This window comes from Ruminococcus sp. 8Y-12, from assembly GCF_058119865.1.
In genome coordinates, this window is record NZ_CM176623.1 from 3363947 (window position 1) to 3479289 (window position 115343).

Annotated in this window: 109 protein-coding genes, 1 pseudogene and 1 riboswitch (1 of these 111 cut by a window edge); of the genes and pseudogenes, 101 read left to right on the plus strand and 9 right to left on the minus strand. The window is 48.0% G+C overall.

Features of this window, described 5'->3' with window-relative positions; genetic code table 11:
- From ffh to pgeF, 14 genes are all read left to right on the plus strand, one after another.
- On the plus strand, positions 1 to 1227 hold the 3' portion of the coding sequence (gene ffh, locus AC0THY_RS13125; protein ID WP_489991048.1) for a signal recognition particle protein. 120 nt of this gene lie to the left of the window's left edge; the window shows 1227 of its 1347 coding nt (coding positions 121–1347); the start codon falls outside the window, past its left edge; the stop codon is at positions 1225 to 1227.
- 37 nt (positions 1228 to 1264) lie between these two features.
- Positions 1265 to 1510 (plus strand): 30S ribosomal protein S16, encoded by a 246-nt coding sequence (rpsP, locus tag AC0THY_RS13130; RefSeq protein WP_120482192.1) that lies wholly within the window; start codon positions 1265 to 1267, stop codon positions 1508 to 1510.
- 17 nt (positions 1511 to 1527) lie between these two features.
- Positions 1528 to 1758 carry a KH domain-containing protein gene (locus AC0THY_RS13135; RefSeq protein WP_489991049.1) on the plus strand — a complete coding sequence of 77 codons (231 nt, stop codon included), beginning with the start codon at positions 1528 to 1530 and terminating at the stop codon, positions 1756 to 1758.
- Positions 1759 to 1839: 81 nt separating this feature from the next.
- The gene (locus AC0THY_RS13140) at positions 1840 to 2679 is read left to right on the plus strand and encodes a C40 family peptidase (protein WP_489991050.1); all 840 of its coding nucleotides are present in this window, start codon (positions 1840 to 1842) and stop codon (positions 2677 to 2679) included.
- Between the two features lie 41 nt (positions 2680 to 2720).
- Positions 2721 to 3227, plus strand: a complete 507-nt coding sequence (rimM, locus tag AC0THY_RS13145) for a ribosome maturation factor RimM (RefSeq protein WP_489991051.1) — start codon at positions 2721 to 2723, stop codon at positions 3225 to 3227.
- Positions 3228 to 3232: 5 nt separating this feature from the next.
- Positions 3233 to 3988: a tRNA (guanosine(37)-N1)-methyltransferase TrmD gene (gene trmD, locus AC0THY_RS13150; protein WP_489991052.1), complete on the plus strand. Its 756-nt coding sequence runs from the start codon at positions 3233 to 3235 to the stop codon at positions 3986 to 3988.
- A 20-nt stretch (positions 3989 to 4008) separates the two neighbouring features.
- Positions 4009 to 5454, plus strand: coding sequence for an RICIN domain-containing protein (locus AC0THY_RS13155; protein WP_489991053.1), 1446 nt, complete (start codon positions 4009 to 4011; stop codon positions 5452 to 5454).
- Between the two features lie 123 nt (positions 5455 to 5577).
- On the plus strand, positions 5578 to 5925 hold the full coding sequence (rplS, locus tag AC0THY_RS13160) for a 50S ribosomal protein L19 (RefSeq protein WP_489991054.1): 348 nt from the start codon (positions 5578 to 5580) through the stop codon (positions 5923 to 5925).
- A gap of 124 nt (positions 5926 to 6049) precedes the next feature.
- Positions 6050 to 6625 (plus strand): signal peptidase I, encoded by a 576-nt coding sequence (gene lepB / locus AC0THY_RS13165; RefSeq protein WP_489991055.1) that lies wholly within the window; start codon positions 6050 to 6052, stop codon positions 6623 to 6625.
- 12 nt (positions 6626 to 6637) lie between these two features.
- Positions 6638 to 7486, plus strand: coding sequence for a ribosome biogenesis GTPase YlqF (gene ylqF, locus AC0THY_RS13170; RefSeq protein WP_489991056.1), 849 nt, complete (start codon positions 6638 to 6640; stop codon positions 7484 to 7486).
- Between the two features lie 70 nt (positions 7487 to 7556).
- The gene (lepB, locus tag AC0THY_RS13175) at positions 7557 to 8135 is read left to right on the plus strand and encodes a signal peptidase I (protein WP_489991057.1); all 579 of its coding nucleotides are present in this window, start codon (positions 7557 to 7559) and stop codon (positions 8133 to 8135) included.
- A gap of 9 nt (positions 8136 to 8144) precedes the next feature.
- Positions 8145 to 8909: a ribonuclease HII gene (gene rnhB / locus AC0THY_RS13180; RefSeq protein WP_489991058.1), complete on the plus strand. Its 765-nt coding sequence runs from the start codon at positions 8145 to 8147 to the stop codon at positions 8907 to 8909.
- A gap of 15 nt (positions 8910 to 8924) precedes the next feature.
- Positions 8925 to 9275 carry a YraN family protein gene (locus tag AC0THY_RS13185; protein ID WP_489991059.1) on the plus strand — a complete coding sequence of 117 codons (351 nt, stop codon included), beginning with the start codon at positions 8925 to 8927 and terminating at the stop codon, positions 9273 to 9275.
- A 32-nt stretch (positions 9276 to 9307) separates the two neighbouring features.
- Positions 9308 to 10159 (plus strand): peptidoglycan editing factor PgeF, encoded by an 852-nt coding sequence (gene pgeF, locus AC0THY_RS13190; RefSeq protein WP_489991060.1) that lies wholly within the window; start codon positions 9308 to 9310, stop codon positions 10157 to 10159.
- Positions 10160 to 10220: 61 nt separating this feature from the next.
- On the opposite strand, the gene AC0THY_RS13195 is transcribed toward pgeF, so the two are convergent.
- Positions 10221 to 11399 (minus strand): ribose-phosphate pyrophosphokinase, encoded by a 1179-nt coding sequence (locus AC0THY_RS13195; protein WP_489991061.1) that lies wholly within the window; start codon positions 11397 to 11399, stop codon positions 10221 to 10223.
- Positions 11400 to 11658: 259 nt separating this feature from the next.
- Between AC0THY_RS13195 and AC0THY_RS13200 the strand changes: the two genes are divergently transcribed.
- From AC0THY_RS13200 to AC0THY_RS13440, 49 genes are all read left to right on the plus strand, one after another.
- Positions 11659 to 13020 carry a DUF512 domain-containing protein gene (locus AC0THY_RS13200; protein ID WP_489991062.1) on the plus strand — a complete coding sequence of 454 codons (1362 nt, stop codon included), beginning with the start codon at positions 11659 to 11661 and terminating at the stop codon, positions 13018 to 13020.
- The gene (gene der, locus AC0THY_RS13205) at positions 13013 to 14341 is read left to right on the plus strand and encodes a ribosome biogenesis GTPase Der (RefSeq protein WP_489991063.1); all 1329 of its coding nucleotides are present in this window, start codon (positions 13013 to 13015) and stop codon (positions 14339 to 14341) included. Before AC0THY_RS13200 ends, der begins: the two co-directional genes overlap by 8 nt.
- Before the next feature lie 2 nt (positions 14342 to 14343).
- The gene (gene plsY, locus AC0THY_RS13210) at positions 14344 to 14991 is read left to right on the plus strand and encodes a glycerol-3-phosphate 1-O-acyltransferase PlsY (protein ID WP_489991064.1); all 648 of its coding nucleotides are present in this window, start codon (positions 14344 to 14346) and stop codon (positions 14989 to 14991) included.
- Between the two features lie 15 nt (positions 14992 to 15006).
- Positions 15007 to 16023 (plus strand): NAD(P)H-dependent glycerol-3-phosphate dehydrogenase, encoded by a 1017-nt coding sequence (locus tag AC0THY_RS13215; RefSeq protein ID WP_489991065.1) that lies wholly within the window; start codon positions 15007 to 15009, stop codon positions 16021 to 16023.
- 118 nt (positions 16024 to 16141) lie between these two features.
- On the plus strand, positions 16142 to 17203 hold the full coding sequence (locus tag AC0THY_RS13220) for an ABC transporter substrate binding protein (protein ID WP_489991066.1): 1062 nt from the start codon (positions 16142 to 16144) through the stop codon (positions 17201 to 17203).
- Between the two features lie 134 nt (positions 17204 to 17337).
- The gene (locus tag AC0THY_RS13225; RefSeq protein ID WP_489991067.1) at positions 17338 to 18273 is read left to right on the plus strand and encodes an ABC transporter permease; all 936 of its coding nucleotides are present in this window, start codon (positions 17338 to 17340) and stop codon (positions 18271 to 18273) included.
- Entirely contained in the window at positions 18266 to 19060 is a 795-nt protein-coding gene (locus tag AC0THY_RS13230; protein WP_489991068.1) for an ABC transporter ATP-binding protein, read from the plus strand. Before AC0THY_RS13225 ends, AC0THY_RS13230 begins: the two co-directional genes overlap by 8 nt.
- Before the next feature lie 191 nt (positions 19061 to 19251).
- Positions 19252 to 19686: a DUF8180 domain-containing protein gene (locus tag AC0THY_RS13235; protein WP_489991069.1), complete on the plus strand. Its 435-nt coding sequence runs from the start codon at positions 19252 to 19254 to the stop codon at positions 19684 to 19686.
- Between the two features lie 12 nt (positions 19687 to 19698).
- The gene (locus AC0THY_RS13240; RefSeq protein ID WP_489991070.1) at positions 19699 to 19887 is read left to right on the plus strand and encodes a CooT family nickel-binding protein; all 189 of its coding nucleotides are present in this window, start codon (positions 19699 to 19701) and stop codon (positions 19885 to 19887) included.
- 144 nt (positions 19888 to 20031) lie between these two features.
- The gene (locus tag AC0THY_RS13245) at positions 20032 to 20799 is read left to right on the plus strand and encodes an ATP-binding protein (protein ID WP_489991071.1); all 768 of its coding nucleotides are present in this window, start codon (positions 20032 to 20034) and stop codon (positions 20797 to 20799) included.
- 260 nt (positions 20800 to 21059) lie between these two features.
- Positions 21060 to 22952: an anaerobic carbon-monoxide dehydrogenase catalytic subunit gene (gene cooS / locus AC0THY_RS13250; RefSeq protein ID WP_489991072.1), complete on the plus strand. Its 1893-nt coding sequence runs from the start codon at positions 21060 to 21062 to the stop codon at positions 22950 to 22952.
- A gap of 30 nt (positions 22953 to 22982) precedes the next feature.
- The gene (locus AC0THY_RS13255) at positions 22983 to 23753 is read left to right on the plus strand and encodes an ATP-binding protein (protein WP_489991073.1); all 771 of its coding nucleotides are present in this window, start codon (positions 22983 to 22985) and stop codon (positions 23751 to 23753) included.
- A gap of 14 nt (positions 23754 to 23767) precedes the next feature.
- Entirely contained in the window at positions 23768 to 25891 is a 2124-nt protein-coding gene (gene acsB / locus AC0THY_RS13260) for an acetyl-CoA decarbonylase/synthase complex subunit alpha/beta (protein WP_489991074.1), read from the plus strand.
- Positions 25892 to 26164: 273 nt separating this feature from the next.
- On the plus strand, positions 26165 to 27106 hold the full coding sequence (gene acsD / locus AC0THY_RS13265) for an acetyl-CoA decarbonylase/synthase complex subunit delta (RefSeq protein ID WP_489991075.1): 942 nt from the start codon (positions 26165 to 26167) through the stop codon (positions 27104 to 27106).
- A gap of 27 nt (positions 27107 to 27133) precedes the next feature.
- On the plus strand, positions 27134 to 28477 hold the full coding sequence (gene acsC / locus AC0THY_RS13270; RefSeq protein ID WP_489991076.1) for an acetyl-CoA decarbonylase/synthase complex subunit gamma: 1344 nt from the start codon (positions 27134 to 27136) through the stop codon (positions 28475 to 28477).
- A gap of 75 nt (positions 28478 to 28552) precedes the next feature.
- Entirely contained in the window at positions 28553 to 29338 is a 786-nt protein-coding gene (gene acsE, locus AC0THY_RS13275; RefSeq protein WP_489991077.1) for a carbon monoxide dehydrogenase/acetyl-CoA synthase methytransferase subunit, read from the plus strand.
- 3 nt (positions 29339 to 29341) lie between these two features.
- On the plus strand, positions 29342 to 31261 hold the full coding sequence (gene acsV, locus AC0THY_RS13280; RefSeq protein ID WP_489991078.1) for a corrinoid activation/regeneration protein AcsV: 1920 nt from the start codon (positions 29342 to 29344) through the stop codon (positions 31259 to 31261).
- Positions 31262 to 31343: 82 nt separating this feature from the next.
- Complete coding sequence (locus AC0THY_RS13285; protein WP_489991079.1) at positions 31344 to 31994, plus strand: DUF3786 domain-containing protein; 651 nt, start codon at positions 31344 to 31346, stop codon at positions 31992 to 31994.
- Between the two features lie 13 nt (positions 31995 to 32007).
- Positions 32008 to 32637: a cyclodeaminase/cyclohydrolase family protein gene (locus AC0THY_RS13290; protein WP_489991080.1), complete on the plus strand. Its 630-nt coding sequence runs from the start codon at positions 32008 to 32010 to the stop codon at positions 32635 to 32637.
- Between the two features lie 15 nt (positions 32638 to 32652).
- Positions 32653 to 33504, plus strand: a complete 852-nt coding sequence (locus tag AC0THY_RS13295) for a bifunctional 5,10-methylenetetrahydrofolate dehydrogenase/5,10-methenyltetrahydrofolate cyclohydrolase (protein ID WP_489991081.1) — start codon at positions 32653 to 32655, stop codon at positions 33502 to 33504.
- A gap of 600 nt (positions 33505 to 34104) precedes the next feature.
- Positions 34105 to 34291: riboswitch (cobalamin riboswitch) on the plus strand.
- A 499-nt stretch (positions 34292 to 34790) separates the two neighbouring features.
- Positions 34791 to 35273 carry a complex I 24 kDa subunit family protein gene (locus AC0THY_RS13300; protein ID WP_489991082.1) on the plus strand — a complete coding sequence of 161 codons (483 nt, stop codon included), beginning with the start codon at positions 34791 to 34793 and terminating at the stop codon, positions 35271 to 35273.
- Complete coding sequence (locus tag AC0THY_RS13305) at positions 35270 to 37141, plus strand: NADH-ubiquinone oxidoreductase-F iron-sulfur binding region domain-containing protein (RefSeq protein WP_489991083.1); 1872 nt, start codon at positions 35270 to 35272, stop codon at positions 37139 to 37141. The genes AC0THY_RS13300 and AC0THY_RS13305 overlap by 4 nt, the downstream gene beginning before the upstream one ends.
- 14 nt (positions 37142 to 37155) lie before the next feature.
- Positions 37156 to 38844 (plus strand): [FeFe] hydrogenase, group A, encoded by a 1689-nt coding sequence (locus tag AC0THY_RS13310; protein ID WP_489991084.1) that lies wholly within the window; start codon positions 37156 to 37158, stop codon positions 38842 to 38844.
- Between the two features lie 58 nt (positions 38845 to 38902).
- Entirely contained in the window at positions 38903 to 40372 is a 1470-nt protein-coding gene (gene spoIVA / locus AC0THY_RS13315; protein ID WP_489991085.1) for a stage IV sporulation protein A, read from the plus strand.
- Between the two features lie 90 nt (positions 40373 to 40462).
- On the plus strand, positions 40463 to 41839 hold the full coding sequence (locus tag AC0THY_RS13320) for an NCS2 family permease (RefSeq protein ID WP_489991086.1): 1377 nt from the start codon (positions 40463 to 40465) through the stop codon (positions 41837 to 41839).
- A 380-nt stretch (positions 41840 to 42219) separates the two neighbouring features.
- The gene (locus tag AC0THY_RS13325) at positions 42220 to 43320 is read left to right on the plus strand and encodes a hypothetical protein (protein ID WP_489991087.1); all 1101 of its coding nucleotides are present in this window, start codon (positions 42220 to 42222) and stop codon (positions 43318 to 43320) included.
- A 440-nt stretch (positions 43321 to 43760) separates the two neighbouring features.
- Positions 43761 to 43946 carry a hypothetical protein gene (locus AC0THY_RS13330; protein WP_489991088.1) on the plus strand — a complete coding sequence of 62 codons (186 nt, stop codon included), beginning with the start codon at positions 43761 to 43763 and terminating at the stop codon, positions 43944 to 43946.
- Between the two features lie 8 nt (positions 43947 to 43954).
- Complete coding sequence (locus AC0THY_RS13335) at positions 43955 to 44392, plus strand: hypothetical protein (protein ID WP_489991089.1); 438 nt, start codon at positions 43955 to 43957, stop codon at positions 44390 to 44392.
- Between the two features lie 31 nt (positions 44393 to 44423).
- Positions 44424 to 45524, plus strand: coding sequence for a hypothetical protein (locus tag AC0THY_RS13340; protein ID WP_489991090.1), 1101 nt, complete (start codon positions 44424 to 44426; stop codon positions 45522 to 45524).
- Between the two features lie 65 nt (positions 45525 to 45589).
- On the plus strand, positions 45590 to 46222 hold the full coding sequence (locus tag AC0THY_RS13345; protein WP_489991091.1) for a hypothetical protein: 633 nt from the start codon (positions 45590 to 45592) through the stop codon (positions 46220 to 46222).
- Between the two features lie 380 nt (positions 46223 to 46602).
- The gene (locus AC0THY_RS13350; RefSeq protein ID WP_489991092.1) at positions 46603 to 48021 is read left to right on the plus strand and encodes an N-acetylmuramoyl-L-alanine amidase family protein; all 1419 of its coding nucleotides are present in this window, start codon (positions 46603 to 46605) and stop codon (positions 48019 to 48021) included.
- 327 nt (positions 48022 to 48348) lie between these two features.
- On the plus strand, positions 48349 to 49398 hold the full coding sequence (cobT, locus tag AC0THY_RS13355; RefSeq protein WP_489991093.1) for a nicotinate-nucleotide--dimethylbenzimidazole phosphoribosyltransferase: 1050 nt from the start codon (positions 48349 to 48351) through the stop codon (positions 49396 to 49398).
- 20 nt (positions 49399 to 49418) lie between these two features.
- On the plus strand, positions 49419 to 49970 hold the full coding sequence (locus AC0THY_RS13360; RefSeq protein ID WP_489991094.1) for a bifunctional adenosylcobinamide kinase/adenosylcobinamide-phosphate guanylyltransferase: 552 nt from the start codon (positions 49419 to 49421) through the stop codon (positions 49968 to 49970).
- Positions 49967 to 50731 (plus strand): adenosylcobinamide-GDP ribazoletransferase, encoded by a 765-nt coding sequence (locus AC0THY_RS13365; RefSeq protein ID WP_489991095.1) that lies wholly within the window; start codon positions 49967 to 49969, stop codon positions 50729 to 50731. Before AC0THY_RS13360 ends, AC0THY_RS13365 begins: the two co-directional genes overlap by 4 nt.
- A gap of 23 nt (positions 50732 to 50754) precedes the next feature.
- Positions 50755 to 51165, plus strand: a complete 411-nt coding sequence (locus AC0THY_RS13370) for a bifunctional adenosylcobinamide kinase/adenosylcobinamide-phosphate guanylyltransferase (protein ID WP_489991096.1) — start codon at positions 50755 to 50757, stop codon at positions 51163 to 51165.
- A complete protein-coding gene (locus tag AC0THY_RS13375) occupies positions 51158 to 51757 on the plus strand; it encodes a histidine phosphatase family protein (RefSeq protein ID WP_489991097.1) in 600 nt (199 codons plus the stop codon). Before AC0THY_RS13370 ends, AC0THY_RS13375 begins: the two co-directional genes overlap by 8 nt.
- 44 nt (positions 51758 to 51801) lie before the next feature.
- Positions 51802 to 52494 (plus strand): ABC transporter ATP-binding protein, encoded by a 693-nt coding sequence (locus AC0THY_RS13380; RefSeq protein ID WP_489994196.1) that lies wholly within the window; start codon positions 51802 to 51804, stop codon positions 52492 to 52494.
- Between the two features lie 3 nt (positions 52495 to 52497).
- Positions 52498 to 54072 carry a putative ABC exporter domain-containing protein gene (locus tag AC0THY_RS13385; protein WP_489991098.1) on the plus strand — a complete coding sequence of 525 codons (1575 nt, stop codon included), beginning with the start codon at positions 52498 to 52500 and terminating at the stop codon, positions 54070 to 54072.
- Positions 54073 to 54200: 128 nt separating this feature from the next.
- On the plus strand, positions 54201 to 54812 hold the full coding sequence (gene ruvA, locus AC0THY_RS13390; RefSeq protein ID WP_489991099.1) for a Holliday junction branch migration protein RuvA: 612 nt from the start codon (positions 54201 to 54203) through the stop codon (positions 54810 to 54812).
- 11 nt (positions 54813 to 54823) lie between these two features.
- Positions 54824 to 55816 (plus strand): Holliday junction branch migration DNA helicase RuvB, encoded by a 993-nt coding sequence (gene ruvB / locus AC0THY_RS13395; protein WP_489991100.1) that lies wholly within the window; start codon positions 54824 to 54826, stop codon positions 55814 to 55816.
- 69 nt (positions 55817 to 55885) lie between these two features.
- Positions 55886 to 56296, plus strand: coding sequence for a cell division protein ZapA (locus AC0THY_RS13400; RefSeq protein ID WP_489991101.1), 411 nt, complete (start codon positions 55886 to 55888; stop codon positions 56294 to 56296).
- Positions 56297 to 56347: 51 nt separating this feature from the next.
- Complete coding sequence (locus AC0THY_RS13405; protein WP_489991102.1) at positions 56348 to 58696, plus strand: peptidase U32 family protein; 2349 nt, start codon at positions 56348 to 56350, stop codon at positions 58694 to 58696.
- Between the two features lie 8 nt (positions 58697 to 58704).
- The gene (locus AC0THY_RS13410) at positions 58705 to 60054 is read left to right on the plus strand and encodes an FtsW/RodA/SpoVE family cell cycle protein (protein ID WP_489991103.1); all 1350 of its coding nucleotides are present in this window, start codon (positions 58705 to 58707) and stop codon (positions 60052 to 60054) included.
- The gene (locus tag AC0THY_RS13415; protein WP_489991104.1) at positions 60014 to 61603 is read left to right on the plus strand and encodes a peptidoglycan D,D-transpeptidase FtsI family protein; all 1590 of its coding nucleotides are present in this window, start codon (positions 60014 to 60016) and stop codon (positions 61601 to 61603) included. The genes AC0THY_RS13410 and AC0THY_RS13415 overlap by 41 nt, the downstream gene beginning before the upstream one ends.
- Positions 61604 to 61764: 161 nt before the next feature.
- Positions 61765 to 62217, plus strand: a complete 453-nt coding sequence (locus tag AC0THY_RS13420; RefSeq protein WP_489991105.1) for an NUDIX hydrolase — start codon at positions 61765 to 61767, stop codon at positions 62215 to 62217.
- Positions 62218 to 62284: 67 nt separating this feature from the next.
- Complete coding sequence (pap, locus tag AC0THY_RS13425; RefSeq protein ID WP_489991106.1) at positions 62285 to 63778, plus strand: polyphosphate:AMP phosphotransferase; 1494 nt, start codon at positions 62285 to 62287, stop codon at positions 63776 to 63778.
- A gap of 123 nt (positions 63779 to 63901) precedes the next feature.
- Complete coding sequence (locus AC0THY_RS13430; protein ID WP_489991107.1) at positions 63902 to 64231, plus strand: hypothetical protein; 330 nt, start codon at positions 63902 to 63904, stop codon at positions 64229 to 64231.
- Between the two features lie 13 nt (positions 64232 to 64244).
- The gene (locus AC0THY_RS13435) at positions 64245 to 65270 is read left to right on the plus strand and encodes a DUF2953 domain-containing protein (protein ID WP_489991108.1); all 1026 of its coding nucleotides are present in this window, start codon (positions 64245 to 64247) and stop codon (positions 65268 to 65270) included.
- Between the two features lie 12 nt (positions 65271 to 65282).
- Positions 65283 to 65708 carry a GerW family sporulation protein gene (locus AC0THY_RS13440; protein WP_489991109.1) on the plus strand — a complete coding sequence of 142 codons (426 nt, stop codon included), beginning with the start codon at positions 65283 to 65285 and terminating at the stop codon, positions 65706 to 65708.
- Positions 65709 to 65975: 267 nt separating this feature from the next.
- Here AC0THY_RS13440 and rpmB read toward each other — a convergent pair whose 3' ends face one another.
- Positions 65976 to 66161 (minus strand): 50S ribosomal protein L28, encoded by a 186-nt coding sequence (rpmB, locus tag AC0THY_RS13445; protein WP_296837004.1) that lies wholly within the window; start codon positions 66159 to 66161, stop codon positions 65976 to 65978.
- Positions 66162 to 66375: 214 nt separating this feature from the next.
- Here rpmB and AC0THY_RS13450 point away from each other — a divergent pair, with 214 nt between their 5' ends.
- The 5 genes from AC0THY_RS13450 to AC0THY_RS13470 all read left to right on the plus strand — a co-directional run bounded on the left by AC0THY_RS13450 (position 66376) and on the right by AC0THY_RS13470 (position 76625).
- Positions 66376 to 66732 carry an Asp23/Gls24 family envelope stress response protein gene (locus AC0THY_RS13450; protein ID WP_489991110.1) on the plus strand — a complete coding sequence of 119 codons (357 nt, stop codon included), beginning with the start codon at positions 66376 to 66378 and terminating at the stop codon, positions 66730 to 66732.
- 13 nt (positions 66733 to 66745) lie between these two features.
- Positions 66746 to 68419 carry a DAK2 domain-containing protein gene (locus AC0THY_RS13455; protein WP_489991111.1) on the plus strand — a complete coding sequence of 558 codons (1674 nt, stop codon included), beginning with the start codon at positions 66746 to 66748 and terminating at the stop codon, positions 68417 to 68419.
- Positions 68420 to 68427: 8 nt separating this feature from the next.
- Positions 68428 to 70485 (plus strand): ATP-dependent DNA helicase RecG, encoded by a 2058-nt coding sequence (gene recG / locus AC0THY_RS13460; RefSeq protein ID WP_489991112.1) that lies wholly within the window; start codon positions 68428 to 68430, stop codon positions 70483 to 70485.
- A gap of 128 nt (positions 70486 to 70613) precedes the next feature.
- On the plus strand, positions 70614 to 76055 hold the full coding sequence (locus tag AC0THY_RS13465; protein ID WP_489991113.1) for a CotH kinase family protein: 5442 nt from the start codon (positions 70614 to 70616) through the stop codon (positions 76053 to 76055).
- Positions 76056 to 76148: 93 nt separating this feature from the next.
- Positions 76149 to 76625, plus strand: coding sequence for a DUF6465 family protein (locus AC0THY_RS13470; protein WP_489991114.1), 477 nt, complete (start codon positions 76149 to 76151; stop codon positions 76623 to 76625).
- 228 nt (positions 76626 to 76853) lie between these two features.
- Here AC0THY_RS13470 and AC0THY_RS13475 read toward each other — a convergent pair.
- A pseudogene (locus AC0THY_RS13475) lies at positions 76854 to 77054 on the minus strand (alpha/beta-type small acid-soluble spore protein); the annotation flags it as partial.
- 211 nt (positions 77055 to 77265) lie between these two features.
- Here AC0THY_RS13475 and AC0THY_RS13480 point away from each other — a divergent pair.
- The 5 genes from AC0THY_RS13480 to AC0THY_RS13500 are packed head-to-tail and all read left to right on the plus strand — an operon-like array spanning position 77266 to position 82008.
- Positions 77266 to 77664, plus strand: a complete 399-nt coding sequence (locus tag AC0THY_RS13480) for a methylglyoxal synthase (protein ID WP_489991115.1) — start codon at positions 77266 to 77268, stop codon at positions 77662 to 77664.
- Positions 77640 to 79331: a Na/Pi cotransporter family protein gene (locus AC0THY_RS13485; protein ID WP_489991116.1), complete on the plus strand. Its 1692-nt coding sequence runs from the start codon at positions 77640 to 77642 to the stop codon at positions 79329 to 79331. Before AC0THY_RS13480 ends, AC0THY_RS13485 begins: the two co-directional genes overlap by 25 nt.
- 12 nt (positions 79332 to 79343) lie before the next feature.
- The gene (locus AC0THY_RS13490) at positions 79344 to 80024 is read left to right on the plus strand and encodes a winged helix-turn-helix domain-containing protein (RefSeq protein ID WP_489991117.1); all 681 of its coding nucleotides are present in this window, start codon (positions 79344 to 79346) and stop codon (positions 80022 to 80024) included.
- The gene (locus AC0THY_RS13495) at positions 80021 to 81691 is read left to right on the plus strand and encodes a sensor histidine kinase (RefSeq protein ID WP_489991118.1); all 1671 of its coding nucleotides are present in this window, start codon (positions 80021 to 80023) and stop codon (positions 81689 to 81691) included. Before AC0THY_RS13490 ends, AC0THY_RS13495 begins: the two co-directional genes overlap by 4 nt.
- A gap of 32 nt (positions 81692 to 81723) precedes the next feature.
- Positions 81724 to 82008, plus strand: a complete 285-nt coding sequence (locus AC0THY_RS13500; RefSeq protein WP_489991119.1) for a zinc-ribbon domain-containing protein — start codon at positions 81724 to 81726, stop codon at positions 82006 to 82008.
- A 191-nt stretch (positions 82009 to 82199) separates the two neighbouring features.
- On the opposite strand, the gene AC0THY_RS13505 is transcribed toward AC0THY_RS13500, so the two are convergent.
- Positions 82200 to 83366: an IS110 family RNA-guided transposase gene (locus tag AC0THY_RS13505; RefSeq protein ID WP_489991120.1), complete on the minus strand. Its 1167-nt coding sequence runs from the start codon at positions 83364 to 83366 to the stop codon at positions 82200 to 82202.
- Positions 83367 to 83853: 487 nt separating this feature from the next.
- On the opposite strand from AC0THY_RS13505, the gene AC0THY_RS13510 reads away from it, so the two are divergent.
- From AC0THY_RS13510 to AC0THY_RS13545, 8 genes are all read left to right on the plus strand, one after another.
- Complete coding sequence (locus AC0THY_RS13510; RefSeq protein WP_489991121.1) at positions 83854 to 84810, plus strand: phosphate ABC transporter substrate-binding protein; 957 nt, start codon at positions 83854 to 83856, stop codon at positions 84808 to 84810.
- Between the two features lie 22 nt (positions 84811 to 84832).
- Positions 84833 to 85726 carry a phosphate ABC transporter permease subunit PstC gene (pstC, locus tag AC0THY_RS13515; protein WP_489991122.1) on the plus strand — a complete coding sequence of 298 codons (894 nt, stop codon included), beginning with the start codon at positions 84833 to 84835 and terminating at the stop codon, positions 85724 to 85726.
- Positions 85727 to 85737: 11 nt separating this feature from the next.
- On the plus strand, positions 85738 to 86811 hold the full coding sequence (gene pstA, locus AC0THY_RS13520) for a phosphate ABC transporter permease PstA (protein WP_489991123.1): 1074 nt from the start codon (positions 85738 to 85740) through the stop codon (positions 86809 to 86811).
- Between the two features lie 21 nt (positions 86812 to 86832).
- A complete protein-coding gene (gene pstB, locus AC0THY_RS13525) occupies positions 86833 to 87582 on the plus strand; it encodes a phosphate ABC transporter ATP-binding protein PstB (RefSeq protein WP_489994197.1) in 750 nt (249 codons plus the stop codon).
- A 15-nt stretch (positions 87583 to 87597) separates the two neighbouring features.
- Entirely contained in the window at positions 87598 to 88263 is a 666-nt protein-coding gene (gene phoU / locus AC0THY_RS13530; RefSeq protein WP_489991124.1) for a phosphate signaling complex protein PhoU, read from the plus strand.
- Positions 88264 to 88547: 284 nt separating this feature from the next.
- The gene (gene rsmD / locus AC0THY_RS13535) at positions 88548 to 89111 is read left to right on the plus strand and encodes a 16S rRNA (guanine(966)-N(2))-methyltransferase RsmD (RefSeq protein ID WP_489991125.1); all 564 of its coding nucleotides are present in this window, start codon (positions 88548 to 88550) and stop codon (positions 89109 to 89111) included.
- The gene (gene coaD / locus AC0THY_RS13540) at positions 89108 to 89608 is read left to right on the plus strand and encodes a pantetheine-phosphate adenylyltransferase (RefSeq protein ID WP_489991126.1); all 501 of its coding nucleotides are present in this window, start codon (positions 89108 to 89110) and stop codon (positions 89606 to 89608) included. Before rsmD ends, coaD begins: the two co-directional genes overlap by 4 nt.
- Entirely contained in the window at positions 89608 to 90228 is a 621-nt protein-coding gene (locus tag AC0THY_RS13545) for an ATPase (RefSeq protein WP_489991127.1), read from the plus strand. Before coaD ends, AC0THY_RS13545 begins: the two co-directional genes overlap by 1 nt.
- Here AC0THY_RS13545 and AC0THY_RS13550 read toward each other — a convergent pair.
- A complete protein-coding gene (locus tag AC0THY_RS13550) occupies positions 90223 to 91161 on the minus strand; it encodes a nucleoside recognition domain-containing protein (RefSeq protein WP_489991128.1) in 939 nt (312 codons plus the stop codon). The genes AC0THY_RS13545 and AC0THY_RS13550 overlap by 6 nt on opposite strands.
- Positions 91162 to 91282: 121 nt before the next feature.
- On the opposite strand from AC0THY_RS13550, the gene AC0THY_RS13555 reads away from it, so the two are divergent.
- The 20 genes from AC0THY_RS13555 to AC0THY_RS13650 all read left to right on the plus strand — a co-directional run bounded on the left by AC0THY_RS13555 (position 91283) and on the right by AC0THY_RS13650 (position 110080).
- Positions 91283 to 92119, plus strand: a complete 837-nt coding sequence (locus AC0THY_RS13555) for a M23 family metallopeptidase (RefSeq protein ID WP_489991129.1) — start codon at positions 91283 to 91285, stop codon at positions 92117 to 92119.
- Positions 92120 to 92191: 72 nt separating this feature from the next.
- Positions 92192 to 92995, plus strand: coding sequence for a GTP pyrophosphokinase (locus AC0THY_RS13560; protein WP_489991130.1), 804 nt, complete (start codon positions 92192 to 92194; stop codon positions 92993 to 92995).
- A gap of 21 nt (positions 92996 to 93016) precedes the next feature.
- A complete protein-coding gene (locus AC0THY_RS13565; protein WP_489991131.1) occupies positions 93017 to 94378 on the plus strand; it encodes an RsmF rRNA methyltransferase first C-terminal domain-containing protein in 1362 nt (453 codons plus the stop codon).
- Positions 94378 to 95100 (plus strand): pseudouridine synthase, encoded by a 723-nt coding sequence (locus AC0THY_RS13570; protein ID WP_489991132.1) that lies wholly within the window; start codon positions 94378 to 94380, stop codon positions 95098 to 95100. The genes AC0THY_RS13565 and AC0THY_RS13570 overlap by 1 nt, the downstream gene beginning before the upstream one ends.
- Positions 95094 to 95771 (plus strand): HAD family hydrolase, encoded by a 678-nt coding sequence (locus AC0THY_RS13575; protein WP_489991133.1) that lies wholly within the window; start codon positions 95094 to 95096, stop codon positions 95769 to 95771. The genes AC0THY_RS13570 and AC0THY_RS13575 overlap by 7 nt, the downstream gene beginning before the upstream one ends.
- Positions 95761 to 97644 (plus strand): YgiQ family radical SAM protein, encoded by a 1884-nt coding sequence (locus tag AC0THY_RS13580; protein ID WP_489991134.1) that lies wholly within the window; start codon positions 95761 to 95763, stop codon positions 97642 to 97644. The genes AC0THY_RS13575 and AC0THY_RS13580 overlap by 11 nt, the downstream gene beginning before the upstream one ends.
- Before the next feature lie 16 nt (positions 97645 to 97660).
- On the plus strand, positions 97661 to 98434 hold the full coding sequence (locus AC0THY_RS13585; RefSeq protein WP_489991135.1) for an SDR family NAD(P)-dependent oxidoreductase: 774 nt from the start codon (positions 97661 to 97663) through the stop codon (positions 98432 to 98434).
- Positions 98435 to 98472: 38 nt separating this feature from the next.
- Positions 98473 to 99075: a hypothetical protein gene (locus tag AC0THY_RS13590; protein WP_489991136.1), complete on the plus strand. Its 603-nt coding sequence runs from the start codon at positions 98473 to 98475 to the stop codon at positions 99073 to 99075.
- Between the two features lie 44 nt (positions 99076 to 99119).
- Positions 99120 to 100127, plus strand: coding sequence for an RluA family pseudouridine synthase (locus tag AC0THY_RS13595; protein WP_489991137.1), 1008 nt, complete (start codon positions 99120 to 99122; stop codon positions 100125 to 100127).
- Positions 100099 to 100638: a Holliday junction resolvase RecU gene (locus AC0THY_RS13600; protein WP_489991138.1), complete on the plus strand. Its 540-nt coding sequence runs from the start codon at positions 100099 to 100101 to the stop codon at positions 100636 to 100638. The genes AC0THY_RS13595 and AC0THY_RS13600 overlap by 29 nt, the downstream gene beginning before the upstream one ends.
- 121 nt (positions 100639 to 100759) lie before the next feature.
- Positions 100760 to 101872 carry an ATP phosphoribosyltransferase regulatory subunit gene (gene hisZ / locus AC0THY_RS13605; RefSeq protein ID WP_489991139.1) on the plus strand — a complete coding sequence of 371 codons (1113 nt, stop codon included), beginning with the start codon at positions 100760 to 100762 and terminating at the stop codon, positions 101870 to 101872.
- 10 nt (positions 101873 to 101882) lie between these two features.
- On the plus strand, positions 101883 to 102518 hold the full coding sequence (hisG, locus tag AC0THY_RS13610) for an ATP phosphoribosyltransferase (protein ID WP_489991140.1): 636 nt from the start codon (positions 101883 to 101885) through the stop codon (positions 102516 to 102518).
- Positions 102519 to 102553: 35 nt separating this feature from the next.
- Positions 102554 to 103849, plus strand: coding sequence for a histidinol dehydrogenase (hisD, locus tag AC0THY_RS13615; protein WP_489991141.1), 1296 nt, complete (start codon positions 102554 to 102556; stop codon positions 103847 to 103849).
- A 183-nt stretch (positions 103850 to 104032) separates the two neighbouring features.
- Positions 104033 to 104623, plus strand: coding sequence for an imidazoleglycerol-phosphate dehydratase HisB (gene hisB, locus AC0THY_RS13620; RefSeq protein ID WP_489991142.1), 591 nt, complete (start codon positions 104033 to 104035; stop codon positions 104621 to 104623).
- A gap of 1 nt (position 104624) precedes the next feature.
- Positions 104625 to 105914 (plus strand): bifunctional phosphoribosyl-AMP cyclohydrolase/phosphoribosyl-ATP diphosphatase HisIE, encoded by a 1290-nt coding sequence (gene hisIE / locus AC0THY_RS13625; protein WP_489991143.1) that lies wholly within the window; start codon positions 104625 to 104627, stop codon positions 105912 to 105914.
- A gap of 150 nt (positions 105915 to 106064) precedes the next feature.
- Positions 106065 to 106421 carry a hypothetical protein gene (locus AC0THY_RS13630; RefSeq protein WP_489991144.1) on the plus strand — a complete coding sequence of 119 codons (357 nt, stop codon included), beginning with the start codon at positions 106065 to 106067 and terminating at the stop codon, positions 106419 to 106421.
- 22 nt (positions 106422 to 106443) lie between these two features.
- Positions 106444 to 107874, plus strand: coding sequence for a phosphodiester glycosidase family protein (locus AC0THY_RS13635; RefSeq protein WP_489991145.1), 1431 nt, complete (start codon positions 106444 to 106446; stop codon positions 107872 to 107874).
- A gap of 11 nt (positions 107875 to 107885) precedes the next feature.
- Entirely contained in the window at positions 107886 to 108797 is a 912-nt protein-coding gene (locus AC0THY_RS13640) for a helix-turn-helix transcriptional regulator (protein WP_489991146.1), read from the plus strand.
- Positions 108798 to 108910: 113 nt separating this feature from the next.
- On the plus strand, positions 108911 to 109534 hold the full coding sequence (locus tag AC0THY_RS13645) for a TetR/AcrR family transcriptional regulator (protein WP_489991147.1): 624 nt from the start codon (positions 108911 to 108913) through the stop codon (positions 109532 to 109534).
- Positions 109535 to 109555: 21 nt separating this feature from the next.
- Entirely contained in the window at positions 109556 to 110080 is a 525-nt protein-coding gene (locus tag AC0THY_RS13650; RefSeq protein ID WP_489991148.1) for a flavodoxin domain-containing protein, read from the plus strand.
- A gap of 102 nt (positions 110081 to 110182) precedes the next feature.
- Here the strand turns inward: AC0THY_RS13650 and AC0THY_RS13655 are convergent, their stop codons facing one another.
- The 4 genes from AC0THY_RS13655 to AC0THY_RS13670 form a co-directional block, all read right to left on the minus strand.
- Positions 110183 to 110725, minus strand: a complete 543-nt coding sequence (locus AC0THY_RS13655; RefSeq protein WP_489991149.1) for a hypothetical protein — start codon at positions 110723 to 110725, stop codon at positions 110183 to 110185.
- Between the two features lie 652 nt (positions 110726 to 111377).
- Entirely contained in the window at positions 111378 to 111554 is a 177-nt protein-coding gene (locus tag AC0THY_RS13660) for a hypothetical protein (RefSeq protein WP_489991150.1), read from the minus strand.
- Positions 111555 to 112242: 688 nt separating this feature from the next.
- Positions 112243 to 113058 (minus strand): collagen-like triple helix repeat-containing protein, encoded by an 816-nt coding sequence (locus AC0THY_RS13665; RefSeq protein WP_489991151.1) that lies wholly within the window; start codon positions 113056 to 113058, stop codon positions 112243 to 112245.
- A 325-nt stretch (positions 113059 to 113383) separates the two neighbouring features.
- The gene (locus AC0THY_RS13670; protein ID WP_489991152.1) at positions 113384 to 114475 is read right to left on the minus strand and encodes a tetratricopeptide repeat-containing glycosyltransferase family 2 protein; all 1092 of its coding nucleotides are present in this window, start codon (positions 114473 to 114475) and stop codon (positions 113384 to 113386) included.
- Positions 114476 to 115343: the final 868 nt, after the last annotated feature.

The following is a 115343-nucleotide window of genomic DNA, read 5'->3' on the forward strand; positions in this document are numbered from 1 at the left end:
GAGGCGGATGTCAGCTTTAAGGTTGTAAAACAGTTCATAAAAGCGGTTCAGGAGAGAGCAGTGGGACAGGACGTGATGAACGGACTGAATCCGGGTCAGATGGTTATCAAGATCGTAAATGAGGAGCTGGTATCGCTCATGGGATCTGAGACAACAGAGATTGCACTGCGTCCCGGAAATGAGATAACTGTGATTATGATGGCCGGACTCCAGGGAGCCGGAAAGACCACCACCACGGCAAAGATTGCCGGGAAACTGAAAGCAAAGGGCAGAAAGCCGCTTTTGGCAGCCTGCGACGTGTACCGTCCGGCAGCTATCAAGCAGCTTCAGATAAATGGCGAGAAGCAGGGCGTGGAGGTTTTCTCCATGGGTGATAAACAGAACCCTGTGAATATCGCAAAGGGCGCCATCCGGCACGCGGAGGATCATGGACTTAATGTGGTGATTCTGGATACAGCGGGACGTCTTCACATTGATGAGGACATGATGCAGGAGCTTCAGAATATCAAAGAAGCTGTGCGGGTGGACCAGACGATTTTGGTCGTGGATGCCATGACCGGACAGGACGCGGTAAACGTGTCCGACATGTTTAACAAAAAAATAGGTATCGATGGAGTGATCCTCACTAAACTGGACGGTGACACGAGAGGCGGAGCAGCGCTGTCTATCCGGGCAACCTGCGGGAAGCCGATTCTGTACGCAGGTATGGGTGAAAAGCTTTCGGATTTGGAACAATTTTATCCGGAGCGCATGGCCTCCAGAATTCTCGGAATGGGCGATGTGATGAGCCTGATTGAGAAAGCCCAGGCCAACATTGATGAGGAAAAAGCCAAGAACATGGAGCAGAAGCTGAAGAAGGCACAGTTCGGGTTTGACGACTATCTGGATAGTATGAGTCAAATCAAGAACATGGGAGGCCTGACCAGCGTGTTGAGTATGCTTCCGGGTATGGGCAGTAAGATGCCTGACCTGGAGTCTGCCATGGATGAGAAGAAGATGGCTCGGATTGAGGCCATGATCCTATCCATGACACCCACAGAGCGCTCCAATCCGGATCTCTTAAATCCTTCCCGAAAAAAGCGGATCGCGGCAGGTGCAGGCGTGGATATCAGCGAAGTCAACAAGCTGGTGAAGCAATTTGAGCAGGCCCGTAAGATGATGAAGCAGTTCCCGGGAATGATGGGAGGCAAAGGTGGTAAAAGAGGCAGATTAAAACTGCCCTTTTAATAAATCAAATTAGCAAACCTTAAGGAGGTGAAAGACAATGGCAGTAAAGATCAGATTGAGAAGAATGGGACAGAAAAAGGCTCCTTTCTATAGAATCGTTGTAGCTGATTCCAGATCTCCGAGAGATGGTAAATGTATCGAGGAAATCGGTACTTACAATCCGAACACAGATCCCAGCGAATTCAAGGTAAACGAGGAATTGGCAAAGAAGTGGCTGGCAAACGGAGCTCAGCCTACAGAAGTTGTTAGTAAGCTCTTCAAATTAGCCGGTATTGAAAAATAAGACGGAGGGTGGACGCGATGAAGGAATTAGTTGAAGTAATTGCAAAGTCACTCGTTGATCATCCGGAAGAGGTTGCAGTCACGGAAAAAGAAACCGGCAAAGCGATTGTACTGGAGCTCAAGGTTGCGGCATCTGATATGGGTAAGGTGATCGGAAAGCAGGGCAGAATCGCGAAGGCTATCCGTTCTGTTGTAAAGGCGGCAGCGTCTAAGGAAGACAAAAAGGTTATTGTGGATATTCTGCAGTAGTGATACCTACAAGGCAATATTTAGAAAAAATCTCGTGCACAACGGGATTTTTTTTGATATAATGGCAAAAGGAGGTGAGCTATGGATATGACAAGGAAAAGAAAAAAAGGATGGATGCTCGCACTTATTGTATTATGTGTCATGATGCTGGCTCCCATGACAGCAAGTGCGGCAAAGCTGAAAAAGGTAAACGTGGACAAGTACATTGGGCTGGGGAAGAAATACACCGTCTTTGCCTACAATCCCAATAGAAAATGGATAAAGGTGAGAACACGCAAGTCCACAAAAGCTAATTACTATTCACAGATGATAAATTACGGCGGGGCCCTGGTGGTGAACACCAGCAAGCTGAAAAAAGGTACTAAGGTTTCATGGATTCCAGTGTACATGCACAGCGTTAAGACTAAGAGCGGATATAAGACGGGATATATACTGTCCAGTCAGGTAAAATTGAAAGCGCTGTACACAAAAAAGTTTTCTGACAACCGAGTGATTGACCGGGCCATAAAGATCGGATTTAAATACCTGGGAACGCCCTTTGTGATGCCGGGTGCATCACTGACATCGGGCATTGACTGCGCCCAGTTTGTGGCGGCTGTGTACAGGGCAGCCGGGCGAGGAGGCTTGGGAACGCATACGGACTTTCTCCAGGCAGCGTGCAGAGAGGTGTTTTACAACCGTTCCAACCGCACACTGTCAAAGAGCCAGCTAAACAGGATGAGGCCCGGGGATTTGCTGTTTTATTTAAAATATGATACCTCAGGACCCATTGACCATGTAGGAATTTATATTGGCGGCGGTTTGATGATCAATTCCTCTGGACACTATGGGGAGAGGTATCCCAATGGGGGTGTGTGCATCAAACGGGTACAGTACGGGAACCGGAAGATTGTCAGATGCATGCGCTTGCGGGGATATTGATTCCGGATACATCCGGGTACAAAAAGACAGGAGTATGAGACATGGAGAATTTTCTGCAGGTGGGTGTAATCACAAACACTCACGGAATCAAGGGAGAGGTAAAAGTCTTTCCCACAACGGATGATCCGTCCAGATTTAAGAGCCTGAAAAATGTGTTTCTGGATACCGGCAGAGACCGGGTGGAACTAGAGATTGAGCAGGTGAAATTTTTTAAGCAGTTTGTGATCCTCAAGTTTAAGGGGTACGACAGCATCAATGATGTGGAGCAGTACAGAAAGAAAAGTCTATTGGTCTCCAGGGAGAACGCGGTGGAGCTTCAGGAAAATGAATACTTTATTGCGGACCTGCTGGGTCTTACCGTTGTCACAGATGAGGGGAAACAGTTGGGCACGCTCAAAGATGTGCTTCAGACAGGGGCCAATGATGTCTATGTGGTGGAAACGCCTGAGGGACAGGAGATACTGATTCCAGCTATCAGACAGTGTATTCTGTCCGTGGATCTGGAAGAACAAACCATGCGGGTTCACCTGCTGAAAGGACTTGTATAGGGGCTATGAATTATCATGTATTAACTTTATTTCCGGAGATGATCCTACAGGGGTTGGGGACCAGTATCATAGGGAGAGCGATTGAGAAAGGCACCATTACGCTGAATGCCGTCAACATCCGAGATTATTCTACAAACAAACACATGAAGGTAGATGACTATCCATACGGTGGAGGCGCCGGGATGGTCATGCAGGCCGCACCGGTCTACAAAGCTTACCAGGATGTTTGTCAAAAGATCGGACACCGCCCCAGGGTGATCTATCTTACCCCCCAGGGCAGAGTGTTTGACCAGGCGCTGGCCCGTGAGCTGGCAGAAGAGAAGGAGCTGGTCTTTCTGTGCGGACATTATGAGGGGATTGACGAGAGGGTTCTGGAGGAGGTGGTGACAGACTATGTCTCCATCGGTGACTATGTGCTTACCGGAGGAGAACTGCCTGCCATGGTCATGATTGACGCGGTATCCAGAATGGTTCCGGATGTGCTCAACAATGAGGAATCTGCGCAATTTGAGTCCTTTCAGGACAATCTATTGGAATACCCACAGTACAGCCGGCCTGAGGAGTGGAATGGGAGGCGGGTTCCGCCTGTACTTCTGTCTGGTCATCATGCCAATATAGAGGGCTGGCGAAGGGAACAATCCATTCGGCGTACGGCACAGAGGAGACCGGACCTGTTTTGCAATGCCCTTCTGGAGCCCAGGGAGAGGCAGATCGCAAAAGAGTATCTGCTGTTTCGGGAAGGTCTGGACACAGAAAAGTAGAGAAACAACAGAGGTGAGATATGAAATGGAATAAGAAACGAGCAGGTATTTTACTTGCAGCAGTGTGTCTGCTGGTGTTGGCATGTTCATTTGCATCATCCGCAGCGTATCCCGCATTTTCCCAGTCAAAACCGCTGATCGGTTACGGCTGGGCCAAGAAAGCCTACCCTGTTTACAGTGACAGCAGCCTGCAGCAAAAGGCAGATACTCTGTCCTACCGGGTCTGTAAGGTTTCGGGCATATCAGGAAATGCGGCAAAAGTTGTCTATGAAAAGGGTGGTGAGGTCTTTACAGGATGGATTCCCCTGAAGACTTTTGTGTACAACCCGGATTACAAACACCAGATTACCTTTGCAAACGCGCCTATCACTATCTACAAGCGGCCTGCAGTGGGAGCACCATACACAAAAGTAATGCTCTACTCAGGCGGAATCGCTGTGAGTGAGAAGGGGAGCTGGGTGGAGGTGATTTTCAATACCGGGGGGAAATACCGTCTGGGGTGGATGAAGAAGAGCAGCTTTACCTCACAGGTCCGGCTGTCCATGGATACGACCACCCAGAATCTGGCCAACGGAACTTACACGATTTCCCCAAGGAACAGCAGCGCTCTGGCGATGACTTACCAAAAGGACACCAACAGCTTTGCGCTCACAAAAAACAAAAAGTCATCTGCACAGAAGTTCATGCTTACCCATTACCGGAACAATTACTATTTCATAAGCCCGGAACTGGCTGAGGGGAATCTGTGCGACAAAAGTTTACCCGCCACTGCTGAGGGGAACCAGCATATGTGGCTATTGAAAAGAACGGGCGGGTATTTCTACATAAGGGCCAAGGGGAGCGGAAGATGTCTCACCTACGCCTCAGGCAATGTAAAAGCAGGCGCGTGGAAGAAGCTGAAGGTTCAACAGTGGAAGATCACAAAAGTTCCCCAGACACCTACCAAGGAGAGCAGCACAGTGTTCTCACAGTACGATCCCAAATGGGGAGGGTCTACGTACATGAACGGGCCTTCCAGAAGGACAATCTCTACTTCGGGCTGTGGTGTGATGGCGCTGACCAACGCTGTCTATGCTATGAACGGTGAGTTTATCAGCCCTACAAAGATTGCCAAATTCTCGGTGTCCAGGGGCCATTATTTCTATAACCAAGGAACTGCGGATACACTTTACAAAGATTTTGCGAAAAAATATGGCGCCACGTATCATTTCAAACACAAAGGGAAAGTATATTCATTGAACAGCGTTAGGAAACACCTGCAGAGCGGCGGAACGGCTATTGCCCTTGTCCCGGGCCATTATATCGCTATTGTCGCATACAGGCCGTCCGATCAGTCTTATCTGGTGCTGGATTCCGCAGTGTACGGAAAACGCCCCACCACCATAGAGGGGGATTGGGTATCCGCCTCCACACTGAGGAGCGGATATATGTACTGTGAATATTTCCACCTGCTTTCCAGGCGTTAGATGGGGAAAAAGTGCTTGCATTTCTTATAGACTCGTGATACAATTATTTCCGTTGTGAGAAAAGAGATGGTCCTCTGTTACAGATCTGTATTAAGAACATCCGGGAAAATAAGGAGGCACACAATGAACGAGATTATTAAAAAAATTGAAGATGCTCAGTTAAAAGCAGAAGTTCCTGAGTTCAGAGTTGGTGATACCGTAAAGGTATATGCTAAAATTAAAGAGGGAAACCGCGAACGTATTCAGGTTTTCGAGGGAACGGTATTGAAGAGACAGGGCGGCGGCGCCAGAGAGACCTTCACCGTTAGAAAGAATTCCAACGGCATCGGCGTTGAGAAGACTTGGCCATTACACTCTCCGTCAGTGGAAAGAGTTGAAGTTGTCAGAAGAGGTAAAGTAAGACGTGCGAAACTGAACTACCTGAGAGGACGCGTTGGTAAGAGAGCCAAGGTAAAAGAGTTAGTAAAATAATGAAGTGAACCAGGGACAAGTACTTAGGTAATTGTCCCTGTTTTCTACTGGAAGTAGGATTCTATTTCATATCCTCCAGGAGGCTCAAGAACTGCGGTTCCAGATTAAGAGTGAGGTAGACATTATGAGCAGAGTACGAAAGAGAAGAGAGCGCAGAGAGAGGGAGAAGAAAAATGCTTTTAAGATGATATTGGGGTGGGCGTTTCAGATCATTGTAGTGATCTTGTTTGCCTATATCATAGTGTATTTCTTTGGACAGACCAGAACCAATATTGGACAATCTATGGATGTCACCCTGTCAGGAGGGGACACGGTACTTCTCAATGAACTTTCTTACAAGCTGAAGGGGCCTGCAAGGGGAGATATTATTGCATTTAAACCGGGAGGCAGCGCTGCCAGCCATTCCTACATTAAGCGTGTACTCGGGTTGCCGGGGGAGACGATTCAGATCAAAGACGGTATGATCTATATCAACGGGGAACGGTATGTGGAGAAAAAGGACTATCCCCCCATGAACAATGCCGGACTGGCTGAGGAACCCATTACACTGGGAAGTACAGAGTACTTTGTACTGGGTGACAATCGGAACAACAGTGAGGACAGCCGTTTTGCGGATGTGGGGAATGTGCAGCTTTCCGATATTGAAGGCAAGGTTTGGTTTGTGATTTCTCCCAGTGAGCATTTGGGATTTGTAAAATAGAAAGGAAACCTTATGAATTATCAATGGTATCCTGGTCATATGACGAAGGCAAAGCGTATGATGCAGGAAGACATTAAGCTGATCGATCTGGTAATTGAGCTGGTAGATGCCAGGATTCCTCTGAGCAGCCGCAATCCGGACATCGATGAGCTGGGAAAAAATAAGTCCCGGCTGATTCTTTTAAATAAATCCGACCTGGCCAGTGAAAAATACAATGAAGCCTGGAAGGAGTGGTTCCAGGCAAAAGGGTATTATGTGGTAAAGATCAATTCCAGAAGCGGAGCGGGAATCAAAGCCATTGGCGGGGTGATTCAGGAGGCCTGCAGGGAAAAGATTGAGCGGGACCGCAGACGGGGGATTAAAAACCGGCCGGTGCGGGCTATGGTGGTGGGAATTCCCAACGTGGGAAAATCAACCTTTATAAACACCTACGCCGGGAAGGCTTGTGCCAAGACAGGAAACAAGCCGGGCGTTACAAAGGGAAAGCAGTGGATACGGCTGAATAAGAGCGTAGAGCTTTTGGATACTCCGGGTATCCTGTGGCCTAAGTTTGAAGATCAGAACGTGGGGATGAAACTGGCCATGATCGGGTCCATCAGAGATGAGATTCTCAACGTGGATGAGCTGGCAATACGTCTGATAGAGTTTTTGATACAGTATTATCCCGGAATACTCAGCAATCGGTATGAGTGCCGGGAGGATGCAGGTTCTGTGGACATTTTGGGAGAGATTGCCGCAAACCGCGCCTGTCGATTGAAGGGGAATGAGCTGGATTATTCAAAGGCGGCAGGGATTGTGGTTGAGGATTTCCGAAGCGGCAAGCTGGGGAGAATTACTTTGGAATTTCCGAATGAAGCGTAAATGTATTTTGACTGTAACTGGAAGGATACGGAACAGTTACGAGGATTTGTAGAAAAGAAAGGGTTGCAGTATGAGTAAACAAGGGGAAACGGAAGAGACAAAAGAAGTAAAAGAGAAAAGTACCATGAGAGAAGTTATCAGTATGCTGATCTATATTGCCATAGTTCTGGCACTTACCTTTTTGGTGGTGCGTTATGTGGGACAGAGGACGCAGGTAAGCGGCGATTCCATGTATCCCACCTTACATAACGGGGATAACCTGATTGTGGATAAGCTCAGTTACCGCTTTAAAGATCCCGAAAGATATGACATCATTGTCTTTCCTTACCAGTATAAGGAAGAGACCTATTATATTAAGCGTATCATTGGGCTGCCGGGGGAGACAGTTCAGATCATAGACGGTACGATTTACATTAACGGGAGCGTGCTGGATGAGAACTACGGTCGGGAGAAGATGGTCAGCAGCGGGCTGGCGCTGGATGAGATACAGCTGGGGGAGGACGAGTATTTTGTCCTGGGTGACAACCGAAACGCCAGTTCAGACAGCCGGGAGCCAGATGTGGGCAATATTCATAGGGATGATATTATCGGCCGTGCGTTTATACGGATTTGGCCTTTCAGCCGGTTCGGCATATTGAAACACCAGTAGGGAAGAAATATGGAAAAAAAGATATCAGAGATAAAGAGAGAGTTTGAGACAGCCGGAGATGACCAGCTGGGGGAGCTGTTTGCCGCTTATGCGGCAGACCCCAGGGCTGGCGTTGCCGGCTTGATTAAAAAGTATCAGAAAAAGCAGGAAGCCCTGGAGCAGGAGAGGTCACGCCTGGAGGGAATGCGGGTCTACGAACACAGGTACGAGCATCTGGGGGCTGTGTGTGGAATTGACGAGGCCGGGAGAGGCCCCCTGGCGGGGCCTGTTGTGGCTGGAGCGGTGATTCTCCCCGAGGGCTGCGAGATACTCTACCTCAATGACTCCAAAAAACTCAGCGAAAAAAAACGGGAAGAACTCTACGGTGAGATTATGGAGAAGGCTGTGGCAGCGCAGGTGGGAATCATAGGGCCGGGTAGAATCGATCAGATCAATATCCTGCAGGCCACATATGAGGCCATGCGGGAGGCGGTTTCAAAGCTTTCTGTGCGTCCTCAAATACTTTTAAACGATGCAGTTACTATACCGGCTCTGGAGATTCCCCAGGTGCCCATTGTCAAGGGGGATTCCAAGAGCTTGTCCATAGCCGCAGCCAGTGTAATCGCGAAGGTGACGAGGGACCGGCTGATGCGGGAGTATGACCGGCTGATGCCGGAATACGGATTTGCGGGACATAAGGGATACGGATCGGCGGCCCACATTGAGGCAATACGCAGATTTGGCCCCTCACCTATACACAGAAAAACTTTTATCAGGAACTTTATGGACAAATAGTTTCGGAATAGGAGCATGTATTTGAATAAGCGCAGACTGGGAGCAGTCTATGAAGAGCTGGCTGCGGAGTTTCTGGAGAAAAAGGGATACCGCATTCTGGAAAGAAATTTCCGGTGCAGAGCCGGTGAAATTGATCTGATTGCCATAGACGGCTGTTACCTGGTGTTTGTCGAGGTGAAATACCGCAGGGACGCGTCTATGGGGACCGCGGCGGAGGCAGTTGACTTTCGGAAACAGAATGTGATACGAAGGGCGGCTTCCTGGTATCTGGTAATTCGGCAAATGCCGGAGGATACTCCCTGCCGTTTTGATGTGCTGGGAATTACGGGAAAAGAGGTTTGCCTGATACAGGATGCTTTTTCGTAAATTGCAAAGGATGTAAGAGAAGGAGAGATTGGATGCAGAAGATAAGCAGAAAAGGTACCGGAGAGGTTCTGAAGCTGAACAATGCCGAAGGGACACCTTACCTGAGTTTCCCCATGCTGGACTTGGCAGACGGCATTGTACACGGTTTTTCCACGCGTCTGGGGGGTGTCAGCGAGGGTCATCTCCAAAGCATGAATCTGAGCTTTTCAAGAGGAGATGAGGAAGAGCGGGTGAGAGAGAACTTTAGGCGTATTTCGGCTTCCATTGGATTTGCCACTCAGGACATGGTCTTCTCCCACCAGACACATACCACCAATGTCCGCGTGGTGACAGAGGAGGACAGGGGAAGTGGATTTACAAAACCTCTGATCTACCAGGATGTAGACGGCCTGATCACAGACGTCCCGGGGCTGGTGCTCTCCACCTTCTATGCAGACTGTGTCCCACTGTTTTTTGTGGATCCGGTTCACAGGGCAATCGGACTGGCCCATTCGGGTTGGAAGGGAACCGTGGGCAAGATAGGGCAGGTGACGGTTAGAAAAATGGCAGAGGAGTTTGGGAGCGATCCCGGAGACCTGCTGGCGGCTGTGGGTCCTTCTATCTGTCAGGAGTGTTATGAGGTGAGTGGGGATGTGATTGAGCAGTTTCAGGCCAGCTACAGAGAGAAATACTGGGAATCTATTTTTTATAAGAAAGAAAACGGCAAGTACCAGTTGAATCTCTGGAGGGCAAATGAAATTGTATTTTTAGAGTTCGGAATTTTGCCGGAGCATATCAGCATCACTGACGTCTGCACCTGCTGTAATCCGGAAATTCTCTACTCCCACCGGGCATCCGGGGGAAGGCGGGGAAATCTGGCAGCATTTCTTATGCTGGTACAGTGAAGACGAAATGGATAAAAAAACTGATGTACTGCAAACTTACATGGGCAGTACATCAGTTTTTTCATATCTTCTTATGGTTATACTTTGCCAAGAGCTTGTGAATCTTCTCTGTGGGGGACTGCACACGCAGAATGGATACATCGTGATTCAAAGTATCGATGATGCTGGCCAGATACTTGGTCATATCCGCCTCCTGGTAGTAGGGACGAACCAGAAGATCCGGAATCCGATAGGTCAGATTTGTAGTCACTACTTTTGTGATATACCCTTTCTCATAGTACTCGTCAAACTTCTCAAGTCCGTCTGTGAAAAGACCAAATGTGGTACATACAAATACCCGCCTTGCCTTTCGATCCTTTAGCTGTTTTGCCACGTCCAGCATACTCTCGCCTGAGGAGATCATATCATCAATGATGATCACATCCTTGCCCTCCACAGAGTCGCCCAAAAATTCGTGGGCTACAATGGGATTTTTACCGTTGATGATGGTAGAGTAGTCTCGGCGCTTGTAGAACATGCCCATGTCTACACCCAGAATATTGGAGAAATAAACCGCGCGGCTCATGGCGCCTTCATCCGGACTGATGATCATCAGGTGATCGTTGTCAATCCGAAAATCCGGAACAGACTCGATAAGTGCCTTTAAAAACTGGTAAGTGGGCATGAATGAGTCAAAGCCCTGGATGGGCACTGCGTTCTGCACTCTGGGATCATGTGCGTCAAAGGTGATGATATTGGCCACACCCATATCTGCCAGCTCCTGCAGTCCTAGGGCACAGTCCAGGGACTCCCTCTTGGTGCGTTTGTGCTGACGGCCTTCATACATAAACGGCATGATGACGTTTATCCGGCGGGCTTTACCGGTAGCTGCAGAGATGATGCGTTTTAAATCCTGAAAATGATTGTCCGGTGACATGTAATTCTCATATCCGCATACCTTGTAGGTGAGACTGTGGTTGCAAACATCCACCATAATAAACAGATCACATCCGCGGACAGAGCTTTTAATAATTCCCTTTGCCTCTCCGCTGCCAAATCTGGGACAGGTACAGTCCACCATAAAGTTGTCCTCCAGATATCCCTTAAACAGTATGTCCTCTGTGTTATGTGTGGGATTGGTGTGACGGAAATCCACCAGATGCTCGTGGACCTTGTCTGCAAAATGACGGCTGCTCTCCAGGGCAGCGATTTTTAATGGAGCTACTGGAATTGTATTATATAGAGATTCAAAATTCGGCATAATAACCTCCAAATCGTTTTCATTACCTAATAGTTATATCATTTCAGTTCTACTGAGTCAAGAAAATTGTCGAATTTCCAAAGGAGTTGCTGTTTGGTAACAGTTCAGACAGGTCCGGTACGTTTTAGGCTGAGGGGGACGCTTCCTTTGGAGCAGGGTTATGCTTCAGGGACGCGTGCAACATATCAAACTGAATACCTTGCAATTTAAATAACTATTTAGTATCATAGAATGTAGATGAATAGGAGAATATACAAATATGGCGAAGAATATACACACAGTGAGTAAGATCGTTACGGGGGGCATTGCCCAGGAGTTGGAGATTGAGCCCGGAGACAAGCTGCTGTCCATCAACGGCAGAGAGGTAGAGGATATTTTTGATTACCACTATCTGATAAATGACGAGTATCTGGAAATTCTGGTGGAGAAAGAGGACGGTGAGGTCTGGGAGCTGGAGATTGAGAAGGACTTTGATGAGGATCTGGGAATGGAGTTTGAAAACGGCCTGATGGACGAGTACCGCTCCTGCAGAAATAAGTGCGTGTTCTGCTTCATTGACCAGATGCCCTCAGGCATGAGGGAAACCCTGTACTTTAAAGATGACGATTCCAGGCTATCCTTTTTACAGGGCAACTATGTGACGCTCACCAATATGAGTGACCATGACATAGAGAGGATCATAACCTACCATCTGGAGCCTATCAATGTGTCCATCCACACCATGAATCCTGAGCTTCGCTGCAGGATGCTGAACAACCGTTTTGCCGGGGAGGCGCTGAAAAAGGTGGACCGTCTGTGCCGGGCTGGGATTCATATGAACGGACAGATCGTACTCTGCAAAGGGATCAATGACGGGGAGGAGCTGGAGTACAGTATACAAATGATGAGCAGATATCTTCCGTATCTGCAGAGCGTCTCCGTTGTCCCTGTGGGTCTGACCAAGTACAGAGAAGGTCTGTATCCTCTGAAACCCTTTGAACAAAACGATGCCAGGCAGGTTCTCTCCATCATCCACAGATGGCAGGATAAGCTGTACAGGGAGCATGGAACCCATTTCATTCATGCAGGGGACGAGTGGTATCTCATGGCAGGGGAGGAGCTTCCCCGGGAAGAGCGGTATGACGGCTATCTGCAGCTGGAAAACGGTGTGGGTATGCTGCGGCTTTTAACCGATGAGGTGGAGGAGGAGCTGAGAGGACGAGAAGGTGACGAAAGGAAACATGTGGTATCCATCGCCACTGGCCTGCTGGCGGCGCCGGTGCTTGAGGAGCTTGTGAGCAAGATTAATGAGAGATATCCGAATGTGGACGTGCGCATCTATCCCATTAAAAATGATTTCTTTGGAGACCGCATTACAGTTTCGGGCCTGCTGACAGGAGGGGATCTGAGGGCGCAGCTGGCGGGCAGGGAACTGGGCAGGCAGCTTCTGCTCCCCTGCAATGTTCTGCGCAGCGGGGAGGAGGTCTTTCTGGATGATCTGACCGTGACGGAACTGGAAACCGCTTTACAAACACCGGTAAATATTGTAAAATCAACCGGTCGGGATTTTGTAAGAGCAGTCTTGCTGGACGACAAAGAGGTGCATCACGCACATATAGATGAGGTGAATAAATATGAGTAAACCAATCGTGGCCATTGTAGGAAGGCCGAATGTAGGAAAGTCTACCCTGTTCAATGCTTTGGCCGGAGAGAATATTTCCATTGTTAAGGATACACCTGGGGTTACCAGGGACCGGATCTACGCGGATGTGGAATGGCTGGGGATCAACTTTACCCTGATTGATACAGGAGGGATTGAGCCGGACACAAGCGATGTGATCCTGGCTCAGATGCGGGACCAGGCGCAGATTGCCATTGACACTGCGGACGTGATTATCTTTATCACGGATGTGCGCCAGGGCTTAGTGGACTCTGATGCCAAGGTGGCGGACATGCTCAGGCGTTCCCGCAAGCCGGTGATCCTGGTAGTCAACAAAGTGGATCACTTTGACCGCTACATGACAGATGTCTATGAGTTTTATAACTTGGGCATCGGCGATCCGGTTCCCATCTCAGCAGCTTCCAAGCTGGGCCTGGGGGATATGCTGGATGAGGTGGTCAGACATTTTGACCCGGAAGAGATGCAGGAGGAAGAGGATGACAGGCCCAGAATTGCCGTGGTGGGCAAGCCGAACGTGGGGAAATCTTCTATAATTAACAAACTTTTGGGCGAGAACCGGGTGATTGTCTCAGATGTGGCGGGCACCACCAGGGATGCCATTGACACAGAGGTGGTTTGGGACGGCAGAGAGTATATATTTATCGATACTGCTGGCCTGAGAAGAAAAAATAAAGTAAAAGAGGAACTGGAGCGCTACAGTATCATCCGCACCGTGACCGCGGTGGACAGGGCGGATGTGGTGGTGGTGGTCATCGATGCCACAGAGGGAGTGACGGAGCAGGACGCCAAGATCGCAGGCATTGCCCATGAGAGGGGCAAGGGAGTGCTCATAGCAGTCAACAAGTGGGATGCGGTGGAAAAGGATGATAAGACCATCTACAAGTACACCAATCAGGTGAGAAACACCCTATCCTATATGCCGTACGCAGAAATCATGTTTATCTCCGCGCAGACGGGCCAGAGACTGCCCAAGCTGTTTGAGAAGATTGACATGGTGCTGGAGAACCAGAGCCTGAGAGTGCAGACAGGTGTGCTTAATGAGATTATGGCAGAGGCTGTAGCGCTGCAGCAGCCGCCTTCAGACAAGGGAAAGAGGCTGAAGCTCTACTATATCACCCAGGTGGGGGTGAAGCCGCCTACCTTTGTAATCTTTGTCAACGACAAGGAGCTAATGCACTTTTCCTATACAAGATATCTGGAAAACAAAATCCGGGATACCTTTGGATTTAAGGGGACATCCCTGAAATTTATTGTCAGAGAGCGCAAGGATAAGGAGAAATAGTCATGACAGAGCGGTTGATTTGTATTGCAATTGGGTACATTTTTGGCCTTTTTCAAACCAGCTATATCTACGGCAGGATTCATGGGATTGATATAAGGGAACATGGAAGCGGGAATGCGGGCACCACCAACATGCTGCGCACCCTGGGCAGGAAGGCGGGGCTGATTACCTTTGCCGGGGACTGCATAAAGTGTATTCTGGCGGTGGTTCTCACCAGAGTCCTGTTTGGAGGGACACATGCGGATATCCTGCCTCTGCTGACATTTTACACGGCAGCGGGTACGATCCTGGGGCACAACTATCCCTTTTATCTGGGATTCCGCGGCGGCAAGGGCATTGCGGCCACAGCGGGGCTTGTGCTCTCTTTTAACTGGATCATGGCAATTTTGGGAATCATAGTGTTTTTTACAACGTTCTTTGTGACCCACTATGTGTCTCTGGGTTCCCTGTTGGTTTACATAGGAATCCTGATTGAACTGGTGGTTCTGGGGCAGAGCGGATATTTCCAGATGTCCCAGCCTCACTTGACTGAACTTTATATCATCGGCGCTTTGCTGGCTGCACTGGCCTTCTGGAAGCACCGGGAGAATATCAAAAGGCTTTTCAACGGGACAGAGAGTAAGACGTATCTGTCCTCCAAAAATAAATAGTCAGGGGGTATTTTTATGGCAAAAATAGGTGTGATCGGGGCGGGAAGCTGGGGTACAGCTCTGGCGGTACTGCTTAACAGCAATGGTCATGAGGTGACCATCTGGTCTATCATCAAAGAGGAGGTGGAGATGCTCCGTACAAAACGGCAGCATGAGACAAAGCTTCCAGGCGTGGTGCTTCCAGGGGAGATTTTGCTCACTAATGATCTGAAAGAGGCAATGGAGGATAAAGATGTCCTGATTCTGGCTGTTCCCTCGCCTTACACGAGAAGTACTGCGCACAGTATGAAAGCCTATGCCAAAGAGGGGCAGAAGATTGTAAATGTGGCAAAGGGAATTGAAGAAAATACACTCTATACCCTGTCAGACATCATTGAAGAGGAGCTTCCAGGGACAGACGTTGCGGTGCTCTCAGGTCCAAGCCACGCGGAAGAGGTGGGGCGGGGACTGCCCACCACCTGTGTGGTGGGGGCGCACACCAGGACAACGGCGGAGTACTTGCAAAATATCTTTATGAGTCCTGTGTTCCGGGTTTACACAAGCCCGGATATGCTGGGGATTGAGTTGGGGGGAGCTTTAAAGAATGTGATTGCTCTGGCGGCCGGGACAGCGGATGGACTGGGCTATGGGGATAATACCAAGGCGGCTCTCATCACAAGGGGAATCACTGAGATCACCAGGCTGGGCGTGAAAATGGGGGCAAAGCTGGAGACCTTTGGAGGCCTCACCGGGATCGGGGATCTGATTGTGACCTGCGCCAGCGTCCACAGCCGGAACCGGAAGGCCGGATACCTGATCGGCAAGGGCTGCACCATGCAGGAGGCCATGGAAGAGGTAAAAATGGTGGTAGAGGGTGTCTATTCCGCCAAGGCAGCCATGGGCCTTGCTAAAAAGTATCAGGTGGAACTGCCCATCATTGAGCAGGTGAACAAGGTACTGTTTGAAGGAAAGAGCGCCGGCGAAGCGGTTCAGGAGCTGATGCTGAGAGACAAGAAGATAGAGCACTCAGAATTGCCCTGGGAAAATGAATAAATCCAGACGTGTGATATTGACCTTTTACTCAAAATAGTGTATATTACTTAATAAGGTTAATGCTTTAATGAGAGAAAGCGTTAAACTGCAAAAGATATGAGCAAAAGGAGATTATTTTATGAAAAAGGTATTAAGAGTATTATTGGCAATGGGACTTTCCGTATCAATGCTGGCTGGCTGCGGTTCAAAGTCAGCGGAGACCGCAGCTGACACATCAGCACCCGCCACAGAGGGCACGACAGCAGCCGCAGAGCCGACGGATGCCGGGGAAACCCAGCAGGCGGCAGCAGGAGATAAGGTGTACAATATCGGAATCTGCCAGCTGGTACAGCATGAGGCTCTGGACGCTGCAACCCAGGGATTTAAAGAGGCATTGACGGAGAAGCTGGGAGAGGGCAATGTGGTTTTTGATGAGCAGAATGCCTCCGGGGATTCCGCAACCTGTGCAACCATTGTAAACCAGTTTGTCTCCGCTGATGTGGATCTGATCCTGGCCAATGCCACAGCATCCCTTCAGGCAGCATCCGCTGCAACGGACTCGATTCCTATTCTGGGAACCTCCATCACAGACTATGCAACAGCCTTGGAGATTGATGAATGGACAGGTATTACCGGAAAGAATATATCCGGAACTTCCGATCTGGCTCCTCTCTCTGAGCAGGCTTCTATGCTGGCAGAGATGTTTCCGGATGCCAAAACGGTAGGTCTTTTGTACTGCTCCGCAGAGGCTAATTCTGTTTACCAGGCAGACACCATCCAGGGATTTTTGGAAGAAAAAGGTTACACCTGCAATACTTACACGTTTGCAGATTCAAACGACATTGCATCTGTGACAACTACAGCAGCCTCGGAATGCGATGTCCTCTATGTACCCACAGACAACACGGCAGCTTCCAACTCAGAGGTAATCAATAATGTATGCCTTCCGGCAGGGATTCCTGTAGTGGCAGGCGAAGAAGGAATCTGTAAAGGATGCGGTGTTGCCACACTGTCTATCAACTACTATGACATTGGCTATAAGGCTGGCGAAATGGCTTATGATATCCTTGTAAACGGGGCGGATATTACAAATATGGCGATTGAGTCAGCACCTCAGGTCACAAAAAAGTATGTGGCCTCCAGATGTGAAGAGCTCAATGTAACGGTTCCTGACGGATATGAAGCGATTGAGGCAGAATAAAACAAAATGAAATTAATACGAAAAGCGGCAAAAAAGGACTTCTCTTTTTTGCCGCTTTTTGCTATACTTAATCTAGTTGTGCGCTTTTTTGCAGAGGCGCTTTAAAGGACGAAAGAATATATTTTTAGGAGGAAATGATTGTGAATGTTATGACACTGTTTAACGCTTTGCCCGGGGCATGTGCACAGGGACTTATCTGGGGAATTATGGCCATAGGGGTTTATATCACCTACAAGATTCTGGATCTGGCAGACCTTACTGTGGACGGATCCATGTGCACAGGAGGGGCTGTCTGTATTATGATGATGCTTAATGGGTACTCTGTGGGAGTTTCCCTACTCTGTGCTTTTTTGGCGGGAATGCTGGCAGGGCTTGTGACCGGGATTTTTCACACAGCTATGGGGATACCGGCGATCCTGGCCGGTATTTTGACCCAGCTGGGACTTTACTCCATAAACCTGCGTATTATGCTGGGAAAGTCCAATCAGGCTGTGAGCGTGGATAAGTATGACCTGATGGTATCACTGCGCTATGTGAAAGATGTGCCCTTTTATAAGAATACGATTTTTGTGGTAGCTATCTTTATCATCATCATTATCGCTGTCCTGTATTGGTTCTTTGGTACAGAGCTGGGCTGTTCTATCCGCTCCACAGGTTCCAACCCGAACATGTCCAGGGCACAGGGGATCAACACCAATCTGGGAAAGATCATTGGTCTGATGCTCTCCAACGGAATCGTGGCTCTGGCCAGCGGACTCTATGCCCAGTATCAGGGATTCGCGGATGTAAATATGGGACGAGGCGCAATCGTTATCGGTCTGGCGGCTGTGATCATCGGACAGGTGGTCTTCGGCAGAATCCGGGGCAACTTTGCGTTCAAACTCTTATCCGTGGCATTGGGGGCAATCATTTACTATCTGGTTCTCCAGATCGTACTGTGGCTGGGACTCAATTCCAATGACTTAAAGCTGCTGTCCGCACTGGTTGTTGCCGTATTCCTGGCTATCCCATATATTAAAGGAAAGTATTTTTCAAAACCCATAAAGAAGGCAGGTGCTAAAAATGCTTAAATTGACAGAGATTAGAAAGACGTTTAATGCAGGAACTATAAATGAGAAGAGGGCACTCAGAGGTCTTTCGCTTCAGCTGAATGAGGGGGATTTCGTGACGGTAATCGGAGGGAATGGGGCTGGCAAATCCACCATGCTGAACGCCATTGCCGGCGTGTGGTCTATTGATGAAGGCTCCATTTTCATAGATGATATCAATGTGACCCGCCTTCCGGAGCACAAGAGGGCCAGGTATTTGGGAAGAGTTTTCCAGGACCCCATGACGGGAACCGCGGCAGGTATGCAGATTGAGGAAAATCTGGCTTTGGCTGCCCGCAGGGGAGGGAGAAGAAGCTTAAAGCCTGGGATTACCCAAAAGGAACGCCAGGAATATAAAGAGAAGCTGAAGATTCTGGACCTGGGTTTGGAGGAACGGCTCACCGCGAAAGTGGGTCTGCTCTCCGGAGGGCAGCGCCAGGCGCTGACACTTCTCATGGCCACGTTGAAAAAGCCCAAGGTGCTTCTCCTGGATGAGCACACAGCAGCTTTAGACCCAAAGACAGCGGCAAAAGTGCTGGATGCCACGGACAAGATCATAGAGAGGGACAATCTGACTGCGATCATGATCACCCACAATATGAAGGATGCCATAGCGCACGGCAACCGTCTTATCATGATGCACGAGGGAGACATCATTTATGATGTGTCGGGTGAAGAAAAGAAAAACCTGAAAGTATCCGACCTTTTGCAGAAGTTTGAGCAGGCCAGCGGCGGAGAACTGGCCAATGACAGGATGATTTTGGCATAAAAATGACATGACACCGGTGGGTAAATATCTTATCGGTGTTTTTGTTTGTCTAATATATGCAAATTATAAAAAAAAATACAATTCTGCTTGTTGAGAATGGCTATACGGTGTGTTATAATATCTCCATAACGGCGAAAGCCTGAATAGCTATGTCAAAAAATTAACAATTACACAGAAGGAGGGAAAAATACTTGCATATTGTAAAAGATGAAAATGGAAATATTTGCGCTCATGCCCATGACCATGTACATCCTCATACACACAGCTATGAGCATACACATGAACACAGTCATCAGCACGGACATGAGGAGGACCATGATCACAGCCATACCCACGGGGAGCATGCCTCCTGCGAGGGACAGGAGTGTGCACAGGAATGTACAGGCTGCGGACACAGCCATGAGGATCATGCACATTCTGAGGTTTCAGATAAAAATACTGCTTTACTGAATTACATGCTTCAGCATAACGAGCACCACGCGGCGGAGCTGGATATGCTGGCTGGGAAGCTGAAAGAGGACGGTCAGGAGGATGCGGCTGAACAAATTCGCAGAGCTGTGGATGAATATCAAAAAGGAAATCTGTATCTGAAGCTTGCGGCAGCCACACTGGCAGAGAAGAAATAGGAGGTGGTTGTTTTGTGTCTGGCTACAGCATACAAGAGCAATCAGCCTGACAGTATTATTTTGGAATACGTCAGCAAAATTGAAGTGAAAGACGGAAAGGTAATCCTGACGGATGTCATGGGAGACCGGAAAGAGGTGGAGGGCACCATTGAGATGGCGGACCTCACCGGCGGAGTGGTGAAAATTAACTGCGAAGCTTAGCTCTGCAGTTAAATAATAAACAAACAATATAAAACATTAAAAAACGGAGGAAAGTACTATGAAAGGATCAGAAAGCTGAGAATCTGAACAGCTCAGGGAGCTGTGCCACAATCGAATTACTTAACTTAGACAGGAGGCGCCGTCATGGCACATGTAATTGCAGTAGCAGGAAAAGGCGGGGTTGGAAAAACCACCCTGTGCGGTCTGATGATTCAGTATCTCTGTGAGAAGGGGAAAACCCCGATCCTCGCAGTGGACGCAGATGCAAATTCCAACTTAAACGAGGTTCTGGGAGTTGAGGTTGAAATGACGCTGGGGGATGTGAGGGAAGAGATTGCCCAGGCTGAAAACAGTGCAAAAAGCCCCATACCGCCCAGTATGTCAAAGGCCGATTATGCAGAAATTATGTTTCAGAGATGTCTGATTGAGGAAGATGACTATGACATGCTGGTTATGGGCAGAACCCAGGGAAAGGGATGCTATTGTTTCGTTAATGGACTCCTTCAGTCCCAGCTGCAGAAACTGACCCCCAACTATGAATATCTGGTGGTGGACAATGAGGCGGGAATGGAACACATCAGCAGAGGCGTTCTGCCCAAGGTGGACACCATTGTGCTGGTCAGCGACTGTTCCAGAAGAGGAGTACAGGCTGTGGGAAGAATTGCCAAACTCGTGGAAGAGTGCGGTATGAAGCCTAAAAAAATGGGATTGATTGTAAACCGTGCGCCGGAGGGAGTGCTGAATGCCGGAACAAAGGAAGAGATTGAAAAGCAGGGACTGACGCTTTTGGGCGTGGTACCCCAGGACACAGACGTATATGAGTTCGACTGTGACGGAAAACCAATCGTTGCTCTGCCGGAATCCTCTCTGGTAAAGCAGGCCCTGCACAAGATTCTGGATGAAGTTTTGTAACTATTCAGCAGGTCTGCGCATTTACTGCGCAGACCGTGAGTAAATGATTCAGGAGTGCAAAAATCCCATCACCGAAGGTGATTTTAAATGGATTTTTGCATGTAACTGTGAAGGTACTGAACAGTTACGAAGTTTTTTGATAATTTCTCTGAATAAAGGAGACGAAAGAGTCTCCTTTGTTTGGAAGAAAAATATCCCATGGGGGCGGATGGGATAAAAGAACGCCCGCTTAAATACCCAATTTTAGAAGGAGGTTTATAATGGGAAATTTTAAATTAACTACGGTAGAAGAATTTGAAGCAGCTACCGAGAGATTGCTGGAGACAGGCAAAAAGGTCGGTGCAGATGCATGGCAGTTGAGAGTAAAAAACCAGACACCGCATTGTAAATTTGGTGAGCAGGGTGTCTGTTGCCGAATCTGTTCTATGGGACCCTGTCGTATCACCCCGAAGGCACCGAAAGGAATCTGCGGTTGCGATGTGCATGGCATCGTAGCCAGAAATTATCTGAAATTTACGGCTGGCGGTTCCGCAACGCACTCTGACCATGGCCGTGAAATCTGCCATACTCTGCATGCTTCTGCAGCAGACGGTAACTACAAGGTGAAAGATCCTGAGAAGCTGCTCCGTATCGCAAAAGAGTGGGGCGTGGAGACAGAAGGAAAAGATATCTATGATCTTGCGCATGAGATTGCAGAGATGGGCCTTATGGAGTACGGAAAACCCTTTGGAACCCAGAGATTCTTAAAGAGAGCACCGAAACATACCCAGGAGATCTGGGAGAGAGAGGAGATTGCACCGCGCGCTATTGACCGTGAGGTTTCCTGTTCTTTACATATGACTCATATGGGTTGCTCATCTCTTCCCGAGGCACTGATCAGACAGTCTTTCCGTTCAGGTCTCTCTGACGGCTGGGGCGGCTCTATGATGGGAACAGAGTTCTCAGACGTATTGTTTGGAACACCGAAGCCCATTGACACTGAGGCAAACTTAGGCGTTATGGAAGTGGAGAACGTAAACATTGTGGTTCACGGACATGATCCCTCACTCTCTGAGATGATCTGTGAATATGCGGATGATCCGGAGATGATCGCTTACGCCAAGTCAAAAGGTGCCAAAGGCATTACCGTATCCGGTGTCTGCTGTACTTCCAATGAGGTGGCAATGCGCCGCGGTATCCCCATGGCCGGAAACTTCCTGCAGCAGGAAAACGTAGTATTGACAGGTGCCTGCGAGGCCATCGTAGTTGACGTACAGTGTATTTTCCCGGCACTTGGGCCTCTGAGCAAGTGCTTCCACACGAAATTTATCACCACTTCCCCCATTGCACAGATGCCGGATTCCGAATTTATCCGCTTCAATGCAGAGACAGCAGGGGAGAACGCAAAGGCAATCGTTAAGGCAGCGATTGACAACTTTGAAAACAGAAAACCGGATCTGGTGTACATTCCGGATATGAAGCAGAAAGCTACCGTAGGCTACTCGGTGGAAGCCATCGTGAAAGTACTGGACGGTGTAACCAACTCTCAGGTAGATGAGACCGGAACAACCAAACCTTTGGTAGAATGCATTACCTCCGGCGTTATCCGCGGCGCGGTTGCTATGGTTGGCTGCAACAATCCGAAGATCAGACCGGATACTGCTCATATTGAGCTGATGAAGAAGATGATTGCAAATGATATTATCATCATTGCTTCCGGATGTTCCGCACAGGCTGCTGCCAAGGCAGGACTGATGGACAAGGAAGCAAAGGAACTCTGCGGCGCAGGCTTAAAGAGAGTTTGTGAGCTTGCTGACATTCCTCCTGTACTGCACATGGGCTCCTGCGTGGATATCAGCCGTATGCTGATTCTGGCATCTGAGCTGGCAAAGGATTCCGGACTGAACATTTCACAGCTTCCGGTTGTGGGCTGTGCTCCTGAGTGGATGTCTGAGAAGGCTGTTTCCATTGGAAACTATGTAGTATCCACAGGATTGGATACCTTCCTGGGTGTAGATCCCTATGTATCCGGTTCCACAGAGGTTGCCGAACTGCTCACAGGCGGTGTGAGAGACTGGGTTGAGGCAGCTTATACCGTAGAAAAGGATATTGACAAGCTGGGTGACGCTATGATCGCCAGAATCGAAGAGAAGAGAGAAGCTCTCGGAATCTAATTAAGTAATAAGAGTAAAGGATGAATTGCTATGAAAATTGCAGTAACCGGAAAGGGCGGCGTGGGGAAGACCACCTTTGCCGCCACCCTGGCCAGATTGTATGCACAGGAAGGAAAGAACGTCCTGGCAGCGGATGTTGATCCGGATGCAAATTTAGGTCTTGCCCTCGGGTTTCCTGAGGAAGAGCTGGATAAGATCACGCCCATCACAAAGATGCGGAGACTGGTTCAGGAGCGCACAGGGGCAAACGAAGATAACAAATTTTATAAGATCAATCCCAAAGTGGATGATATTCCAGACACCTACTCCAGAGTTTGCAATGGCGTAAAGCTATTGGTTCTGGGGACTGTGGATACGGCAGGCAGCGGTTGTGTCTGCCCGGAGCATGTGATGCTGAAGCGGATCATCAATCATTTGGTGCTCAGAAGCGGCGACGTGGTGATTTTGGACATGGAAGCAGGGCTGGAGCATTTGGGAAGAGGAACCACAGAGGGAATGGATCAGTTTGTGGTGGTGATTGAGCCGGGTGCCAGAAGTATCCAGACCTACAAAAATGTAAAACGCCTGGCCAAAGAGCTGGGAGTGAAGCAGGTGCGGGTTGTTGCAAACAAGGTCAGGAACCAGGAGGATGAGGAGTTTATCAAATCCAAAATCCCCTCGGAGGACCTATTAGGGTTCATCCATTATAATACGGAAGTGATGGATGCGGACCGCCAGGGCAAGTCACCCTTTGACTTCAGCGAGACCGCAGTAGAAGAAATCCAAAAAATAAAAGAAAAGATCGATCGTTCAGATATCTGATTGGAGGTATAACAGTGACATTATTTGATGTAGTATTTAGTGGAAATGATACCGTGTATGGTTTGACGGAAAATGCAATCGACGCGGCGATTGCGGAGCATGGCGAAGACAAAGCGATTGCGTTTCCGGATACGGCTTACAGCCTGCCCTGCTATTATGGAGTGACAGGAACTAAGGTGGCAACCCTGGGAGAGTTAAAAGCAGCCCTGGGAGTTGTAAAGACCCTGATGACAAGAGAAAAACGTTTGAATGACGCCTTTATGTCAGGCGTTGCTACCGCTCTGTGTGCGGAATTTATTGAAGCTCTGAAATATATTGACGGCGCGGCTCCCTACGAGGCCCCCTGCTATGGCCACCTGGGTGATGCCATTATCCGTGAGCTGGGTGTTCCCCTTGTAACAGGCGATATCCCAGGTGTAGCCGTTATCCTTGGCTCCGCACCCACTGCACAGGAAGGCGTGGACCTGATCAAGAGTTACCAGGCACAGGGTATCCTGGTTACACTGGTAGGCGGAATCATTGACCAGTGTGAAGAGCTGGGCTATAAAACAGGCGCAAACGTGCGTGTGATTCCTCTGGGCAAAGATGTTACCAGTGTAATCCATGTAGTGTCCGTTGCTGTGAGAGCAGCCCTGATCTTCGGTAATATTACACCGGGCGATGCTGCAGGACTGATGAAATACACCTTTGAGCGCGTGCCTGCATTCGTAAATGCATTTGCGCCTCTGGACCCGGTTATCGTTGCCTGCGGTGCAGGAGCTATCGCACTGGGCTTCCCGGTAATCACAAACGAAGAGACTTTCCGCGTGCCGAAGAGTCTGATCGTACAGAAAGACGTTTCCAAATTCAACGCAACCTCTCTGGAAGCCAGAGATATCAAGATCAAGATCACAAAGATCGATATCCCGGTTGCTTTCGCGTCCGCATTTGAAGGTGAGATCATCCGCCGCGGTGATATGCAGGTAGAGTTTGACGGTTCCAGAGTGGACTGCTGCGAGCTGGTACTGGCTAAGGACGGTTCTGAGATTGAGGACCACAAGATTGAGCTGATCGGACCGGATATTGATGAGATGGAAGTGGGAAGCAAGCAGAGCATTGCATATGTAGTGGAAGTGGCAGGAAAGAACATGCAGGCTGATTTCGAGCCGGTATTTGAGCGTAAATTCCACTCCTATATCAACTGTATTGAGGGTGTAATGCATACTGGACAGCGCGATATGATCCGTGTCCGTATCAGCAAAGATGCCTTTGCAGCTGGTTTCCGCGCAAAACACATCGGCGAAGTGCTGTACGCAAAAGTTAAGAGCGAGTTTGCAGCAGTTGTTGACAAGTGCCAGGTAAAGATCTACACAGATCCGGCTGAGTGCAACAAGATCCGTCATGAGGTGGCAACTCCTATGTTTGACAAGCGTGACGAGAGACTTGTCACACTTACCGATGAAGGCGTAGACGTATACTACAGCTGTATCATGTGCCAGGCATTCTCACCGTCTCACGTTTGTGTAGTTACACCGGAGAGACTTGGTCTGTGCGGTGCTGTTTCATGGCTGGATGCCAAGGCTACCCATGAGCTTGATCCCGAGGGACCCTGCCAGGTAATCACCAAGGAGAAATGCATTGATGAGCGTATCGGTGAGTATGAGGATGTAAATGAAGCAGTGCGCAAGCTGTCACAGGGCGCTCTGGAGGATGTATCCTTGTACTCCATCATTGAGAAGCCTATGACCTCCTGCGGATGCTTTGAGTGTATCTGTGGTATTGAGCCTCTCTCAAACGGCGTATGCATCGCCAACCGTGAGTACGCGGGCATGACACCTATCGGAATGACCTTCCCTGAGCTGGCGTCCATGACAGGCGGCGGTGTTCAGACACCTGGATTTATGGGACACGGCAAACACTTTATCGCTTCCAAGAAATTTATGAAGGCAGAGGGCGGTATCGAGAGAATCGTTTGGATGCCCAAAGAGTTAAAAGAGCAGGTTGCAGAGCGTCTGAACGCAACCGCTAAGGAACTTTACGGCATTGACAACTTTACGGATATGATCGGCGATGAGACTGTGGCGGAAGATCCGGAGACCTTGCTGGCATTCCTGGAGGAGAAGGGACATCCGGCGCTGAGCATGGAGCCTATGATGTAAATATATTGGAAAATTGCGGAATTTCCATACATGAGATAAAGCTTATACGGATGCACTGCGGAGTAATCTGCAGTGCAGTCTCCGTATTTTTTACCAGATCTCCGTTTTGGGAGAAATCTGTGTATTTTTTTGCGTGCACAGAGCGAAAAAGCCTGAATTAAAAGGGTTTTTCGTTGATTTTTGAGCATGGCCGAGGTAAAATATGGGTGATTGGAAATTATGTTGAAAATATTTTACAAGAGAGCCAATTAGAATGAAGGAGGTTTTTAAAAAATGCCATTTACAGCAAAATCAGGAAAGTTCAACGCAAGCATCAACACAGTTGAGATTGGCTGCGGAGAAAAAGCAATTAAAATCGGCGGTGAGAATGTATTACCTTTTTATACTTTTGACGCACCTATTGAGAATGCGCCAAAGGTTGGTATTGAGATCACAGATTTCGGTATGGAACATGAGCCGGAGTGCGTGAAGAAGTACTACGAAGGATGCGAGACCGTTGTGGATATTGCAAAAAAAGCAGCTTCCATGGAGGGCGTTGATTTCCTTTGCTTCCGTATGGAAGGCGGGGACCCGAACGGAGCAAACAAATCTACTGAGGAATTGGTAGGAATGTTAAAAGAAATCGTGGCAGCAGTGGATCTTCCTCTGGTGGTTGCAGGATGCAAGCATGTGGAAAAAGATGCGGAGCTGCTTGCAAAGGCAGCAGAGGCAGTTGACGGAAAGAATGCCGTACTCCTTGCAGCAAAAGAAGAGAACTACAAGACCGTAGGTGCAGCAGCAGGCCTGGCTTACAAGCAGATCGTGGGAGCTGAGTCCGCAGTGGATATCAACCTGGCAAAACAGCTGAACGTACTGCTTTCACAGCTGGGTGTGGACAATAAGAGCATTGTGATGAACGTGGGAACCGCAGCAGCAGGCTATGGCTTTGAGTATGTGGTATCCACCATGGACCGTGTAAAAGCGGCAGCTCTGTCTCAGGATGATGCAAACCTGCAGATGCCGATCATCACTCCTGTAGCATCCGAAGCATGGGGCGTAAAGGAGGCTATGGCCTCTGAAGCTGATATTCCGGAGTGGGGTAACCAGGAAGAGCGCGGAATTGATATGGAAGTGGAGACTGCAGCAGCAGTTCTGGCCGCTGGTTCCAACGCAGTTATTCTGAAACACCCGGTATCAGTTGCAACCGTGTCTAAACTGATCAAAGCATTAGTCTAATTGCTACAGAAGGAGGATTAAAAAATTATGGCACTTAAAGGTCTTGATATTTTTAAATTATCACCAAAGAAAAACTGTAAGGAATGCGGATGCCCCACATGTATGGCATTCTCAATGAAAGTTGCCCAGGGTGCAATGGATATCAGCGCATGTCCGCACTTTGCACCGGAAGCACTGGAAAAATTATCTGAGGCTACTGCACCGCCAATGAAGACCATCAAATGCGGCGCAGGCGATGCAGAGATTACACTCGGAGGCGAGACTGTTCTTTTCAGACATGAGAAGACGTTTGTCAGCAAGACCAGATATGCGGTTTCTCTGTGCAACTGCATGGATGAAGCGGCAGTTGACGCAAAGCTGGCTGAGATCCCGCAGGTGGATTACGAGCGTATTGGCGAGAGAATGTTCGTGGAGATGGTATACGTCAACTACTCAGCGGACGGATCTTACGACTATGTGGAACTGGTTAAAAAGGCTGCAGGCCTTGGCAGAGTCCTGGTTCTGGGATGTACAGACGTGGAAGTGGCAAAGGCTGCACTTGCTGTGTGCAAAGACAGCAAGCCGATCTTAAACGGCGCGGATGCTTCCAACTATGAGGCTATGAATGCAGCTGCCACAGAGGCAGGTGTGGTTCTGGGCGTGAGGGGAGCCAGCTTAAGCGAGATCTACGACACGGTAACAGCCCTTGAAAAGGCAGGCAATAAAAACCTGGTAATCGATGTGACCGCTGGAACTGTTAAGGAGACTTTTGCCAATGCAGTACAGCTGAGAAAAGCAGCTATCAAAGACGGTGACAGAACCTGTGGCTATCCTTCCATCGTCAACACCGCAGCGCTTGCAAAAGATGACAAGCATCTGCAGGCAGCTCTGGCCTCTGCGTTTACCATGAAATACGGTTCCATTGTAGTAATGCAGCAGCTCACCTATGCGGAGGCTCTTCCGCTGTTCGGACTGCGCCAGAACCTGTTTACCGATCCTCAGAAGCCAATGAAGGTAGAACCGGGCATTTATCCGTTAAATGGCGCGGATGAGAATTCAGTGTGCCTGACTACCGTTGACTTTGCACTTACATACTTTATCGTATCCGGTGAGCTGGAGCGCTCCGGCGTTCCCTGCAACCTGATTATCAGCGATGCAGGCGGACTTTCCGTACTGACCGCCTGGGCGGCAGGCAAGCTTTCCTCCACCTCTATTGCCAAGTTCTTTGAAGAGCAGAAGATTGAGGAGAAGGTAAAGAGCAGAAAGCTCATCATCCCCGGAAAAGTGGCTGTACTTAAGGGCGAGATCGAGGCAAAGCTTCCTGGCTGGGAAGTGATTATTGCTCCCAACGAGGCCGTACAGCTTGTTAAATTCATGAAAGATTATGCGTAATTTTCAGTAAAGAGCATGAGCCGGTGTCCTCCATAAGGGGACACCGAGCTATAAAAATGAAAAGGAGAACAAACAATGGCTAAATTTGTAACAATCGGAGAGAGAATCCACTGTATTTCCCCTGCAATCCGCAAAGCTATGGCTGAGAGAGATCCGGAGCCTATTCTGAAACGTGCGAAAGAGCAGCTGGATGCAGGCGCAACTTACCTGGATGTTAACATCGGGCCTGCCGAGAGCGATGGAGAGGACTTGATGAAATGGGCAGTGAAGCTGCTTCAGGAGAATTTTGATAATGTGCCTCTGGCACTGGATACAGCCAATAAAAAAGCTATTGAGGCTGGTATCTCCGTATACAACAGAAGCAAAGGAAAACCAATCGTAAACTCTGCCGATGCAGGCGGAAGAATCGAGAACATCGACCTGGCAGCAGCGAATGATGCCATTGTAATCGCACTGTGCTCCGCTGAGGGCATTGCTGCTGACAACGACGAGCGTATGATGCATTGCCAGAACATGCTGGAGAGAGGCTTAGAGCACGGCATGGAAGCTGAAGATCTGTGGTTTGACCCTCTGTTCCTGGTTGTGAAAGGAATGCAGGACAAGCAGATGGACGTTTTGGAGGCAATCAAAATGTTCTCTGAGATGGGACTTAACTCCACTGGCGGACTTTCCAACAACTCAAACGGTATGCCAAAGCACATCCGTCCAATCATGGACTCCGCACTGGTAGCCATGGCTATGATGCAGGGACTTACCTCTGCAATTGTAAATCCATGTGACCTGCGTCTGATGGAGACCATCAAGTCCTGTGATGTATTCAAAGGCAACACCTTATACGCTGACTCCTATCTGGAGATCTAATTTATGTATAAAGTTACTTTTAAGTTTGAAAACAGCGAAGATGTAAGCGTCTTCGCTGCTTTCGGTGAAAGCCTTCTTGAGGTAGCGAGAAAAACAAATGTAGCTATCGATGCACCGTGTTCTGGAAATGCATCTTGCGGAAAATGCAGAGTAAAGCTCATTGGCGGTGAACTGGAATCAAAGAAAACTCGTCACATCAGCGATGAGGAGTATCAGGAGGGATGGCGTCTGGCCTGTGTCAGCTCCGTCTGTGCCGATGTGGAGGTAATGGTACCTGATATCGCATCTGCCTACAAGAGCCGTATGAAAGTAGCAGACCTGTCCTCACCGGACGAGCTGAAGATTTTTCAAGACATCAAAGAGTCTATCGCGGAAGCTGGAATTGAACTGAAAAACAATCTGGAAATCATAGAGCTGGCTATGGATACTCCCACTTTGGACGACACCATGCCGGACAATGAACGGTTTACCAGAGCCATCCAGGCGCTCACCGGAATGGATAAGGTAAAGGTACCCTATTCCATCCTGAAAAAGATGCCGGATGTGCTGCGCAGCTCAGACTTTAAAGTAAAGGCAGTGATTCGCAGAACTTCCACTGACATATTTGTGTACGATATTGTACCAATAGACGAGGAGGCAGTGGTGGGAGGAGTGGCCATTGACATTGGAACGACCACGGTTTCTGCGATTGTAATCAATATGCTGGACGGCACGATCCTGGCTAAGGGCTCCGCCGGAAATGGGCAGATCCGTTATGGTGCGGATGTGATCAACCGGATCATTGAATCCTCAAAACCAGGGGGAAAGGAACGCCTTCAAAAGGCGGTGATTGACGAAACGATCAATCCGCTGATACAGACCATGTGCCGGCAGGCCAAAATCAGGAAAGATAACATATATAGAATGTGCGTGGCAGGAAACTCAACCATGAACCATTTGCTGATGGGCATCAATGCGGACCCCCTTCGCATGGAGCCTTATATCCCCACATTCTTTAAAACGAACGCACTGTTTGCGTCTGATATAGGAGTGGATGTGAATCCTGATGCACACATTATCCTGGCCCCCAACATCGGAAGCTATGTGGGCGGAGATATCACAGCCGGTGCCTTTGTGAGCATGATCTGGAATAAGCCGGAGTTTTCCCTCTTTATCGATCTGGGGACCAACGGGGAGATCGTGTTTGGAAATTCAGACTTTCTCATGAGTTGTGCTTGCTCTGCGGGTCCCGCCTTTGAGGGCGGGGATATCAGCTGCGGCATGAGGGCAACTGACGGGGCCATTGAGGCCTGTACCATTGATCAGGAGACCATGGAGCCGTCCTACCAGATTGTGGGGGAGGAGGGCACAAAGCCCATCGGCCTGTGCGGGTCCGGTATTATTGACGTAATCAGCGAGCTGTTCCGCTGCGGCATCATAGATCCCAAAGGCAAGTTTGTGCGGGAGGGACGCAGGGTCAAGCGAGACAGCTACGGCATGGGCAGCTATGTGCTGGCCTTTGAGAATGAGGCGGACTCTGTGAAGGATGTGGAGATCACGGAGGTGGATATTGACAACTTCATCCGGGCCAAGGGAGCCATCTTCTCCGCAATCCGCACCATGCTGGCCTACTGCGATTTTGATGTCTCTATGATAGAAAATGTGTATGTGGCAGGGGGCATCGGAAGTGGAATTAATATGGAAAATGCCATTCACATCGGAATGTTCCCGGATGTTCCGGTGGAAATGTACCACTATATCGGCAACTCTTCCCTCGCGGGAGCCTACGCCATGCTGTTCTCTACCGAGTCAGAACGAAAGGTCTATGAGGTTGCCCAGAATATGACCTATATAGAACTGAGTGCAATTCCCCAGTATATGGATGAGTTTGTGGGAGCGTGTTTCCTGCCTCATACGGACGCTTCCCTGTTTCCCAACAGGTAAGGGAAAGCCTCAGTCAGAAAGAATGAGAAGGCCGGAGATCAAGCCAAAATCCCCGGCCTTCCGTAAAATGAAGGAGCCCCCAATGAATATAGAGTACGAAAAAGACAACAAAGAGCGCATCCCTTTTGAGCACTATCTGGAGGAATACCGAAAGCTGGACCCAGTGGAGGCCAGCCACCGCACAGGGGTTCCCTATGATCCTGAGAAGGGGATGTTTGAAATTCGTCTGATGCAGAAATCCTATCTGGTCAGCTGGCCCGATTTTTCTGTTCAGAAGGCTAAGACAGTAGACAACCAGTACGGGGCTCTTCTGGAGGAAACAGCGGCAAAGATCATAGTGATCCGCTTTCTCACAAAAGGGGTGTCCTCCGTGGGCACAGGAAAGTTCCTCACCTACCGGGAGGTACCCTGGGGAGAGGTGTATTTCCGCCAGTTCCAGGGCAGGTGCCTGATGAGGCTGGCATACGGATATGCCGCCAGGCAGGAACAGTTTGCCGGGCAGATGGAAAAGATCGGTGCCAAGAGGCTTGAACTGGGGGATATTTCCTATGAGTTTGAGTTTATCAACAACCATTTTGTGCGTTTCATCCTGTGGGCGCCGGACGAGGAGTTTCCTCCCTCTTCCCAGATTTTGTTTTCAGACAATTTCCCTCTCTCTTTTGAGGCGGAGGATCTGGCAGTGGTGGGAGATATCGCAATCGGCACTTTAAAAAAATCAGCTAAGAATATTTAGGAGGTAGTAGATTATGGGATTTTCAACAGTACCGTGCAATGAATTTGTGGAAGTGCTGGCAAGCAAAGCGCCTGTACCAGGCGGCGGCGGGGCATCCGCTTTGGTGGGAGCCATTGGGACCGCCCTGGGTAACATGGTGGGAAGCCTCACTGTGGGCAAAAAGAAGTACGCGGATGTGGAGGAGGAGATGTATGCGCTGAAGGCAAAATGCGATAAGCTTCAGGCAGAACTTCTGAAACTCGTTGAGAGAGACGCGGAGGTATTTGAACCCCTCTCCAAGGCATACGGTATGCCCAGGGAGACGGAGGAAGAAAAGGCAGAAAAGGCCAGAGTCATGGAGATCGTTCTGAAGGATGCCTGCTCTGTGCCAATGGAGATTATGGAGAAGTGCTGTGAGGCCATTGATATCATTGAGGAGTTTGCAGCAAAGGGTTCTGCCCTGGCCATCAGTGATGCAGGAGTGGGCGCTGCATTCTGCAAAGCAGCGTTGGAAGGCGCGTCCCTGAACGTGTACATAAACACCAAATCCATGAAGAACAGGGAATATGCACAGGAGCTGAACCAGAAGGCAGATGCCATGCTGGCCGAGTATCCGAAGAAGGCGGAAGCTATTTTTACAAGCGTGCTTGGAAGATTGAAATAAAGGAGAAAAAGACTTATGGCAAAACAATTGTTGGGAAAAGAAGTAACAGCAGCTTTAAATGAGAGAATCAAAACTCAGGTGGCAGAGCTTGAGGCAAAAGGGGTAAAACCTACATTGGGAATTATCCGGGTGGGCGAGAACGAGAGCGATATTTCCTATGAGAGAGGTGCAACCAAGCGCTGCGAGACTCTGGGAGTTGCCTGCGAGAAGTTTTTACTGCCTGAGGATGCCAGCCAGGAGGATGTCCTGAAAGTAATTAAAGAGGTAAATGAGAATGACAAGATTCACGGCGTTCTCTTGTTCCGTCCTCTGCCCAGACATCTCAATCAGACTGAGATTGAGGCAGCCCTGGACCCTGCAAAGGATGTGGACTGTATGACAGATGGCTCCATGTCAGGTGTGTTCACAGGCAAAGATGTGGGATTCCCGCCATGTACTCCCCAGGCGTGCATGGAAATCTTAGACCATTATGGAATTGACTGCACCGGAAAGAAGGCAGTGGTGGTGGGGAGAAGCCTGGTAGTTGGAAAACCAGCGGCCATGATGCTGATCAAAAAGAATGCTACGGTGACGATCTGCCATACCAGAACAGTGGATATGCCCTCTGTTGTTAAGGAAGCGGATATCGTAATTGTGGCAGCAGGACGTGCCGGTGTAGTGGATGACACCTATGTATCACCGGGACAGGTGATCATTGATGTGGGAATCAATGTGAATGCTGAGGGAAAACTTTGCGGTGACGTGGATTACGCAAAGGTAGAGCCCATCGTGGAGGCGATCACTCCGGTACCCGGCGGCGTGGGAAGTGTTACCACTTCTGTGCTGGTAGGGCATGTGGTGGAAGCGGCAGCGAAGGCAAACAGATAACCTAGTTAGGGGTAACAGATCGGACGGGTCGGGTCTGTTACTTGCGTTACCACCAGGACGTCACCCGGGCGTTGGCAGCTCTCACGCAAACACGTGCAACGCTCTGGGGAACTGACCGTTAACTGCAACTAAGGACGCTCAGGAAAGCCTTCGCGTCCAAGTTTCCGTAAACGGTCATTTCCCCGCCGCTAAAAACGCACGTTAATTGTTTGCTTAGAGAGCTGCCAACGCCCGGGTGACTGTGTTCTGGAACATAGAAATTCCCTAGAGCTTGTTTGGAGATCGCCTGAGTGGCACCATCTCCCGCCTACGGGAAACAGCTTCCACCGGCGCAGGGCTATCCTTCGTGGACAATTAGCGTGCGCTTTTAATGTAGATGAAATCCTCTGCTTACGGAAACTTAGGGACGAAGGAGCTCCTGAGTCCCTTAGTTGTAGTTAGCAGATAGTTCATCGGAATGTTGCACGCGTCCACGAAGGATAGCCCTGCGCCGGTGGAAGCGTCCCCCTCAGCCTGTAACAGATTTGGACTTGTATTGTTCAGCCCCTCATCATTTTTGTTGACAATTATGGGCAATTCATCTATACTATAGATGTGTAATTTAATATTGCCGTATCAAGTGCAGAAGCCCCGCTTCTGAAGAGGGAATCAGGTGAAAGTCCTGAGCGATCCGGTCACTGTAAACAGGGAATTCTGTCTCAATCATCCATTGCATACCCATTTGTGAGAAGGAGAGACAGCGTAATGATCTGTAAGTCAGGAAACCTGCTTGGTATGTGAGATGAGCTTCCGTGTAAAGTTTAACATCCAATCCGAAATAGAAGAGTACTTTCATTTCGTATCAGATGTCTGCAGGGTAGCAGGCATATTTTTTTGGCTTTATTGAATGCATCTCATAGCATTTCATTAAATACACAAAATACCTCCTTCTGAAGCGGGAATTCCGCAGCCCGTTTCCGAATAACAAAAAGCACAATAGATTTTTCGTTCTCAGCTCTATTTTTATGAGCTGAGTCGGAAAAGATATTGTGCTTTTTTAGCTTATATTCATCTGCCTGTACATTGTTACCCACAGGAGTAATTTCCATTGTGGCCTTTGTAAAACGAATATCAAATTGACTCTGCAGGTAGGTTGAGACAACTATAAATTGTATATATTTAAATAATATCCTTAATGATAAAAATTATAAGTTGTGCAAAAATATGATATCTATTATAATATAAGTATTATACACAAGCGAATTGCATAATCTGTTTGTGCGATAAAATTAAAGGAGGTATATTGTATGCTAGACCAGTCATTTTACCAAAAGGCAGATGAGATCATAGCCCATTACGGTAAAAAACAAAGTTCCCTGATCCCGATTATGCAGGATATCCAGGGGGAATACCGTTATCTGCCGGGGGAACTGCTCACGTATGTGGCAAAGGAGATCGGGGTAAAAGAGGCCAAGGCCTACAGCGTTGCAACCTTTTATGAGAACTTTTCCTTTGATCAAAAAGGTAAATATATCATTAAGGTGTGCGACGGAACAGCCTGCCATGTGCGAAAGTCTGCTCTGATTCAGGAGGCGCTGTTTAAGGAGTTGGGGCTTAGCCAGAAAAAACACACCACGGATGACATGTTGTTTACCGTGGAGACCGTATCCTGTCTGGGCGCCTGCGGACTGGCCCCAACACTGACCGTCAATGACGAGGTTCATCCCAACATGACCCCGGAAAAAGCATTGGAATTAATAGAAAAATTGAGAGGTGAGAAGAGCGTATGAGCATAGATAGCAAAGCAGCACTGGAAAATCAGAGAACTGCTGTACAGAAGGATCTGGAATCCTATACCTGTCGTGTCCTCGTCTGTTCGGGCACCGGGTGCATTGCATCCGGCTCCCAGAAGATTTACGAGCAGATGGCTCTGCTCTGTGAGGATGTGGACGGAGTTACGGTGGAGATGCAGGAGGAGGTTCCCCATCTGGGTGTCATTAAGACAGGATGTCAGGGAATCTGCGAGTTGGGCCCTTTGATGCGCATAGAGCCCTATGATTACCAATATGTAAAAGTACAGCCCGAGGACTGCAAGGAGATCTTTGAGAGAACCATCCAGCGCGGGGAACCTGTAGAGCGGCTGTTTTACCGCAAAGGGGACAATGCCTATGAGCGTCCCAGTGACATCCCCTTTATCGCCAAGCAGACCCGCATTGTCCTGGAGAACTGTGGAAATATCAATTCGGAATCCATTGACGAATACATAGCAGCGGGCGGTTTTGACGCCCTTGCAAAAGCATTGTTTGACATGACCCCGGATCAGGTGATCGATGAGGTGGACAAGTCCGGACTGAGAGGAAGGGGAGGCGGAGGTTTCCCTGCCGGGCGGAAATGGAAACAGGTGGCCAGGCAGGCGGAAAAGGTGCGCTACATTGTATGTAACGGCGATGAGGGTGACCCCGGAGCCTTCATGGACGGCAGTGTTATGGAAGGTGACCCCTACAAACTGATTGAGGGCATGATCATAGCAGCCTACGCGGTTCAGTCTCATGAGGGGTACATTTATGTGCGTGCAGAGTATCCACTGTCTGTGGCCCGCCTAAAGCTGGCCATTGCCCAGGCTGAGCAGTATCATCTGCTGGGCGACGATATTATGGGCAGTGGGTTTGATTTCCACCTGCACATAAACCGCGGAGCAGGAGCCTTTGTATGCGGCGAGGGAAGCGCCCTGACGGCATCCATTGAGGGAAACAGGGGAATGCCCCGTGTAAAACCGCCCCGTACGGTTGAGAAAGGCCTATGGGAGAAGCCCACGGTGTTAAACAACGTGGAGACCTTTGCCAATGTGCCTAAGATCGTTTTAAAGGGAGCAGAGTGGTACAGGGGGATCGGTTCCGAGGGAAGTCCCGGAACGAAAACCTTCTCCATCACTGGGGCCATTGAAAATACAGGACTGATCGAGGTGCCTATGGGTACCACACTCAGGGAAATCATCTATGATATCGGCGGCGGAATAAAGGGCGACGGAGAGTTTAAGGCAGTACAGATCGGCGGACCCTCCGGCGGATGTCTGATCACTCCACATCTGGATATCGGACTGGACTTCGACTCTGTAAAGAAGTACAATGCCATCGTGGGCTCCGGAGGCCTGGTGGTGATGGACGAGCATACCTGCATGGTGGAAGTGGCGCGCTTCTTTATGAGCTTTACCCAGAGAGAATCCTGTGGTAAGTGTGTTCCCTGCAGGGAGGGTACAAAGCGGATGCTGGAGATCCTGGAGCGCATTGTTGCAGGGGAAGGCGAACTGGAGGACTTGGATCAGCTGGAGGAATTGGCGGAGATGGTCAAGAGCATGGCTCTCTGCGGTCTGGGAAAGAGCGCTCCGCTTCCGGTTCTCAGCACCTTAAAGACGTTCCGACAGGAATACATTGAGCATATCGTTGACAAAAAGTGCGCTTCCAAGACCTGTCAGGCGCTGCGCAAATTTAAGATAAATCCGGAATTTTGCAAGGGCTGCAGCAAGTGTGCCAAGAACTGTCCGGTGGGAGCTATCACCGGAAAGCTGAAACACGCCTATACCATTAACAATGACTTGTGTATCAAGTGCGGGGCATGTAAAGATAACTGCGCCTTTGATGCAGTCTATATCGAAGCATAGGAGGGATAAGAGATATGGCTTATATGACAATAGACGGTAGAAAGGTTGAATATACCGATGAAAAGAATGTCCTTTCTGTGATCAGAAAGGCGGGCATATCGCTGCCTACACTCTGCTATCATTCCGAGGTATCCACATTTGGCGCCTGCCGCCTCTGCACTGTGGAGGATGACAGGGGAAGGACCTTTGCATCCTGCTCCGAGGAACCCAGGGATGGAATGGTGGTATACACCAATACGGGAAGAATCAAAAAATACAGAAAGCTTATTGTGGAGCTTCTTCTGGCAGCCCACTGCAGAGACTGTACCACCTGTGTAAAGAGCGGGGAGTGTGTGCTTCAGGAGCTTGCTCACCGTATGGGTGTGACAAATGTGCGCTTTAAAAATACAAGAGAGCTGCGCCCCTTAGATACCAGTTCCCCCTCCATTGTCCGGGACCCGAATAAGTGTATACTCTGTGGTGACTGTGTGCGTGCCTGCGAGGAAATCCAGGGGATCGGTGCACTGGGCTTCGCATTCCGGGGCACAGACGCTATGGTAATGCCTGCATTCAATAAACCCATTGCGGAGACGGACTGTGTAAACTGCGGCCAGTGCCGTGTATACTGTCCCACCGGAGCCATCAGCATCAAAACCCACATGGATGAAGTGTGGGATGCCCTGGCGGACAAGGACACCAGAGTGGTGGCCCAGGTGGCGCCTGCCGTGCGTGTGGCTGTGGGAGACGCCTTTGGTCTGCAGAAGGGCAGAAGTGTGATGGGCAAGATCGTGAATGTGCTGCACCGCATGGGCTTTGATGAGGTGTATGATACCTCCTTCAGCGCGGATTTGACGGTGATCGAGGAGTCGGAAGAGTTTGTGGAACGCATCAACACAGAAGAAAACCTGCCTCTGCTGACCTCCTGCTGCCCTGCATGGGTTAAGTTTGTACACGACCAGTATCCGGAGTATGTGGAGAATATCTCCTCCTGCCGCTCACCCCAGGGAATGTTTTCCGCTGTGGTTAAGGAATACTACCGCGACCCCAAGCGTGCTGCCGGCAAGAAGACCGTGATGGTCTCCATCATGCCCTGTACAGCGAAAAAGATGGAAGCAATCCGTCCCAACAGCTTTACAAAAGGAAAACAGGATACAGACATTGTTATCACCACCACAGAGCTGATCCGCATGATCCGCAACTCCGGTATTGAATTTGGGACACTGACACCGGAAGCCTGTGACATGCCGTTCGGACTTGGTTCCGGAGGCGGTGTAATCTTCGGTGTAACCGGCGGTGTAACCGAGGCAGTGCTGCGCCGCCTGGTGGGTGAGCACAATAAAGAATCCCTCGATGAGATCGCATCCAGTGGAGTCCGCGGTTCTGAGGGAATCAAGGAGCTTACGGTTACCTATGAGGGCAAAGATTTAAATATCTGTATAGTGAGCGGTCTGGCCAATGCCAGAACGGTTATGGAGAGGGTAAAGAAGGGGGAGGTAAATTACCATCTGATTGAGGTAATGGCCTGCCGCCGGGGATGTATCATGGGAGGCGGCCAGCCGCCCAGAGCCGGTGACCGCACAAAGACCCTCAGAGAGCAGGGAATTTACAATGCGGACAATATCTCCATCATCAAGAAATCAGACGAGAACCCGCTGATTGCTCCGCTCTATGACGGCATATTAAAAGGAAAGGTTCATCACATCCTGCACAATCAGGAAAAATAAATTCTAAATTTACCCCCTGGCTGCATATACTGTAACAGTACAGCGAGGGGGTATTTGTATGGAAGAATTCAACTTATACAAAGATATACAAGCACGGACAAAAGGCGAGGTCTATCTGGGAATTGTAGGCCCGGTGAGAACAGGAAAATCTACCTTTATCAGGAGATTTATGGAGGAGATGGTGCTGCCGAATCTGGCAGAGAACGCCAGAGCGATTGCCACGGATGAGATGCCCACCAGCGGAAAAGGGAAAACCATCACCACGGTGGAGCCCAAGTTTGTACCCAAAGACGCTGCGCAGCTGGCGCTCTCAGACGAATTGGCAATGAAGGTGCGTCTGGTGGACTGCGTTGGATACATAGTAGACGGCGCTTCCGGTGTGGATGACAACAACCAGGTTCGCATGGTGAAGACTCCCTGGTCTGAGAATGAGATTCCCTTTACAAAGGCTGCGGAGATTGGCACGGAGAAGGTGATTCGGGATCACTCAACCATAGGAATCATCATAACATGTGACGGAAGCTTTGGGGAGCTGCCCAGAGAGAGCTTTATCGAGCCAGAGAAAAAAGCAATCACAGAACTGCAGAAATCCGGCAAACCGTTTATTGTGATTGTCAATTCCGAAAAGCCCTACGGGGATGAAGCAAAGAAGACGGTAAACTACCTGGAATCCCAGTACGGGATCTCTGCCATGGCGGTAAACTGTGAACAGCTTCGAAAAGATGATGTGAACAGGATCATGGAAAAGATTCTATATGAATTTCCGCTGGTCAAACTGGAGTTTTACGTACCTAAGTGGGTGGAGACGCTTCCGGCGGACCACAAAATCAAGAGCTCCCTTTTAGAGAATATCCGGGAATTACTCAAGGGCATGAGTCACATAAGGGATGTGTCGGGTGAGAGTATCCAGTTCTCGAATGACTTTGTGAAAAAGATCAAACTGGACGGTGTGGAACTGGCTGAGGGCACTGCAAAGGTGCAGATCGAAATTGACGATACATACTACTATGAAATGCTCAGCGATATGACGGGGGTTCCCATAGAAGGAGAGTATCAGCTGATTTCCATGATCAAGGACCTGTCCGCTCTCAAAAAAGAGTATGAGAATGTGTCGGATGCGGTCAATGCGGTTCGCGGATGCGGCTATGGGGTGATTACACCCAAGAAGGATGAGATTATTCTGGAGGAGCCCACGGTCATCAAGCAGGGCAGCAAGTTCGGGGTAAAGATCAAGGCGGCCAGTCCGTCGATCCATTTGATTAAGGCGGACATAGAGACTGAGATCGCTCCCATTGTAGGCAGTGAGCAGCAGGCAGAGGATCTGATTACGTACATTAAAGAGAACAGCAAGGGAGAGCAGGGCATCTGGGAAACCAATATTTTCGGAAAGTCCATCGAACAGCTGGTGGAGGACGGTATCCGAACAAAACTCTCAGTGATCGGTGAGGAGAGCCAGGTGAAGCTGCAGGATACCATGAAAAAGATCGTCAATGAATCAAACGGCGGGCTAGTGTGCATTATTATCTAATAAAAGAAGCACAAAACCCATTTACAAAAGTATAAAAATTTGATAAACTTTTTATGTTGAAAAAATAAAAAACACACAGGAGGGAAACACATGTTAGAAAAGATTTTCAAGCTGAAAGAACACAACACCAATGTTAAGACAGAAATCATAGCTGGTATCACTACCTTTATGACAATGGCTTACATTCTGGCAGTAAACCCAAATATTCTTTCAGCAGCAGGGATGGATAAGGGTGCGGTGTTTACGGCAACTGCACTGGCCTCTTTCATCGGAACCGTTTTGATGGCAATTTTCTCAAACTATCCATTTGCGCTGGCACCTGGTATGGGATTAAATGCTTATTTTGCCTATACCGTTGTTTTGCAGTATGGGTATTCCTGGCAGATTGCTCTGGCAGCAGTATTTATTGAAGGCATTATCTTTATCCTGCTTTCCTGTTTTAACGTGCGTGAGGCTATCTTCAATGCGATTCCGGTCACGCTGAAGCATGCGGTGAGCGTTGGTATCGGACTCTTCATCGCCTTTATCGGACTTCAGAATGCAAAGATCGTCCTGGGCGGAAGCACACTGGTGTCCCTGTTCTCTGTAGAAGGCTTTCAGGGCTTAAATGATGGGGCGGGCAGTTTCAATGATGTGGGAATCACGGTTCTTCTGGCAATTGTCGGAGTCCTGATCACAGCGATTCTGGTGGCCAAGAAGGTAAAGGGAAATATTCTGTGGGGAATTTTGATTACCTGGGCTTTGGGTATTATCTGCCAGTTTGCCGGGGTCTATGTTCCAAATGCGGAGATCGGTTTTTATTCCCTGCTCCCGGATTTCAGCTCCGGAATTTCCATTCCGAGCCTTGCACCAGTGTTTGCAAAATTCCAGTTTACAGGAATCCCTATCTTAGAACTGGTTGTCATTGTGTTTGCATTCCTGTTTGTGGATTTATTTGATACTCTGGGAACTCTGATCGGTGTATCCACAAAGGCGGATATGCTGGACAAAAACGGAAAGCTTCCAAAGATCAAGGGAGCCCTGATGGCGGATGCGGTTGCCACCACAGCAGGCGCTGTGCTGGGTACTTCCACAGTTACCACTTTTGTGGAGAGTGCCTCCGGTGTTGCGGAGGGCGGCAGAACAGGTCTTACCTCTGTCACCACAGCGATTTTATTCGCGCTGGCACTGTTTCTGTCCCCGATTTTCCTGGCAATCCCTTCCTTTGCGACTGCACCGGCTCTGATCGTAGTTGGCTTCTATATGCTAAGCAATGTGGGTGTCATCAATTTTTCCGATCCCTGCGAGGGACTTCCGGCATTTATCTGCATCGCGGCAATGCCGTTCTTCTACAGCATTTCCGAGGGTATTTCCATGGGAGTCATCTCCTATGTGGTAATCAACCTGGTTTCCGGAAGGGCAAAGAAATTGAATGTGGTTATGTATGTTTTGGCAGTCTTGTTCATATTGAAATATTTTCTGCTTTAAACTTCCAGTAACTGACAGCCGCTGCCATAGCGTCTGGAATCCTAATTTTCATAGTTGAATGATAAAAAAGATGTTAACCACAGTTTAGAATCTGTGACTTAACATCTTTTTTATTTGAGATTTTTTATAAAACTCCAGCAAATACGCTTGAGTGTACATGTTTGAAATTTAAACGTCCTTAAAAAACTATGATGCTGACACTGTAAGACGGGGAATATATCTAAAATATATAGTATAGCACTTGTAAAATAGAAATAATGACAGTATAATATGACGTTGGGGCCCAAAATTATCCAATTGTATGTAAGCATGTATTGTATGACATTATGGCCCGCGCATTATAACATCTAAAAATATAAAATTATAAGAAGAGAGAATATATGAGAGTTAAAGTAGAAGTATACCTGGACATTGACATACAAAAGAACAACAAATTTCGTAGAAGATTTGAAGAAATAATCAGAGAACGAAAGGCAAAAATAAAAGACTCATGGGATTCTAATAGGCGTTATAGATTATTTGTTTATGAGGATGATCCTTTATATAATGAAATTATTAGTCTCAAAAATGAATTGTTGGATGGGGTAAGAAGAAGAACTAAGGCTATAAGTGAAGGGTGGGATCACAAAAAATATTGGGAGTTGTATAATGCTAATTGCAAGCGGCTAGAAAGTATGCAGGATAAAGGGATATCTGAGGAAGAGATTTTCACTGCGCTGGTTCCCTATTGGGAAGAGATGACGGAAATTCTTCATCAGGAAAATGCAAGGACTAATTTATGCTATGAGCCAATGCCAGGATGCACCATATATATAATGGACTACTTTCCTGAATACACAGAAGATGAAGAAAAAGAGATAGCAGGATATCTTATCAGCGGGTCATTCCAGTGTCCTGAAATTGAAAAAAAAGAAAAATTTCTGAAGCGGTGTGACGAATGCAAAAGATATGTAGAACAGATTGGTCCATGCATATTAAAAAGAAGTCAAACTTTAAAAAAGTACAGTAATGTCAAAAAGGTTTTTGAGTCTGAGGGTGATTTATTTGTAACACTGCCAATGTACGAATATTTAATGAAAAATGGAGTCGCTGCAGAGTATTTTTGCCCTGCATATATGGGAGTAAAGGGATCAGAACTTGTGGGATATCAGATAATTGCAAAAAATATACTGCCTGCTGGAAGTTATACAGATGGGAGAATAACAGGAGGGGAAGTATGCAGTATATGCGGAAAACAAAAAATGGAGTGGGTGAGTGGGGATACTAATAGTGATTACGATAAATATTTTCATAACTGGTACGTTGATTTTGAAAAGATAGAAAAGTGGGAGGATATCAATCTGGCTCGGAGAGAATTTGACCTAGAACATCACGAATTAGTATTTAGTCCCAAAATGTGTAAGCTGTTAAAGGAAGCAGACCCAAAGATAATAATATATCCGGTATTTCCACTTGCGTTTAAGGAACATCTGGGGAGTTAAAATAAAAAATGCCCTATTGTAAGAACAGAAATATTGCAAAATGAAACTTAAAGGAGAAAATTAAGTTATGAAAAAAAATTAGCCCCCTGTTGGCAGCCGTTATCATAGCATTTTTGGCAGCACCAGTAAGCACCCAAACCAATCTCAAAAAGCAGCTGTAAATAAGACAGTCAACACATTTTTTGCCAGTGCAAAGAATAGAGAAGGGAATTAAAAATGAGAGTCAAAGTGCTATTTAAGTTTGTTATAGACTACGAAAAGCAAAACGAAATGAGAATAAAAATCGAAAGATAGCTGCAAAAAAGAAATTAAAGAGCAAAAAGTTATGGAGCACATTAGAGCGCTATAGTCTATGGGTATATGAGGATGACCCTTTATTTATAGAGATCTTAAATTTACGGGCAGAATTGGATGCGGAGAAAGAAAAAGAGTTAAATATTATGAAAGATGTAGAGAGTGATAAAATACAGCAGGAACTGTATGAAATTTACAGTAAGAAATTAAAAGCTATGGAGGCTGATGGAAAATCAGATGATGAAATTGTCAAAGAAATACGTCCTTATAGAAATAAAATAGAAGAGTTTGCAGCGATTAAAGAAGAACGATTGGAAGAGCAGTCTTTGTAACAGTACCCATGTATGAATATTTACTAAATACTGAGATTGCGCCAAAATATTTCCACCCGGCGTACTTTGATCATAAAAAGAAAAAGTTAGCCGGATATCAGTTCATTGGAAGTAATCATTTACCGGTTGGAAGTTTTATTGATTCTTCAGTAGAAAACGGTGAAAAGTGTACAAGATGTGGGAAGGTACAGCAGAGACATCTGGATGAAGATCCTAATGATATTAAAAATCAATATTACCATAATATATACATTGATTGTGACAGAGTAGAAAAATGGGAGGATATCAATGTGGCAAGACATGAACAGGCATTTTGCAATCAGAGATTGATTTTTAGTTCTAAACTACTTGACCTATTGAAACAGGCAGATAATCACATTACATGGATACCTGTGTTTCCGCTATCTATAAAAGAAAAGTTAGAGGGAAATAAAATGCTGAAATGACAAGATATGATACAATAGGAGAGTTTAAAGTATGAGAGTTAAAGTAGAAGTATACCTGGATATTGACATACGGAAGAAAAATAAAATTCGTAAACGATTTGAAGCAATCATCAGTGAAGGAAAGGGAAAAATAAAGAATTCTTGGGACAATATCAAAAGATATAGCTTATTTGTTTATGAAGATGATCCTTTATATGCTGAAATCCTACAACTATACAGGGAATTGGTCGATGAAATAGAAGAATTATCTAAGGCTGCATGCGAAGGTGAGAATGCGAAAATATATTGGGAGTTGTATAATGCCAATTGTAAGAGGATGGAAAGCATGTTGGAAAAAGGGATTGCTGAGGAAGAGATCTATACTGACTTGCTCCCCTATTGGGAAGAGATGGAAGAAATTCGTCAGCAGAAAAAGGGAAAATTTTATTTACTACATGAGGCTATGTCGGGATGTACCATACATATAGTAGAATTTTTCCCTGAATATACAGAAGATGAGGAAAAAGAAATAGCAGGGTATCTGATAAGTGGAACTTTCCGATGTCCTGAAATTGAAAAAAAAGAAAGATTTCTGAAGCAATGTGACAAATGCGAAAGATATGTAGAACAGACTGGCCCATGCATACTAAAAAAGAGTAAAACTTTGAAAAAATGGAGTAAAGTCAAAAGGGTTTTTGAGTCGGAGGGCGGGATATTTATAACACTGCCAATGTACGATTACTTAGTGGAAAATGGAGTCGCTGCAGAACATTTTTATCCTGCATATATGGGGGTAAAGGAAAAAGAACTTGTGGGATATCAGATTATTGCAAAGAATATACTACCCGCCGGTAGTTATACAGATGGTGTAAGAAATGGAAAGAAAGTATGCAGTGTATGTGGAAAACAAATAAAAGAGTGGCTGCCGGAAAATTCGAATAAGAACTATTTTGAACATTTTCATAATAGGTATATAAACTTTGACAAAATAGTGAAGTGGGAAGATATCAATCTGGCTCGGGGAGAATTTGACTTAAACTATCACGAATTAGTATTTAGTACCAAAATGTGTAAGCTGTTAAAGGAAGCAGACCCAAAGATAAAAATATATCCAGTATTTCCACTTGCATTTAAAGAACATCTGGGTAGTTAAAATGAAAAACGCCCTATTATAGGAGCCGAAATATTACAAAATGAAACTTAAAGGAGAAAAAAGCTATGAAAAGAATGAAAAAAATTATCCCCCTGTTTGCTGCAGCTATTATGGTATTTTTGGCAGTACCAGTAAACACCCAGGCCCAATCACAAAAAGCAGCCGTAAATAAGACCATCAACACATTTTTTGCCAGTGCAAAGAAATTAAATTGTAAGAAGATGGAGAAATGCTTTCTACCCGCAGGTGTGGTCATATTTGATGAACGGGCCAGTCTCTGCAATGAAATCAGGCCATGGAGCAGGAAACTGACCTGGAGAATCAAGAGTACAAAGATTACCGGGGATAAAGCAAAAGTGACGGTAAAGGCAAATTATATGAGTATTGCAAAAGCTTACTATGCAATGTTTTGTCAAACAACGCTTAGTGGAGTGGAAGCTCCCGAAAAGGAGCAGGCTAAGGATATTTGGCTGAAGAAATATGAGATGAAACAGTTAAGGGATTGTTTAAAGAAGTATACACCGGATAAGATCACTTCCAATCTTAAAATATCTTTACAGAGAAAAAACGGAAAATGGAAGATCACCCAAGCCACAGATCCTCTGTTAAATGTAGTGTATTGTGATTTGCTGCTGGAAGGAAAAAGCGAAGAAGAGTATGAAAAAGAATTCAGCGATATTATCCCAAAAATCGGATAAACAGCACTCAAAACCTATTATTGATTGGTTACTATTCACAGCCCTGCAAAAAACGCAGTTCTGTGAACAGCAACACGCTCCGCGATGCACAGATATGGGGCATTATGCTCCATATCGCGCTGGCTGCCTCGGGATTTTCATGCGCAAGCGCATAAAAACACCTCGCGGAACAGTGGCTGTGAATAGTAACATTTATTGACTAACATCGTAATCTTTTTCTTATGCAGAAATTGACAAAACCTTAGATATATCTTATAATAGCTTCATAAACTTAACAGAATTGTAATATTTTACGCTGTACAGTTTGAATAAAGTCTGCCGCAGCAGGCTTTCTGTCAGGGGTAAGTAACAGAGAATCGGGATTCGAAGGGGAAGAAAGTATGAAGAAAAAAGGATATCTATTGGTTTTATTGTTTATGCTGCTGTTTGTCACCGCAGCGCCTATGAAGGCGGACGCGGCGTGGAAGCATGTAGACGGGAAGTACTATTACTACAATGCCCAGGGTGAGCTTTACAGGAAACGCAGGGTAGGGCAGTACTATGTGGGAAAAGACGGTGCCCGTGTAAAAAACAAATGGGTAGGAAAGTATTTTTACGCGGAAAACGGAAAGCGTATTTCTAACTTTAAAGGCGGCTGGCTGGATATCAAGGGACGGAGATATTATTATACAAAGAGGGGGAAGAAGGTCACCGGATGGCTGAAGCTGGGCGCTAAAAAGTATTACTTCGATGAAGACGGGGTGATGAAGAGGGGCTGGCAGAACATTGGAAAATACCGCTACTTTTTTTCAAGCAACAAACGGACCTACGGAGTGATGTTAAAGGGCTGGCAGAACATCAGCCGCAGAAGATTCTATTTCGGAAAGAACAGCGGAAGGCTGCAGCAGGGGTGGTTCACATTGAACGGAAGCAGGTATTACTGCTCACCGACCCAGGGAATTGCCACCGGGGTGGAGGAAATTGGCGGGAAGCGTTACCTTTTCAACACTAAGGGAGTGCTCCAGTATGGCTGGAAAACGTATAACGGAAACAGGTATTATGCAACCAAGGCCAACCAGGGAGCTCTGGCTGTGGGAATGGGTACCATCAGCGGGAAGATCTATTACTTTGACGCCAACGGTGTCCTGCAGAAGAATACCACCGTTACGGTGAACGGACAGGCTTACAGTATCAACAGCAAAGGAATCTGCACTCCGGTTACCACCAGCGCAGGAGTTTCGGAGGATATGCTCTTCTTTACGCTCTATGAGTCCGGACTTGAGGGATATGGGCAGGTGGGCGGAGATTATGGAAATGCCTGCGGTAAATATCAGTTTGACCGCCGCCATTCTCTCATCAACTTTGTGAAATATTGTTACGCGAGAGATCCCATCATCTTTGCCGGTTTTGCACCCTATGCATCATATAGCCAGACGAATACGGAGCATCAGGACAAGATGAAGAGCAATACAAAGTTTTATAAAGAATGGACGAATATTTACAATACATATCCCATTCTTTTCAAAAACTATCAGGATGCCTTTGCACTCCAGGAATACTATGAACCTACGGAGTCTCTGCTGAGGATCTACGGAGTGGACATCAGTTCGCGGCCCTATGTAGTGAAGGGAGCCGTGTTCAGCTACTCCATTCAGCATGGGTCCGGCACAGCTGCTCAGGCAGTGCTGAATGCCAAAATTACGAACCAGACGTCCGATGCAGACTTTATTACAAAGCTTTACAAATACCGGATAAAGAATAATTCTAAATATAAGAGCAGATACACCAGGGAGATGAACGATGCGCTGAGCCGTCTCTGATAAAAGAAACCATTGGCACGATTTCTTCGGAAATCGTGCTTTTTTCTTGACACAAATTTTCGCGCAATTTATACTATTACTTGTTGAATGATTAAATTCCAGTAACTATTCAACAGGTCTGAGCTTTGCTATGCTGATTATAAGAAAATGACTCAGGAGTGCAGAAATTTCATCACCGAAGGTGATTTTAAACGGATATTAGCGTGTAACTGTGAAGGTATAGAACAGTTACAAATTCCCGGCTATCAGACTAGAAGTCAAAAACAAATAAAATGGGATTCAGGCAAAGAGAGATTAAATAAACAGAAGAACCAGGAGGAAGACAGCATGACATTGGATGAGGCATTAAAGCAGATCAAAGAACCAGACCGGACAGCGATGGAGGCGTGTAAGAAGCGCTGGGACAGCATTGCAAAGCCTCTGCACAGTCTGGGAAAGATGGAGGATTCCCTAATCAGGATCGCGGGGATGACAGGGACGAGTGATATTTCCCTGGATAAAAAGGGTCTGATTGTGATGTGCGCGGACAACGGGGTGGTGGAAGAAGGCGTCACCCAGACCGGCCAGGAGGTGACGGCCATTGTCTCAGAGAATTTTTTGAAAAAGCAGGCTACAGCAAGCATCCTCTGCCAGGTGGCCGGGGCTGATATTTTTCCGGTGGATATCGGGATTGCCTCAGATACTAATATTATTAACCGAAAGATTGCGTACGGCACGAAAAATATGACAAAGGGTCCGGCCATGACCAGGGAGGAAGCGCTGCGGGCGCTGGAGACCGGCATTGAGATGGTTGGCGACTTAAAGAAAAAGGGATATAAGGTGCTGGCCACCGGGGAGATGGGGATCGGAAACACCACTACCAGCAGCGCGGTGGCGTCCGTGCTCCTTGGAGTGGAGCCTGAGATTGTGACCGGAAGGGGAGCAGGACTCTCCTCAGAGGGCCTGTGTCGCAAGATCGCAGCCATCAAACGGGCGGTGAAGGTCAACGGGCCCGATGCGCAGGACGGGGTGGATGTACTGGCTAAGGTAGGAGGCTTTGATCTGGCAGGGCTGGCGGGAGTCTTTTTGGGGGGAGCCGCTTTTGGGGTTCCCATTGTGGTCGACGGATTTATCTCTGCTGCATCTGCGCTGGCAGCGGCAGCGATCTGCCCAATGGCCAAGGAATATATGCTGGCTTCCCATGTCTCAAAGGAGCCGGCAGCCCGGATGATTCTGGATGCTCTGGGGCTGGAGGCTTCCCTGCACTGTGATATGTGCCTGGGGGAGGGGACGGGAGCGGTGGCGTTTTTCCCCCTGCTCACTATGGCGGACGCGGTGTACAATGGCATGAGTACCTTTCAGGAGATCCAGGTGGAAGAGTACAAGCCTTTAGATTGAATCAGGGAGAGCGGATACATATGTTTACCTTAGTGACTGGCGGCAGCGGCAGCGGGAAGTCTGCCTTTGCCGAGGATGAGATTCTCCGCTTCGGGCAGGGAAAAAGGATTTATGTGGCAACCATGATGAGCTTTGATGAGGAGAGCCGGAAGCGGATTGCCAGGCACCGCCGGATGCGCAGCAGCAAGGAGTTTGAGACTCTGGAATGCTATACCGGCCTGGAGCGTCAGGTTTTTTCGGATGACAGCATTGTTCTTCTGGAGTGTATGTCAAACCTGGTGGCAAATGAAATGTATGCCCAGGGAGGAGCCGGGAAGCATACGGTGGCAGCGGTTTTGAGAGGGGTGACCTCCCTGAGGGAGCAGGCGCGCCATGTATGTGTGGTGACAAATGAAATCTTTTCGGACGGTATCCTATATGATGAGGAGACCAGAAGATATCAGCAGTACCTGGGAACTATCAACCAGTCCTTGGCGGATTCGGCAGACCGAGTCGTGGAGGTGGTGTACGGGATTCCGCTGTATCTGAAGGGGGCCCTGGCCGCAGACGACAGAAAGGCAGAAAAAGAATGAATTTAGTCAGAAGTTTTTTTATCGCGTTTTCTATGTATTCCAAGATCCCTATGCCCAGGACAGAGTGGACAAAGGAGAGCATGAAATACTCTATGTGTTTCTTTCCCCTGATTGGAGCGGTGATCGGAGGGCTTGTGGTTTTGTGGAACTCTCTGTCGGTGTTTCTTGGGGCAGGGACGTTGTTTCACAGTGTGATTCTGGTACTGCTGCCGGTGCTTGTGACCGGGGGAATCCATCTGGACGGCCTTCTGGATACAGCGGACGCGCTTAGCTCCTATAAACCGATGGAGGAGAAGCTGGAGATTTTAAAGGACTCCCATGCAGGGGCCTTCGCCATCATTGTGGGAATCTGCTATTTTCTGCTTTCCCTGGGGATATGGTCTGAGGCCGGAAGTAAGGCGGCGACAGTCCTGGCTGTGGGCTTCGTTTTGTCCAGGGCGCTGAGCGGTCTGGCCATTGTACGGTTCAAACTGGCCAAAAATACGGGGCTGGCGGCCACCTTTTCCGACATGGCAGTAAAGGGAAGGGTGCGGTTTGTGATGTACCTGTATATCCTGGCCTGCGCCGCTGCTATGCTGGCGCTGGACCCTGTTCTGGGAATTGCTGGACTGGTGGGGGCGCTGGGGACTTTTATGTACTACCGCTATATGGCATACAAGAAGTTTGGAGGCATTACAGGGGACCTGGCGGGCTTTTTTTTGCAGGTCTGTGAACTTGTGATGGCTGTTTTTGTGGTTCTGACACAGATGTGCCTGGCATAGCAGTCTAAAATGGAGAGAATAGAATGAAGCTAATTATCGGAGGGGCATACCAGGGGAAACTGGACTATGCCTGTAACATGTTTCAAATTGAGAAAGAGGAGTGGCGTGATGGAGCCTGCTGCGGCAGGGAGGAGATCTTTACCAGCAGGGGTATCTACCACTTTCATGAGTATGTCCGCAGATGTCTTGAGAATGGATGGAATACGGACAGGCTGGCTGACAGGTTAAAGCTGGAAAATCCTGAACTGGTTGTGGTATCCACAGAGCTGGGATACGGGGTAGTGCCTGTGGAGGCCTTTGACCGGGAATACAGGGAGCGGGTGGGCAGGATCTGTACAGAGCTGGCATCCTGCTCGGAGGAAGTTCACCGGGTCGTCTGTGGTCTGGGAATGGTGCTGAAGGCCCCGGGTAAGGAAAGGGAGAAGAATGCTTAAAATCAGTATGATCCGTCACGGGAAGACCGGAGGAAATCTCCTGGGAAGGTATATCGGGACTACGGATGAATCTCTCTGCCCCCAGGGGCGACGTGAGCTGACGGAAAAAAGAGAGGCTGGAGGCTACAGGAAATGTGTCGCTGAGATGGTCTATACCAGTCCTATGAAGCGCTGCGTTGAGACAGCAAATCTGCTTTTTCCGGGAACCGCACAGCACATTGTGGGAGAGTTCAGAGAGTGCAGTTTTGGAGAGTTTGAGAATAAAAATTATCTTGAGCTGGATGGGAACCCCAGATATCAGGCCTGGGTGGACAGTGGCGGAACCCTGCCCTTTCCCGGAGGGGAATCCAGGGAGGAGTTCGCAAGACGCACCCTGACGGGATTTCGGGAGGCACTGCGTCACGCCGGGGCCTTCAATTACAGATCCATTGCCCTGGTAGTTCACGGGGGAACCATTATGAGTATTATGGACGCATTTGCCACCCCAGAGGAGAGCTTTTACCATTGGCAGGTAAAGAACGGGTGTGGCTTTATCACAGAGACAAAGAACAGCAGGTCAGACGTACAGCTTGTCCTGCAAGACACGGTGTAAAACAGGCAGCGGCCTGCAACGCATCTTACGAGAAAGGAATACATATGCTTGAAATTCAAAATTTGACGAAACGTTATGGGAAAACTTTAGCTGCTGACCAGGTGAGTTTTGTGGTGCCGGACGGAAAGGTGGGGATTCTGCTGGGACCCAACGGCGCCGGGAAGTCTACGGTAATCAAAAGTATCGCGGGGCTTTTGCGGTATGAGGGCGGAATTGGGATTCAGAGACTTCAGGCCAAAAGTCTGGATGCCAAAAAGATCTTTGGCTACGTTCCTGAGATTCCCTCCATGTTTGATGCGCTTACCGTGGGGGAGCATTTAGAGTATATACGCAGAGCCTACAAGTCCCAGATAACGGATGAGGAGGTACAGCGCCTGCTGGAGCGCTTTGAGCTGGAGGACAAGACAGAAAAAATGGGCAGCGAGCTCTCCAAGGGAATGATGCAGAAGGTGAGCATCTGCTGCGCACTGGCGGTGCAGCCAAAGGTAATTCTCTTTGATGAGCCCATGGTGGGGCTGGACCCAAAGGCTATCAAGGAACTAAAGGAAGTGATCCTGGAACTGCGCAGCCAGGGGGTGACGGTCCTGATCAGTACCCACATGATTGAGATGGTCAAAGAGCTGTGGGATGTGATGTTTATCATGGAAAAAGGGCATATCGTAGCTTCCTTCACAAGGGAGGAGACGGCAGAGCAGGATCTTGAGGAACTGTTTTTCAAGATCACGGAGGGAGAGTAGCCTATGGAATCATTAATCTATCTCTATGTCCGCAGCTTTAAAAACCGGCTTATAAAGGCTCTGCACAAGCCAGTTACCTACATTTACCTGATCCTGGGAATTGCCTATGCCTGCCTGGTTATCTCTGGGGTGGGCGGTATGTTTGAAGCATGGAATATGGCAAGCCCCGAGGGGTTCGCGCTCCTGCTCTCAGGCATGACCTGTTTTTTTCTGCCCTCAAACATTGTCACCTATGCCAAGAGAAAAGGGCTGCTTTTCCGCCCAAGTGACGTACATTTTGTGTTTACCTCCCCGGTATCTCCCAAGCTGGTGCTGCTCTATGCGCAGGTTAAGCAGTATCTTCTCAACCTGCTGATGGTTCTGCTCTTTGTGATTGCCGGTATCGCGCTGTTTCATATTCCAGTGTGGAAAATGCTGGTGTATTTTCTGCTCTCCTTTGTAGTGGAAAATATTCTGGAGACCAGCCTGATGGTATGCCTGTACGGAAATGAGCGCCTGTCGGAAAAGACGGTGCGTCTGCTCTGCCGTCTGTTGTATGTGCTGCTGGCAGCGCTGGTACTGTTTGGAGGATACCTGTATTTCTTTGAGGTAAAATCTTTATCTGTGATCAAGGTATTTCTGGAGCATCCGGTTTTACAGTGCATACCCATTATCGGATGGAATATTGCCTTTATCCGCATGTTGATTCTGGGACCCACCACGCTGAATGTGATTTGTACGGCCCTCTACTGCATCTCGGCGGCCGGGCTGCTGTTCGCCGCAAGGAAGATGCGGTGCACCGGAGGATACTATGAGGATGCAATGAAATTTGCGGATGATTACCAGGAGGCCAGAAACAGGCAGAAGAAAGGGGAAGCTGCCAAGCTTTGGAAAAAGGAAAAGTACCGAAGAGCCAAAGTTACCTACAAGGGCTATTACAGCAAGGCGATCTTTTACCGGCAGCTGCTTGAGTACAAGAAAAAGCGGTTCTTTATTTTTGGGGGAACCACCCTGGCCTGCCTGATTGTAGGTGTGGCTGTGGGGTACATGGCTTTCACGGAGACAGGAATGGATCTGCAGATGAAACAGTTCTTCCTGGTTCCAATAGCGTCGGCGTACGTAACCTTTATCTTCAGCGGATATCTGACAAAGTGGGCAAAGGAGATGGAAAGCCCCTACACCTATCTGATTCCCGACAAGCCAATCCGAAAGCTGTGGTATGCTACCCTGATTGAACACATTCGGTCCGCTGCTGACGGCTTACTGGTAACGCTTCCGGCAGCAGTGGTGCTTGGGCTGCCTCTGGGATATATTCTTCTGAATGTTTTGTTTTACGTGTGCCTGCAGGCAAACAAGCTGTATTTTTCAGTGCTCAGCGAATCTCTTCTGGGAAATGTCCTGGGGAATACGGGGAAGACCATTCTGCGTATGGTTGGGCAGATGATTGTCATTACCATTGCGGTAGTGATTGCAGCGGTGGTGACCATTGCGGTGAACTTTACAGCAGGATTTTTGGCCATGTGCCTTTACATGCTGGTAATGGCCGCTCTGGTGGCTTTAGGCGGTTCCGTTGCCTTCGCAAAAATGGAGACAGTCTGAGTTATGGGAGTCGAACGTATGGTTGCAGTTTTTCGCTTTCTGTGATATGATAGCGAATACGCCAAGGCATATTTGATTTATGGTGATGTCTGCGTCAGCAGGCATGTATGCCCGGAAAGGAATAAGGAATGATTGCATATATAAGGGGAAAAGTGGCAGAGATTGGGGAAAATAAGGTGGTGCTGGATGTGCACGACATGGGATATCAGGTGTTTCTGTCCGGCAGGGATGCCCAGGCAATGCCCTCACCGGGGGAACAGGTGCGGCTGCACACCTACCTGCATGTGAAAGAGGATGCCATGCAGCTCTTTGGATTTCTGACCAGGGATGACCTGGAGGTCTTTAAGCTGCTTTTAAATGTCAATGGAATAGGCCCCAAGGCCGCACTTGGCGTGCTCACCGCCCTGTCTGCAGATGATCTGCGCTTTGCCGTGCTCTCAGATGATGTGAAGAGCATCTCCACAGCCCCCGGGATTGGAAAGAAGACGGCGCAGAAACTTATTTTGGAGCTGAAGGATAAGCTGAGTCTGGAGGAGGCCTTTGAGAAGCGTCTGGAGAATAGCGGACAAGCCCCCATCAGCGTCGCCTCGGACGCAAGGGGGGAGGCTGTACAGGCTCTGACTGCCCTGGGGTATTCCAGCACAGACGCCTTAAGAGCGGTGAAACAGGCACAGGTGACGGAGGATATGACTACAGAAGAGATCCTGAAGGCTGCGCTGAAAAATATGGCATTTTTGTAGAGGTAGTATAAATGGGAAGAAGAATTATCACGTCAGAGGTTCTGGAGGAAGACATAAAGACAGATTACAGTCTCAGGCCTCAGACTCTGGATGACTATATTGGCCAAACAAAGGCAAAGGAGACATTAAAAATCTATATCCAGGCCGCGAAACAGCGGGGAGACGCCCTGGACCATGTGCTCCTCTACGGTCCTCCGGGGCTTGGAAAGACAACGCTGGCGGGTATTATCGCCAATGAGATGAAGGTAAATATCAAAATCACCTCCGGGCCGGCCATAGAGAAACCTGGGGAGATGGCAGCCATCTTAAACAACCTTCAAGAGGGAGACCTGCTCTTTGTGGATGAAATCCACCGGCTGAACCGACAGGTGGAGGAGGTACTCTACCCTGCGATGGAGGATTATTCCATTGATATTATGATCGGGAAAGGGGCGGCGGCGCGCTCCATACGCCTGGATCTGCCTAAATTTACCCTGGTGGGGGCAACCACAAGGGCGGGGCTTCTGACCGCTCCTCTGCGGGACCGCTTTGGGGTGATTCACCGCCTGGAATTCTACACCGAGGAGGAGCTTGAGACTATTATTGTGGGCTCCGCCAGAAAGCTGGGGGTTGAGATTGACGAAAGGGGAGCAAAGGAGATGGCAAAACGCTCCAGAGGAACCCCCAGGCTTGCCAACCGCCTTTTGAAGAGGGTGCGGGATTTTGCCCAGGTGAAATATGAGGGAAAGATCACCGGGGAGGTGGCCGCTTTGGCGCTGGATCTGCTGGAGGTAGATAAGTACGGGCTGGACCAGACAGACCGGAATCTGCTCCTTGCGATGATTGATAAGTTTCAGGGAGGCCCTGTGGGGCTGGACACCCTGGCGGCAGCCATCGGGGAAGACGCAGGCACCATTGAGGATGTATACGAGCCCTATCTGATCAAAAACGGATTTATAAACCGCACTCCCAGAGGGCGTGTGGCCACGGAGCTTGCGTGGCACCATTTGGGAATTCATGAATAAATAGGTTGTAATTCCGAAGAATTTGTTTATAATAGAACATAGAAACGAAAGAAAGGGAGAACTGCTTGTATGTCATCCAAGAATAAAACCGAGGTGCTGATCGACGGGAAAATATATACCTTAAGCGGATATGAGAGTGAAGAGTATCTGCAGAAGGTTGCTACATATATCAACAATAAGCTGGCTGAGTTTAAAAAGCTGGAGGGGTACAACCACCAGTCTAAAGAGACAAAGAGCATGCTCTTGGATTTAAATATCGCAGACGACTATTTCAAAGCCAAAAAGCAGGTGGAGATGGTGGAGGAAGAGCTGGCGGAAAAGGATAAAGAGCTGTACGATTTAAAGCATGAGCTCATCAGCATCCAGATCAAGCTGGAGACAGCGGAGAAGTCCATTCAGGATATGCAGAAGGAGTCCACAGAGTACCAGAAGAGAATTGTCAGACTGGAAACAGAGCTTGATGAAAAGAATAAAAAATGAGTGGAAGGGCTGTCCGGTTGAGACAGCCCTTCTTAGACAGGAGAAATCAGTATGAAAGCGGAGATACTTGCCCCAGCGGGGTCTTATGAGAGTTTAAGAGCAGCAGTGGCAGCCGGAGCGGATGCAGTCTATATCGGCGGCACCCGGTTTGGGGCCAGAGCTTATGCGGATAACCTGAGCAGAGATCAGCTCCTGGAGGCCATAGATTTCTGCCATCTCCACGGGCGCAGGCTGTATCTGACGGTGAACACACTGCTGAAGGATCAGGAGATGGAGGAGTTGTATGATTATCTGCTGCCATTTTACCTCCAGGGCCTGGATGCCGTGATTGTTCAGGACCTGGGTGCTTTGGAACTGATACGAAGCGCCTTTCCGGGCCTGGAGATCCATGCAAGTACACAGATGACCGTTACCGGCGCAGCGGGGGCACAGTTTTTGGAGAAGCTGGGTGTTTCCAGGGTGGTCACCTCCAGGGAACTCTCTCTGGGAGAGATACAGGATATCCGAAATGCGGTAGACATGGAGATTGAGAGTTTTGTCCATGGAGCCCTGTGCTACTGCTATTCCGGACAGTGCCTGTTCAGCAGCCTGATTGGAGGCCGCAGCGGGAACCGGGGAAGATGCGCCCAGCCCTGTCGCCTTCCCTACGAGGCAGCGGGGGAGAAGGGATTTCTGTTAAGCCCAAAGGATATCTGTACGTTAGAGCTTCTGCCGGATATTCTGGAGGCGGGTGTCTATTCCCTGAAGATTGAAGGCAGGATGAAACGGCCTGAGTACACAGCAGGTGTGGTGAGGATTTACCGGAAATATGTGGACCAGTATATGCTTAAAGGGCGCGAAAACTACCGGGTGGAACAGGAAGACTTGCGTCAGCTGATGGAACTGTACAACCGGGGAGGCTTTACCTTAGGCTACTATAAGGAGAGAAACGGGCGGAATATGATCTCCCTTGCCAGGGCAAACCACTATGGGACACCTGGGGCCAAGGTGCTGGAGGTTAAAAAAAACCAGGTACTCCTAAAAGCCCTGGAGGATCTGCACGAGAGGGATATACTGGAGAGCGAGACCTTAAAGGAGGATGTCCGGGAGGGCCAGAATTTCCGCATAACGCTTTTCAATAAGGATAACAGACATGGGGTGAAGCCTGGGACGGTAATGCACAGGACCAGGGACGAAAAGCTTTTCTACTGGCTGCAGGAACAGTTTTTACAGGGCAAGATCCAAGAAAATATTAATGGGAAATTAATGATTTGCAGGGGGAAACCTGCTATACTGAGTGTAATTATAGGTGATTTTGCCGCAACGGTCTTGGGGGATGTCCCCGGGGAGGCCATCAGGCAGCCCATGATGCCGGATAAGGTAAAAAAGCAGATAGAGAAGACAGGGAACACTCCGTTTGTATTTCAAGAGCTTTCCATAGAGATGGATGAGGGATTATTTATGCCCCTGCAGAGTCTGAATGATTTAAGAAGAAAGGCGCTGGAGGAGCTGGGCCGGAAAGTGGTCTGTGCATACCGCAGAGTCATACCGGATAGACTGGAGAGAAGCATGTCATTCTCACACAGAGAGGCAGCTTCCCGGGAACTATATGCATCTGTGGTGAGCGGGGAGCAGCTGGAAGCCCTCATAGATGTACCGGGAATTGAGGGAATCTATGTGGACAGCTCTGCATTAGACCTTCCGTTAACGTCCGCGCAGACCATTAAGCTGGTGTCCCTCTGCCGGGAACAAGGAAAAAAATGTCTGTTTATCACGCCTTCCATTCTTCGAAGGGATGTCCGGAAAACGTTTGAAAATCCGGAATCCATAGCGGCTCTGGAGGCTTTCGACGGCATCTTAATAAAAAATTTAGAGTCCTGGGCCTTCTTTCAGGAAAAAAATTGGAAAAAAGATTTGATTTTGGATCATAATATGTATACATTCAATGTCTGGGCCAGGGAATTCGGCAGAAGATGGGGAGCTTCCATGGACACCGCGCCTGTGGAGCTGAACAGCCGGGAGCTGGCCAGGCGGGGAATGGAAGATAGTGAGCTGATGGTATACGGGCGTCTGCCTATGATGGTCTCAGCCCAGTGCCTGACAAAGACCGTTAAGGGCTGTACCGGGAAACCGGGATGGATGTATTTAAAGGACCGAAAAGGAAAGCGGTTTCCTGTGAAAAACAACTGCTCCGTCTGCTGCAATGTGATCTACAACCAAGTGCCCCTGGTGCTCTTTGAAAATAAAGAGGAGATCCAGAGGCTGAATCCTGCAAGGCTGCGCCTGAGTTTTACCACAGAGACCGGGAAGGAGGCCGCGGCTGTCGCCAGGGCCTTTGCAGGCCGTTTTGTGAATGAGAGAGAAGTAGAATATGACTTTGGTGAATTTACCAGAGGACATTTCAAAAGAGGAATAGAGTAGGTGAAAAAGTGACAAGATTAATCATTGAAGTTTCGCGGTATGTGCTGATCGGTCTGATTTTGATTTACACACTTCAAAGCTTTCTGATCTTCCGCAAAAAGAGTGATGACGCCAGGGAGTTTTTGTATCTGCGTCAGAATGTGGTGATGTTCTGTATCCATTTCGTGGCATTTATGGTGCTTTACTTAAAGATGGAGGAACCCACCCTGCTGTATTTTTACGCTGCACAGGTGATCTATCTGGCTGCCACTCTGGTTTTGTTTCGGAATCTGTATCCCAGGGCTTCCAAGCTGATCATCAACAATATGTGTATGCTGATTACCATTGGCTTTATCATGACCACCAGGCTTTCCTATGACCAGTCCCAGAGTCAGTTTAAACTGGTGGTGGCGGGAACCGTAATTGCGCTGATCATTCCTGTTATTATACGTAAAATGAAGTTTCTGACTAAGTGGGCCTGGGTGTACGCGGTGCTTGGAATCGGACTTTTGGGTGTGGTGGCGGTTCTGGCAAGAGCCACCTACGGTGCGAAGCTGACACTGAGCATCGGGGGCATCAGCCTTCAGCCCTCGGAGTTTGTAAAGATTCTGTTTGTATTTTTCGTGGCAGGAATGCTGGCGAAATCCACGGAGTTTAAGCAGGTGGCAGTTACAACTGTGCTTGCGGGCATCCATGTGTTGATACTGGTTGCCTCCACAGACCTGGGAAGTGCGCTGATCTTTTTTGTCACCTATCTGGTGATGCTGTTTGTGGCCACAAAGGACTGGAAATATCTGCTTGCCGGACTTGCGGCCGGGGTGTTGGCTGCGGTGGCTGCCTATTTCTTGTTCAGCCATGTGAAGGTCAGGGTGGAGATTTGGCAGGACCCCTTCCAGAGCTATGAGGGAGGCGGATACCAGGTGGCCCAGTCCCTGTTTGCCATTGGGGCTGGCGGGTGGCTGGGAACAGGCCTGTTTCAGGGTTCCCCAAACGCCATACCCATTGTGTATCAAGACTTTATGTTCTCCGCTATTGTGGAGGAACTGGGGGCAATTTTTGCCATCTGTGTAATCTTGATCTGCATGAGCTGTTTTATTGCGTTTGTGAATGTGGCAATGAAGCTGACAGAAAACTTTTACCGGGACGTGGCTCTGGGCCTGGGCTGTATGTATGCTGTGCAGGTGTTTCTGACAGTGGGGGGCGCCATGAAGATGATCCCTATGACGGGAGTTACCCTGCCCTTTATCAGCACAGGAGGCAGTTCCATAGTCAGTACCCTGATGTCATTTTCCATTATTCAGGGACTCTATTTATTAAGAGAAGATGAGGAAGAAGAGCTTGAGGAAGAAGAATACTACAGACGATATCCATATCAGTGAAATTCCGCTGGATGAGGAGCGTCCAGGCAGAAAGAAAAAGGAAAAAAAAGAGAGTAAGATAAAAAAGAAAAAGGCGTCGCCGTCCAAGGGAGGGGGACCATCAGGGTACCAGGACGCGTATCAGGAGCGGAAGAAAAGGAACCGGGAACTGGTGCGGGTCAGCTATCTGATCGTGGCCATGTTTTTATCCCTTGCAGTCTATTTGGTTTATTTTAATGTATATAAGATTGATGAGATCAACTCCAACTCCTACAATACAAAGCAGGACAGTAAGCAGGAGATGATCATAAGGGGATCTATCCTCTCTGCGGACGGGGAGATTCTGGCTGGGACCAACGTGGATGCGGACGGAAATGAGACACGGCTGTATCCCTTTGACAATGTATTTTCTCATGTGGTGGGCTATGCCAGCAACGGGAGAGCCGGGGTGGAGGCTACCTCCAACTATGAGCTGATGGCCTCCCACGCGTCCATATTAGAACAGGTTAAATTGGAGGAGGAAAACGTGAAAGTGCGGGGGGACACCGTGGTGCTCACCTTAGACTCCAGACTGCAGAGGGCCTGCTATGACGCACTTGGAAGCTATGAGGGAGCAGTGGTGGTCATAGAACCGGACACAGGAAAGATATTGGCAATGGTATCCAAGCCGGATTTTAACCCCAACACGATCTCAGAGGACTGGGAAACACTGATCAATGATACTCAGAACAGCTCCCTTTTCAACCGCGCAGCACAGGGACAATACCCGCCGGGATCTACCTTCAAGATTCTGACCACACTGGCCTACTTAAGGGAGCATCCGGATGACTATCAGAACTACGGTTTTTACTGTGACGGCAGCATCAGCAAAGAGGATGTGACCATTACCTGTTACGGAGGAGCGGTGCACGGTCAGGTGGATTTGGAGCAGTCCTTTGTCCATTCCTGCAACGGCTCCTATGCAAACATCGGCATGGAGCTAAAGAATGCGGATTTTCGAAAGCTATGCGAAAGCTTTCTGTTTAACAACGATCTGCCCATCACCATGCCTTCGAGCAAAAGTCTGTTTACCCTGGATGATAATGCCTCCTATGGGGAGGAGATGATGACTGCTATCGGACAGGGAGATACGGTGGTATCCCCTTTGGAGATGGCCCTGGTAACAGCCACGGTGGCCAACGGGGGAAATATGATGACACCCTACTATGTGGACCGCCTGGAGACGTATGACGGGGATATGGTAAAACAGTACAAGCCCGCTGTGTACAAGGAGCTGATGAGCACACAGGAGGCAGGTATTCTCACGGAGTATATGACAAAGACCGTGGAGGAGGGAACCGCCTCCGCACTCTCAGGCCTGGGATACACGGCTGCAGGAAAGACAGGGTCTGCGGAGTATGAGATCGGGGGTAACTTAAAAGAGACACACTCCTGGTTTGTGGGATTCTCTAATGTGGAGAATCCAGACATCGCCATTGCAGTCATTGCGGAGAACGGGGGATCGGGCAGTTCCACAGCTGTACCCATTGCCAGACAGGTTTTTGACGCATACTATGAATACGTTAAGTAGCACAGCGCTGCGGCTTACACTGTGACGCAAATCCGTTACTGTTCATACGTTCACAGTAACATGCATAAATCGACTTTGACAATTAAGGTTGCATGATTTCTGAAAAAGAGTTATACTAAAACCAGTCAAAACTGACACAACGCATTACAGGAGGAATTGCAATGATTGAAGCAACGAGCTGTGGCGGTGTGGTAATATTTCGTGGCAAGATCCTGCTTTTGTACAAGAGCTACAAGAACAAGTACGAGGGCTGGGTTTTGCCAAAGGGAACTGTAGAGGCTGGTGAAGAGTTTAAAGACACCGCTGCGAGAGAAGTTCTGGAGGAGACAGGAGTACAGGCATCCATCATAAAATATATAGGAAAAAGTCAGTATACCTTCAATGTACCTGAGGACACGGTTGCAAAAGATGTCCACTGGTATTTAATGATGTCCGACAGCTATTACAGCAAACCACAACGTGAAGAGTATTTTGTAGACTCGGGGTATTATAAGTTTCATGAGGCTTATCATCTATTGAAGTTTTCAAACGAGAAAATGATATTAGAGAAAGCGTATAATGAATATTTAGATCTGAAAAAGAAGAATCTTTGGGGGAATCGAAAATATTTTTAAAGAAAAAGGATATGCTTTTGTGCATGTCCTTTCTTTCATATCACAGAGGGAAAAGGAGGGTTTTACTATGTTGGAAAAGATTGACCTCACGAAGAAGATGGGAAAGAAAGAGTTTAAACAGCGTATGGATGTGCTCACTGTGAAGCTGGGTATCCTGCAGCGGGAGTGCAGAGACTTGAAGATACCGGTGATTATAGTCTTCGAGGGCTTTGGTGCAGCGGGAAAGGGAACCTTGATCAATCAGCTGATCCAGCCCTTAGATCCCAGGGGGTTTCGCGTATTTGCCATCAGCGGAGAGTCAGAGGAGGAGCAGATGCGCCCCTTTCTTTGGAGATTCTGGACTAAGACGCCTGCTAGGGGGAGGATTGCGATCTTTGACCGAAGCTGGTACCGTCGTGTTTTGATTGACCGGTTTGACAAGGTGACCACCGAGAGCCAGCTGGGGTATGCCTACAATGAGATCGTTTCCTTTGAGTCCGCCCTGGCCGACGACGGAAACGTGATTATTAAATTTTTTCTGGACATTACCAGAAAGGAACAGGAGAAGCGGTTTGCACGCCTTTTAGACAACAAAGAGACGGCCTGGAGGGTGTCAAAGGGAGATTTGAAAAGAAATAAGCATTTTCAGGAATACAAAGTGATGAATGAGGAAATGCTCCAAAAGACAGATACGGACTTCGCACCCTGGACAATCGTGGAGGCCATGGACCGGGAGTACGCTGTTGTCAAGGTAATCAGCACGGTGATAGACCGACTGGAAAAACAGGTGGCTCAGGTCAGAGCTTCCAAGGAGATCAAGGAAAAACAGGTGCAGGCAGCGGAAGAGCAGCATTTGACGTTCAAATCCTCCATTTTAAGCAGTGTAGATCTGAGTCTGAGCTACACCAAGGAGGAGTACAAGGAGCGGCTGAAAAAGCTTCAGGATAAGCTATCCGTTCTGCATAGTGAGCTCTACCGCAGAAGAATTCCGGTTATTCTGGGGTTTGAGGGCTGGGATGCCGGCGGAAAGGGAGGAGCGATCAAGCGAATCACAGAATGTATGGACCCAAGAGGATATGAGGTGAACCCCACAGCAGCTCCCAATGATATTGAGAAGGCCCACCACTATCTGTGGCGCTTCTGGCACAACCTGCCCAAGGCCGGGCATGTGGCGCTCTATGACAGGACCTGGTATGGGCGTGTGATGGTGGAACGGATCGAGGGCTTCTGCACCAAGGAGGAATGGAAGCGGGCCTATAAGGAGATCAATGATATGGAGGCAACCTGGGTTCACGACGGGGCAATTGTGTTGAAATTCTGGATGCAGATCGATAAGGACGAGCAGGAGCGGCGGTTTAAGGAGCGTATGGAAACCCCGGAGAAGCAGTGGAAGATCACAGACGAGGACTGGCGCAACCGTGAAAAATGGGATGCCTATGAGGAGGCCGTGGATGAGATGCTGATCCGCACATCCACCACCTATGCTCCGTGGATCATTGTGGAGGGCAACTGCAAGTACTATGCTAGGATCAAAGTGCTGGAGAATGTGATTGCCGCCATTGAAAAGAGGCTGGAGAAGTGAGAAAATGTAACAGGGCAGCTTGGCTGAACTGTTACAAGAAAATAGGTGGACTGGTATTATTTTCTATGGGATCTGTAAATTTTGTGCTATAATCATAGTGGCATGGGAAGGAACGTAGAGACTATGAAATGGTATACAGACCTGTACGTGGGTGAGACAGCCCGCAGGAGGAAAAAGAAGATCATTCGCAAACTGAAGATGAACGCCGGAATGCTGGACGTATATCTGGTCACTCTGGCTTACAACAGGAGAGACATGCTGGACATCATCTCATCCGCTTACCTGAAGCAGGCAGCGGTTCGCAGGCAGCTTCCAATGATTGTGGGGATTGCCTGCGGCTATGAGGAGGCCGTGGAGCTGGTGGTACAAATGGTTCGGGAAACCTATGAGAAGACAGGCAAGGCGGATGTCCCCGGGTATCTGGCTCAAAAAGTAAAGGAAAATAGAATGTGACAGGTGTAAGAATATGCTACATATCCTTTTGGTAATACTAAAAATTATAGGGATTCTGCTGCTGGCTGTGATACTTTTACTGCTGGCAGCTGTCCTGATCGTACTGTTTGTTCCCGTGCGTTATCATATAAAGGCGTACAGAGGGACGGAGGGAACCTGGGTATGGGGAAAGGCCAGCTGGCTGCTTCACCTGATTACATTGACAGGCAGCTGGGGACAGGACAAAAATGAGATCCGGCTGAAAATCCTGGGGCGGTCAAGAAGCGCATCAGATCTCTCAGGAGGCTTTCGCACAGGAAGAGGAGAGAAGAAGCGGGACTCAGCGGATGAGGATCAGGAGTTTGACTTAGAGGAAGAACTGGAGGTCTCCGAACAGAAAGAGAAGACGGATGCCCGCGCTCTGACTGAGAAGTCTTCTGAGGTGGAAATGGATGGAGAAAGAGTGCAAGGACCAGAACCTGCACCCACAGCGAAAAAGGATGGGGAAACGAAGGAGAAACAGCAGAAGTATCAGGAGAAGTCTTTGGAGAGACCGCGTCAGGGCCCTGGGAAGACCGGGCGGCTGAGAGGACTGCTGGATAAGCTTAGAAGTTTGCTCCGTAGAATTCTGGAGATTCCGGAGAGGCTTAAGTCTTTTTGGAAAAAGCTTAAGGCAGCCCTTAGGAAGGGACAGATGACCTGGAAAAAGATATTGGAAAAGATATCCGTCCTGCGTACAGAAGAAGGAAGGAATGTGTGGAAGCGAATGTGGGGCCATGGTTTTTATCTGTGGAAGCATCTGCATCCTCAAAAGGTGGAGGGAGAACTTCACTACGGATTTGGAGATCCGGCTCTCACCGGCCAGGCCACAGGGATTTTTTATCTGCTGCTTCCACTGAGCTGTGAAAAAATCCGGCTTCTGCCGGATTTTGAAAATACCGTATGCGAGGGAACCCTTGAGATAAAGGGCCATATTCGCATCTTCCATCTGGGAAATATAGGATGGAAAATATTCAGAGACAAGGAATTTAGAAATTTATTGAAAGCAATGAAAGCGTAAGGAGGAAAAGACATGGCTTCAGACAACAACTTTCAGACAACCGTAGATTCTCTTTTCAAGGGAATGGACAGCTTCATCACCACAAAGACCGTGGTTGGGGAGGCCATCCACATCGGCGATACCATTATACTGCCATTAGTAGATGTTACCTTTGGAGTGGCAGCCACAGCCAAAGCGGAGGACAAAAGGAACAACGGAGGCGGCGGAATGGGCGGTAAGATGTCCCCTAGCGCTGTGCTGGTCATTCAAAACGGAACCACAAAGCTGGTAAATGTGAAGAATCAGGATGGGCTTACCAAAATCCTGGATATGGTACCAGACTTTGTAAACAAATTTACTGAGGGAAAGATGGGCACATCCTCTGAGACGGACAGGGAGGAAGCGGCCAAGGCGATGGAAGAAGAGATAAAAAACGCCGCGGATAGTGTAGTAGAATAAAAAATGCTGCATATAATGTAAAAAGGCATTCTATGGAGCGTTTATGAGGCGCATTATCGGATATACATTATTTTGGATGGGAATAGGGATGTTGATTGCGGTAATCATTCCATATGTAATCATATCCGTTCTTATTACAGCCGTTTTACTGCTCATTGGTTATAATCTGTTTTGCTGTTAGGGTATCCAAAGCGACCAGGTCATTTCCGGAAATGACCTGGTCGCTTTGGATATAAAAAGGCCTCTCAAAATGAGAGGCTTTCATACTTATGCTCTTTCCACTTTGCCGGATCTTAAACAAGAAGTACATACATACATCTTTTTAGCAGCTCCATTAACTTTAACCTTTACAGATTTAATATTAGACTTCCACATTTTGTTGGATCTTCTATGGGAATGACTCACATTATTTCCGAAATGAGCACCCTTATCACAAATAGCACATCTAGCCATGATTGCACCTCCTTGAATATATATTGCCTATCTCTTATAGGCTCACAACACTAGATATTTTAGCAGATACACCTATGTTTTGCAAGTGAAAAATAAAAATTTCTGCAAATATTTTACAAAAACCAAAAATATATATTTCATTTTGTATGAAAACAGGGTATAATCATAAATAATAATTCAGAATGAATACCAATACTATATGGGAGGTACCGATATGAAGGGACGTATGGATACAGAACTTGGTTCGATCTTAATTGATACGGACGTGATTGCGACTTACGCGGGAAGCGTCGCTGTTGAGTGCTTTGGCATTGTGGGGATGGCGGCTGTAAATATGAAGGATGGATTGGTTAAGCTATTAAAGAGGGAGAGTTTAAAACACGGCATCAATGTAGAAATCAATGACAATAAGATTTCCCTTGACTTTCATGTGATTGTCTCCTATGGGGTAAGTATTTCCGCAGTAGCTGAGAATCTCTTCGACAGCGTTAAGTATAAGCTGGAGGAGTTTACCGGTATGGAGATTGAAAAAATAAATATCTACGTTGAAGGCGTAAGAGCGATTGATTAAGGAGGAACTTGTTGTGGTAACAAATACGATAAACGCCAAGTTATGCGCAAAGATGTTTTTGGCGGGGGCAAAAAATCTGGAAGCGAAAAAGGAGTGGATTAATGAGCTGAACGTATTCCCTGTTCCCGACGGCGATACAGGGACAAATATGACCCTCACTATCATGTCCGCTGCAAAGGAAGTAGCATCTCTGGAGAATCTGGATATGGAGTCCCTGGCAAGAGCTATTTCTTCCGGATCACTGCGCGGCGCCCGCGGAAACTCGGGAGTAATCCTCTCACAGCTGTTCCGTGGCTTTACAAAGGGAATCAAGCACTATGAGGAGGTGGACACGGTTATTCTGGCGGCTGCCATGCAGAAGGCTGTGGAGACTGCTTACAAGGCGGTTATGAAGCCGAAAGAGGGAACCATCCTTACGGTTGCCAAGGGAGCTGCGGACAAGGCGGCTGAGTTGGCGGAGACAGATGTGGAGATGAAGGAGTTTATTCAGCAGGTGATTGACCACGCGGATTTTGTGCTCTCCCAGACACCGGAGATGCTGCCGGTCCTGAAGGAAGCCGGGGTAGTTGACTCCGGCGGACAGGGACTGATGCAGGTTCTGCGGGGCGCCTACGACGCATTCTTGGGCAAAGAGATCGATTATACCATAGAGGGAGCTTCTAAGGGGGCGGGCACCAGCGTGACCTACACTGCTGCTCCTCAGACTGAGGCAGACATTAAATTTGGCTATTGCACGGAATTCATCATTATGTTGGAGAAGGAGTACACAGAAGAGGCAGAGCAGGGATTTAAAGGATTTTTAGAGTCCATCGGGGATTCTATCGTAGTGGTTTCAGACGATGATATTGTAAAGGTTCATGTACATACCAATGATCCTGGTAAGGCAATATCAAAAGCGTTGACCTATGGCTCCCTGACAAAGATGAAGATTGACAATATGAGAGAAGAGCATCATGAGAAATTGATCAAGGATGCGGAAAAGATGGCAGCTATGCAGGCGCAGGAGGCACAGGCATCCGCACCTAAGAAAGAGGTTGGTTTTATCTCAGTATCCATTGGGGAAGGCGTGGGGGAAATCTTTAAAGGACTGGGAGTGGACTACCTGATTGAGGGTGGGCAAACCATGAATCCCAGCACAGAGGATATGCTACGGGCCATCGAGAAGGTGAATGCGGACAATGTATTTATTTTCCCTAACAATAAAAATATCATACTGGCAGCCAACCAGGCAAAGGTATTAACCAGAGATAAGAAAGTGGTGGTAATCCCCACAAAGACAGTACCCCAGGGGATCACAGCCATGATCAATTACAATGTGGAGCTCACGGCAGAGGACAATGAGGCTGCCATGAATGAAGAGATCAGGCACGTGAAGACTGGGCAGGTGACCTATGCGGTGAGGGATACCCACATTGACGATAAAGAAATCAAAGAGGGAGACATCATGGGCATCGGCGATCACGCTATTCTGGCGGTGGGCCAGGAGATCAGCCAGGTGGCCAGGGAGACGGTTGACCTGATGATGGACGAGGAATCGGAGCTGATCAGTGTCTATTACGGGGAGGAAGTGGATGAGGATGCCGCAAACCAGTTGGGTGAGGAGCTGATGAAACAGTACCCCTCCTGTGATGTGGAGGTGTACTTTGGAGGACAGCCCATCTACTACTATGTAATATCTGTGGAATAGGAGTGTCTATGAATGAGTTATCCCCCATAGATGCAGTTAAGGGCATTGGGGAAAAAACAAAAAAAGTATTTGAGCGGGCAGGGATCAACCGGGTGGGAGACCTGCTCCACTATTATCCCAAAACCTATGATACGTTTGCACCTCCGGTTCCCATATCAGAGGTGCAAGAGGATGCACTTGTATGTGTCTGCGGGATAATTGACCGCCCTGTGACTGTGCGCTATGTAAAACGGATGCAGATCGCGGCCACTGTGCTTCGGGATGAGACGGGCACTCTGAATACAAGCTGGTTTCACATGCCCTATTTGAAAAACACACTGAAGCCCGGCGCTAAATATATTTTCCGCGGACGTATTATAAAAAAAGGACAGCAGCTGTTCCTGGAACAGCCTGCTGTTTTTGACGTTCAATCATATCTGGAGATGAGGGGCACACTTCAGCCCCTGTATCCCCTTACGGAGGGGCTGACCAACAAAATGGTCTCAAAGGCGGTCCGACAGGCTCTGGAGAAAGCGGAACTCACAAGAGAGGTCCTTCCCATGGAAGCCAGAAAGCAGTATAATCTGGCGGAGTACCATTTTGCCTTGGAGCAAATCCATTTTCCAAAGGACCTTCACCATATGATGCTGGCCAGACACAGGCTGGTGTTTGATGAATTTTTCCTGTTTATCCTGGCCCTGCGCAGTCTGAAGCAGAACCGGGTGGAGGTTCGCCATCATTTTTGTATTGAGAAAAAGCCATTGACGGATCAGGTCATCTCCCGGCTGCCCTATGCCCTGACAAAGGCCCAGCAGAAGGTTTGGAGGGAGCTGGAACAGGATCTGACAGGTCCTAAGGTGATGGCTAGGCTGATACAGGGGGATGTTGGGTCCGGAAAGACTGTCCTGGCGGTTCTGGCTTTGCTTTTGACAGCGGAGAACGGATACCAAGGCTCTATAATGGTCCCAACGGAGGTGCTTGCCAGACAGCACTATGAGTCTTTCAAAGAACTGTTTCGGGAACAGGGTCTGCCCTTTCAGGCAGTGTTGCTCACCGGGTCCATGACCGCAAGAGAAAAGAAACAGGCCTACAGACTAATTGAGGAGGGGGAGGCGCAGATTATTATCGGGACTCACGCCCTGATTCAGGAGAAGGTTCAGTATCAGTCCCTGGCATTGGTGGTCACGGACGAACAGCACCGTTTCGGTGTAAAGCAGAGGGAGGCACTGGCGGGAAAGGGGGAGACCCCGCACACGATCGTGATGAGTGCAACTCCGATCCCCAGAACTCTGGCTGTGATTCTGTACGGGGATCTGGATATTTCAGTGGTGGATGAGCTGCCTGCAAACCGCCTGCCAATCAAAAACTGTGTGGTGGGAACCTCCTACCGCAAAAAGGCATATGAGTTTATTGAAAAAGAAATAAAAGCGGGCCGTCAGGCCTATGTAATCTGTCCAATGGTAGAAGAGAGTGAAGCTATTGAGGCTGAGAACGTGATTGAGTACACAGACCGTCTCCGCGCTGCTCTGGACAAAGCGATTCGGGTGGAGTACCTCCACGGAAAGATGAAGCCAAAGGAAAAAAATGAGATTATGGAGCGCTTTGCAGAGGGGGAGATACAGGTCTTGGTTTCCACCACTGTGGTGGAGGTGGGAGTAAATGTGCCAAATGCCACGGTGATGATGATAGAAAACGCGGAGCGCTTCGGATTGGCCCAGCTCCATCAGCTGAGGGGCAGAGTGGGGCGGGGGGGATTTCAGTCCTACTGCATTATGGTGCGCAGCTCTGACAGCCAAAAGACAAAGGAGAGACTGGAGATCCTGAATCAATCCAACGATGGCTTTTACATCGCAGGTGAGGATCTGAAGCTTCGGGGGCCGGGAGACTTGTTTGGCATCCGCCAAAGCGGTATTCTGGACTTTAAGCTGGGAGATGTATTTCAGGATGCGGCCATTTTGCAGGAGGCCAGCCAGGCGGCAAGCAGACTTCTGGAGGAGGACCCGGAGTTTGAGAGGGCGGAGCACAGGCTTTTGAGAGAGAAGGTGGCGGAAATGGTGAGGGGAGAGACAGGGACGCTGAATCTGTAAAGATTTCGGAAAGTTTCAAAAAAATTTGTCTGAATTGCTGCTAAAAATATGAAAATATGTGACAAATATGGCAGTATATGCTAAAATGTAAAGAAAACGGGGATATCAACCAAGCAAGGAGGAAAGTTATGAGACAACGATCAAATGTATTAAAGCAGGGTATGGCAATGCTGCTTGCCTTTATTCTGTGTGTTTCCGGGTTAGGCTGGTTGCCGCCGGCGGGCATGACTGCAAAGGCTGCAGGAAAGATAGAGATTTCGTCTGCCAGGGAGCTGGCTCAGATCGGAACAAGCCCTGAGTATCCTATGAATGGGAACTATGTCCTCACTAAGGATATTGATCTGTCCACGTACAATAATGGAGAGTGGATACCGATTGGAGGCTCCGGGGGGCCGGAGTACGGTCTGGTAAGCGGCGACAGGGTTTTTAGCGGCACGTTCGACGGAAATGGGAAGACCATCTCAAATCTGAAGATCAGCTTTGACGGCAGCAGCAGTCAAAACACCACAAACCAGTCCGGGCTTTTTGCCATGATCGGCAGTGATTCCTCTGAACACTACGCGGAAGTGAAAAATTTAAACTTTACGGATGTCTCTGTGTCGCACCTGCTGGGGAGAGGGGACAGCATCGGGACTCTGGCAGCGGATGTTGACGGGTATGCCAGAATCGACAATATTGCAGTCCTGAGCGGAGAGATCAGGGCCACATCCGGTCCGGGAAGTGACTTGATCGGAGTCGGAGGCGTAGTGGGTCAGGTCCGCACAAACAATTCCGCGGTCAGGATGACCAATCTGTACAATGCCGCTGATGTGGAGGTGGCGCAGGGCCTGAGTTCTAACTGGGTGCGCTGCGGAGGAATCCTTGGAAGGATACATCAGTCCAGTCATATCGGAGCTCTGAGTTCTTGCTTAAATGTGGGGAAGATTACCTACAAGGGCGGTCAGGGATATGCCGTAAACGGCTACAGTTCCAGTCCGGATTCAGAGGCAAATACGGCGAATATCACAGCCTGCTTCGGTTTGGCAGGGACAGGGAGGTTCACCTCTGCGGTAACACAGATCACGGAGGCGGAGCTGGGCAGTGAAGCGGTAAAAAATGCCCTGGGGGCTGACTATTGGACAATCTCTGGAAACCGGATCATGCCGATTATCAGTGAGGGTAAGGTCGTCACGCCAATTCCAATGCCCACATTTGCGGACGGAGACAGCGCTTCCTCCGTTACCAAGTCCTTTACCCTCCCGCTGGCCTATGAGTCGGAGAAAGGGACGGAGGCCATCACCTGGAGCAGCAGTAATCCGGAGATCATAGCCATCGATGGCGCAGACGCTCTGGTAAAAGGAGTTATCGCAGACGCGCAGGTGACACTTACCGCACAGACCGGGTCCGGAAAGACAAAGTCAATCACCGTAACCGTGGTCTCAAACCTCGTACTGGAGATTGACCAGGAATATGCGAAGCCCGGGACCTCCATCACTGCCGCTGTGGCAAATTATCCGGAGGATTTGGATATAAGTTACCGGTGGGAGATTGATGGAAAAACGGTTTCCCAGACAGACGCATACACCCCCGCACAGAGCGATGTGAACCACTTTATAACAGTCACAGCCAGCACAGGCAATGGGGAAAAGATCGATGACCTGAAGTTCTACTGCAGTAAGCTTCCGGTTGTATATATTGATACGGAAGACGGACACGGCATTACAAGTAAAGACATATATAAGCCTGCGTCCATGCGCATACAGGGAAATGACCGGTTCAACAGCCAGAATACCACAATGTATGACGGGGGAATCTCCATTCGGGGACGCGGAAACAGTACCTGGAATACTTCCTTTAACAAATTGCCCTATAAGATCAAGCTGGACAGCAAAACAGACTTGTTTGGGTTTGGTAAGAGCAAGCACTGGGCTCTATTAGCCAACTATATGGATGAGTCCCTTGTGCGAAACACCACGTCCTATGACCTTTCCGGTACAATGGGAATGAATTACCTGAAGTCCACCCATGTGGATGTGATTCTAAACGGAGTGTACGCAGGAAATTATCAGTTGGTGGGGAATGTGAGGGTTGAATCCAGCCGCGTGGATATCTATGACTGGGAGGATTGTGCCAAAGAAGCGGCCAAGTACGTCATTAAGCAGGCCAAGGACAATACGGATGGCGCTGCGGACCAACTGGAAGAGCGTCTGGTGGAGAATCTGGGTTGGATAACCAGCGGTACGGTGGACTACAATGGAAATACATATGACATAACAAACTGCCTCCCCAAGGATGAGGAAGGAAATGTGGATTACTCTGGCGGATTTTTGATGGAATTGGATGGGTATTATGATGAGGTTTCTAAATTCAAAACCCAGAACAATCAGCCGATTATGCTTAAAAGTCCTGAATTCGCCTATACCAATGACAACCTTTTCAATTCCGTAAAAAACTATATTCAGGCAGTGGAAAACAGCATCGTTGCAGGGGACTTCCAGACGGAGTATGAGCAGCAGAGCTGCCACTATTCAGATCTGGTGGATATGGATTCGCTGGTGCGCTATTTCATGCTGAACGAGTTTTTCTGGAACACGGAGACAATGAAAAAGAGTACCTACATGTATAAAGACCTGGGCGGTAAGCTGTACATAGGGCCCATCTGGGACATGGACTGGACCTCCAACAGTCTTATCAGCGCGTCTGAGACGAGCAACTATGACAGGTGGGTGACTTCAGACCGCAATGATTCAAACGGACATTGCGCTCAGAACCAGCAGTGGTATAAATATCTGCTCAGTGAGCCCTATTTTGCAGTAAAAGTATATGAGTGCTACAGGGACAACCGGCAGAACTTTGAGGATATCGTCAGAGATGGAGGAATCATTGACCAGCAGGCAGAATATCTGAAAGAATCGGCTGATGCAAACTTTAGGAATGGATTTGTTTACCACAATTCTGCGGATTTTGATAGTCAGATCAGCCGTCTGAAGACATTCCTGAAAAACAGGCTGAACTGGCTGGATCAACAGTTTACCTCTGTGGAGAAACTGCTCTCATCCTTTGACCAGGGGCTGAGAAACAGTTACAATAGCCCGGTGACAAGAGGTTTCCAGGCATCTGACAGTATTTCGGTGGAAGCGGACACTGCAGAGAAGGGAAGGACCACTTACACGGCAAAGGTGTCCGGCAGCAGCATTGAAAAAGTTGGATTTTATATAAACGGAAAGCTGGCAGGCACAGCAGATGTGACAGATAGCACTGCGAAGCTGACTGTGGAGGATGCCTGTCTGGAAAAAGAGTCCAACCGTTACAATACCGTGCAGGTTCGGGGATTTGACCGGAACGGAGTGCTGCTTTCAAACGGCAGTATTACAAACTATGCGGTTTTTGAAAAGGAAATAGAGGAGGAAGAAGAAAAAGGTCATCTAATTATCAATCAGGTATACGGCGGGGGGATGAATGACAAGACACCCGTATCTCACAGCTTTATAGAACTGTACAACCCCACTGACAGTGCGGTGGATCTGGATGGCTATTCCCTGGGCTACCTGTCAGGTGGTGAGAATGGGTCGGCTGCCACAGAGCAGAAGCTTTCCCTTAGCGGAATGCTTCCGGCATATACCTCTTATCTGGTGCGCTGTGAGGAACAGGACACCTCAACACCGGAGCTGATTAAGTATGCAGTGAAAAAATTTGACCAGGAGTGGGAGCAGACCATTGACAACAAAAGGTTCCGTATTGTGCTTTACAAGGGCACAGAGGCAGAGGACGGAGTGTCTGTAAATGAAGGAAACATAGAGGGCGCTGCACTTCCCGATGGAACCATCAGTAAACAGAAGGCAATCCGCCGCAGGAACTTTGCGGATACCAACAATAACCGGAATGACTTTGAAGTGGTAAACTACCGGGATGAGGCGGATGCAGCAGTAAAGAAGTATCCCAGAAGCATGGCGGATGGGATATGGAGAACAGACAATGAGCCTGTTGTCACGCCGGACCCGGATAAAAAGCTGGAGGGAAGCGTTTCCATCCGCGGAAATGCCATCGCGGAGGCAATACTCTATGCGGATGAGGCCGTGGCTAATAACACCGGAACACTCAACTACCAGTGGTATGCAGATGGACAGGAGATACCAGGAGAAACTGGCATGTTCCTGGTGGTTGACAAGGAATATGAGGGCCGGAAGATATCGGTATCCATTACGAGTACAGTGGAGACCGGACAGGTGGACAGCGCTGCGACAGAGGTGGTACGTATTTTGGCCCCTCAGACGGAGCATATGATTATCAATCAGGTATACGGAGGTGGCGGAAAGGGAGATACGCCAGTGTCCCACAGTTTCATAGAACTTTATAACTCCACAGACAGGGATATCAACCTGGAGAATTACCGCATTGCCTATTTGTCTAAGGGGACTGTTGAGTCACTGGATTTAACAGGCACAGTGCCGCCCCATACATCATATCTGGTGCAATGCGCCAAAGAGGAGACAGATAAAGCAGTCTGTACATTGTCAAATGCGGATATTATATGGGATATGGTCATCAGCAATAAGAGCTATAGTGTAGTGCTCTTTGACAGGGAAACCCAAGTGGATGGAGTATCGGTCAATGAGGAAACGGTGGAAGGAATACCACTTGAAGATCCTTCGGGGGATACGATTATTTCAAAGAACAAATCCATTCGCAGAATTGGATTTATAGACACGGATCAGAATACAGATGATTTTGAAGTATTAAACTACAGCAAGCTGACACCACCTCTTTTGGAGAGGGTGATGCCCAGATCAATGCAGGACGGCAGCTGGGGTATAAAGGATGTTGTAGTCAAGAAGGAGTATACAGTGACTTTCAGCGTCGATGGCGTGCTCACAAAAGTGACAGTGGAAGAGGGCAGCCTGGTGACACCGATTGCGGACCCGGTAAAAGAGGGATATCAATTTGATGGATGGTACAGCAATGGCAGAAAATATGATTTCTCTGCAAAAGTGAACACAGATCTTGTCCTAACTGCCCAGTGGCAGAAAAAAATAGTAGAAGAGCCGAAATTAGCGGCTCCCAAAGTGACGGAAGTAAAAAGCCTTATCACGTCAAAGGCTTCACGGGTGCGGGTAAAAGTAGGGAAGGTGAGTGGTGCAGCTTCCTATCAGATTTACCGCAAAAAGGGCAGTTCCACAAAGCTTTTGGGGGAGACCAAAACGGGTATTTTCTACGATGACAATCCGGTTACCGGAAAGGTATCCTATCTGGCTAGAGCAGACAGCGGAAAAACAGTCAGTGGATTCGGGGCATCCAAAAGCATTACTCTGCCAAAAACTACGTCGAAAATAGCAGTGAAGGCACTGAAAGGGAAAAAGAGCGTCAGCTTAAAATGGAAACGTGTGAAGGGAGCTACCGGTTATGTGATCTACCGTTCCACAAAAAAGAACAGCGGTTATAAGCGGATAGCTGTGATAAAAAAAGGAAATAAGATCGCCTATACGGACAGAAAAGGCTTGAAGAAAGGGAAGAAATATTACTACCGCATTGTGACAGCAAAGAAGAAGATCTACAGTCCGGCAAAAACGTCTAAATTGGTAAAGGTTAGGTAACCTCTAATTTATTGTTGCCAATTTTAAGTATTTGTTATATTATTGTCATTGTAATGTTTTTTATAGCGTAGTTTTTATGAGGAGGATGATTGTATGAAAACTGTAAAAGCAATTGCGAAAGAGACAGCAAAGGTGACGGCTCCGGAGGTTGAAACAGTACCCGAAAAAAAGACTGCTTCCAAGACTGAAGTGAAAGCTGATAAGAAGGAAACAGTAAAAAAAGAGACGAAGGCAGAAGCCGAGAAAGCTGCCCCTACAGCAGCAGAAGCACCAAAAAAAGCAGAGGAGCCCAAGGCCGCCGTTGCAAAGACAAAAACTGCGCCTGAGAAAAAAACACCCGCAAAAAAAGCGCCGGCTAAGAAAGCAGCCATCAAGGAAACCGTATTTCTGCAGTATGGCGGAAAAGAGATCAGCAACGAGGATGTTGTAAAAAAAGTGAAAGAGATCTGGACAAAGACACTGAAGAATAAAGTCGGAGACATAAAAACCATCTCTATTTATCTGAAACCGGAAGAGAATATGGCGTACTATGTAATCAACGATGACGTGACAGGAAGTGTAGAATTATAGTAATGGTTTTGTAGGACTGTGCATTTTCTGTGCAGACTGCAGATAATTGATTCTACATACTTAGGGAAAAGAATAAGAGCTTTGGAATCTAACTGGACTCCAAAGCTCTTATTTCATTTTCTGTCTAGTAAATCAGACTAAGTGGTAAACTTAGAACTGAGAACCAGTACCGGACACGCCAGTGCTTCCCATGGATGCACTAGATACGCCAGCGCTTCCCATAGATGCTCCAGACATCTGTCTTTCCTGAGCTTCGATCATCTTTTTAACCATATAGCCACCAACAGAACCATTCTGTTTAGAAGTCAGGTTTCCGTTATAACCATCTGTTAAGGGTACTCCAAGTTCCTGTGCTACTTCCATTTTGAAACGGTCTAATGCACCCTTTGCCTCTGGTACTGCTGCTGTGTTTGAAGATCTACTTGCCATAATTCAACGCCTCCTTTTTTGAAACATTTCTTTTTGACTTTTATTTGCAATTGTTAGTTGCAATTCTAGTATGTGAAAAAAACAGAATTATAAACTAGGAATTCTTTCAAGTTTTTACATTTTATTGAAAATATATTGTCGCTTTACATTCTCTTATGTTATAATGGACCCGGAACGCTATGATCCAAAAAATATTTTGAGGTAAAAGAAAATGAATGTAGGTTTGATCGCACACAATGAAAAGAAAAATTTGATTGAAGATTTTTGCCTTGCGTATAAACGTATTTTGGAAAAGCATCAACTGTATGCAACAGGAATTACAGGGCGCAGGATTGAAGAGGTAACAAATTTAAAAGTACATAAATTTCTTCCTGGCAGTATAGGCGGAGATAAGCAGTTTCAGGAGACAATCTGCCGCAATGGTCTGGATGTGGTCATCTTTTTCTACAATCCGGTGATGACAGATCCGAGGGAGCCGGACATTGACCGCATTTCGAAGTGCTGTGACCAGTACAATATTCCCATTGCCACCAATATAGCCACCGCAGAATCTCTTATTCTTGGGTTAGCCAATGGAGATCTGGAATGGAGAGAGCAGATATGTCCATAAATGATGTTGAAAACCTGTTTTTATTTGCAGGCGGCCTCGGAATGTTTCTTTTCGGAATGCACAGCATGTCCGATGGTATCCAGAAATCCACAGGAAAAAAGATGCAGGAGCTTCTGGGAATCCTGACTAATAACCGTTTTCTGGCAGTGATTGTCGGGGCCCTTATTACTGCAATCATCCAAAGCAGCGGCGCCACCACAGTAATGGTAGTCGGGTTTGTAAATGCCGGGATTATGAGCCTTACCCAGGCGGTGGGCGTTATCATGGGAGCCAATATTGGTACCTGCATCACATCCTGGATTGTTTCGCTGGGACAGCTGGGAGACAGCTTTAAAGCAATGTCTCCCTCTTTATATGCTCCTCTTTTGGTGGGAGTGGGCGCATTTTTTATTATGTTTTCCAAAAAACAGAAAAAGCAGACAGTGGGAGAGATTATCATTGGTTTGGGGCTTTTGTTTATAGGTCTGGATTTTATGAAAAATTCTGCTTCGTCCTACACAGAGCTTCCGATTTTCACTCAGGCTTTTGCCCTGTTTGGCAGCAATCCCTTCCTGGGCATTGCCATCGGCGCCATTGTAACCGGAATCATGCAGAGCTCCTCAGCCTCTGTGGGTATCCTTCAGACGCTTGCGGCAACGGGAGCGGTGGTTACCACCAGCTCTGCCATCTATATCAGCCTTGGGTCTAATATCGGCTCCTGCTTTACTGCTCTTTTGTCGAGCCTTGGAGCGCCCAGAAATGCTAAGAGGGCGGCAGTGATCCATCTGACCTTCAATGTGATCGGCGCTGTTATTTTTGGAACAGCAATGTATATTTTATTCCAGTTTACCCCAACTTTTGCAAACGGCAGTATTGACAGTGTGGGTATTTCTATTTTCCATACCGTGTTCAATATTATCTGTACGGCAATTCTGTTCCCGTTTGCCAATAAACTGGTCTCTCTATCCGGTTTGATTGTGAAGGAACACGTGGAGAGCGTGGACACTGCGGTGGATAATGATGAGGCGCTGACCCTGCGTCATCTGGACAGGCGTATTCTGGAAACACCGTCCTTTGCTGTGGAAAATGCGATTTTAGAGGTGGTCCATATGGGCAGGATTACCACAGAAAATCTTCAGAGGGCCTGTGAAGTGGTACTTGGCTTTGACAAAAAGAAGGTGGAGCAGGTCTATGAGACAGAACAGACCATTAATCGCATGGAGAAGCTGATCACAGAGTATCTGGTGCAGATTAGCAACCTGTCTCTCAATGAAGACCAGCACAATATTATAAACAATTTGTTCTATTCAGTCAGCGATATCGAGCGTGTGGGAGATCATACGGAAAACATCGTGGAGCTGATCGATACAAAGGATGGCGTGCCAATCAGCTTTTCAGAAGAGGCCAGCAGAGAGATGGAAGAGATTATGGGTCTGGTTTCCAATGCCTTTACCTATGCCATGAAGGCCAGGGAAGAAGAGAGCGTGGAGGCAGCCGTCAAGGTGGGGAAATATGAGGATATGGTGGACAACATGGAGGAGGAGCTGAGAGAAAAGCACATCGAGCGCCTCTCAAAGCAGCTTTGCAACCCCACCAATGGTGTTGTGTTTTTGGATATTATCAGCAATCTGGAACGAATTTCGGATCATGCATACAACCTTGCCGGATATGTAATGTCCGAACATTAGAGGAAGGAATTTATGGCAGCAATTATTTACTGTGTGGAAGATGATGCAAATATTAGAGAGCTGGTTGTCTATGCGTTGAAGACAGCAGGCTATGAATCCTTTGGATTTGAAAATGCCGTTTGCTTTTATCAGGGAATGAAGGAGCAGCAGCCGGATCTGATCCTGCTGGATATTATGCTTCCGGATGAAGATGGGATTTCCATCTTAAAGAAAGTCAGAAGTGAGAAGCACTACAGGGAGATTCCGGTCATTATGCTCACAGCCAAAACTGCGGAGTATGATAAGGTTCTGGGGTTGGACAGCGGTGCAGATGATTATGTGACTAAACCATTTGGGGTGATGGAATTGATCTCCAGAGTAAAAGCAGTGCTCAGGCGCACGGAAAAAGCGCCTGCCGACGAACTTGTCCTGGAGGATCTGAGGGTGGATGAACAGAAGCACGAGGTGTATGTGCAGGACAAACAGGTGGTGCTGACTTATAAAGAGTTCGAACTTCTGGTATATCTGCTGAAAAACAAAGGGATTGTTCTGTCGAGGGATAAGATCCTGGATGTAATCTGGAATTACGAATACGAGGGGGAGAGTCGGACCGTGGATGTGCACATAGGCTCTCTCAGACAGAAACTGGGACCCTGCGGTGATATGATAAAAACCATCCGCGGTGTGGGGTACAAGATAGGAGATTCAAAGTGAAAAAGCGGATTTATAAAAATATCCTGGGATTGGCTGTGCTGACCATAGTGCTGATTTCCGGGATCTTTGTATCTTTTTTTAATGTCACCCTACACTCGGAGATTGAGCAGCAGATGCGGATAGAGGCTTCCTATGCTGAGACAGCCTATGAGGATGGAGGAGTGGAGGGGGAACTATTCAAAGAAATCGCCGCCGGTGAGGAGCTGCGTATTACCCTGGTTGACAAAAATGGGGAAGTAAAGTATGACAACGCTGTCAGGGCGGACACCATGGGTAATCACCTGGACCGTCCGGAGATAAGAGAAGCGCTTAAAGAGGGCTCAGGCTCTATCATTCGCCGTTCCAGTACCATGCAGATGGAGACTTACTATCTGGCGGTCCTGATGCCGGATGGAATGATTTTAAGGCTGGCCAGACAAAAGAACAGTCCGTTCCAGACTTTTCTGCGTCTTCTGCCTGTACTGGGGGCTGTGGCAGCACTTATTCTTTTGTGCGCTTATCTGATTGCGTACAAACTGGCAGGCGGAATAGCCCGCCGTGTCAATGAGATTGACCTGCATCATCCCTCCAGGGAGTCTGATTTTCCGGAACTCTGGCCCTTACTTCACCGTATTGAGAAGCAGAATACTCAGTTAAAGGAGCAGATGACGAATCTGCTGGAGCAGGAGCAGAAGTTTAACACCATCACCAACAATATGAATGAGGGATTGATCCTCCTGGACACGGATTCCCGAATCCTCTTTATCAATCGAAGCTGCAAAGAGCTGTTTAATGTGCCCACCATGCACTATGAGGGAAAGCAAATCTCTTTGTTTAACAGGAGTGAGCAGTTAAATGAAACGGTAGCGATGGCCTTAAAGGGAGAGACCTACAGTGCCATGCTGAAGCTACCGGAAAAGCAGGTACAGTTTTTCGGCAATCCTGTTCTGGAGAATGGACAGGTAAAGGGTGCGGTTCTGATTGTTTTGGATGTCACTTCCAATCAGAAGGCAGAGCAGTTGCGAAAGGAATTTTCTGCCAATGTATCCCATGAGCTGAAAACGCCCCTTACGTCTATCTCAGGCTATGCAGAACTGATACGTAATGGAATGGTCAGGTCAGATGACATCCCTGCGTTTGCCGGAAAGATCTACGATGAGGCAGCCAGGCTGATTGCTCTGGTTAACGATATCATTAAAATAAGCCAGTTAGATGAGAGGGATTCCAGGCAGAATAAGGAGACCGTGGATCTCTACGCAGTGGCCGAGGAGGTCAAAACCCGTCTTCTGCCCGTGGCCGAAAAGAATGATGTGGAAGTGAGGCTGGAGGGGCAGCCGGTGAAAGTGGTGGCTTCCCGGCAGATGATGTATGATTTGATTTACAATCTCTGCGAGAACGGCATTAAATACAATGTGACCGGAGGTTTTGTGACAACTTCAATTTATGAGGACGAGGATGGGCATCCGATTATACGTGTTTCGGACACGGGAATAGGAATTCCCATGGAGTATCAGGAACGGATTTTTGAACGCTTTTACCGTATCGACAAGAGCCATTCCAAACAGACTGGCGGAACCGGACTGGGGCTTTCCATTGTCAGACATGTGGTGGAATACCAGGGAGGATATATTGAGATTCACAGCAACCAGGAGGAGGGGACCACAATCACCATCCATCTGGAATCCTGAGTGCCCTGTGATAGAAAACGGAGGTAGAAAGAATGTATTGCAGACATTGCGGAAAACAAATACCCGAAGATTCCGAATTTTGTCCGGGCTGTGGAAAACCTACGGATTTGGAACCCCAGGAACCCGTAAAACCGGATAGCAGCAGGCAGGTTTGGGTCATGCTGGCTTCTGCATTGGGGTTTATTCTCATTGTGATCTGCCTGATATGGATATTGGGGGCTGTCACAGGAGTACAGAAATCCAATACGCAGGAAAGTGAGAGCGTTGAGGAGCAGACCAGTGAAAATGTCTATGACACCCTGGGGGCTTTGGATTGATAACAGTTTTAGAAGGAATACGGCACAGTTTGGCAGGAGCAATCCGGTTAGACTGTGTTTTTTGTATCATAGACTAACTATGTCAAGTGTTTTTTTGAAAGTTAGTTAAATATGTTTTTTCAACCTTGATAATTGCATGACAAATAAAGCACCTATACAGCTGCTTTGAGAAGTATGTTATAAGAAAAAAATTACTTGCTGTATGCAGTATGATGCATTTCCATACTGTATAGAGTTCTGACCAGCTTCTTGGCTACATGAGATACTGCCACATTGTAGTGCTTTCCCTCAGAGAGTTTTTTCTGAAGAAACTCCTTGAACGTATTGTCCCATTTTCCAACATTTTTAGCGGCAGTAAAGAGTGCATACCGCAGGTATTTGGAACCTCGTTTCACCATTTTTGCATGAGTCGAAGTATATTGGCCTGATTGATAAATGGAGGGCTCCATTCCAGCAAAGGCAAGTATTTTTTCGGCCGATGAAAAATTAGAGAAATCACCAACTTCAGCATGGATCATAGCCGCAGTAATGTAGGAAATGCCAGGTATTGTAATGAATGGAGAATCACTTTCCTTGATGATATCCTTGATTCTTACTTCAACAATGCTGATTTGCTCTCGGAGGAGTCTGATACGGGCAATCGTCTGCTGCATTTCAAGCTTGAGTATTCCATCACTGGTTCCAATGGACTGCATTGCGGCATTGCGTATTTCAATAGCTTTCTCCCGGCCATAGTGTCCTTTGGAGTATTTCCGGAGAAGATTTGTAAGATGTGTCAGATTAGCATTTGAAACAGCAGCAGCATCAGGATATGCAGACATAAGCTGATACACAGAATTCACCTGTAATTGGTGAACAATCTTTTCTAACTCAGGAAAGATAATATTCATAAGTCTTGAAAAAGAGACTTTTAAGACAGAACAATCCTGCACCAGATTGAAACGGTATCTGGTTAGTGACTTGAGTTCTTTTCTATGGTATGATACAGGTACGTAGGGCGTAAGCTTCTGGGTCATAAGCATTGATACGATAGAGTGAACATCGGCCTTATCCGTCTTAGTCTTTCTAAAGCTTAGACTTTTTCTGTAAAGACTGGTATGTAACGGATTGATAATGAAAATAGGAAGATTTTTGTTAACGAGAAACTCTGTAATGTTGTTGCTATAATGACCGGTTGCTTCCAGCCCTATTTTCATTTGGGAGAAATTGTCAGAGCAGGATTGGATACGAGAAAAAAGTAATTCAAATCCCTCCAGAGAGTTAGAAAAGGTAAAGTTATCAAATAGAATATCACCATCAGAATTAGAGATAAGGCAGTCATGCTTATCTTTGGAAATATCGATACCAATGCAGATCATAGTAATGCTCCTTTGCAATGTATTGACACTGTATGGAGAACCCACAGAACTGCCTGCTATGTAGCCTCGTGCGAAATAAAACGTCATGCGTTATCTAACTGATTAACATTAAAGCAGACAACCGTGGTTAGAGCCTATGCTCAAACGTCAAAGCGTTAGGAAAGTTCAACTAATCCACAGTGTCTATAAACAGTATACTCATTCAAGAACAGAATGGGGAACTAATAATAATTTAACATACGAGGAAAGTCCTTCGGAATTCCCTATGATACAAAAAGCCCTCCGGGCGGGATCGCACTGCGGCGGAGTGGAAGATGGCTGCCAGGGCAGCCCCGCCGCAGGCGGAGAATCCTGCGCGCAGGATTCTTTTTTGTTACCATAGTTATCATTTTACACAGATTTTACATGAATCAAATCATTTTCTGACCTCTTTCCTTTAAAATACAGTCTTGTAAAACAACATTACATATTTGGAGGAATGAATATTATGAAGAAATTATTGGCAATGACAGCTATGGGAATTATGGTGCTTAGCCTTTCCGCGTGTGGGAGCAATTCACAGGAGACAACAGCCTCCACTCCGGCGTCTGCCGCCGATGGAGCTGAGCAGACAACATCTCCCTCAGAGAACACAGCCGCAGAGACACCGGCTCCCGAGACTACCGTGGCCAGTGAAGCTGCCCCGGAGGCAGGGAGTGCCAGCGGAACAATCGTGATCACAGGATCTACCTCTGTGGAGAAGATTCTCAATGATATGAAGGATGAGTTTGAGGCACAGAATCCGGATGTAAGCATTGAATATACGGGAAGCGGGTCTTCCGCAGGAATAGCGGACACAAAGGCTGGGACCAATAACATAGGAGCCGCTTCCAGGGAACTGAAAGAGGATGAGGTTGAGGAAGCGTTAAAGACAGAGGTATTTGCCTATGACGGGATTGCGGTGATCGTGAACCCTGCAAACGAGGCGGTTGCCGACATTTCTGCGGAGCAGCTGGCAGACATCTACTCCGGGAAAATTACAAACTGGAGCGAGGTGGGTGGAAACGATGCGGACATCTTTGTGGTATCCCGCGAGGAGAGTTCAGGCACCAGAAGCGCCTTTGAGGAATTGATCGGCCTGGAAGACGCCGGCGGCCTGACCGGAAATGCGGCAGTGTCAGAGGGAAATGGTCCGGTACAGGCAGCGGTTGCGGGAAATGAGAATGCAATTGGCTATGTGTCGTTTTCCTTTATTGACGAAACGGTGAAGCCTTTGACTGTGGGCAGCGTGGAAGCTACCGCGGAGAATGCCAAATCCGGCGATTATCCTCTGAGCAGACCCTTCCTTTTCTGCTACTACGAGGACAAGGTGACGGACGCAGGGAAAGCCTTTCTGCAGTTTGCGCTCTCAGAAGAAGGGCAGGCAGCTGTGGAAGAGCACGGCGGAATCAAAGTGACGGAGTAATGATCCGGAAAGGACATTCTATATGAATCAGATGAACCGAAATGTAAAACGGGATTTTCTCGAAAAAGCTGTTGAGGCAATCTTTTTGGTCTGTGCCCTGGCAGGAGTGGTTTCGGTAATTGCCATTATAGTATTTGTCTTTTACAAAGGACTGCATCCATTTTTTGGCCAGGACGCCTACAGCTTTGTGGATTTCATCACAGGCACAAGGTGGGCGCCCGGCCAGGATATATACGGAATCTTTTATATGATTGTAGGCTCTGTTTTCTCTACTCTGGGAGCTATCGTCATAGGGGTGCCCATCGGTGTGCTGACTGCTGTGTTTATTTCAGAGATCGCACCAGAGGGTGCGGTAAAAGTAATCAAGCCGGCAGTGGAACTTCTCGCCGGCATTCCGTCTGTACTGTACGGTGCCTTTGGTCTGGGGATTGTTGTGCCCATGATCAAGGCGATTTCTCCGGAGGTACAGGGACAGTCCTTATTGGCAGTTATCATTGTACTCACCATTATGATTTTACCTACCATCGTCTCTCTGTCGGAGAGTGCGCTGCGGGCGGTACCTAAGTCTTACCGGGAGGCATCCCTGGGACTGGGGGCTTCCAAAATGCAGACCATTTTTAAGGTGGTACTCCCCGCTGCAAAGTCAGGCGTTCTCTCGGCTACGGTCCTGGGAGTAGGGCGTGCCATTGGCGAGACCATGGCAGTCATGATGATCGCCGGAAACCCCACACAGGGGCTGCCGTCTGGACTCTGGTCCATGGTGCGCCCTCTGACAACCAATATCGCAATGGAGATGAGCTATTCATCGGGGCGGCAGCAGGAGATGCTATTTGCCACAGGTGTCATCCTGTTCTTTTTTATCATGATTGTGAATCTCACGCTACTGAAACTTACACATAAGGCAGGTGAAAAATAGTGAGTCGAAAAATGAAAGACAAATTGACGCAGGGAGCTGTCTATGCATCCGCAGGCTTTACGGTGCTGATTCTTGTGGTAATTATCGGATTTATAGTCATAAAGGGAGCGCCCGGGATCAACCTGCATTTTCTGACCAGCGGCTATGAGGATAAAACTACTTATGTGACACTTGCATTGGGGGTTCCTGCGGATGCGGTAAAGGCCGGGGAAGTCCCGGAACTGGGGGTAACACTTCATGAGGATGAGGCCGGAGAACTTGCCGTTACAGGCATCACCAGCGATTCACCCTTAAAAACCGGTGTGAATCCAAAGGGGGAATCCTATCCAGTCAAAAAGGGGGATCAGATCACCAAAGCTGAGAATGTGGATCAAAATACTTTGAAACTGAAGGTGGTGCGTCCCGGCGGCGGTATTGTGCCTATGGTGGTGACCACCATGTATATGATCGGGTTGTCTCTTTTCATAGCGGCTCCTATAAGCATTATGGCAGCAATCTATCTCATCGAGTATGCAAAGCCGGGCCGCCTCATGTCCACCATCCACTTTGCCATAGAAAACCTGGCAGGAATTCCATCCATAATCTACGGGCTTTTTGGCTCCCTCTTTTTTGTGAAAGTGTGTCAGCTTCAGTATTCTATTCTGGCGGGCGCGCTGACAGTGAGCATTATTCTGCTTCCCACTATTATCACGACAACAGAGGAGTCTCTGAAGGCGGTTCCAAAGACGTACCGGGAGTCCTCTCTGGGACTTGGGGCAACCAGACTTCAGACAATTACAAAGGTGGTGCTGCCAAATGCGCTGCCCGGAATTTTGGTGGCAGTCCTGCTCAGTATCGGAAGAATCGTGGGAGAATCAGCAGCCCTCCTGCTGACAGCCGGAACGGTTGCGCAGATACCGGGAGCACTCTTTGGAAATTCAGCCAGCGGCGCCACATTGACTATAAAAATGTATACCCTGATGAAGGAAGAAAATGATCTGACTACAGCCTGTGCAATTGGTATTGTGCTGCTGGTAATCATTATAGCGATCAACTTTGCCTCCAAAATGGTTACCAAAAAACTTTTACAGAAAAAAGGAGCTTAGCACATGATGGAAGGAAACAGAATGCCTAAGTTTACAGTAAAGGATTTAAGCCTTTACTATGGGGACTTTAAGGCTTTAAATAAAATAAATATGGAGATGCCCCGCAATGAGATTATCGCATTTATCGGACCGTCCGGCTGTGGAAAATCAACTTTTTTAAAGACAATAAACCGGATGAACGATCTGGTGGAGGGTGTTAAGATTGATGGGCATATTTATCTGGATGACACAGATATTTACAGTGACATTGATGTGATCAAGCTGCGCCAGAGAGTTGGGATGGTCTTTCAGCAGCCGAATCCATTTCCCATGAGTATCTATGACAATGTGGCTTACGGCCCCAGGATTCATGGTATTAAGAAAAAAGCACAGCTGGATGAGATTGTGGAGCGCTCCCTGCGTCAGGCAGCTATTTGGGATGAGGTAAAGGATAGGCTTAAAAAAAATGCTCTTGGAATGTCCGGCGGACAGCAGCAGCGTATCTGCATCGCCAGAGCCCTGGCTGTGGAGCCGGAGGTTATATTGATGGATGAACCCACCAGCGCCCTGGACCCAATATCCACATTGAAAATCGAGGATCTGGCCGTGGAATTGAAGGAGAAGTATACGATTGTCATTGTCACACACAATATGCAGCAGGCCAGCCGTATCTCAGACAAAACGGCGTTTTTCCTGACAGGCGATGTAATTGAATATGGAGATACGGAACAGATCTTCAGCAATCCAAGGGAAAAAAAGACGGAAGATTATATTACCGGAAGATTTGGTTAAGGGGGGAGAATGTACATGACAACCAGAAAAGTATATATAGCAGAGCTGGAGGAGCTTACGGATCAGGTCAACCAGATGGGGACACAGCTGGAGCATATGATCGATCAGGTGATAAAGGCACTGACGGACTTGGACCTGGATATGGCTGTATCCATTATCAGGGAGGACGATATCATTGATGACATGGAGCGGAGAATTGAGCGCACTTGTATCACATTGGTGGCAAAACAGCAGCCGGTTGTGGCAACGGATCTGCGCAGGGTAACGTCCATCATGCGTCTGATCTCAGATGTGGAGCGGATTGCGGATCATTGCGGGGATATTGCGGAGTACATCATAGAACTGGCAAAAGAACCGGAGATCTCTATGCCCAAAGGACTGCTGGAAATGTTCCGGCATATGCGCAGCATGGTATCCAGAACCATTAACAGCTTTATAGAAGAGAATATAGAGGTGATTAACCAGATTGTGAGGGATGACGATGTGGTGGATGGCTACTTTGATTCCATTAAAGAGGAACTAATCACCTCCATGAAAAATAATCCGGAGCATATGAGAGCTTATGTGGATTATCTTCTGATTGTAAAATATGTGGAGCGTATGGCTGACCATGCAACGAACATTGCGGAGTGGGTGGCCTTTATCATAACAGGAGATTTGGAGGAATATATGAACTCCTAACAGGACTTTATAGAAATTTAATAAAATTTACCGATCCGACCAGGTCATTTTTGAAAAATGACCTGGTCGGATTTGCGCTTGACAGTTTCTATTGGGAACTACTATAATAGATGAGAAGTAGCTATTCGGCAGGTTTGCGCATTTTTACTGCGCAAGCCGTAAGAAAATGATTCAGGAGCGCAAAAATCCCATCACCGGAGGTGATCTTAAATGGATTTTTGCATGTAACTGTGAAGGTGCTGAACAGTTACGATGAGAAAAGCATATGACAAAGGATTACACACATGAGAGTAATTGCAGGCAAAGCCAGAAGGCTTCCGTTAAAAACCGTTCCGGGGCAGAATACCAGACCTACCACGGACCGGATCAAGGAAACATTGTTTAATATGATACAGGACGAGCTCTATGGAATCCGTTTTCTGGACCTGTTTGCAGGCAGCGGTGCCATCGGTATCGAGGCGTTGAGCCGGGGGGCTGCGAGGGCTGTGTTTGTGGAGGATGACCGCAGGGCAGTAAGCTGCATCCAGGAGAACCTGGCCTTTACCAGACTTGAGGGAGGGGAGATTCTCTCTATGGAGGTGTTGGCCGCACTGGAACGTTTGAAGAGGGAGCCTTCCTTTGAGGTGGTCTTTATGGACCCTCCTTATCGGAAGGAGTGGGAGAGGAAAGTTCTGGAAATTCTTGCAGATTCTCCTGTGATAACAGATCACAGCCTGGTGATTGTGGAGGCGGCTCTGGATACGGATTTTTCTTATCTGGAGGCACTTGGATACATCCTATTGAAACGCAAAGAATATAAGACGAATGCCCATATGTTCCTGCAGAGGGCAAAAGGAGAGAAAAAATGAAAAGAGCTGTTTATCCCGGAAGTTTTGATCCGGTTACTTACGGACATCTGGATGTCATAGCGCGTTCTGCCTCACTGGTGGACGAGCTCATCGTGGGCGTTCTGAACAATAATACGAAATCACCGTTGTTTTCTGTCGAAGAACGTGTTAATATACTATTGGATGTGACTAAAGATATTAGTAATGTACGTGTAGAATCTTTTTGCGGACTGTCTGTAGATTTTGTAAAGAGATGTGATGCACAGTTCATTGTCCGGGGCCTGAGGGCGATTACGGACTTTGACTACGAGCTTCAGATGGCCCAGACGAACCATATTATGAACCCAGAGATTGATACCATTTTTCTGACTACCAGTTTGGAGTACGCTTATTTAAGCTCCACCACAGTAAAGGAAGTGGCCGCCTTTGGAGGCGATATCTCAAAATTTGTTCCGCAGATTGTCGTTGACCAGATTTATAATAAAATATGGGAAAAAAAGAATAAGGAGAGAATCTAATGAGCAGCAGAATTGAACAGATCATTGAAGAAATCGAAGAATACGTAGACAGTTGTAAATTTCAGCCCCTTTCTTCTACCAAGATCGTGGTAAATAAAGAGGAGTTGGAAGAGCTTTTAAGAGAACTCCGAATGAAAACTCCGGATGAGATCAAACGATATCAGAAGATTATCAGCAACAAGGATGCCATCCTGGCAGATGCCCAGTCCAAGGCAGATTCCCTGATCGCAGACGCACAGGCGAAACAGCAGCAGATGATTGAGGAGAGCGAGGTTATGCAGCAGGCATATGAGCAGGCAAATGACCTTCTGGAAAAAACAAATACACAGGCTCAGGATATTCTCGACAATGCGACCAACGATGCCAACAGTATCCGTATGGGCGCCCTGCAGTATGCAGATGAGATGCTGGAGAATCTGGAAAAGATCATGAGCCACACCATAGACACCGCAGGCACCAAGTACAACAATTTCATCAATTCGATCCAGTCCTGCTATGATATTGTAAATAAGAACCGCAGGGAACTGTCCCCGCAGGCTGCTCCTACCAACTATGTATCCGCACCTGCGCCGGAACCCATTGCTCAGCAGCAGGAATATGAAGAGGAAACCGGTTTATAGGGATAATCCGGTCAAAAAGCAGGCTGTCAGCAGTGCAGCCAGTATACTGATGATGATTTTCGAGCGTACATATTTCCCGAGGGAGAGATGTGCGCTTTTTATTACGCTGTTGGTCTGAGCAATGGCGGACAAGCCGCCGAAGGAACACAGAACCGTCAGCAGGAGATAACGGAATTTTCCAGTAAAACATGAAGTCACAGCCGGTATTCCATTTGTGATTTCCGTGATTCCACTGAGGACTGCTTTTGACTCGGCAGAGAGTGCGGGGATAATACCTATGATTCCAGAAATAATGGCAAACAGCATCACATATCCGCCCAGCTTCACAATGGTGGCTACCCCGTCCATGATACAGCCGTCGATCAGGGAAAAGCTGACCCGGCTCTTGGGAATCTGGGACTGTTTGGACATATCCGGATAGAGCCGGTGTTTTCTGCGGTAGGAGGGGTTCAGAAAAATCCCCCACAGGATAGGTGCTCCGTAGAGAATCAACAGGGTAGGGACGGTGAGAGCCGGCGCCTTCAGATTTGCGGTCACCAGAAAGGTGATGATAAAAGAAGGACTGATGTTGTTGCAGAATTCCAGAAGGTACTCTGCTTCCTCCCTGGATATTTGTTCGGTATTTCTCAAATCCGCCAGTACTTTTGCTCCCATGGGATACCCGCAGAGGAAGCCGATGACCAGTGCGTAGGTGCCGGAGGAAGAAAGGCGCAGGAGTCGGTAAAAGAGGGGGGAGAGGACGGATACCATAGGCCGGATCAGCCCTGCCTGAATCAAAAAGTTAGATAGAATCATAAAAGGAAGCAGGGTGGGAAGCAGGGTGTCAAACCACAGGTGGAGTCCGTTTCTGGAAGCGCTCAAAGCATCGGAGGGAAACAGCAGTAGAAAGCAGAGAATCCCGCCCACACCCAGTCCGTAGAGAATTTTTTTCATAGCTGCTCCAGGGCTTTTTTACACTATATGCTCTGAAGAACAGGAAATGCCTGAAAGAGAAGAGTTCTATTATGTCAAAGACGTGCATATAATAGTTTGGATGTAGAAAATGGATGTGTGTATGAAAAAAATTATCCAATCGCTTATCTGCATTTTCCTGCTTTGCGGCTTGATCTCGGATCTTCTGAATGTATGCAGCGTTTTCGGAAAGATCATGAATTTGACCGCAGACATATCCGAGACAGCCGTTTTCCGCAAACAGCAGTTGTCGGAGGAAGGACTGGAAATCTTAAAGCAGGTCAGCCAGGAAAGCGGCATTTCCAAGGGGGAGCTGCTGGCTGTCTGGATGCCGCAGTCAAGGTTTGCTCTGTCCTCCTCCAGGAGTCTCACGGCGGAAAATTATGCCCTCTGGTCAGGATACCTGAAAAAATACCGGGAAGAGCCCTACCGGGAACTCATGGCCAGCTATCAGGCCATTTGGGATGACTTGGTCTATTTTCCGGTGGACTCAGAAGTTACATACGAGGACTCCTGGATGTACGAACGCAATTATGGAGGTGAGCGGGGACATGAAGGCACTGATTTGATGCCTCCGGAGAATATCCGCGGGAAATACCCTGTGATGAGTATCACAGAAGGGGTAGTGGAAAAGATCGGCTGGCTGGAAAAGGGCGGCTACCGGATAGGAGTGCGCAGCCCCCATGGAGGTTACTTTTACTACGCTCATCTTTCCTCCTACGGAAGAGAGTTCAAAGTGGGAGATAAGGTCTATCCCGGGGAATTGTTAGGGTACATGGGAGATACAGGATACAGCAAAATCGAAGGCACTACAGGAAATTTTGATGTACATCTGCATCTGGGAATCTACATACGCACCGCCCACCTACAGGAGCTGAGCATAAATCCGTATTGGATACTGAGGTACCTGGAAGGGTATAAGTTGAAATATAGGTATTGAGTATGATATAATAAAAATACTGGCCATAGATGGGCGGGAACTGCAAAGAACGCATAAACAAGGAGATATAGTATGGAGATACAATTATGGAGAGAAATATTAGATCCATATGAGCTGGCAGTCAAAGAGCTGACCGTGAAATTTAACCACTTAATCAAAGAACATAAGGCCCGTGGTCTCTATTCCCCCATCGAGCAGGTAAATGGGCGCGTGAAAACCATTTCCAGCATTTTGGATAAGGCGCAGAAAAAGAAGATTCCTATTGAAGAGATAGAGGAGAAACTGGAGGACATAGCGGGCATCCGTATTATCTGCCAGTTCGTGGAAGATATTCAGAAGGTTGTGGAGATCATTCACAACCGGACGGATATGGAAGTGAAGAGTGAAAAAGATTACATTACAAATATGAAAGAAAGCGGATACCGCAGTTACCATATTATCGTTTACTATGAGGTACAGACACTAAAAGGAAGTAAACGGATACAAGCGGAGATTCAGATCCGCACTCTGGCCATGAATTTCTGGTCCACCATTGAGCACTCTCTGCAGTATAAGTACAAGGGCAGCATACCGGAGCACATCAGACTGAAGCTGAGCAGTGCGGCGGATGCCATTATCCTGTTGGACAATGAGATGTCTTCCGTGCGCAGTGAGATCATGGATGCACAGAATTCCTTTCAGATTCAGGCAAACCTGGTGTCGGATATACTGAATAATATTCAGAACCTCTATCACCTGGCAAACAAGAGGGAAATCGTCCAGATTCAGGATGAGTTTTACAGGATTTACGAACAGAATGACATAGAGCAGTTAAAACGCTTTCAGAAGCAGCTGGACATCATTGCGGAGGGTTACCGGGCACAGTCCACTCACTGACAGAAAGTACAGGAGATACCAATGAATCTTCCCGAAACATTTATCGAGAACATGAGAGAGCTCTTAGGAGCGGAGTACGAAAATTATATAGAGAGCTATGAGAAGCCAAAGGTTCAGGGACTCAGGGTGAACACAGGGAAAATAGCGGTGGAGGATTTTTTAAAGATTACCCCCTTCTCCCTGACTCCGGTTCCCTGGACCACAAACGGCTTTTTCTATTCAAACGAGGATGCTGTGACAAAGCATCCTCATTACTATGCCGGGCTTTATTACATACAGGAGCCCAGCGCCATGATTCCAGCATCCAGGCTTCCCATAGAGGAGGGGGACCGTGTACTGGATCTGTGTGCGGCTCCTGGGGGAAAGGCCACGGAACTGGCAGCCAGGCTGAAGGGAACAGGAGTTCTCGTGGCAAATGACATCAGCAATTCCAGAGCCAAGGGGCTGCTGAAAAATCTGGAGCTATTCGGCATGGGCAACATTCTTGTAACCAGCGAGAAGCCTGAAGATCTTCTGAAATATTTTGAAGGGTTTTTTGACAAGATTCTAGTGGATGCTCCCTGCTCCGGAGAGGGAATGTTCCGCAGGGAACCAGCAATGATCCGGGACTGGGAGAAGAGAGGACCCTCATACTACGCCCCCATTCAAAGACAAATCGTAAAATGTGCTGTACAGATGCTGAGGCCGGGCGGAATGCTTATGTATTCCACCTGCACTTTTTCCAGACTGGAGAATGAGGAGAATATATCTGCCTTGCTGGATCAGTCAGGGCAGCTCACACTGGAGCATATCGAACATGGGCCCTGTTTCAGCCATGGCTATCTGCCGGGTACAGTAAGGATGTGGCCTCACAGGTCTCCGGGGGAGGGGCATTTTGCCGCACTGCTGAAAAAAGATGTGGGGAGAGAGCAAAGTGTAAAGAAAGGGCAAGCAGGGAAGAAAAGAGATGTCCCATTCCCCAGGGAGACGGAAGAATTTCTGGCTCTCATCCCAGCATTACATCCTGTAAAATACAGACGTGAGTTCCGGGACAACCGGGCTTACCTGCTGCCTGAGGATCTTCCGACGATTCGGGGACTGCGTTTTTTGCGCACAGGGCTTTACCTGGGTGAGTGTAAGAAGAATCGCTTTGAACCCAGCCAGGCACTGGCTATGAACCTGCGGGCAGAGGACTATCCCTTCTGCCTGTCCATGAGCTCTGAAGATCCCCGTGTCCTGCGGTATTTAAAAGGAGAGACCGTGGAACTTGTGGAGCAGGAGGAGAAAGCTTTAAAGGGAGGCTGCTGGGTGCTGGTGTGTGTGGACGGCTATTCCCTGGGATGGGCAAAGCTGGTCAACGGCTCTCTCAGGAACAAATATTATCCGGGATGGAGGCTGATGTGATGGCACAGATCCGATTGGATAAATTTTTGGCAGGCGCGGGTCTGGGCACCAGAAGTGAGGTAAAAAACTATATTCGCATAGGCCAGGTAACAGTGGACGGCAGGGTGGTCAAAAAGCCGGAGGCAAAGATCGATGAGGAGAACGCGCAGGTCTGGGCTGCAGGCCGGAGGCTTACCTACACCCAGTTTGAATATTACATGCTACACAAGCCCGCAGGGTGTGTCACCGCAACAAAAGACAACCAGTGTGCAACTGTGATGGACTATGTGACATCCTCCAGAAAGGGAGAGCTTTTTCCGGTAGGGAGACTGGATAAGGACACAGAGGGTCTGCTTTTAATTACCAACGACGGGGCTCTTGCCCATGAGCTGCTGTCACCGAAAAAGCATGTGGAAAAGACATACTATGCCCGGATCAGGGGGCTGGTGACCGCAGAGGATGTCCGGAAGTTTCAGGAGGGCCTGGACATCGGTGACGCTAAACCCACCCTTCCGGCCAGGCTGAAGATCCTGGCCCCGGGAGAGGAGTCAGAGGTACTGGTGACGGTATGCGAGGGAAGGTTTCATCAGGTAAAGCGCATGTTTGAGACAGTGGGAAAAACCGTTGTGTACTTAAAGCGCCTTTCCATGGGCCCCCTGGCGCTGGATGAAAATCTGCCTGCCGGGGCCTGCAGGCTGCTGACAGAAGAAGAACAGAAGAGATTAAGAGGATTGCTATGTTAAACAATATTGATGCGGTGATTTTTGATTTGGACGGGACACTGGTGGACTCCATGTGGATGTGGGAGGAGATTGATATTCTCTTTTTGAATCGGTTTGGAATTTCTCTGCCGCCTACTCTGCAAAAAGAGATCGAGGGGATGAGCTTCACGGAGACAGCTATTTATTTTAAAGAAACCTTTCAGCTTCCCCAAAGCCTGGAGGAGATCAAACAGGAGTGGTATAACATGGCACTCGACAAGTATGCCCATGAGGTTCCCTTAAAGAAAGGGGCAATGAACTTTCTAAAGGAGCTAAAGAACAGGGGAATACATACGGGGATCGCCACGAGCAATGGTATCCGTCTGGTGGAAGCCTGTATGGATTCCCTGGGGCTTCACAGCTACATTGATGTGGTGTGCACCGCTTGTGATGTGTCAAAGGGCAAGCCTGCGCCTGATATTTATTTGAAGGTAGCCAAAGATCTGGAGGCGGACCGCCGGAAATGCCTTGTGTTTGAGGATGTGCCTATGGGAATCCTGGCAGGGAAGAATGCCGGCATGCGGGTATGCGCTGTGGAGGATGCATTTTCAGAAAATCAGCGTGTCCAGAAACGCAGAATTGCAGACTACTACATCCGCTCTTTTTCGGATATTGAGAACAACGCTTACGAGGTATTAAACCATGAAGAATAATTTTCTCCCCCTGACCCGCGAAGACATGCAGGATAGGGGACTAAAACAGCTGGATTTTGTGTATGTGATCGGGGATGCCTATGTGGATCATCCCTCCTTTGGACATGCCATTATCAGCCGGCTGCTGGAGGCCAACGGCTATTCTGTGGGGATCATTTCCCAGCCGGACTGGAGGGATGAGCACAGCATTGACCTGTACGGGCGCCCAAGGCTGGGCTTTCTGGTGTCAGCGGGAAACATGGATTCTATGGTAAACCATTACTCTGTGTCAAAGAAGCGCAGGGCAAAGGATTCCTTCACCCCAGGAGGGGTTATGGGAAAACGTCCGGACCACGCAACGGTGGTGTACTGTAATCTGATCCGGAGAACTTACCGGGATGTGCCCATTATCATTGGCGGAATTGAGGCAAGCCTGCGCAGACTTGCGCACTATGATTACTGGAGTGATTCCCTGAAACGCTCCATCTTGCTGGATTCCGGCGCAGATCTGTTGTCCTATGGTATGGGTGAACGGTCTATTCTGGAGATTGCCCAGGCTCTCGAGAGCGGACTGGCTGTGAAAGACATTACGTTCATTGACGGGACAGTATTTAAGACAAGAGATGCCTCCCTGATGTACGATCACATTATGCTCCCCTCCTATGAGGAACTGAAAAAAGACAGGGTGAACTACGCCAAGAGCTTTTACACTCAATACTGCAATACGGACCCCTTTTCTGGAAAACGTCTGGCAGAGACCTATGGAGAAAATCTTTTTGTGGTACAGAATCCGCCCGCAAAGCCTTTGAGCCAGTCTGAGATGGACCGCGTGTATGCACTGCCCTATATGCGCACCTATCACCCCTCCTACGAGGAGGCAGGGGGAGTACCTGCCATTGAGGAGGTAAAATACAGTCTGGTGAGCAATCGGGGCTGTTTTGGGGGCTGCAGTTTTTGTGCGTTGACTTTTCATCAGGGCAGGATCATACAGACCAGAAGCCACGAGTCCATACTGACGGAGGCCAATCAGTTTATCTGGGAGAAGGAGTTTAAGGGATATATTCACGACGTGGGAGGACCCACTGCCAATTTCCGCCACATGGCCTGCAATGCACAGGCCAAAAGAGGTGCCTGTCCCGGGAAACAATGTCTGTATCCCAGGCCCTGTAAAAATTTAAAAATTGATCACAGCGATTATCTAGAGCTTCTGAGAAAACTTCGGGAGCTTCCAAATGTTAAAAAGGTATTTATCCGATCTGGTATAAGATTCGACTATTTGATTTATGATAAGGATGAGACATTCTTTCGTGAACTGGTAGAACACCATGTGAGCGGGCAGCTAAAGGTGGCTCCCGAGCATGTGGCGGATAAAGTGCTGGCACGCATGGGAAAACCTGATAATTCCGTGTACAGACGCTTTGCAAAGAGATACCGGGAGTTAAACGGGGAAACAGGGAAAAAGCAGTATCTGGTACCCTATCTGATGTCCTCCCACCCAGGCTCCACCTTGAAGGAGGCGGTGGCATTGGCTGAGTATCTGCGTGATTTAGGGTATATGCCGGAACAAGTACAGGATTTTTATCCCACTCCCTCCACTATCTCTACCTGCATGTACTACACTGGGCTGGACCCTCGGACCATGGAGAAGGTTTATGTGCCGGTCAATCCCCATGAAAAGGCGATGCAGAGGGCTTTGATCCAATACCGGAACCCCAAGAATTACGAGCTGGTGGAAGAGGCGCTGGTAAAGGCCCATCGTGCGGATCTCATTGGCTATGAAAAGAAATGTCTTATACGTCCCAGGAGGGGCGCATCTGTTGAAAAAGCGGACCAGGGGCCAAAGCGGCCTGTAAAAAAGAAAAAGACCATTCGTAATGTGCACAAAAAGAAATGAGTAAGAGGTGACCTGTGTGAAAATTGCTATTGTAACCGGCGCGTCCTCCGGGATGGGTCGAGAATTCGTCAGACAGATTTCAGAAGATTATGTCTTCCTGGATGAGATCTGGGTGATTGCGAGAAATGCCAAGAAACTGAAAAGCCTCCGGAGAGAGGTAGACAAAAGGCTAGTGATCCTGCCTCTTGATCTGAGGAAACGGGAGGATCAGGAGATGCTGCGAAACAGACTTGTCCGGGAGGAGCCCAGAATCAAGCTGCTGGTCAATGCGGCGGGCATCGGAAAGATCGGGGACTTTGCGGAGCTTTCCCTGGACAGCCAGAGAGCGGCTGTGCGTTTAAACTGTGAGGGACTCACTGCGGTTACGTACCTGTGTCTGCCCTTTATGCATCCGGGAAGCAGGCTGATTCAGATGTCCTCCGCGGCTGCTTTTATTCCGCAGCCGGGGTTCGCCGTGTATGCGGCCACCAAGTCGTATGTGCTGAGTTTTTCCAGAGCTCTTCGCACAGAGCTCAGACCCAGAGGGATTACGGTCACTTCGGTGTGTCCCGGACCTGTGGATACCCCGTTTTTTGACAAGGCGGAAAAACTGCACTCCATGGCTGAGTTTAAGAAATCATTTATGGCCGCGCCTGAGGATGTGGTGGAAAAGGCCATCCGGGATGCAGCGGTAGGAAGGGAGCTCTCCATCTACGGGGGAGGCATGAAAACGCTGTTTGCAGCAGGAAAGCTGCTGCCCCACTGCTTTCTCATCTGGCTCACAGAATATATAAATCATTTTGAGAGCTAATCTGCAGGACACTTGGAGGAAGGATAAGGAAAATACAAATGAAAGTAAATAAAGGGGATTTGGGATATATCAAAGCACAGAAGAAAAAGAGAACCTGGATGACAGCCGGACTGTTTGCCCTGCCGCTGGCGATCTTTTTCACCGGCCTTTGGCAGACGGGGACTCGGCTGAATCTGTTCACTTTTGTGGCGATCATGGGATGTCTCCCGGCTGCCAGGTGTGCGGTTGGAATGGTTATGATTCTGATACAAAAGCCCGCAGAGGAGTCCTTTTACCGTGAGATGGAAAAAAGGGCGGGAAACCTGACAAGGGCTTACGAGCTGGTGATTTCCGCATATGAGAAGAATACGCCCATCGACGGCCTGGTGATCTGCGGCTATCACGTGGTGGGCTATACTAGCAGCCAAAAGGCGGATGTTGCTTTTGTGCAGAAGCATATACAGGAAATATTAAAAGGAAATGGATACCGGTCTGATGTGAAGATCTTTAAGGATGTGAAGCCCTATATGGACAGAGTGGCTTACCTGGCGAAAAACCAGGAAGAGATTGAGAAGGACATAACGTTTACCCCAAATGAATCCTATCCGGATCTGACCAGAAGCCAGCTGGTTAAGCATACAATTCTGGCCATCTCACTGTAGGGGAAAAGAATTGTAACAGACGGGATATGGAGAAAAATGACAGTATGAAGCAGATAACAGTATCGAAGAATGAAGCGGGCCAGCGTCTGGACAAGCTTCTGGCAAAGTATCTGAATAAGGCTCCCAAGAGCTTTATCTACAAAATGCTCCGCAAAAAGAATATCACGCTCAATGGGAAAAAGGCAGTGGGGAATGAGATTACCTGCCTTGGGGATGAGATCAAGCTGTTTCTCTCAGAGGATACATATGGAAAGTTTTCCGGAGTGCAGGTCCAGCGGGTGAAAGCTAAGCTGGACATTATCTATGAGGATGAACATATAGTGCTGGTGAACAAACCCTGCGGAATGTTGTCCCAAAAATCCGCTGCCTCCGATGTCTCTCTGGTGGAGTATCTGATCACCTACCTGTTGGAGGAGGGGTGTGTCACAGAGGAATCCCTTCAGGGATTCCGGCCTTCCATCTGCAACCGGCTGGACCGGAATACAAGCGGAATCATTGTGGCAGGCAAGTCCCTTGTAGGGCTTCAGCAGATGAGTGAGGCGCTGCGTCGCAGGACCATCCACAAATATTATCTCTGTATTGTCCAGGGACGAATCGAGGGGGAGGAGCTGATTGAGGGATGGCTTACAAAGGACGCGGGCCACAATCAGGTACATATCTCTCAGCAAAAGACAGGGGAAGACAGCGCATATATCCGCACCCGGTACTGTCCTCTTGGCAGCGGACGGCTGCACGGCGGCTTGGGGGTGACTCTGCTTAAGGTGGAGCTGATTACCGGACGCTCCCATCAGATCCGGGCACACCTGGCCTCTGTGGGGCATCCCATATTGGGAGATTCCAAGTACGGTCAGCCTGGGCTTAATGAAACTTTGCGTAAATCATTGGGACTTGCCCACCAGCTGCTGCACTCTTATCTCCTGGAAATGCCCGGGCTTGAGGGCGAGCTTCAGTATCTCGGGGGACGCGTTTTTACCGCTGCTCCCCCAACCCAGTTTTTGAAAATAGCAAAGGAGTGTGGACTGGATGGCTACCTGGAATTCAAGAGGGCTTAGGGGGTCCACGCTTGAGGAGCTGATCAACCGCTCCAACGAGCAGTATTTGGAAAAGGGGCTGGCCCTGATTCAAAAAATCCCCACCCCCATAACGCCCATACGGATTGACAAGGAGAACAGGCATATCACTCTGGCGTATTTTGACCAGAAAAGCACTGTGGACTATATCGGAGCTGTACAGGGAATCCCCGTGTGTTTTGACGCCAAGGAGTGTGTTTCGGATACCTTTGCCCTTCAGAATATCCATGCCCATCAGGTGCAGTTTATGGAGGCATTTGAAAGACAGGGCGGAGTGGCATTTTTAATTATTTTTTATACTGGGCGCAATGAAGTTTTTTACCTGCCTTACCGACAGATGAGAGTCTTTTGGGACAGAGCGCAGGCCGGGGGAAGAAAGAGCTTTCGCTACGAGGAATTGGATCAGGGCTTTTTGCTTCATTCCTCTGCTGGGATTTTAGTGCCCTATCTGGAAGCGATTCAGAGGGATTTGGATTTGCGGGAGGAGTCATGAGTGGGGAAAGGGATTGACTTTTGACAAGCCTTCCCTTATAATTGTAGAAGTTAATTTAAGATGTTAGCAAATTAGCACTTTAATGTACGAAAGCATAAGGAATGCTGTCCGGGAGGAGACTATGGATCAGAAACTTTTACATACACCGGAGGGTGTAAGAGATATTTATAATGAGGAGTGTGAGAGGAAGCTCACGCTTCAGGAGCAACTTCACAGTGTGATGAGACTTTACGGGTACCGGGACATTGAGACCCCCACCTTTGAGTTCTTTGATGTATTCAGCCAGGAGGTGGGGACGACTCCCTCCAAGGATCTGTACAAATTTTTTGACCGGGAGGGAAACACCCTGGTCCTTAGGCCGGACATTACCCCGTCCATCGCAAGAGCAAGCGCAAAATATTTTTCCAATGAGGAGGCACCCATTCGCCTCTGTTATGTAGGAAACACCTTTATAAACAACACCAGCTACCAGGGACGTCTCAAGGAAACCACCCAGCTTGGTGCGGAACTGATAGGAGATAATTCTGTGGATGCGGATGCGGAACAGATTGCCATGGTGATTGAAAGCCTGCTGGCAGCGGGACTGAAAGAATTTGAAGTGAGCATCGGACAGGTGGACTTTTTTAAAAGCCTGATTCAGGAGGCTGGGATAGACAGTGAGATGGAGGGCGAGCTGAAACTGCTCATCTCCAATAAGAACAACTTTGGGGTAGAAGAGATTCTGTCAAATCTCAGCATTGACAGGGAGCTAAAGGAGCTGTTCACCAGCCTTCCAAAGCTTTATGGAAACAGGGAAGTTTTGGATATGGCCAGGACTATGACGCACAGTGACCGGGCTCTGGCCTCCCTTGAGCGGTTGCAGAATATCTATGATATCCTCTGTATTTACGGCTATGAGCGGTATGTATCCTTTGATTTGGGTATGTTGAGTAATTACATGTATTACACTGGAGTGATTTTCCGAGCCTACACCTTTGGAACCGGGGATGCCATTGTAAAGGGCGGGCGCTATGACCAACTGCTGAAGCATTTTGGAAAGGATGCTGCCTCCATTGGATTTGTAGTTGTGATCGATCAACTGCTGACGGCCTTAAACCGGCAGAAAATTGAGGTGCCGGTCACCGGCGCGCCTACGGTTCTGCGCTATCGCGGGGAACAGAGGGAAGAGGTGATCAGGGAGGCAAAAAAGCTGCGCAGTGCAGGGCGGAATGTGGCTCTGGTGCGGGAAGAGTAGAGGTGTACATATGAGATATTTAACCTTTGCCCTGGGAAAAGGGCGCTTGGCCAAGACGACACTGGCCTTGTTTGAAAAAATAGGAATTACCTGTGAGGAGATGAAAGATCCCAGCTCACGTAAACTGATATTTGTAAATGAAGAACTGAAGCTGAAGTTTTTCCTGGCCAAAGGGCCGGATGTCCCCACCTATGTGGAATATGGCGCTGCGGACATAGGAGTGGTGGGCCGGGATACCATTATGGAGGAGCAGAGGAAGCTCTTTGAAGTGTTGGATTTGGGCTTTGGAAAATGCAGAATGTGTGTGTGCGGGCCGGAATCCGCAAAGGAGCTTTTACAGCATCAGGAGCTGATCCGGGTGGCCACAAAGTATCCCAATATCGCAAAAGATTATTTCTACAATAAGAAGCACCAGACTGTGGAAATCATTAAACTCAACGGTTCCATAGAGCTGGCTCCCATTGTGGGGCTCTCAGAGGTGATCGTGGATATTGTAGAGACCGGGACAACGCTCAGGGAAAATGGACTGGAGGTTTTGGAGGAGGTTTGTCCCCTCTCCGCCAGGGTGGTGGTAAACCAGGTGAGTATGAGAATGGAAAATGAACGGATTACTAAAATCCTGACGGATCTGAAGTCTGTTTTGTGATAAACTATGTTGCAACAAAGAAAGGATGAAAGCATATGCGTACAATAAAATTGACAGAGGAGTCCAAACAGAATCTTCTGGAGGGTCTTCTGGAGAGAAGCCCCAGCAGTTACGGGGACTATGAGAGCAGGGTAGCGGATATTGTAAATGCCGTGCGCAGGGACAGAGACAAGGCAGTGTTCGCTTTTACGAAACGCTTTGACGGGGCGGATATTGATGCCTCTAATATTCGTGTGACGCCCGAGGAGCTTGAGGAGGCCTACAGCCAGGTAGACGCTTCTCTTGTGGAAGTAATCCGCAAAGCATTGGTAAACATCCGTAGCTATCATGAGAAGCAGAGGCAGTATAGTTGGTTTGACAGCCAGCCGAATGGAACCATGCTGGGGCAGAAAGTGATGCCTCTTGCAAAGGTGGGTGTCTATGTACCTGGGGGAAAGGCAGTTTATCCCTCCTCTGTGCTGATGAATATTGTCCCGGCTAAGGTTGCTGGGGTGGAGAAGGTGATCATGACAACACCCTGCAACAGGGAAGGAAAGGTAAACCCCACCACGCTTGTGGCAGCCAACGAGGCCGGCGCGGATGAGATATACAAGGTAGGCGGTGCCCAGGCTGTGGCAGCCATGGCGTTTGGAACTGAGAGCATACCCAAGGTGGACAAGATCGTAGGCCCGGGGAATATCTATGTGGCTCTGGCGAAAAAGGCGGTTTATGGACATGTGAGTATTGACTCTATTGCAGGCCCGAGTGAGATTCTGGTGCTTGCGGATGAGACGGCAAATCCCAGGTTTGTGGCTGCGGACCTTCTCTCCCAGGCCGAACACGATGAGATGGCGTCGGCAATCCTGATTACCACCAGTGAGGAACTTGCTCAGGCGGTATCGAAAGAGGTGGAGGGCTTTCTGGAGGTTCTGTCCAGAAGACAGATTATGGAGAAATCCCTGGAGAACTATGGATACATCCTGTTAGCGGATACGCTGGAGGAGGCCATTGATGCGGCCAATGAGATTGCATCGGAACATCTTGAGATAGTGACAAGAGATCCTTTTCAGGTGATGACAAAAATTAGAAACGCCGGAGCTATTTTTATTGGAGAGTACAGCAGTGAGCCTCTTGGTGACTACTTTGCTGGTCCCAACCACGTGCTGCCCACAAACGGTACGGCCAAATTTTTCTCGCCTTTGTCCGTGGATGATTTTATTAAGAAGTCAAGCATTGTCTATTATTCCAGAGAGGCTTTGGAACCTATACATGAAGATATTATCCGGTTTGCGGAGTCGGAGCAGTTGACAGCACACGCCAATTCTATTCGAGTAAGGTTCGAGGATAAGTAAATAGAATATTGTACGTATAAAACAAACTATTCAGCAGGTCTGCGCATTTACTGCGCAGACCGTATGAAAATGATTCAGGAGTGGAAAAACCCCATCACCGAAGGTGATTTTAAATGGATTTTTGCATGTAACTGTGAAGGTACTGGACAGTTACATATAAAATAAAAAGTGAGGTGTGAAGAGATGGCAGAACGAATAGCAACTGTCAACCGAATTACGAAAGAGACGAGTATCAAACTGACCTTAAATTTAGATGGAACTGGTAAGTGCAGGGTGGATTCCGGAATTCCTTTTCTGGATCATATGCTTCAGGGATTTGCCAGGCACGGGCTTTTTGATTTGGAAGCTGAAATAAATGGGGATATTCATATTGATTCACACCATACGGTAGAAGATACCGGGATTGTACTGGGCGATGTGATTCGTAAAGCAGTGGGAGATAAGGTGGGAATCAAGCGCTTTGGAAGCGCAGTGCTGCCAATGGATGACGCTCTGGTTTTATGCGCCATTGATCTGTCAGGGCGCCCTTATTTTTCCTTTGACTGTGAGTATACCACCTACAAGTTAGGTGATCTGGAAACGGAAATGATCCACGATTTCTTTTACGCAATATCGTATTCTTCAGCCATGAATCTTCACATTAAGAAGATATCAGGTTTTAATAATCACCATGTGGCGGAGGGGACCTTCAAGGCATTTGGTAAGGCACTTGATATGGCCACCATGATTGACAGCCGGATTACCGGCGTATTATCAACGAAAGGGAAACTTTAAAATGAATACAAAAAAATTAGCATCTTATATTTTTATCAGAAATGGAAAAGCTGTCAAAGGCTTTTCCAATTTTACGCTTTTTGAGGACGGGGATGTTTTGCGGCTGGCACAGCACTACGGAAACACCGGAGCCGATGAGCTGGTGGTTTTTGACCTCTCAGCAGATGAGAGTGACCACGAGGAGTCCCTGCTTCTGATTAAAGAGATTTCCAGATGTGTGGATGTTCCGATACTGGGCGGTGGGAATATCAAACGGATGGAGGACGTCAAAAAGCTGATCTATGCAGGATGTAAAAAGGCATTTTTGAATTTTTCTAAAAAGGAAAATATAGAGCTTTTGGAGGAGGCTTCCAAAAGGTTTGGCAGGGAACGGATGGTGATCTGTGCTGACAGCCAGACAGAGCTGATTTCAAACAGAGAGCTTATCGAAGAGTACGCCTCAGAGGTGCTGCTGCTGGCGGACGAGATTCAGGTGAGTGAGGCCTGCCGTTTGGTAACGGTCCCTGTTCAGCCTCTGGTGATGCGCCCGGATATCAAAGGAGTGCTCAACCTGCTCAGCATGGACAATGTATCCGGTGTCTGTGCCCGCGTACTCTCTGAGATGTCAACCAATCTCATGGCAGTGAAATACACTGCCTGGGAGATGCGTATACCGGTGAATACTTTTGAGAGCAGCATGAAATGGAATGAGTTCAAACTGAACAGTGACGGGATGATTCCTGTAATCGTGCAGGATTACAAGACTATGGAAGTGCTCATGATGGCTTACATGAACCGGGAAGCCTTTGAGACTACCATAAAGACGGGAAAGATGACCTACTGGAGCCGCAGCCGGAACGAGCTTTGGATCAAGGGGGAAACCTCCGGACATTTTCAGTATGTAAAGCAGCTCTCCATTGACTGTGACAATGATACGATCTTAGCAAAGGTGGCGCAGGTAGGGGCGGCCTGCCATACGGGTAACCGCAGCTGCTTTTACCGGGATTTGGTACAAAAGGCTTATGATGACACCAATCCTATGAAGGTGTTTGAGAACGTCTTCTCCGTGATCAAAGACAGAAAAGCAAATCCCAAAGAGGGGTCCTATACCAATTATCTTTTTGATAAGGGGATTGACAAAATTTTAAAGAAGGTTGGGGAAGAGGCAACCGAAATTGTCATCGCGGCCAAAAATCCTAACCCGGAGGAGATAAAATATGAAATCTCAGACTTCCTTTATCACATCATGGTGTTGATGGCTGAAAAAGATGTGACTTGGGAGGACATCACAAAAGAATTGGCTCAGCGATAAAGTTTATACTTTTTTTATATTTTCTCCCATTTCGACCGGGTCATTTTTCAAAAATGACCCGGTCGAAATGGGAGAAAATGAATATTATCCGTATGTGCACATAAAATGTTATGTACACATGCGGTTTTTTATTTTAGAAAGGGTGATATCATGCAGGATGATTCTCTGGAAGGAAGAGAGATGCTCCTGAATGAAATGAGGGAGACGATACGGCAGAATGAACAGGATATGAGAGGCTGCGCTCATACCTATGGGTGTAGAAGGGGATATGGGTATGAGGCTGCGCCTCGGGAGATGGACAATGGACAGGCAAAAAGTGGTACTTTTTCCCTGCGTCTTCTGGTCTCTCTGCTGATATTGGGGGGATTTCTCTGGATGCACATGAAAGGAACACCTATTTTCGGCTATAATTCGGATAAAGTGGTGGAGGCACTGAGCCAGGATGTAGACTTGCAGGAACTGACAAATTCTGTTAGAATAGATCCCGAAGAGAGTATGGATAATTAACACACACAAAAGGGGGACATGAATGAAAAATACCGGAAGAAAAAATCTTTTTAAGGTTGTCGTTTTATTGTTATGCCTTTTCATGGGGGCGCTCTGTTTTGACGGCCAGGCCGCCCAGGCAGCGTCGAAACAAAACGGCTGGGTCACAAAGGGGAGCAGTAAATATTATTTTAAGTCAGGAGAAAAGGTGCTTGGCCTGCAGAAGATCGGCAAATACAAGTACTACTTTGACTTAAAGAGTGGCAAGATGCTCCGGGGAAAATGGAAGAGGCTTAGCAATAAGTACTATTTTTTCATGCGCAATGGCCGAATGGCTACGAAGCGGTGGATCAGTAATACCTACTATGTGAATTCCAAAGGAGCACGGGTAAAGAATAAATGGATCGGAAACCGGTTTGTAGGGGAGAACGGCAAGCGGATCAAGGGGTTCAAAGGCGGCTGGCAGAAGATTGACGGCAAATGGTACTTTTATACCTCAAAGGGTAAGAAAAAGACAGGATGGATTACATATAAGGGTAAGCGCTATTACCTGGATAAAAACGGCGTGCGTCTGACGAAGATGCAGAAGATCAATAACAAAAACTATTACTTTACCTCTAAGGGGGTTTTGAAAAACAGCGGATGGATCAAGTCTGGTGGGTGGTACTATTATGCCAATTCCAAAGGGGTGCTGGATACCAAGGAGCGGATGAATGCAAGTACACGAAATGCCGCAACCATCATAGAATACAGATCTTCCAGCCTGAATGTGAGGCTGCAGAAATCTTACCGTTACAGCACAAATTACTGGACTGCCCATGTCAAGGTGCGCAGTCCAAAACAGTTGAGGTCTGCCCTGTCCTACGGGACTTACGGCGGGACACGCCAGACTACATCAAGCGCTGTGAAAGCCAATAAAGCGGTAGTTGGAATCAATGGAAGTGCCTTTGATTACAATACCGGAAGACCGGGATTTGATGCTGTTATGATTAAAGATGGGAAGATCTACAACAAAGCTGCAGGGACCAGTTACTCCCTGATGGCGGTCAGGCAGGACGGAATGATGTATACACCGGAACAGGGTCTCAGTGCGAACCAGTTGGTTCGAAGCGGGGTGAAGGATACCTATAACTTTGGACCTGTTCTCATGCAGAATGGCCAAACGGTTTCTCTCAACGCCCAGGGAGATCCCAATGGGTTTGCCTCCCTGAAATACAAAGATCCCCGCTCTGCCGTTGGTATGGTAAGGCCAGGAGAGTATGTTCTTCTGGTGGCGGACGGAAGAGGACGGGGCGGTTCACAGGGACTTACGGCAAAAGAGATGATCTGGATATTCCGAAGCTTTGGGTGTACCTATGCCTATAATCTGGATGGAGGCGGTTCAGCTACCATGTCCTACAGAGGATATGTACTGAATAATCCCTCGGACGGCGCTGAGAGGCCGTGCGGTGACTTCCTTCTATTCACGAACTAGGAGTAGGAGACATGAAAATAGACCGATTGATAGGAATTTTGTCAATTCTTCTTCAGCAGGAAAAGGTTACTGCTCCTTATTTGGCGGAGAAATTTGAGGTTTCCAGGAGAACCATCAACAGAGATATAGAAGACTTATGCAAAGCAGGGATACCCGTGGTGACTGAGAGAGGTCAAAATGGAGGTATTTCCATTATGGAGGGGTACCGGGTGGACCGTGCCCTGCTTACCTCTTCTGATATGCAGTCCATATTGGCGGGGCTGCGAAGTCTGGACAGTGTGTCGGGAACCAATAAATACCAACAGCTGATGGAAAAATTGTCAGCCGGTAATTCCAAGATTCTAACCTCCAACAGCCATATTGTTATTGATCTCTCATCCTGGTACAAAAGTACTCTGGCGCCAAAGATAGAGCAAATACAGGCGGCAATAGAGAGACATGAGAATATTATATTTACTTATTATGCCCCAAAAGGAGAGAGCCAACGTGTGATTGAGCCGTATCTTCTGGTTTTTAAGTGGGCATCCTGGTATGTGTGGGGGTATTGCACGGAAAAAGAAGATTTCCGTATGTTTAAGCTAAACCGGCTGCTAAATCTGGATGTAACAGGAGATATTTTTATACCAAGACCCCTGCCTCCTTTTTCTATTGACAATGAGAAAATATTTGCGCCAACGTTTGATGCTGAGATTCTGGTGAAACCGGAAATGAAGTGGCGCCTCATAGAGGAGTATGGGATAAACAGCTTTACAGAACAAGCGGACGGGCGTCTGCGGTTTCAGGGTAGCTTTGCGGATAAGAATAGTTTATTTGGATGGGTACTCAGCTTTGGAGGGCATGCAGAACTGGTTGCTCCAATGCAGCTGCGCAGGGAGTTTGGTGAGATCATTCAAAACATATTGGTAAGATATCAGAAGCATTGAGGTGAAATCAGGACATGTGAACAGCATTGTCCTGATTTTTTACGTGGGAAGATTATTGACAATCTAACAAATGTTAGGTACAATTAGCCTATCAATCGTTAGGTGGTGATAAAATGAATACAAAAGAAAAGATAATACATGAAGCCTTGAGACTGTTTTCAAAAAAAGGGTATGACGCCGTCTCAGTCAGAGACATCGCAGGGGCTGTGGGAATAAAAGAGAGCTCCCTGTATTACCATTTTAGAAATAAGCAGGAGCTATTTGACACTATTGTAGAGTTTTGTTTTCAGCAGGCAAAATCTTATTTTCAGGAGCATGCGCTCCCCTTTGATGAGCAGGACGATTTGACGATGTTTCGTGAGACAGATCCGGAAAAGCTTACAGAGTTAATTTTTCATACCTTTGGTTATTTTTTTGATGATCCGTGCAATGTAATGTTTCGGCGGCTGTTGCTTCTCGGACAATATGAGAACGAACGGATAAGGGAAATTTACAAGGGGTTATACCGGGAATATCCACTCAAGATTCAGAGGGAGATATTTGCTATGTTGATGGAAAGGGGACTATTTAGAAAGGAACATCCGGAATCCGCGGCGATTGAATTCTACGGAGTGATTTATATGCTGATTCATACCTGCGACAGCTTGGAGGAAGCCAAACCAATCATTCGGGAGCACATGCAGCAATTTATCAAAAACTACTTGGTCCTGTCAACCCCCCAAAACAATTTAACGTAATGCTAGAAAGGAAGAGAGCAGATGAATGCAATAATTGTATATTACTCACAGACTGGATTTACCCGCCAATATGCCGAGTGGCTTGCAGATGCACTGAAGTGCAGTTGTATACCCTACGAGTGCAGAAAGCAAATAGATCCCGTACAGTATGACATGGTGGTTTTTGGAAGTTGGTGCCATGCAGGAAGGATCAAGAAGTTAAAATGGTTTCTTGAGGCTTTCAATGTCAGAGCGGATTGCAGAAAAGCAGTCTTCGCGGTGGGAGCTATGCCCTCAGATAGCCCGGAAGTTGAAAGACTTTTTGAACAGAACATGTCTGCTGAAGATTTAAAGGAGATACCTGCTTTTTATGCTCCGGGAGGACTCAGATATGAAAAGATGAGCCTGTCCTCCAGACTGATGATGAAAGCCTTTTCCCAAATGGTTGCCAATAAAAAGGATAAAACTGCGGATGAGGAGGAGATGGCTCGAATCATCAGTCACTCTTTTGACATTTCAGACCGCAGCTACTTAGAACCAATGATTCAATGTCTGCAATCTCAGTAAACAGACGTGTCTGCTAATGCAGACAACACCATGAATGAAAGGCAGTTGCTAATACTCAATCAGAAAGGCAGGCCGGTTTTAATCGGCCTGCCTGCCCGTCTGTTAGGAGGCATCTCCCAGACGAAGTACAGTTAAAGTAGTATTTTGAAAGGTATATCCGGCATCGTTCGTTACTACGTTAATGGTGGTGGGAGTGGTGGTTACACGTATAGGTACATTGAAGGTCAGCTCTGCCTCTTCGTTGGAGGCAGTGTAGGTGTGCCTTGCAATTGCACCAGCTACCGGTGTTCCATCTTGATTGAGTGTTACCTGCAGGGTACCGGGGATGGTGGTGCCGTTATCCACAGAAGCTGTTCCCTGGAAGGACACCTGATAAATTCCCGGTTGATTAATTATGACATCAGTGGAGCCAGCCTGATGGGTGATGGCTGCTCCGGAGACTAGGGGTGTATCCGTGAAGATAAGTGCACCTCCAGCAGTACTGGGTTGGGCGGTCTGGTCTACAGTAGCCAAAACATCCGGGACTCCGCCGCCGCCTCCAGGTTCTCCGCGGGGTATTACAAAATCGAAAATAGCATTTTCTTCCGTTCCGGTATTTATTACCTCCGCTGCAGTGCCTGGTTCTCCGGTGATTACGTTGCCCACTTGTATGGTAGCAGCAGGACCAGTGGGACCTGTTGCACCAGTCGCGCCAATTTCTCCGGGCTGTCCCTGTGGACCGTCAGAGCCAGTAGGTCCAGCTTCACCGGTTATGCCAGTAGGTCCCGTTGCCCCAGTCGGTCCGGTAGGACCAGCTGCACCGGTTGCGCCTCTTGGAATAATAAAGTCCAGTACATGATCAGGAGAACTACCAACGTCAATAACAGCGGCAGGGTTTTCTGGCTCTGTTGTAGTTGTGTTTCTGATTACTATTGTTTCTGCAGTCCCTGGGGTACCCTCAGAACCAGTCGCGCCAGTTGGCCCGGTAGGCCCAGTCGCGCCAGTTGGCCCGGTAGGTCCCGTTGAACCAGTCGCCCCACTAGGTCCGGCAGGCCCTGTTGCTCCACTAGGTCCGGTAGGCCCTGTTGGTCCACTAGGTCCAGTAGGTCCAGTTGGCCCAGTAGATCCAATAAGCCCAGTCACCCCACTAGGTCCAATAGGTCCGGTCGCTCCAGTTGCCCCGGTAAGTCCGGTCGCTCCACTAGGCCCGGTAGGTCCCGTTAAACCAGTAGCCCCACTAGGTCCGGTAGGCCCTGTTGGTCCACTAGGTCCAGTAGGTCCAGTTGGCCCAGTAGATCCAGTAAGCCCAGTCACCCCACTAGGCCCACTGGGTCCGGTAGGTCCAGTTGCCCCGGTAAGTCCGGTCGCTCCACTGGGTCCGGTAGGCCCTGTCAAACCAGTCGCACCAGTTGCCCCAGTGTTTCCTCTTGGGCCAATGGGTCCCATAGGTCCAGGATACCCTCTGGGCCCAGTAGGTCCAGTGGGACCGGGACATCCTCTAGGCCCCATAGGCCCGGTGGGCCCACACTTGCAGCAGCAGTTTGAGTGATAACAGCTTTCTGCTTCCACTTCAAACTCATTGCTTTCTGCAGTACTGTTCAGTGAGCTGTTCTCACATTCAGGGGTATTATTATGACAGGATCTGTCACGATTATTTGAAAATAGCATATACTCTCCTTTACTCCTTACGAGTACTATACATTAGTTTCGTTCTATTATATGAATTTTGAACAAGTTTGGTGCGAATGAAGCATCAAAATAAAGGGTGGCAAGTTACCTGAATTTGAAAGATAGTATCTACTGGTATCTATTTTAAATGAAATGGATTCATTAGGACGTGGTTCAGCATTTCTTAGAAAATCAGGGTGTATCAATATCGCGCTAACAGTATAATTGTTAAAGGAAACAATCATACTCTTAGACTCGTTATAGTATCGAACAGGAATGCTTGATACTAATTCTATATTTAATATGTTTCCGAAAGCAGGTTCCAATATAACCCCGTTAGCCATGATCGTATTCGGTAACCGAAAAGCTTCACTATTTACTTTAATATCTCCCAGTGTATAAAAAGAATGCCTGTCAACCCTCTCTTAATAGGGGCGTGGCTTTAATGAATCAGCATTGTCGGCATACGGTAAAGAAAAAAGAGGGTGGATAGCCGTATCCACCCCTTCAAAGCTTTAAACAAAAAATAGATCGATATTACAGGATGATATAAAGGTTATATTAGTATTAGTTTCATTAGTGAGTACTATTATACCGTATTCATTTCTTATAACCGTTCCCACTGAAGGAGTTTGAGTACTTGTTACGATGGTGGCATCAGATCCAACGGGCAAAAGAGAACGAACGGTCGCATCGCAATCAGTGAAACAATCTGTTGGAACGGGAACCGGTTCTGGCAAATAAACGATTGCATCATTGTACGTTGCATTGTTTATTTGAATCGTATCGATATTACATATAGACAAATACTGCATAAAATTCTGAGGATTTGTCACTTGAAATACTCCGGTACGCCCATTTGGGCCTGAAATCAAGGAGCCAGGACGACCAACAACTGCATCACCACTCTCTAAAGTGACCAATATATCATTATTTGGATATAAAGCAATAATTTGCTGTATGATATTTCTCATTTGCTCCTTACAGCCACAGTTGGCAGAATTCGTATTACCGATAGGACCAGTTGCACCTGTGGCTCCGGCAGGGCCAGTTGCACCTGTAGCTCCGGTAGGGCCAGTTGCCCCGGTAACCCCACTAGCTCCGGTCGGCCCTGTGGGTCCCATTGTTCCTTGCGGGCCGGTAGCCCCAGTTACTCCTCTCGGGATAATAAAATCCAGGACGTGATTGGGAGAACCGCTTATGTCAATGACTTGAGCAGGGTTTTCCGGATTTGTAGTTATAGTATTTCTGATTGTTATCGTTTCTGAAGTTCCAGGGGTACCATCAGAACCTGTTGCTCCGGTCGCTCCAGTGTTTCCTCTGGGTCCCATAGGTCCAGGGCATCCCATTGGACCGGCAGGCCCAGTGGGTCCGGGACATCCTCTCGGCCCCATAGGCCCGGTGGGTCCTGACGTACAGCAGCAATTTGACTGGCAGCAGTTTTCCGCTTCCATGTCAAACTCATTGCTTTGTGCAGGACTGTTCTGTGAGCTGTGCTCACGTTCAGGGGCATTATTGTGGCATGATTTGTCACGTTTATTTGAAAATAGCATATATTCTCCTTTACTCCTTACAAGTGCTAAACATTCGTTTCGCTCTATAATATGAACATGGAACAAGTTGTGTGACAATAAAGGGACCAGGGCAAGGGGAGTATCAGCCGGAAACAGAGGGAAGGGCAAAGAGTTTTTCAAAATAAACTTGATTAAGCTGAACTTCCTGAGTTTCCGGCTTTAGTGCCATAGCGCGCTTGTGAAATGCAAATGCTTTTTTATGTTCTCCCAGTTGGTCATAGCAGACACAAAGCTGCACAAGGGGAATGTAATTGTGATAATCCTTCTGGATAAAAGCGCCCGTGGACTCATCAGTAGTTGAGGCAAGTGCCTGCTCATACCAGTAAGCAGCCTGTTTATAAGCGTGTGCATTTAGTAAAAGTCTGCCAATTTCACAGCAAATTTCAGCTCGGGGCACGTCGTAAGAAAAACTTTGAAACAGGACAGAGAGAGCTTCCTTTTCTCTTCCAAGTAATTGGTAGCAGTGGGAGAGCTGCAGACAGGCATCAATTTTATTTTCCACCCATCCATCAGGGTTGTTTAGAAAATCACAAAAAGTTGCAGCCGCATCCTCATATCTTGCATGGTAAAAAAGCTCCCTTCCATAGTAAAATTGATGGCGTGGCTCTAAAATTTCCCCATTTTCTAACATAGATTCGTAGATCTTCAGGTTTCGATCAGGATCACCGGGACCAATCTTGCGATGTTCAATTTCAATCTGTGAGTAGAGTAGATTTCCACTGGGGATCACTGCCTCATGCACTCTTCCGTGCCACAGATATCCACAACCATTTTTTATCAGACGCTCCCGATAATAGGAGAAAGCCGGTCTGCCATTTATGTCAAACCCTGTTATATATTTCATGAATACCATATCAACATCTGGATTCAAAGTACTTTTAAGTTCCATGAATGTCTGCCTGTTTGCAGGAGTAATCATATCATCTGCATCCATCCACATCCAGTAATCCATAGTCGCTTTAGAACAGGCATAATTCCTGGCAGCGGAAAAGTTCTGGTTCCAGGAAAAATCAAAGACAAGAGGGGTGTATTTGCGGGCGATATCTTTGGTACTGTCAGTGGAACCGGTATCCACTATGATGATTTCGTCTACAACACCGCACATGAGCTCCAGGATACGCGGGAGAGATTCCTCCTCATTTTTTACTATCATACATAAGCTTATTGATATCATACAGTTCTCCTTAGCTTGACGACAGTTAAGGATAGTTCACCTTCGATTACGGCGGAAGGACTGTTAAAGGTCAGATTAAAATTTGTGGTATCCGTTGCGTAAAGGATAAAATGCATAGAACCAGTGGCGCTGGAATTGTCCGTACCTGTTTTAAAATAAATACCAGTGTCGATATGGGCGGCATTGTTATAGTAGGGGGTCACCTGAATATAGCCGGCTGTTCTCATTAGCATAGAGACGCTATAAGAAATCAAATAATAACCGGGTTCTAAAACGATGCTGGCAGGACTGCTGTAGGTAATTTGACCTGTGGGATCTGATATCTGAGGATAAAAGGGAATCAGAGATGCGTCTTCCGGTCGAATCGCATAGCTGGAAAAGGATGCAAAAATATCATCTGGAATCTCCCCTGCAGGCCCAGTGGGCCCGGTCGGTCCAGTAGGCCCGGTAGCACCATTCGATCCTGTAGGCCCAGTAGCACCGGTGGGCCCGGCAGCACCATTCGAACCGGCAGGCCCAGTAGCACCGGTGGGCCCGGCAGCACCATTCGAACCGGCAGGCCCAGTGGCACCGGTAGGCCCGGCAGCACCATTCGATCCTGTAGGCCCAGTAGCACCAGTGGGCCCTGTGGCACCAGTGGGTCCGGCAGATCCAGAAATGCCAGTAGCACCCGCAGGCCCAGTCGGTCCAGTGGGCCCGGTAGCACCAGTGGGTCCGGCAGATCCAGAAATGCCAGTAGCACCCGCAGGCCCAGTCGGTCCAGTGGGCCCGGCAGCACCATTCGAACCGACAGGTCCGGTAGCACCAGTGGGTCCGACAGGCCCGGTAACTCCAGCGGGCCCAGCAGCCCCGGTAGCTCCAGTTATTC

Excerpts from the sequence above, each read along its gene's own strand:
- rpsP (WP_120482192.1), top strand. The coding sequence starts at position 1,265 with ATGGCAGTAAAGATCAGATTGAGAAGAATGGGACAGAAAAAGGCTCCT.
- AC0THY_RS13135 (WP_489991049.1), top strand. The coding sequence starts at position 1,528 with ATGAAGGAATTAGTTGAAGTAATTGCAAAGTCACTCGTTGATCATCCG.
- AC0THY_RS13140 (WP_489991050.1), top strand. The coding sequence starts at position 1,840 with ATGGATATGACAAGGAAAAGAAAAAAAGGATGGATGCTCGCACTTATT.
- rimM (WP_489991051.1), top strand. The coding sequence starts at position 2,721 with ATGGAGAATTTTCTGCAGGTGGGTGTAATCACAAACACTCACGGAATC.
- trmD (WP_489991052.1), top strand. The coding sequence starts at position 3,233 with ATGAATTATCATGTATTAACTTTATTTCCGGAGATGATCCTACAGGGG.
- AC0THY_RS13155 (WP_489991053.1), top strand. The coding sequence starts at position 4,009 with ATGAAATGGAATAAGAAACGAGCAGGTATTTTACTTGCAGCAGTGTGT.
- rplS (WP_489991054.1), top strand. The coding sequence starts at position 5,578 with ATGAACGAGATTATTAAAAAAATTGAAGATGCTCAGTTAAAAGCAGAA.
- lepB (WP_489991055.1), top strand. The coding sequence starts at position 6,050 with ATGAGCAGAGTACGAAAGAGAAGAGAGCGCAGAGAGAGGGAGAAGAAA.
- ylqF (WP_489991056.1), top strand. The coding sequence starts at position 6,638 with ATGAATTATCAATGGTATCCTGGTCATATGACGAAGGCAAAGCGTATG.
- lepB (WP_489991057.1), top strand. The coding sequence starts at position 7,557 with ATGAGTAAACAAGGGGAAACGGAAGAGACAAAAGAAGTAAAAGAGAAA.
- rnhB (WP_489991058.1), top strand. The coding sequence starts at position 8,145 with ATGGAAAAAAAGATATCAGAGATAAAGAGAGAGTTTGAGACAGCCGGA.
- AC0THY_RS13185 (WP_489991059.1), top strand. The coding sequence starts at position 8,925 with ATGTATTTGAATAAGCGCAGACTGGGAGCAGTCTATGAAGAGCTGGCT.
- pgeF (WP_489991060.1), top strand. The coding sequence starts at position 9,308 with ATGCAGAAGATAAGCAGAAAAGGTACCGGAGAGGTTCTGAAGCTGAAC.
- AC0THY_RS13195 (WP_489991061.1), bottom strand. The coding sequence starts at position 11,399 with ATGCCGAATTTTGAATCTCTATATAATACAATTCCAGTAGCTCCATTA.
- AC0THY_RS13200 (WP_489991062.1), top strand. The coding sequence starts at position 11,659 with ATGGCGAAGAATATACACACAGTGAGTAAGATCGTTACGGGGGGCATT.
- der (WP_489991063.1), top strand. The coding sequence starts at position 13,013 with ATGAGTAAACCAATCGTGGCCATTGTAGGAAGGCCGAATGTAGGAAAG.
- plsY (WP_489991064.1), top strand. The coding sequence starts at position 14,344 with ATGACAGAGCGGTTGATTTGTATTGCAATTGGGTACATTTTTGGCCTT.
- AC0THY_RS13215 (WP_489991065.1), top strand. The coding sequence starts at position 15,007 with ATGGCAAAAATAGGTGTGATCGGGGCGGGAAGCTGGGGTACAGCTCTG.
- AC0THY_RS13220 (WP_489991066.1), top strand. The coding sequence starts at position 16,142 with ATGAAAAAGGTATTAAGAGTATTATTGGCAATGGGACTTTCCGTATCA.
- AC0THY_RS13225 (WP_489991067.1), top strand. The coding sequence starts at position 17,338 with ATGATTGTGAATGTTATGACACTGTTTAACGCTTTGCCCGGGGCATGT.
- AC0THY_RS13230 (WP_489991068.1), top strand. The coding sequence starts at position 18,266 with ATGCTTAAATTGACAGAGATTAGAAAGACGTTTAATGCAGGAACTATA.
- AC0THY_RS13245 (WP_489991071.1), top strand. The coding sequence starts at position 20,032 with ATGGCACATGTAATTGCAGTAGCAGGAAAAGGCGGGGTTGGAAAAACC.
- cooS (WP_489991072.1), top strand. The coding sequence starts at position 21,060 with ATGGGAAATTTTAAATTAACTACGGTAGAAGAATTTGAAGCAGCTACC.
- AC0THY_RS13255 (WP_489991073.1), top strand. The coding sequence starts at position 22,983 with ATGAAAATTGCAGTAACCGGAAAGGGCGGCGTGGGGAAGACCACCTTT.
- acsD (WP_489991075.1), top strand. The coding sequence starts at position 26,165 with ATGCCATTTACAGCAAAATCAGGAAAGTTCAACGCAAGCATCAACACA.
- acsC (WP_489991076.1), top strand. The coding sequence starts at position 27,134 with ATGGCACTTAAAGGTCTTGATATTTTTAAATTATCACCAAAGAAAAAC.
- acsE (WP_489991077.1), top strand. The coding sequence starts at position 28,553 with ATGGCTAAATTTGTAACAATCGGAGAGAGAATCCACTGTATTTCCCCT.
- acsV (WP_489991078.1), top strand. The coding sequence starts at position 29,342 with ATGTATAAAGTTACTTTTAAGTTTGAAAACAGCGAAGATGTAAGCGTC.
- AC0THY_RS13285 (WP_489991079.1), top strand. The coding sequence starts at position 31,344 with ATGAATATAGAGTACGAAAAAGACAACAAAGAGCGCATCCCTTTTGAG.
- AC0THY_RS13290 (WP_489991080.1), top strand. The coding sequence starts at position 32,008 with ATGGGATTTTCAACAGTACCGTGCAATGAATTTGTGGAAGTGCTGGCA.
- AC0THY_RS13295 (WP_489991081.1), top strand. The coding sequence starts at position 32,653 with ATGGCAAAACAATTGTTGGGAAAAGAAGTAACAGCAGCTTTAAATGAG.
- AC0THY_RS13300 (WP_489991082.1), top strand. The coding sequence starts at position 34,791 with ATGCTAGACCAGTCATTTTACCAAAAGGCAGATGAGATCATAGCCCAT.
- AC0THY_RS13305 (WP_489991083.1), top strand. The coding sequence starts at position 35,270 with ATGAGCATAGATAGCAAAGCAGCACTGGAAAATCAGAGAACTGCTGTA.
- AC0THY_RS13310 (WP_489991084.1), top strand. The coding sequence starts at position 37,156 with ATGGCTTATATGACAATAGACGGTAGAAAGGTTGAATATACCGATGAA.
- spoIVA (WP_489991085.1), top strand. The coding sequence starts at position 38,903 with ATGGAAGAATTCAACTTATACAAAGATATACAAGCACGGACAAAAGGC.
- AC0THY_RS13320 (WP_489991086.1), top strand. The coding sequence starts at position 40,463 with ATGTTAGAAAAGATTTTCAAGCTGAAAGAACACAACACCAATGTTAAG.
- AC0THY_RS13325 (WP_489991087.1), top strand. The coding sequence starts at position 42,220 with ATGAGAGTTAAAGTAGAAGTATACCTGGACATTGACATACAAAAGAAC.
- AC0THY_RS13330 (WP_489991088.1), top strand. The coding sequence starts at position 43,761 with ATGAAAGATGTAGAGAGTGATAAAATACAGCAGGAACTGTATGAAATT.
- AC0THY_RS13335 (WP_489991089.1), top strand. The coding sequence starts at position 43,955 with ATGTATGAATATTTACTAAATACTGAGATTGCGCCAAAATATTTCCAC.
- AC0THY_RS13340 (WP_489991090.1), top strand. The coding sequence starts at position 44,424 with ATGAGAGTTAAAGTAGAAGTATACCTGGATATTGACATACGGAAGAAA.
- AC0THY_RS13345 (WP_489991091.1), top strand. The coding sequence starts at position 45,590 with ATGAAAAGAATGAAAAAAATTATCCCCCTGTTTGCTGCAGCTATTATG.
- AC0THY_RS13350 (WP_489991092.1), top strand. The coding sequence starts at position 46,603 with ATGAAGAAAAAAGGATATCTATTGGTTTTATTGTTTATGCTGCTGTTT.
- cobT (WP_489991093.1), top strand. The coding sequence starts at position 48,349 with ATGACATTGGATGAGGCATTAAAGCAGATCAAAGAACCAGACCGGACA.
- AC0THY_RS13360 (WP_489991094.1), top strand. The coding sequence starts at position 49,419 with ATGTTTACCTTAGTGACTGGCGGCAGCGGCAGCGGGAAGTCTGCCTTT.
- AC0THY_RS13365 (WP_489991095.1), top strand. The coding sequence starts at position 49,967 with ATGAATTTAGTCAGAAGTTTTTTTATCGCGTTTTCTATGTATTCCAAG.
- AC0THY_RS13370 (WP_489991096.1), top strand. The coding sequence starts at position 50,755 with ATGAAGCTAATTATCGGAGGGGCATACCAGGGGAAACTGGACTATGCC.
- AC0THY_RS13375 (WP_489991097.1), top strand. The coding sequence starts at position 51,158 with ATGCTTAAAATCAGTATGATCCGTCACGGGAAGACCGGAGGAAATCTC.
- AC0THY_RS13380 (WP_489994196.1), top strand. The coding sequence starts at position 51,802 with ATGCTTGAAATTCAAAATTTGACGAAACGTTATGGGAAAACTTTAGCT.
- AC0THY_RS13385 (WP_489991098.1), top strand. The coding sequence starts at position 52,498 with ATGGAATCATTAATCTATCTCTATGTCCGCAGCTTTAAAAACCGGCTT.
- ruvA (WP_489991099.1), top strand. The coding sequence starts at position 54,201 with ATGATTGCATATATAAGGGGAAAAGTGGCAGAGATTGGGGAAAATAAG.
- ruvB (WP_489991100.1), top strand. The coding sequence starts at position 54,824 with ATGGGAAGAAGAATTATCACGTCAGAGGTTCTGGAGGAAGACATAAAG.
- AC0THY_RS13400 (WP_489991101.1), top strand. The coding sequence starts at position 55,886 with ATGTCATCCAAGAATAAAACCGAGGTGCTGATCGACGGGAAAATATAT.
- AC0THY_RS13405 (WP_489991102.1), top strand. The coding sequence starts at position 56,348 with ATGAAAGCGGAGATACTTGCCCCAGCGGGGTCTTATGAGAGTTTAAGA.
- AC0THY_RS13420 (WP_489991105.1), top strand. The coding sequence starts at position 61,765 with ATGATTGAAGCAACGAGCTGTGGCGGTGTGGTAATATTTCGTGGCAAG.
- pap (WP_489991106.1), top strand. The coding sequence starts at position 62,285 with ATGTTGGAAAAGATTGACCTCACGAAGAAGATGGGAAAGAAAGAGTTT.
- AC0THY_RS13430 (WP_489991107.1), top strand. The coding sequence starts at position 63,902 with ATGAAATGGTATACAGACCTGTACGTGGGTGAGACAGCCCGCAGGAGG.
- AC0THY_RS13435 (WP_489991108.1), top strand. The coding sequence starts at position 64,245 with ATGCTACATATCCTTTTGGTAATACTAAAAATTATAGGGATTCTGCTG.
- AC0THY_RS13440 (WP_489991109.1), top strand. The coding sequence starts at position 65,283 with ATGGCTTCAGACAACAACTTTCAGACAACCGTAGATTCTCTTTTCAAG.
- rpmB (WP_296837004.1), bottom strand. The coding sequence starts at position 66,161 with ATGGCTAGATGTGCTATTTGTGATAAGGGTGCTCATTTCGGAAATAAT.
- AC0THY_RS13450 (WP_489991110.1), top strand. The coding sequence starts at position 66,376 with ATGAAGGGACGTATGGATACAGAACTTGGTTCGATCTTAATTGATACG.
- recG (WP_489991112.1), top strand. The coding sequence starts at position 68,428 with ATGAATGAGTTATCCCCCATAGATGCAGTTAAGGGCATTGGGGAAAAA.
- AC0THY_RS13465 (WP_489991113.1), top strand. The coding sequence starts at position 70,614 with ATGAGACAACGATCAAATGTATTAAAGCAGGGTATGGCAATGCTGCTT.
- AC0THY_RS13470 (WP_489991114.1), top strand. The coding sequence starts at position 76,149 with ATGAAAACTGTAAAAGCAATTGCGAAAGAGACAGCAAAGGTGACGGCT.
- AC0THY_RS13480 (WP_489991115.1), top strand. The coding sequence starts at position 77,266 with ATGAATGTAGGTTTGATCGCACACAATGAAAAGAAAAATTTGATTGAA.
- AC0THY_RS13485 (WP_489991116.1), top strand. The coding sequence starts at position 77,640 with ATGGAGAGAGCAGATATGTCCATAAATGATGTTGAAAACCTGTTTTTA.
- AC0THY_RS13490 (WP_489991117.1), top strand. The coding sequence starts at position 79,344 with ATGGCAGCAATTATTTACTGTGTGGAAGATGATGCAAATATTAGAGAG.
- AC0THY_RS13500 (WP_489991119.1), top strand. The coding sequence starts at position 81,724 with ATGTATTGCAGACATTGCGGAAAACAAATACCCGAAGATTCCGAATTT.
- AC0THY_RS13505 (WP_489991120.1), bottom strand. The coding sequence starts at position 83,366 with ATGATCTGCATTGGTATCGATATTTCCAAAGATAAGCATGACTGCCTT.
- AC0THY_RS13510 (WP_489991121.1), top strand. The coding sequence starts at position 83,854 with ATGAAGAAATTATTGGCAATGACAGCTATGGGAATTATGGTGCTTAGC.
- pstC (WP_489991122.1), top strand. The coding sequence starts at position 84,833 with ATGAATCAGATGAACCGAAATGTAAAACGGGATTTTCTCGAAAAAGCT.
- pstA (WP_489991123.1), top strand. The coding sequence starts at position 85,738 with ATGAAAGACAAATTGACGCAGGGAGCTGTCTATGCATCCGCAGGCTTT.
- pstB (WP_489994197.1), top strand. The coding sequence starts at position 86,833 with ATGCCTAAGTTTACAGTAAAGGATTTAAGCCTTTACTATGGGGACTTT.
- phoU (WP_489991124.1), top strand. The coding sequence starts at position 87,598 with ATGACAACCAGAAAAGTATATATAGCAGAGCTGGAGGAGCTTACGGAT.
- rsmD (WP_489991125.1), top strand. The coding sequence starts at position 88,548 with ATGAGAGTAATTGCAGGCAAAGCCAGAAGGCTTCCGTTAAAAACCGTT.
- coaD (WP_489991126.1), top strand. The coding sequence starts at position 89,108 with ATGAAAAGAGCTGTTTATCCCGGAAGTTTTGATCCGGTTACTTACGGA.
- AC0THY_RS13545 (WP_489991127.1), top strand. The coding sequence starts at position 89,608 with ATGAGCAGCAGAATTGAACAGATCATTGAAGAAATCGAAGAATACGTA.
- AC0THY_RS13550 (WP_489991128.1), bottom strand. The coding sequence starts at position 91,161 with ATGAAAAAAATTCTCTACGGACTGGGTGTGGGCGGGATTCTCTGCTTT.
- AC0THY_RS13555 (WP_489991129.1), top strand. The coding sequence starts at position 91,283 with ATGAAAAAAATTATCCAATCGCTTATCTGCATTTTCCTGCTTTGCGGC.
- AC0THY_RS13560 (WP_489991130.1), top strand. The coding sequence starts at position 92,192 with ATGGAGATACAATTATGGAGAGAAATATTAGATCCATATGAGCTGGCA.
- AC0THY_RS13565 (WP_489991131.1), top strand. The coding sequence starts at position 93,017 with ATGAATCTTCCCGAAACATTTATCGAGAACATGAGAGAGCTCTTAGGA.
- AC0THY_RS13570 (WP_489991132.1), top strand. The coding sequence starts at position 94,378 with ATGGCACAGATCCGATTGGATAAATTTTTGGCAGGCGCGGGTCTGGGC.
- AC0THY_RS13575 (WP_489991133.1), top strand. The coding sequence starts at position 95,094 with ATGTTAAACAATATTGATGCGGTGATTTTTGATTTGGACGGGACACTG.
- AC0THY_RS13580 (WP_489991134.1), top strand. The coding sequence starts at position 95,761 with ATGAAGAATAATTTTCTCCCCCTGACCCGCGAAGACATGCAGGATAGG.
- AC0THY_RS13590 (WP_489991136.1), top strand. The coding sequence starts at position 98,473 with ATGAAAGTAAATAAAGGGGATTTGGGATATATCAAAGCACAGAAGAAA.
- AC0THY_RS13595 (WP_489991137.1), top strand. The coding sequence starts at position 99,120 with ATGAAGCAGATAACAGTATCGAAGAATGAAGCGGGCCAGCGTCTGGAC.
- AC0THY_RS13600 (WP_489991138.1), top strand. The coding sequence starts at position 100,099 with ATGGCTACCTGGAATTCAAGAGGGCTTAGGGGGTCCACGCTTGAGGAG.
- hisZ (WP_489991139.1), top strand. The coding sequence starts at position 100,760 with ATGGATCAGAAACTTTTACATACACCGGAGGGTGTAAGAGATATTTAT.
- hisG (WP_489991140.1), top strand. The coding sequence starts at position 101,883 with ATGAGATATTTAACCTTTGCCCTGGGAAAAGGGCGCTTGGCCAAGACG.
- hisD (WP_489991141.1), top strand. The coding sequence starts at position 102,554 with ATGCGTACAATAAAATTGACAGAGGAGTCCAAACAGAATCTTCTGGAG.
- hisB (WP_489991142.1), top strand. The coding sequence starts at position 104,033 with ATGGCAGAACGAATAGCAACTGTCAACCGAATTACGAAAGAGACGAGT.
- hisIE (WP_489991143.1), top strand. The coding sequence starts at position 104,625 with ATGAATACAAAAAAATTAGCATCTTATATTTTTATCAGAAATGGAAAA.
- AC0THY_RS13630 (WP_489991144.1), top strand. The coding sequence starts at position 106,065 with ATGCAGGATGATTCTCTGGAAGGAAGAGAGATGCTCCTGAATGAAATG.
- AC0THY_RS13635 (WP_489991145.1), top strand. The coding sequence starts at position 106,444 with ATGAAAAATACCGGAAGAAAAAATCTTTTTAAGGTTGTCGTTTTATTG.
- AC0THY_RS13640 (WP_489991146.1), top strand. The coding sequence starts at position 107,886 with ATGAAAATAGACCGATTGATAGGAATTTTGTCAATTCTTCTTCAGCAG.
- AC0THY_RS13645 (WP_489991147.1), top strand. The coding sequence starts at position 108,911 with ATGAATACAAAAGAAAAGATAATACATGAAGCCTTGAGACTGTTTTCA.
- AC0THY_RS13650 (WP_489991148.1), top strand. The coding sequence starts at position 109,556 with ATGAATGCAATAATTGTATATTACTCACAGACTGGATTTACCCGCCAA.
- AC0THY_RS13660 (WP_489991150.1), bottom strand. The coding sequence starts at position 111,554 with ATGTCCCGGTCCCACTGGACCTACTGGGCCCAGAGGGTATCCTGGACC.
- AC0THY_RS13665 (WP_489991151.1), bottom strand. The coding sequence starts at position 113,058 with ATGGGACCCAGAGGAAACACTGGAGCGACCGGAGCAACAGGTTCTGAT.
- AC0THY_RS13670 (WP_489991152.1), bottom strand. The coding sequence starts at position 114,475 with ATGATATCAATAAGCTTATGTATGATAGTAAAAAATGAGGAGGAATCT.